We start from the raw sequence: 115,343 nt of genomic DNA, 5'->3' as shown, positions 1-115,343 counted from the left end.
CCGAGCGCCTCGGCGGCGTCCGACGACACCTGGATTTTCGGCCCCGGCTGGCTGCGCTCGGGCTTGTAGAGCACGCCCACGACGAATTTCGCGTTCGTGGTGTTGCGGATGATGACCCGCTCGGGGTCTTTCGCGTCAGGGTGGGCGACCCAGACGCCGCCCAGCGAGGGGCGTCCGTCCCACAGGCCCTTGTCGCTGGCCTGAAAGACCTCGGGCGCTTCCACGTCGCGTTCGACGGTCCGGCTCGACCGGCTCGCGGTGGTCGTCGTGGTCTCGGCATTCGATTGCAGGAAACCCGGAAGCTGGACGTCCCCGTCCGCGCATCCCGAAAGCGCCACGGCGGCGCACAGTCCCATGACCAGCCGCCCTGTCATCCGCTTATGCATCACAAGTCTTGCCCCTATTGCGGCCGTTTCGCCGCGCTGCCCGCCTCGCGCCTATGTCGCGCGTTTTGCGGGAGTGTAACCTTTCGACCGGGGCAAGAAAAGCCTACAGGCGGCAATTGAGCGGGTTCCGGCGTGTTAGTCCGCTTCGGCCAGAAATGCGGTGGCGGCCCCCATGACCTCCTCCCAGCCCGGTCGGCCCGGCACCGGCACATGATTGCGCCCCTCGAAGATGCGCAAGCGGGCGTTCGCGATGCCCGCCGCGATCATGCGTGCCTGTTCGGCCGGCTGGACGGCGTCGTCACGCATGTGCAGGACGAGCGTGGGTGCCCGGACCTCTGCCAGCCTGTCGGTCACGTCGATCCCGTCGATGGCCTGTCGCAGGGCCGCCGCCGTGTCGGGCGTGGCCGAGGCGAGCTGCATGTCCGTCATGCTCGCGATCTGGTCCTGTTCGGCATCGGGCAAGTAGAGCGTGGCGAAGGCCGTGGCGAAGGCAGAGCCGTGGCGCCCCCAGCCCTCGCGCAACAGGGTGAGCATCGCCTCGGCGCGGGCGACCTCCTGCGGGGCGGCCCGGGCGAGGCGGCTTTGGGCGAACCCGCCGTACAGCACGAGACGGGACACGCGGTCAGGATGGGCCGCGGCGAAAGCGATGGCGACGGGCACGCCCTGAGAGGCGGCGAATACGGGGAACCGCTGTGCGCCGACGGCATCCGCGACGGCCTCGAGGTCGGCGACCATTCGTTCGAGCGAGAGCGACACCGGCGTGGGGTCCGACAGCCCGGTCCCGCGCTGGTCGTAGCGCACGAGCCTGTGGCCGGCACTGAGACGTTCGATCATCGGACGCCAGACGGGGCTGTCCCAGTCGCGCTCGATATGGGTCAAGAAATGCCCGGCGCGCAGGAGGACCGGCCCCTCTCCGCAGGATGCATAGGCGATCTGCGTGCCGTCCGCGGAGGTGGTCATCCGGATGTCCTGCTCGCCGGGCGAGGTCGCAGGCGGAGCCCGACCGCCCGCTACCTCTGCGATGAAGCGAAACCCGCGCCGCGGCACGGTCTGAAGCAGGGCCTGGCGCCGCCCGTCGTCACCGATCGCGCGCCGCACCGCGTTGATGCGTGAGGATATCGCGGCGTCCGACACGATCCGCCCGTCCCAGATCTCGGCGATGATCCGGTCCCGGTCGATGAGCGCCCCGGCGTGGCTGGCGAACAGGACGATCAGGTCGAACACCTGTGGCTCCAGCGCCTGCACGACACCGTCCCGTCTGAAGACATGGGCCGCCGGGTCAATCTCGCAGGAGCCGAAACGAAGGGTCATGCCCCACAGAACCGGTTTGTGACGGGCCGTGCAACGGGATTGGCCGATCTCAAGGACTTCTCAAGAGTTTCCCAAGGTCCCCTTCAAGCGCGACCCGCCGCGATTGGGGGATCGTGAATCTCACAGTCTGACAAGGAGAGAGACCATGACCCCCCGCATCGAAACTCACGCCCGCCGCATCGCGAACGGAAGCATCAACACCGACCACTACCTGCGCATCGGGGCCGAGGCGCGGTCCGCCGTCGCCTGGTCCCTGATCTCCGCTGCCGGACGCGGGCTGGCAGCGGGCCTGCGCCGGATACGACCAAGCGCCCGCGCCACACCGGCTGTTTTTCATCCCGCCGAATGAGACGCAGTGCCTTCCAGAATCGTCCGGGCCGGGGTATCGGCTGTCTCTGCCGGAGGAGTGGCAGAGTGGTCGAATGCACCGGTCTTGAAAACCGGCGTGCGTGAAAGCGTACCGTGGGTTCGAATCCCACCTCCTCCGCCACCCTAGCTCATTCTCCAGTTTCGCTCAGTTGCCTATTGTTGCGAAAAGTTCTGTTTTTGCTTGGGTTTGGGCTGAATTCAGTTCACGCTCGCTTTCTTTCGATTTCGCCGGTATCTTTTCATTGTGTGGTAGAATTTGTGGTACACATCGGTGGCACTTACGGGAAAGCTGACAAAGAGGCTGGTCGAGAATCTCGGTGCGGGACGTCACGGGGACGGGAACGGGTTGTATCTCGTCGTCGATCCGTCTGGCGCGCGCCGCTGGATCGTGCGGGTTGTCGTCAAGGGGCAGAAGAACAAGAACGGCGGATCGCTCAGAACTGACTTCGGGTTGGGTGGGGCGGATCTCGTGCCGCTCAATCAGGCGCGCGAACGGGCGCTCGAGTATCGGCGAATGGCGAAGCAGGGGCTCAATCCCAGGTACAATGCCGCGAGGGAGATACCGACATTTGAGGAGGTCGCGAAACAGGTCCACATCGAACGCCTGCCGACCTGGAAAAACGCCAAGCATGGTGCGCAGTGGATCAACACCCTCCGGGACCACGCATTTCCGAAGATCGGCAGGATGCCGGTCGACAGCATCGGCCAGCCGGAAGTGCTGATGTGTCTGTCGCCGATCTGGACGGAAAAACATGAGACCGCCCGACGCTTGTCGCAACGGATCAAGGTCGTGCTCGATGTCGCCAAATCGAGGGGTTTCCGGTCCGGCGAAAACCCGGTGACGGCAATCAAGGATGCGGGTTTTCTGGCGAAGGTCAAGGCCAAGCCAAAGCATCACGAGGCGATGCGTTGGCAAGACGTCCCGGCGTTTTTCGCTGACTTGAAGTCGCGCAAGGCCATGTCGGCGCGCGCGCTGATGTTCGCCTGTCTGAGTGCTGCCCGAACCGGCGAGGTTCTCGGGATGAAGTGGCAGGAAATCGATGTGGCGACCTGCGTCTGGACATGCCCCGCGGAACGGATGAAGACGGGTGCGGATCATCGGGTGCCCCTTACGGATGAGATGCTCGCCATCATCGAGCCGCTGCGGGCGTTGCGGTCCGACTATGTGTTCGAGGGGCAGAAAAGACACGCGCCCTTGTCGAATATGTCGATGTTGATGCTACTGCGACGCATGCAGGTCGAAAACGTTACGGTTCACGGCTTCCGTTCGACGTTTCGGGACTGGGCTGCCGAGGCCGCGGGCGCGCCGCGCGAGGTGGCGGCGATGAGCCTCGCGCACAAAGTCGGGTCGGATGTCGAACGTGCCTATGCCCGATCCGATCTTTTGGATCGACGCAGAACCCTCATGGAACAGTGGTCGCTTTACGTTAGTGGACAAGGCGAAACAAAACTTGGAGGCTAACGATGTTCACCCGATCCGGCTTTAGATCGCTATCAGATCTCTGGAGCGAGTTTGCGAACAAATTCGGGGAGACTGTTCAAGCGCGGGCGGTGGAGGCCATTCGAGCCGAAACTTTCCGGTCACACGACTTGTTCGGAACCGCGTGTGATCTGTGCGAAGACGTCTTCTTGCGGACTTTCGAGGATACAGAGATCGCACTTGTTCCAATGGAAGGAGAGGTCGTTTTCGTTCAGCCTGCGCTCATGGGGTCGAACGCGCAGCTATTTGCCAAGCTAACCCCCTTCGAAAGCTTCCAAGTGTTGATAGACCTAGACGAGAACGACCCGGAAGAGGGTTGGGTCCGGAGCATGGGGTCATCACGTTTCAAAGCCACAACGTTCAAGCTGGCTCTTCCTGGCGCATTTGAGCGCGCGGAAATCTCCGACTTGGAATCAGACGTCTTGTCACCGTATTTCCACACGCTACCTGTGCTCTTTGAGAGACCGTCGTATGTCATTGCCAGAGCGCTACCGCCTTGGGTCGGGGATCTTGTCGAGGATTCGTATGCTCGGTCACTGAATAAGGCAACATTCGGGTCGTCGATCTGTGTGTCAGAAAAGAACGCTGCAGAATGGCAATCGCAGCTCTCCAACCATGCAGTTCAACGCCTCTTGGAAGAAATGCTTCCTAGTGTTCGCTTTGAGCCTCTTCCGTCAGGCTCAAAGAGGGGCGGGCGCCCCCGGAAGGTCGATGAAGTTGCCAGCGCGTACCGCGAATTGGGTTTGAGCGCCGAGCACCTGACCTGGAAAGAGATCCATAATCGGCTTGAAGCTCATCTTGGTTTTGCGTTCTCAGAAATGACACTTCGTCGCGTAGTGCCTCGCCTACACAAACAATTTCCGGACGAAGAAGCTTAGTTCTGCAGGTCACAACGATGCGAAATATCTGGTCAAAACCCTAGTCAAAACCCTGATCAGAACCAAAAGGGACTTTTGACAGTTTTGTTAGTCTGGATTTCTGAATGTGCTTTCGATCACTGAAAACCATCTTGTATCCCTACGAAGGAGCCCGAGATGGCCAATCTGTTCGAAAGCGATCGAGCCTACGTTCTGGGTGATCCAGAGCTCAACCGTGTCAACGGCGGAGCAAAAACCGGCCACGGGGCGGAGCAAAAGTCTGCCACCAGAGAGGGCATGGGATTGAAGCGGAGGGAACGCTTCGCGCCCCGGCAGCTGCGCTTTTCAGATAGCTGGCGGCTGCCGGGGCGCTTTGGCCCAGCGGGCCAAACCTGAACGATGTGATCAGGTGTCGGCGCTGTTTCGGGCGCGGCTTTGGGCAAGCCGATAGCTGTCGCCGTTCATCTCGAGGATGTGGACATGGTGGGTGAGCCGGTCGAGCAGAGCGCCGGTCAGGCGCTCGGAGCCGAAGGTTTCGGTCCATTCGTCGAAGGGCAGATTGCTGGTGATCATGGTGGCGCACCGCTCGTAGCGCTGCGAAATCAGTTCCAACAGCAGCTCGGCGCCGGTCTTGCTCAGAGGCACGAAGCCCAGCTCGTCGATGATCAGGAGCTTGTATCCGACCATCTGTTTTTGCAGGCGTAGCAAGCGGCGCTCGTCGCGGGCCTCCATCAGCTCGTGGACCAATGCGGCAGCGGTGGTGAAGCCGACGGAAAGGCCCTTCTGGCAGGCGGCCAGTCCAAGGCCCAAGGCGACATGGGTCTTGCCGGTGCCGCTCGGGCCGAGGGCAATGACATTCTCGCGCCGCTCGATCCATTCCCCTCGGGCGAGTTCCAGCACCTGCATCTTATTGAGCTTGGGGATCGCCTTGAAGTCGAAGCTGTCGAGGCTTTTGGTCGCCGGGAACTTCGCCGCCTTGATGCGGCGCTCGACCATCCGCCGTTCGCGGTCGATCAGTTCGAGTTCCACCAGGCGCGCCAGGAAGCGAACGTGGTCCTGCCCCTCCGCGGCGCACTGGCGCGCGAGCTTGTCGTATTCCTTCAGGAAGGTCGGCAGCTTGAGCGTCTTCAGATGATGGGCGAGCAGGAGGTCGGGCGCGTCGGTCATCGGGCCTCCTCCGAAATCAGGCACATGTAGCTGGCCGCCGAGGTCTTTCCGACCTCGGCCCGCGGCAGGTAGGGATAGACGTCGAGGTCGAGCTTCGGCGGTCGCTTCTCGACCTGACACAACACCAGATGCTTGACGGCGTCGAAGCCGATGGCTCCCATGCGCAGGGCCGTCTTCACGGCGGCTTGCACATCGTCGAGCTCGAAGGCCTCCAGCAGCCGCAGGACCTGGACGAACTCACGCCGCCCCGCCTTGAGCATGCGTGCTTCCATCAGGCGGCGCAGGGTTGCGAACTCGGGCGGCAGCTCCCAGCCTGTCAGCGGCGCGGCCTGGTCCAGGGCATTGATCTTCTTCTCGATCAGCGGAAGGTAGTGGAGCGGGTCGAAGACGACATCCTCGCGCTCATAGCTGCGCGGATGGCGCGCGATGAGATCGCCGCCGCAGCCGATCGCCACCTCGTCGACATAGCCGCGCAGCCAGACATCGCGGTGGCCGTAGGCGACCGGCACGGAATAGTCGTTGGTCTTGTAACGCACCAGCGCCTGCGAGGTGACCGCCCGCTCGCCTGATCGCAGGCATCGAAAGAGGCTGGCGGCAGCGCCGACATCACCTCGAGATCCCGGTCAAGGCGCGTGCCGATCATCTCGGTATGGCCGCGCAGAACATCGCCCTGACGCTTGCGGCATTGTTCTTCCAGCGAGGCGTTGAAGGCCTCCCAGGAGGGGAAGCGCGGCACCGGCACCATGAAGTTGCGCCGGGCATAGCCCACCAGCCCCTCGACGCTGCCTTTGTCATTGCCCTTGCCGGGGCGGCCATAGCGGTCACGGAGCAGGTAATGTGACAGGAACCCGCTGAACAGCCTGGCCCGCTTGCGGGTGCCGTCCGGCAGGATCTGTGCCACCAGGCACCTGTCGTTGTCGTAGAGCACCGACACCGGCACCCGACCGAAGAAGCCGAAGGCGTGAACATGCCCGTCGACCCAGGCCTCGGAGGTCGCAGCCGGATAGGCCCGGATGTAGCAGGCATCGCTATGTGGCAGGTCGAAGGCGAAGAAATGCGCCTTCTGCTCGACACCATCAATGATGACCATCGCTTCGCCAAAGTCGGCCTGGGCATGCCCGGGCGCATGGGCCAGCGGCACGAACATCTCGCGACCGCGCCGATCATGCTCACGAATGTAATCCTTCACGATCGTGTAGCCGCCGGTGAAGCCGTGTTCGTCCCGGAGCCGCTCGAACACCCGCTTGGCGGTGTGCCGCTGTTTGCGCGGGACGCCGCGGTCCTCTTCCAGCCAGGCGTTGATGATCTCGGTGAAACCATCCAGCTTCGGGCGCTTGATCGGCGCTTTGCGCCGGTAGCCCGGCGGAACCGAATACGCCAACATCTTCTGCACGCTGTCGCGTGAAATCCCGAAGTGACGCGCCGCCTCGCGCTGGCTCATCCCCTCGGCGCAGGCAAGTCGAACCTTGCGATACAAGTCCACGGTGAAAATCCTCCCGCCCTCCCGTCGCCAGAAAGGGCAAAAGTGGCCGACTTTTACGCCGCCCGCAGCCGGATCATCCCGCCGCTACCATGGCCGACTATTGCGCCGCCGTTCTCATTATCGCCGTAACCTTTGTCGACCATCGCGTCGGTCAGCTCGAACCCCGCGTTCAGCGTGTCGGGATAGTCGAACCCGTCCAGAAGCAGGTCCGGCCAACTGCCCTCCGGTGGCAGGTTCTCGCGGGCGAACGTGTCGGTATGCGCGGACGGACCAAGCATGATTAACCCCTGTCGTGTTGTGTATGCGTTTGGCGAGCGATGACGATGCGCTGAATGTCTGAAGCGCCTTCGTATATGCGTAACGCCCTGATTTCGCGATAAAGTGTCTCGACGACACCGCCCGAACGCACACCGTCGCCGCCGTGAAGCTGTACTGCGGTGTCGATGACTTTCTGTGCCTGATCTGTGACAAAGAGCTTGGCCATCGCGGCTTCGCGGGTGACGCGCGGGGCGCCGGAATCCTTGGTCCAAGCGGCGCGGTAGACGAGGAGGGCAGCGGCGTCGATGTCGAGCGCCATGTCGGCGATGTGGCCCTGAACCATCTGGAGATCGGCCAGCGGTGCATCCTGCACGATACGGGTTGTGACACGTGTCAGCGACTCGTCGAGTGCGCGCCGGGCGAACCCCAGCGCGGCTGCGGCAACCGAGGCGCGAAACACGTCGAGCACAGACATCGCGATCCGGAACCCCTCTCCGGGGCCGCCGATCATGGCTGAAGCCGGCACGCGGCAGTCGGTGAACCGCAGCGTAGCGAGCGGGTGGGGCGCGATGGTCTCTAGCCGTTCGGCGACCTCGAATCCCGGCAGGTTGGGGGTGACGATGAAGGCCGACAGCCCCTTGGCCCCCGGCGCATCTCCGGTGCGGGCAAAGAGCGTGTAGACGTCCGCGATCCCGCCGTTCGAGATCCAAGTCTTTTCGCCGTTCAGGACATATTCATTGTCTGCCGTCAGCACCCTTGGGACATCTGAATTGATTTCGTAATGGAGGGTTTCTGGCTCATCGTAACCGCCAAGGAGTGGAGATGAGACAGAAACCCGGAAGACAGAAAGAGCCCGCCGAGAAAGTCGGCGGCGCCATAGGAGGGGTAATCGGGCTCCTCATTGTTATCGTGATTGGGGCCATTGTCGGATGGCTCGCGAGCCTGATCGTGAAAGGCAGCGGTTCAGGCCTCCTAATGGACGTGATCTTCGGAATCGGTGGGTCGATCCTCGCAGGCTACGTCCTGCCCCTCGTCGGCATCAATTTGGGCGGTTGGGCCGGCTCGTTCATCGCGGCCCTCGTCGGTGCAATCATACTTATCCTGATTGTCCGGCTGATCCGCAAAGGAGCTTGATGATCAGGCCGTATGACGCCGCAAGACTACTTAGAAAGGACGCAAATAATGCAGGGCCATTTCAGGACCAGATTTCCAACTCTATGGAGCGCCCTTATCATCTCGTTGCTCGGCACGATGAGTTCCGCTCAGACGCCGTCGCTCATGCAAGATGCCTGTGCCCGCGCTGCGCAAACCTATTTCCACGACTACACCGCCAAGTCCAACATGACCTACAACGGCACGCGCACCGACGGTACCCAAGCAATCAATGGTCGCATCTTCCTCGAGACCCGGTTCGAGGACGTGGCATGCTCTTTCGATCGCAGCGGTCGGCAGATGGTCGAGTTCTTTGCCGAGGGTCAATACCAGCCGGCGATGGTCCATACGAGTACCGGCACCAACACGACCGTGACAGGCGTGTCCGCGAACGACATCCTGAACGTGCGTAGCGGACCGGGCGTCAGGTACAAAGTCGTGGGGGCTCTCGGGAACGGGTCGCGCGTGCGCATGCTTGACTGCGCGATGCAAGGCAATGCGCGCTGGTGCCAGATCGAAATGCTGACGGACATGCGCGAACGCGGCTGGGTAAATGCCCGCTACCTCTCCACTGGAGCGGCGGTTCAACAACCCAGCCCGCCTGCTGCCGATGTCGGCGGAACGACGACAGAGCGTGTGCGGTTCGTCTCAGGCACTTCTGGTGCCGAGTTATCTGGTGCTCTGCCCCCGGGAGCGTCCCGCCGTTATGAGCTGGGTGCCAGCGCGCGACAGATGCTGAACGTTCGCCTGTCTCCGAACAGGTCCGGCCTGTCGTACCAGATATTCAATCCCGACCGCTCGTCGCTCGTGTCCCAGATACCCGCGTCTCAGCCTTATCGAGGGCAGCTCTGGCAGACCGGCGATCATGTGATCGAGGTCATCAATCGCTCCAACCGCAGACTGAACTACAAAGTCGAGGTCTGGATCCGCTGACAAACTCAACAGAAAAGACTGATCAAGAAGGAAGCTGAATGCAGAATATTGAAAGATGGATGATTGGTGGCGTGGCTCTGCTCGCGCTCGCTGCCTGCGACGACACGATGACCGGCTCGGCAGATACCGGTCTGAGCGGCACGCAAGCGCAGTTCACCGCGATGGAAGCGCCATGTACCAGCCAAGCCGCCCGTCTTACTGGCGCATCAGCCGCGTCAGTCACGGTCCTCGACCAAATCCAGACGGGCGGCGGTCCTATCCTGACGCTCGCGGCTGGCGGCTCGAACTATACCTGTCGCCTCGAGGCAGATGGCTCCGTCACCGTGTTCAGCGAATTCGCGAACTGAGAGAGCCAAGGGGATTTTTGTGAACCGGACGTGCCGCATCGTCATCAACTTGTTCGCAATCGCGTACCTCGTTGCTCTCGTCTTGTTGGCTATCGGCACGTTCGGATTGCTGGGTCAAGAAGAGGACCCGCTCTCTGGCGTCTTTCTTCTGCCCCTGGGTTTGCCGTGGAACCTTATGATCGATCCCGGCGACGGCAGGGCGCTGGTGTGGGTTGCCATACTAGCGCCGCTCGTCAATGTTGCGATCCTGATCGTGCTTTGCCGCTTCATCGGCAAGAGGAGAGCGTCATGAACGCTCTGCCTTGTCCACCAAACATCACGTCGTGTGCCCGGCCGTCTCCGGGCGTCATTTCAACGAAGGACCAACCATGAGAATTTTGCTATTTCGCATCCTGCTCGCCCTGACGATGGGCTTGCCTGTCGCCGGGCCATCTTTCGCCCAAGTCGACGATCTGACCCACCGGCTCCACTTCGGCGGTTGGTCCGGGGTCGTAAAGGAAGGCACTATCAAGGGCCGGCGTACCATCACGTACGACGTTTCGGCCGAGCGGGGACAGACGTTGACCGTGCGGCTGTATTCCGACAACTCCGCGACCTATTTCAACGTATACGCCCCCGGCGACGGGCCGGGAGACGCGGTGCTCGCGAACAGCAGCCTCGTGTCCAACATGGTGCCAGACGTCAACGAATTCACGGCGGAACTCCCGGAGACTGGCACCTATCGCGTTTCCGTCTACCTGTTTCGCGCTGCTGCGCGTGCAGGCGAGCCATCCAACTTTTCCGTGGAATTCGACCTTGTCGAACCATCGGTCGCCAGCAATCCGAGCGCCGACTACGCGATGTTTCAGGTGCGCACGCGATCCACGGGAGGCCACCTCAATGTGCATTCGGGCCCATCCGAGGACTCCCCGCGCGTCGGTCGTTTCCCAAACGGCTCATTGCTTCGCAATATCGGCGGATGCAGCGCGAATGAAGGCCGTGACTGGTGCGAGGTCATGGCAGACGGTGGCGGACTCGTGGGGTTTGTCGCACGCAGCTTTCTCGCCGGGGTGACAGAGCATCACGACCCCGGCGTCACACAGCCGCAGGCAAGCTTTTCCAGTATGGCGGCGAACCCGACCGTTCGCCGCACCATCAACGCGGCTTCCGAGTTTTTCCATGTCCACCTCGCGCATCCGGACGCACATCTGAATATCCATGCCTCGCCTTCAGCCGCTTCGCCACTGATTGGCCGGCTCATGGACGGCACCGACCTGCGAAACATGGGCGGCTGCGTCGAAAGCGAAGGGCGGGCCTGGTGCGATGTCATGATGGCCGGCGGTGGTACTTCCGGCTGGGTCGCTGCGGCATACCTGCGCGACGGACAGTCCCCTGCCACTCATGTTGTGCCTCCGACCATGCAGCGCACAGCGCAACAGGCACCTGCGGCGACGGCACCGACCGCTGCCTCCGACTATTGGCGCGTCGCGCTCAATCGTTCGGGAAGCAGCCTCAGGGTCCATACCAATCCATCGACGTCGGCCCCGATTGTTGGTCGGTTCCATGACCGCGCGGTCTTGAAGAACGTCGGCGGATGCCTTGTCCATCAGGGGCGCGAATGGTGCAATGTAAGTTCGGTTTCGGGTGCAGTGTCTGGCTGGGTCTCGACCGACTTTATCGAGCCGACGTCTGAGCCGGGTATGGCCACCATCGACACGCCAGCGGCCATTCCCACTGCGTCCGGCCCCAGCTACGACGGAACCGGCGAGATCCAATGCACAGCGGATCGCGACGCACCTGATGCGACCTGCACCTACGGCGTGGTTCAAGAGGGCACCGGCAACGGCTATCTTCAGATCACTTCGCCCGGCTACGGCATGCGCTCGATCTCCTTCGAACATGGCCGCCCAGCCTATTTCGACAAGTCGCAGGCTGACGGCGACATCCAGATGCGCGCCAATCTCGACGGTGACAACTGGATCGTCTTCATCGGCGACGCCCGGTTCGTGATCCCTTCGGCATTGTTCTCAACCGGAGATCAGACGGGCATGGCGACACAATTGCCCCTTGCACCGGGCGAGGCGCCAGTGGCCGAATCCGAAGACGCGATGGTTCCCGGCACAGATTTCAACGCAACCTCAATGATTCCTTGCGTGCGTGATCGGGATGCGGCGGATGCCTCATGTGAGGCTGGCGTCGTGCGAGAAGGAAACGGAAATGGGTATGTCCAAGTGACCTGGCCCGATGGCGGCGAACGGGTGATCTTCTTCGAAAACGGGACGCCCGTCAGTTATGACCAATCGCAGGCGGATGGCGATGCCGAGATGACCGTTACACGCGACGGCGATACCTTCGTTGTCTTCGTTGGCGAAGCGCGGTTCTCAGTCCCCGAGGCACTTCTGATCGGCGGATAACCTGAAAATACGGGCCCCGGTATATCTGGCCGGGGTCCGATCCAGAAATCGAAACGTGCGCGTTCAGACGGCCTGACACCAACAGCTCTAGCTCGCAGTGGGCTTGTCTGAGGCACTTGGCTTGAGGCGGGGCAGGGCGCTGGCCAGGTTTGAAGCATGCCCAAGCCAAGTCCATTCCGCTACTGCAAGGCTTCGCCAGGGATCCGGTTGGCGGTGATGCTATTCGTTCGGTTTTAGCTTTCGCTCCGCACCGTCGAAGACCTCCTGCATGAGCACGGGATTGACGTGAGCCACAAGACGGTCCGATATTTGTGGCGTCGGTTCGGGCCAGTGTTTGCCACCGAAATCAAGAAGTGCCGGGTTCTAGGCATCCGGTCCAACAGCGGGAAACGTGTTTGTCGGTTGTCAGAGAAGTATCCAAAACGCGCCGACTGGCGCTGCACTTGCGAAAAGAAACGGTCTTCGACAGACTGACACTCAACCAATTGGATATGAACGTCTCCGCCGCTCACCATCCATATGGAGTCTTTGATGGTCTGGCCTGGTGACCCGGATGCACCTCGTTTGGATCATGGGCGCGAAGACCGGGCGATGTCACTGACGCAAAGGAGCGATCCATGCGATTTCTGATGGTCCTGAGTGCATGCCTGTTTTCAGGCGCAACGATGGCACAAGCGCAGGAACCGGAGGATGTGGTTTGCCAGTTGACCGCGGAGGATTGGGCCGTCTTCTCCGATGCCTTCGAAGGAACCTGGAGTGCCAACAATATGGCCGGTTTCTCTCGGATCGGGTCAATGGCTATGCCGATCCCCCCAAGTCCGCCCGAGACTGTGACGGTGACCCCGCAGGGCGACGGGTCGCTTCATGTGACCCAAGCCGGCTATCCCGTGACGTTTGAATTCGAACCCGTTCTGAACGACGAGCGCTGGTTGTTCGAGGATTCGGATATCACCGACAAGCTGCCCGGACCGATTTTGAATGACGAGGATTTGGCGCTTTTGGTCGGTTGCCCCAACGAAGACCTCCCTCGGTTGATAGCTCAGCACACCGTCGAAACCCCTGAAGGGGATTTCGATTTCACTTACTATCTCATGATCACAAGCGCAGACGCGCTTTATGGTCTTCTCAAAGGCATTTCGGTCACTCCGAACGGCACAATCGAAGCTTGGCGCTCGATCAGTCTAACACGTTGAACACGGGCCAAGGCGGTGACAGTCTGGAGCTCAAGTGGCGCTTTCGGTTCACTCGGGAGGCCAACAGTTTATTTTCGTCGAACACCTGAACTTTGGAGGTTTCGCTATGGCGACCACGGGCAAGCAACTGTTTACGACACTGGAAGCGGACGGAACCCTGACCGTTGCGCTCGAGGGCGTGACCCATCCGGATCCGACCGGCAACCAGGTGTTGGTGAAAATGGAAGCTGCACCGATCAATCCGTCGGACCTTGCCATTCTGGTCGGTGCGGCCGACGTGAAAAACGCGAGCTATTCGCCCGGGAAATTCGTGGCGTCTGTGCCTGAGCCGTTCAATACGGGGTCCAAGGCACGGCACGGGCTCAAGCTGCCTGCCGGGAACGAAGGGGCCGGCACCGTTGTCGCCGCCGGTGACGGTGCCAAAAAACTGGTGGGACAGCGGGTGTCCTGCGTTCCGGGCAATGCCTACAGCCAGTACTGTATCGCCGATGCTGCCATGTGCCTGCCCCTCGGCGATCACTCGGCCGAGGATGGCGCGAGCGCCTTCGTCAATCCCATGACGGCTTTGGGGTTTGCCGAGAATGCCAAAAGGGACGGGCAAGATGCGATCTTGCACACCGTCGGGGCATCCAACCTTGGCCAGATGCTGACGCGCATCTGCAACGAAGACGGCTTGGGCCTGGTCAATATCGTGCGCAAGGACAGTCAGGCAGACTTGCTTGCCGGGCTTGGGTCCACGCATATCGTCAACTCTTCGCATGAGGATTTCATGGCCCGGCTGAGCGCCGCGATCGCGGACACCGGCGCCTTTTACGGCTTCGATCCGATTGGTGGCGGCAAGATGGTCGACAATGCCTTCAAGGCGATGGAGCAGGTCGCCGTGAGCCAGATGACGGAATATTCGCGCTACGGCTCGAACCAGCCGAAACGCATGTTCATTTATGGACGTCTTGATACCGGTCTGACGACGTTGTCACCGAGCTACGGCTTTGGCTGGACACTCTCGGGTTGGCTGCTGTTTCCCTTTCTCCAATCAGCCGGAGGAGACGCCGTCAGCCGCATGCGCAAACGTGTGCTCGAGGGCCTCACGACCACCTTTGCGAGTCAGTACAAGAAGCGGGTCAATCTCGAAGAGATGCTGACCAAAGAGGCTATCACGGATTACCGCGCGATGAAGACGGGGGAGAAGTATCTCGTGACGCCTTGGTCGTGACGGTGCGCCACCGAAGTGACCCTGATCCAATCAGGGTCACAATGGACCGCTTGGAATGGCGATACCCCGTGTTGCGGGCGGACATTGGCCCTCGGCCCCAGGCGGGAAGGATGGCTCGCCGTGTCGGATGGCGAAGTTGGCAAGCTCGGTCATTGAGTGGCCGCGCCTTAGCGCCTCGTGATCGGCATTGTCGCCTTCCATGGTTCCGCGCTAGCCATCCGGTGCTTTGTCGGCATAGCTGAAGACGCAGGCCGTATGGTTTGCCAGCTGTCGCAGGGCTATCCCGTTGATGTAAGTCCGATCAACGGTCAGTAAATGACTGGCTCTGAGTGAGCGCTTTTCCCGGACTTGCCATGAACGCCCTCCGGCGGCACCATCAAAGGGTCTTTGTCGCAAGGGGGCGCGGATGCTGGGGCCGAGTGGTCATGTCGATACGTTCTGCAGGGACAACCTCCCGGCAGCCGCCAACTGGCCGGACCTGATCAACCTCCCGACCTACCCCGACCATGTGAATGCGGGCGTGGAATTGTCCAACGCCCTTGTTGCCGCCGGTCACGGAGACCGGATCGCGCTGCGCGGCGCGGAGGACGTCTACACCTATGGCGAACTCGCGGTCTGGTCGGACCGGATCGCGCAACGCCTCGTGGACGACCTGAGCCTCGTGTCCGGCAATCGGGTGATGGTTTTCGGTGCCAACACGCCCGCGCTCGTCGCCCACTGGCTGGGTGTATTCAAGGCCGGGGGCGTCGTCGTCGCAGCCATGCCGATGCTGCGCGCCGGAGAGCTTTGCGAGATCATCTCGAAAGCCGCTGTGTCCCATGTCGTCTGCGATGCGCGCCTTGTGGGCGAGATCGACGCCGCGGTCGCAATGTCCGGCCGGCGGATTTCCGTTCTCTCCTTCGACGCCAGGGGGCGGGAAGGGGGGACCGGCGAGGCCGATAGGGAGCCCCCTCGGCCCGCCGTAGCAGCGCCCACGGGGCGCGATGACGTGGCCTTGATCGCGTTCACCTCCGGGTCGACGGGCAATCCCAAGGCGGCGATGCATTTTCATCGGGACATTCTGTCCATGGCGGACGGGTATGCACGCGACGTGCTCGCGATGTCTGCGGATGATATCTGCATCGGGACACCACCTGTCGCCTTCGCATACGGTTTCTGTGGGCTCGTCGCTTATCCGCTCCGCAACGCGGCCTGCGCGGTATTGCGCGACGATCTCTCCGTGGACGCCTTGCCACAGGCGATCGCGCACCACCGCGCCACCGTTCTTTTCTCCGGTCCAACCGCCTATCGCAAGATGCTCGCGACGGGTCTGTCCGGGGCAAACCAGTCCTCCCTGCGCGTTGCGGTGTCGGCCGGTGAGACGCTGACGGCGCAGACACAGGATGCCTGGACCGACGCCGTGAGGGTGCCGATCCTCGATGCCATCGGTTCGACCGAGATGCTGTCGTTCTTCCTCACCAACCGCATCGGGGACAGCATCGCCGGAACCACCGGCCGCCCGGTCGAGGGCTACGAGGTTCGGATCGTGGACGAGGCCATGCGAACGCTTCCCCGAAACACGCGCGGACGCTTGGCCGTTCGGGGCCTTACCGGCTGCCGCTACCTCGCGGATGGGCGGCAGGAGGAAACCGTGCGGGATGGCTGGACCTTGACTGGCGACATCTTCCTCGAGGACGATGACGGGCGCTTCCACTGTTTCGGCCGGGCGGACGACATCATCCTGTCCGCGGGCTACAACATCGCCGGGGCCGAGGTCGAAGCGGCGTTGGCCAGCCACGCCGCCGTGCAGGAATGCGCGGTCATCGGCGTTCCGGACGACGAACGCGGTCAGATTGTGGAGGCTGTCGTCGTTCTGAACGCGGGGTGGCATGCTGATGACGCAACGGCCGAAAGCCTGCAGGCGCATACGAAGGAAGAGATCGCGCCCTACAAGTATCCACGCTCGATCCGCTTCGCCGATGTTCTGCCCAAGACGCCTTCGGGCAAGATCCAGCGCTTCCGTCTGCGCCCTAGCGAAGATGCAGCATCGGCCTCCGGAGCTGCGTGACGTCCAGATCCGGTGCGACGAAGGCGAAGAGGAGGCGGTAAGGCGCGGGCATCGGGAGGAACCCGGCGCGCAAGCGCGAAGCCGTGCTCATGCCGGCGGATGTGGGACAGACGACGAGCGCGTGGCCGGCCTTCTTCATGCTTTGCAGCGTCGCATCGAGGAGCTGCCGTTCAACGTGCCTGTCACCGCCCTGCGCCACGAGGTGATCGACCTGTCCGGCTGTGAACCGTTCGCGCCCGCGAAACCGGATACGATGGAAATTGGTCAGCCCCCTGATCTTGCCGTCGTCGTAGACGAGCGTGGTCGGAATCCCCTCGTGATCGAGTTGGAGTGCCAGCCTCTCGGGTGTCCAGTCAAAGCAGAAATCGGACCCGGCTTCCTTCGCCAGGATAAGCTCCAGGCAGGCATCGAGGTCGCGCGGCTCGAAGGGGCGCAGGTTGCCGGTGGCCCGCGCCGGAACCCGGTCCAGCCGCGCCAGACCGGCCACACGCGCCGCCGCACGTTCGTAACGCGCAGCGGACACCCGTGTCAGGCGCCGTGCATCCAGCGGCCTGATCCACGGTCGAATCCCGTCCGCACGTTCCCCTTTCTGACTGCCGAGCCAGAATTTCGGTCCCAGACTGCCGGGCGTCGGCACTTCGAACCCCACGTCGAACGCGTAGCCCTCCTGCTGGACGCGGCGAAACAGTTCCGACGCGATGGTCTTGGCCACCCCCTGGCCCTTGCGGGCAGGGTCCGCGGACAGGAAGGACGAAAAGACCCCCTGAACCACGCGGTCCCCGCAGCGAAACCCAAGGGCTTCTCCGAAAATGAACCCGACCAGTTCGCCGCCGTCATAGGCCGCGAGGAGCATGTTGTCGGGATTGCCGAAGACCGCCCAGGCGAAATACTCCGCATCCCATTGGGGACAGGTGACGTCTTGCGGAAACTGGCCGTCCCAGCACTTGCTGACGAAGGCCGCGAGTTCGGCGGGGGAGCCGCGATACTCGACGACCTCGAAACCGGAATTGCTGGCCATGTCGGGTCGTTCGCTTTGTGACAGTGGGTTCGGATCGGTATCCGGGTAGAAGACCACCGATGGCCCGTGAGCGCAACACGCGGGCCGCTGGATGAAACCCGAGCCGTTCACACTGCACCAGGGCGGGATGCCGTGAGCGTAATCCGTATTTCGATGGTCCTGAGGAGGCTATTTCCTGCACCGCCGCTGGTCGCGCGCGCCGGGACGCCGATGGTGATCGTTGATCGGCGCAGCCTTTTGTAACAAGGTTACGGGGCGGAATGTCGCTTTTTATCAGGCCGTATCCAAGGTCACGGAAAGGGAGTTGCCCGGTTTGAACGGAATGGCATTAGACAACGATGTTGCGATCGTGGGTATTGCCTGCCGTTTGCCTCAGGCCAACAACCCGGATGAAGCTTGGGCTTTGATGACCGAAGGCCGCCACGCGATCACCAAGGCCCCGAAAGAGCGTTGGGCGACAAAGATGCGCGTCGCCCAGCAAAAGGGCCCGCGCACGCAACCGATCCCGGAATATGGCGGATACCTCGACGACATCGCGGGTTTCGACGCCCGCTTTTTTGGGACCACCGCCCGGGAAGCGCGCCTGATGGACCCGCAACAGCGCCTGCTGCTCGAGGGCGCGTGGGAGGCGATCGAGGCTGCAGGGATAGACCCTGCCGCGATGAAGGGCAGCCGCACGGGCGTGTTCGTCGGGATCTCCACGTCGGACTACCTTCAGCGGCAGATCCTCGATTCCGACCTGATCACGGTGGACGCCTATTCCGGCCTCGGTATCGCGCAATCTATCGCCGCCAACCGGATCAGCTATTTCTTCGATTTCAAGGGGCCGTCTGCCGCGAGCGATACGGCCTGTTCCTCGGGACTGGTCGCGCTGCACCTCGCGCGCCGGAGCCTTGCCAACGGGGAATGCGACTATGCCATCGTGGGCGCTGTAAACGTGATCGTCTCACCGCTTTCCACGATCTCGTTCTCCAAGGCGCGGATGCTTTCGCCCGACGGTCGGTGCAAAACGTTCGACAAGTCGGCCGATGGTTACGTGAGGTCCGAAGGCTGCGCCACCCTGCTGCTCACGCGCGAGGATCTCGCGCTGCGCAAGGGGCACCGGATCGAGGCGCTGGTCCGGGGGTCGGCGATCAATCAGGACGGCAGGACGCTGTCGATCACGACGCCCAGCGAAGCGGCGCAGGCGCAGGTTTTGCGGGATGCTCTGGCCGATGCGCGCCTCGCGCCCGGCGACCTCGACCTGATCGAGGCGCATGGGACCGGCACGGCGGTGGGCGACGGGATCGAGATCGGCGCGCTGCGTGAGGTGTTCGGAAAAACGCCGCGCGAGCACCCGCTGATCCTCGGCGCGGCCAAGCCGCATTTCGGGCATCTCGAAGCGGCCTCCGGTCTTGTCGGCGCGATCAAGGCCGTGCGGGAGTTGCAGACCGGGCTGGTTCCGTCCTTGCCCTTCCTCGCGGATCCGATCGACCCGGATGCGGAGGGACGCATCGTCATCGCAGACCACGAGATGCGGTTGCGCGACACGCCGCGGGCATTGAGGGCCGGGCTTTCGTCCTTCGGGTTCGGTGGCACCAACGCCCACATCATCCTCGAAGCGCCGACCGAGCCGGTTCACAGCCGGGCCGGCAAACGACCGCCGCCGCCCGCGCAGCGTGTCCTGCCGGTCGCGGGACATACCGCGTCCACTCTGCGCGCCACGGCCGCGGACTACGCCGCGATGATCGAGGCGGATCCCGAGTTCGACCTCGACGCCCTGTGCCGAAGCGCCGACGAGGTCCGGGCGCGGCACCCGTTCCGGCGCGCAATTGTCTTTGGCGACCGCAATGAGGCCGTGCAGCGTCTGCGGGCAGTAGCGGGGGAAACTCCGCGCGCGGGTGACGCGTCCGCGCCGAAACCGGGCAAGCTCGCGCTGTGCTTTTCGGGGCAGGGCGCGCAATCGCCGGGGATGTGCCGCCGCCTGATGAAGCAGGACCCTGTCTTTGGCGATGTGATGGCGCGGCTGGATATGATGGCGCGGGACGAAGGGTTCCCGGGCCTGATCGACACGATCCTTGACGAAAGCGCCGGGGCCGGTGCGCGTTTGAGCGACACGGCGACGGCGCAACCAGCGCTCTTCGCCGTCGGCCTGGCTTTGGCGCGAAGCTGGATGGCACGCGGCGTGGTGCCGGATTACGTCCTCGGGCACAGTCTGGGCGAGATCACGGCCGCCTGCCTCGCCGGTGTGATGGACGAGCGCGCGGCCATGCGCCTCGTCATCCTGCGCGGACGTCTTATGGCCGACGCGCCCGGCGACGGCGAGATGGCGGTGCTCTCCGGCACTGCGGACGCCGTCGATGCCTTCGTCGCCGAACTGCCGGCGGGGCTCGAGATTTCCGGACGCAACACGGCGCGCAGCATCACGGTATCCGGCACGCGTGACGCCGTAGCGCTGGGCATCCGGCGCGCCGAAGCGGCGGGATTGAAGGTCACGCCGTTGTCGGTATCGCACGCTTTCCATTCGTCACTGATGGACCCGGTCCTGAACCGCTTTGCCGACGCCCTGAAGGGCGTCGCGTTCTCCCCGCCGCGCATCCCTGTGATCTCGAACGTGGCCGGCACACTCGTGGGGCCGGACACGCCAATGGATGCCGCCTACTGGGTGCGTCATCTGCGCTCTGCGGTGGAGTTCGGTGCCGCGGTCGAAACCCTGCTGGAGTGTGGCGTGGGAACCATCGCCGAAGTCGGACCGCGCCCGATGCTCCTGCCGTGGTTGCGCCAGTTGACGGGCGACCGGGAAACGGTGGGCCTCGTGCGCGCAATCGCGGGGGGACAGGATGATATGGCCGGACTGCTCGGCGGTCTGGGCGAGCTCTGGTCGCGGGGACACACGGTCGATTGGTCGAAAGACCGCCGGGCCGATGCGGGTCAGGTCCGACTGCCGCCGTTCCGGTTCGCGCGCGAACCTTTCTGGTTCAAGACGGCCGCCCCCGAACCCGACGAGCGGCCCCGGGAAACCGTCAGCTCCGGCGCTGCGCTGGTCACCCGCCAGATCGACGAAGGCGGACTGGCAGATGTCCTTGACCAACACAGGGTCGGCGGACGCGCGGTGGTGCCGGGGGCGCTCTACCTAGACATGATGACCGACGCCGCCCTCAAGCTGATCGGACCCGGCCGGTCGTTCCAGCTTGTGGACTGCCGCCTGCCGCAAGCCCTCGCGCTCTCCGAGGTGCGCGGACATGCCTTGTCCGTGCGGGCCGAAACGCGAGGTGAGGAGGGCTGGTCCCTCGTCGCGGTGGCGCCCGGTCGTGACGGAGCCGACGAAAAACTTCTGGCCCATGCGCTCGTGCGTCCCTGTGACGCGACACCATCGGCGCGCCTTTTCGCGCATCTGCCGCCCGGCAAGGCGGCGGTTGCCGGTCCCGATCTTTACACCGCGCTTGAAGATCACGGGTTGACGTATGGCCCGGCGTTTCAGGGTATCCGGTCGGTCGAAAGCGGCAACGGGCAGGCTGAGGCGCGCTTCGAGGCTACGGGTGGCGCGGCACCAGGCGCGGCAATGCTCGATCCCGCCCGGTTCGACGCGGTGTTCCACCCGATCGCACTGGCGCTCAGGACGGTCGACGCGGAGGCCGCCGCCGGGCTCTGGATCCCGACGGGCTTCGAGAGCCTGACCGTTCATGCGTCGATGCCGGGGGAAGCCGTCGTGCAAGCGGCCCTGGTGGATGGCCCGCACATGCCCGACCTAAAAAGCTTCGACCTTTCCGTGCGCACGCCCGAGGACGTAGAGGCCATCTCGGTCAAAGGATTGCGCATCCGCCGCATCGACGGACGCGCGGGCGCAGCGTTGCCGACGGGTCCGCTGTTTGCGACCTCGTGGGCGCCGCTGGAAACGTCGCATGACACGAGCGGCGTCTGGGTTGTCGAAGAATTCGGCGGTAGCGGTGATCTTGCCGAGAGCCTGAGGGTCGAAACCGGGTCGCCCCGCGGCCCGCTGGTCCTCGCGATTGATTGCAGTGAAGTTGCTCAGGGACAGGATGCGATTACGGCCCTCGCCATGCGCCTCCGTCATCTCGCGACCCGCGAGGCGGACAGGCCGGAGCGCGTGCTCGCCGTTTATCTCGAAGATCCGGATCGCACCAATCCGGCGGCGGAGGCGATGCGGGCGGCGATCCGGGTCTTTCGCAACGAGGTGCCGGCACTCTCAGCAGCGAACCTGACGCTCCCGCGTGACCTCCCCGAAGAGCGAAGGCGGGAGGTTCTGGCTCAAGCGCTTGCCAATGGCACCGAGAGCGACCTGTGCTGGCGCAACGGCACGCTCGCGGGGCTTCGGCTGGAGCCGACCGTGCCGGGTGGGCAGACCTGGTCGCCGCCAGCTCACGGGCGGGAGGTGCGCGTGCTGGTCCCGGGCGCGCGGGCCGGACCTCGCGGTCTGAGCTTCGACCCGCGCCCGGCCATCGAACCGGGGCCGACCGATGTGCAGATCACCCCGCGCGCGGCCGGTCTGAATTTCCGCGATGTCCTCAAGACCAAGCGGCTTTATCCCAACCGTCCCGGCCTGCCGCTCTGGCTTGGGGACGAATGTGCCGGGATCGTGCGGGCTGTCGGCAAGGATGTCAGGGGTGTCGCGCCGGGGGATGCGGTGGTCGCGGTCGCGCCGCGTGCCTTCGCGTCCGAGGTCGTGGCACCCGCGACTGCGGTTGTGCGCAAGCCGCAAGCGCTTTCGTTCGACGAGGCTGCGACCTTGCCCATCGCCTTCTCGACCGCGTGGTATGCTCTGATGGACCTCGCCCGGATCGAGCCCGGACAATCCGTCCTCGTGCACGCGGGCGCGGGCGGGGTCGGACTGGCCGCGTTGCAGATCGCCCGAAGCCGGGGCGCACGCCTCTTCGCGACCGCGGGAAGTGAGGAGAAACGCGCCTACCTCGCCCGGTTGGGCGTGGAGGCTGTCGGTTCCTCGCGGGATACGAGCTTTGTCGACACGATCCGCGAGGCCACCGGGGGCGAAGGGATCGACGTTGTTCTGAGTTCGCTGCCCGGCCGAGAGATGATCGAGGCGAGCCTCGACCTCCTGCGCCCCTTCGGATGCTATGTGGACATCGGGAAACGTGACATCGTCGAGAACACCGAGATCGGGATGCGCGTTCTGCACAAGTCGCTGAGCCTGCACACGGTCGATATGGAGTTGCTCTTCGCAAGCGCGCCCGAGAAAGCCGGGCGCATCCTGCGCGATGTGATGGCGGCGGTCGAAACGGGTGACTTGGCCCCCCTGCCTTTCGAACGCTTCGAAATGTCGGACCCTGGTGCGGCGTTTCAGAAGATGGCTGGCGCGGGTAATATCGGAAAGATCGTTCTGGGCCTGCCCGAAGATATGGACACGGCGCCGGTCACGCGCACCGACATCTCAGTCGGGGCAGCGCTCGTGACCGGGGCGTTCGGGGGGATCGGCCTTGACCTCGTGGACGCACTGGCCGCGGCCGGTGTTCGCGCCTTCGTGCTTGTGGGCCGGTCCGCCCCCGCCGGCGCAACTCTGGCGCGGGTCGTTGCATGGCGCGCGTCCGGTCTGGACGTGATGACGGCGCAGGTGGATGTATCGCAGTGGGGCCCGGTCGCGGCCGTGTTCGACGAGGCGAAGGCAGCAGGGTTCGACATCCGCCATGTGTTCCACGCAGCGGGCGTTCTGGCCGACAGGCTCATTTCGGACGTGGAGCCCAAGGATATTGCCGCGGCATGGGGCGTGAAGGTGGACGGGGCCCTCAACCTAGATGCGGCGAGTCAGGGCCGCGAGATCGACACGTTCGTCTGCCTCTCATCTATCTCGACCCTCCTGGGCTCACCGGGGCAGATGGCATACGCCGCCGCGAATGCTGGGATGGAGGCGATCTGTGCCCGGCGCCGTGCGGCGGGGCTCGCGGGTCAGGCAATTGTCCTCGGGCCGTGGCAGGCCGGACTTGGCGTGAGCAATGCAGGCACGACAGACCGATTGGAGCGGTTGGGGCTGCGCAGTTTCAGCCGGGTCGACGGGATCAATGTGCTGAAGAAAGCCCTCACGGCCAACGCGACCGCCCCGGTTGCAGCGCGGTTCACGTTAGGATGGCAGGGCACACCCGTTCCGCCGGTCGCGCAACTGTCGATCTGTGCCGACTTGTTCCCGAAAGGGGCGGGCCGGGCGGGTCTATCCGCCCATGGGCGTGCGGGCATCCTTGCCGATCTGGCGAAGGCTGCGGTGCCGGAGCGTCCCGGGCTTCTGGCTGCATACCTGCGCGATCGCCTCGCGAATGTTACAGGGCAGGGGGCAGACACCATGCCGCTGGACGCCCCACTACAGGCGCTAGGTTTCGACAGTCTTTCCGGGTTGGAATTCGGGATGCTGGTGGAAGAGGAGATCGGCGCCGGCGTCCCGCTGGACCGCATCGACGACGCCACGTCGATTTCCGATCTCGCCGCGCTGTTGCTCTCGCGGCTCGATCTGGATGCACAGACCCTGATCGAAGCGCCCGCGCCGCCTCCGGCACAAGAAGACCCGAAGCCCGCGTTGCCGGCCCCGGGCGCGATCCCCCCCCAAGCGGAGGCGACGGCGGAGGATTACATCAAGAACGTCAGGCCGGACTTCACACGGAACCTTCCGGTCCTGAAACTCGACGCGGATTACGACCGGGCGGCGGGCATGACGCTCTCAGGGATGCTCGACGGCACGCGGCGTGATGTGCTCGACTTCGTAGGCGGATACGGAAGCGGCCTGTTCGGACACAACCACCCGGATATCGTGGCGGCCGTCACCCAGACGCTGACCACCGGCCGTCCGATGCAGGTGCAAGGCGCGGCGCGACCCCTCGCAGGCCGGCTCGCTGAGGACCTCGCGGCGGCCCTGCGCGACGAGACCGGCTTGGACTACGTCACCACGTTCGCCAATACTGGCGCCGAAGCGGTCGAGGCGGCGCTGAAACATGCGCTGATGGACTACGCCGACCGAATGGAGCGGGCGGGCGTCGACCTTTCGATCCTGTCGGACGAGGCGGCGTCGGACTACGCGCCCGCGATCATGACCGTCGAAGGATCCTACCACGGTAAGACCTTGTCGGCGCTGTCCATCGGGCATTTCCGCGGATGGCCCAAGGGGCGGGCGGGGTTCCGCGTCATTTCGGTGCCGCGCGACGACCCGGACGCCATCACGCGCGCCATCGCTGCCGAAACCATCAGGGTCGGAGACCGCGACATCTCCCGCATCGCAGGGGCCTTTGCCGAACCGGTTCAGGGAGAAGGCGGCATCCATCCGCTGCCCGAGGACGTGTTGCGCGCGCTGAGGGACGGGGCGGATGCCGGGGGCTTTCCGCTCGTCTTCGACGAAATCCAGTGCGGTTTCTATCGCTGCGGCGCCCTCTCGGCGGCAAGCCGGAAGGGCGTGGTCGCGGACTATTACACCTTCGGCAAGAGCCTTGGCGGCGGCGTTGCCAAGATCAGCGCGTTTCTGGTTCGGCGCGACCGATACCGCGACGGCTTCGGCGCGCTGCAAAGCTCCACATTCGCCGAGGATGATTTTTCTTCCCGCGCAGCCCTCGCTGCGTTGGCGGTCGCTCGCCGCGACCGGGTGGGCGACCTTGCTATAGAACGCGGCAATGCGCTGACCGCGCGTCTGGGGCAGCTGGCGTCGACCTACCCTGACATTGTGCGGGAGGTGCGCGGCGAGGGGCTCATGGTCGGGCTCGAACTGGCGGATCTGTCCGGCAGTCCGACCGGGCTGATCGCCGATGCGGTCACGCATGAGTTTCTCGGCCAGATCGTGACCTCACATCTTCTGTTGCGGTCGGGCGTGCGCGTTGCCACGACGCTGTCGGCCCCGAATACCTTCCGCCTTCAGCCGTCGGCGTATGTCACCGAGGCGGAAATCGCGCGGCTCGTGAGTGCGTTGGAGCGTGTCTTCGTCGCCCTGCGCATGGGAGACGGGGCGTTCCTCGTTTCCCATCTCCTCGAGCGGGCGGACTGGCTCGACGCGCCGCGGGATTATCCCGACGTGGCGCCTGACCGGAAATATGGCACGGGCGAGGGTGCGGCGGATACGCGGGTGGCGTTCGCCGTACACATCACCGACAGCGATGCGATCGCGCGCTGGGACGCGTCGTGGGAGCGGCTCCCGCCGGACGCCCGTGAGGCGCTGGTCGCCCGTTTCGCCCCTGTGGTCGAACCCATGCCGCTCCGGGTCGAGCAGGTGACATCCGCCAACGGCGCCAAGGTCGACATCCATTTTTGGTCCGTCTTCGCCACGGCGAAAACGATCGAAGCGGCCATGCGGCAGGGGGACACCGACTGGCTCACCCGGAAAGTCGCCGCTATCGCGCAGCAAGCCTCCGAGGCTGGCTGCAACGTGCTCGGCCTTGGCGGGTTCCTGTCCATCGCGACGCGGAACGGGCTGCGGGTCCAGACCCCGCGCATCGGGATCACCACGGGCAACGCCCTGACCATCGCGGCGGGTTTGGCCGGGGTGGAGGCCCAGATCGTTCGCGTGCTCGGGGGCGCGAAGCCACGGATCGCGGTCGTTGGCGCGGCGGGCAACATCGGGCGAACATGGGCGCGCGCGCTGGCGCAACGGTTCGGCGGGCTCACGCTGGTCGGTCGCCCGGGGACGCAGGGACGGTTGAAGGCCCTTGCGGACGACATTCGTATGGACAGCCGCGAGCACGGGGCCGAGGCGCCCGATCTGACGCTTGCGGACACCCTCGACGCCTTGTCGGATTGCAATGTGATCGTCGCGGCGACCAATGCCAGCGCGCCCATCGTGTTCGCCCACCACCTCGGCCCCGATCCGACCCTCTTGTTCGACCTGTCCGTTCCCGGCGCCGTGGACCCGGCTATCGCAGAGGGCAGGAACGATGTCGCCCTGCTGTCAGGCGGCGTCACCGGTTTGCCAGAGGGCAACGAAACGGACCTGGCGTATTTCGGATTGCCCAAACGCCATGTCTTCGCCTGCATGGCCGAGACGGCGATCCTCGGGCTTGATGGGCGGTCTGCGGATTTCAGCATCGGCGACGTCGATCTCAGCCAGGTCAACGAGATCAGCGCGCTGGCGACCAGCCACGGATTCGACATCACGAACGTGAGCGAAGTCTCGAACGCGTCCGCCCATGGCGAGGGCGACGTGCCCAGGGTCCAGGCCGCGACCTAGCGCGTGAAGGTAATGTCCGACATCGAGACCGAGCGATCGGCCCGGTCGACGGACCGCATCCGGAACCCGTTGCCGACCAGACGCAACTCGACGTTCTGGTCGAGCTGACGCCCCGTGGCGGGGTCCTTGGCCGAATAGGTGAACGCGACGAAATCCTCGCCGGAATGGCCCGCGATCCGCACCTCTCCCAGACCGTCGGGGTTCGACCAGCGACCGGAAATCGCGGCGCTGTCATCGCGCGCCCGGATGGTGCCGGAGAGATCGAGCCGCCGCCCGGCTGTCACGCACATACCGCTCATGGTCAGTTCCAGCCGCTCGGGCGCATAGCTGTTGGTGATCCGGCAACGGACCGCATCCAGCTCCGCCTCGGGCACTTCGCGCGCGGTGCCGCTTCCCGTCCAGTCACCTGCCAGCAACGGCAGAGGGTCGGCTGTCGCCGCGATGGCTGGCAGGACGAACATCAGCGCGGTGAGCAGTCGGTACATTCACTCAGCTCCGTTTCTGCGAAGTGACAAGAGCGCGGGCAGGACGAGCAGGTCCGCGACGAGCGCCGCCCACAGGATCGCCACGATCAACCCGCCGAACAGCCAGATCGGCAGGAAGCCACTTGTCAGCGTAACGGCGAGGCCTCCGGTCAACAAGAGCGTGGTAAGCACCATGGACTGCCCCGCGCTCGACGTTGCGAATTGAAGCGACCGTTCCGTGCCCGCGCCGCGTGCGCGCGACCTGTCGAAACGCCCGAGAAAATGAATCGTGTCGTCGATGGCGATCCCGAACGCGATGGTCAGGCCGAGGACCGCGGTCGGTGTCAGTTTGCCTCCCGCGATGATGTGGAGCGAGGCCCCCGCCAGCATCAGTGGCAGGACGTTCACGATCAGCAAGAGCGGGATGATGCGCAGCGACCGGAACGCGAAGGCGACGAACAGCGACGCGCCGAGCGATGCGATGACGAGGCTCCGTGTCAGTTCGGCGATGAGGCTGAGACCTTCTTCATGCATGAGTACCGGCGTCCCGAAGACCCGATCCGCGCCGCCCGCAACGGCGGCGTCATGGACCCGGCGGTAGCGCGACAAGGCCGCGTCGTCGCTCATCGGTTCCGCCAGCGAAATCAGTATGCGGTGGGTCTCCTCATCGGGCCGCACCATGTTTACGAGAGCGGGCGGAAACGTGTCGAGGTCATCCGCCTGCGGCTCGCCACGCCCGAGGCCGCGCCACCTTGCCAATCCGGGCTCCGACAGCACGGCTTCGGGTCCGGCGACATCGACCAGCGTCTCCGCCAGTTCCACGGTGCGGCTCCAATCTCCGTCGACCTCCACGATCATCTGGAACACGCCAGAGAAATCCCGCGCCACCGCCGCGTTCGCGGCCCGCACCTCGCTGCCGCGGGGCAGGTTGTCGTCGAGAACCACCCAGGGTGTCGTTTTAATAAAGCCGTAGCCCGCCAGCACCAACAGGGCGAGCGCCCCGACCACGACCAGTCGCGCGTGGGTCGTGCCAATCCCTGTGAGCCATCGGGCCAGCCCCGTCCCGGCCTGCGACGGCTTCACGGACCGCCCGCCAAGCACCAGTGCCATGAGGGAGAACGAGACCAGCGATATCGCGAAGGCAAGGAGAGTGCCCATCGCGCCGAGGATGGCGAATTCGCGCACCTGCGTGTTCTCGGTGATCATGATCGACGCGAAGGCCAGTGAGGTCGTGATTGCGGTCAGGGCTGAGGCCGGGCCAATCTCGCGCAGCGTTTCCTCGACCTTGCCCGAGCCGTGTCGCAGGTGACGGGCAAGGTGCAGGCAGTTGGCCCCGCCGAGGACGAGCAGCAGGATCGGGATGACGTTCGTCAGCATCGTGATTGGGTAGCCGAGCCAGACCGACAGGGCGAGCACACTGGCCGCTCCGCCAAACGCGGGGACGACGATCAGAACCGTCATGCGAAGATCGCGCAGAAGGACCATCGCGGACAATGCGACGAGCAGGGCGCCGACAGCGTTAAGCCGGAATAGGTCGTTCGTGAGCCCCTCGACGACGGCGATGCTGATGATGTCCTCGCCGGTCAGTTGCAGGGTCATACCTTCTGGCAAGGCGCCGACGATCGTCGACTCGATCCGGTCGCGCGCCTGTGGGACCGTCGTGGCATCCGCATCGACCGATACGGTGACAAGGATCGCGCGGCCCTGATCCGCGATATAGGTCGGCAGGCCTGTCTCCAGCGCCCGGAATGCCGCCAGATCTTCGCGGTAATCGGACCCGATTGTCGCGCCGAACACCGGGCGGCCCGATGGCGCGTCCTCGCTCGGCGGCAGGCGAAGGATGAACGGCGATGCGACGGCCGTCACCCCGTCCGCGAACTCGAGGTCCAGCGCGATGTTGCGCAACCGCGACAGGTCGTCGGGAGAGAACGGCTCAGGAGAACTGATGTGCGCCAGGATCGTGCGTGTCGGGGCATCCGATCCAGTTTCCAAGTCGCGCTGCATTTGCGAAATCGGACTGTCGCTCAGGAAAACGCGGTTCATGTTCTGATCGAACTGAACGAACGGCAGACTCGCGAAGATGACCGCGAGGAAACCCACAAGGAGCGACGTCGCCAGCCGTGGCCGCGCGACCGCCGCAAGCGCCAGCTTTTCGATGCCGAAACTGATGCTCTTCGCCATGCGTCAGGAACGCCGGCTGCCGGCACATTCGCCTGTTGTCACAGAACTCCCCCGCATGGCTGGGCCCACTTGTCTGTCGAGCGTAGCAACTGGGCCCTGCCAAGACAAACACAGGTCTGGCCCTCCCTACGACAGCCAGAAAGGTGCGATGTCCAATTTCCCTGATGCCGGAGGTGTCAAAGGAACGTCGCCTGAGACTGCGGCCCAAGCGTCGACACTCAATTCAAGGATTGCTCATGCGTAGCGGTGTCTGGCGAAGCCCGAACAGGGGAGCCGTTAACGGTTTCCAGCCATGAACGTTGATCCGAGGTTTCCCGATTGCGCCATTGGCGAAGGGTCACTTGGGGGTGACCGCCTATGCCATGGCGCGTTTGGGCGAAGAGGCCGGCGTGCCGCCGGGCGTGGAGAATGTTCTGACGACCTCCAGTCCCGGTCCGGTCACGGCCGGGATGCTGGCCGACCCACGGGTGCGCAAGCTGTCTTTCACCGGTTCGACCGGCGTCGGGCGCGTGCTGCTGGCGGAAGCCGCGAAAACGGTTGTGAGCTGCTCGATGGAGCTGGGCGGCAACGCGCCCTTCGTGGTGTGCGACGATACCGACCTTTCGGCGGCACTCGACCGATGATCACCACCAAGGCGGTCGACAAGATCCACCGTCTGGTGTCCGAGGCCACGTCGCGCGGCGCGCGGGCGACCACGGGTGGCGCGCCTTTGGAGGGCAACGGCTACTACTCCCCGCCGACGGTGCTGGAAAACGTGCCGACCGACGCCGCGCTGGCGCATGAGGAGATCTTTGGCCCCGTTGCCGCCGTCTATCGCTTCGAGACCGAGGAAGAGGCGATCCGGCTGGCCAACGACACCGAATACGGGCTTGCGGCCTATGTCTACTCGGAGGATATCATGCGGGCGATGCGTGTCGGTCGCGGGATCGAGACCGGGATGGTCGGCATCAACCGCGGACTGATGTCGGACCCGGCGGCCCCCTTCGGCGGCGCCAAGCAGAGCGGTCTGGGGCGCGAGGGCGGCGTTACGGGCATTCTCGAATTCATGGAGCCCAAATACTTCGCCGTCGAGTTCTGACGGCGGGAAAGGACGAAGATGGCGGCGCGTGACCTCTACCGCAACCGGGACTTCATCCCCGATTTCGACGCGATCATGGCCGAAACGGAGGCGCGCAGCCGCGCCTTCGCCGACACCGTGCGTGTCGAGCGGAACCTGAGCTACGGGGCGACTCCACGACAGAGCTTTGACCTCGTCTTCCCACCCGATCCAGCGCCCGGCGCGCCGCTGCACATGTTCATCCACGGCGGATACTGGCGCGCGGGCGAGAAGGAGGCTCACACCCTCGTCGCGGCCCCAGTTGTCGCGGCCGGGGGAATTACCGCGTTGATCGGTTACGACCTCATGCCCGGAACCCGGCTGGCCGAGATCGTCGCACAGGTGCGCCGCGCCGCGCGACACATCGTGGATCTCGCGCCCGAGATCGACGCGGATGCGGCCCGCTTTACTGTGAGCGGCCATTCCGCAGGGGCGCATCTCGCCTCGCTGCTCGCGGCAGAAGCGCCGGGAGACAAGGGGGCGCTCGACGTTCCGGACTTGCGCGCCATGCTGTTGGTCAGCGGAGTATACGACCTGTCCGGCATACCCGGCTCGTTTCTCAGGGATGAGGCCGGGATGCGCGACGACGAGGCGGAAGCGTGGTCGCCGCTGCGCGCCCGCCACATGCCTGGCCCACGACGCATCATCACGCGCGGCGAAACGGAGACCGCGCCGTTTCAGGAGCAGGCGGTTGCGTTGGGCGCGCTGCTGGACCGTGAAGCCCCGGATGTTGAGGTTCAAACGGTGCCTTCGGCCAACCACCTGACCGTCGTCTTCGAGCTTGGCAACCCCACGGCACCCCTTGGCAGAACGCTGAGCGGTCTGGTCCGGTCGTCTTGAGTTAGAGGCGGGCGGGCCGGGGTCCGAGCACGCCTGGGCCAAGCCCGTCCCGCGACATGAAAAGCTGTCCTATTCGCAACCGTTTGCCAGCCAGCCAGCCGTCAGTCCGCCGTCACAGCCATCCCATCGGACAGTCGGGAGCCGGGAGGATAGGTCTTGTCGAAGGCGTCGAGCCGCGTGACCTGCGACCACCAACGCGAAACGCCCGGACGGTCCGACCAGCGGTCGCCGTAGCCCAGATCGCGCATCCGGTCGAACGTGGGGATGACCGCGATGTCGGCAATCGAAAAGTCGTCCCCGGCAACCCAGCGGCGCGAGGCCAGCGCGCGTTCCATCCGGTCGATCGTCATGTCGAGCCGTTCCATCGCCTCGGCCAGCCGCGCCTCGTCGATCCCGTCTTCCATCGACTGATAGAAACTCCTGCGCAGCGTGCGTTTGTCGGAATTCGCCCCGCGCTCGTCCGGGGTCATCTTCTCGACCGGCTTCAACAGCACATGCTTGAAACTGGGAATGCGGATGGCGACTGTCGGCACCTCCTCGAAAAACCTGAGCCAAGTGCGCACCTCGGCCCGTTCGAGCGGTGTGCGGCCCGACAGGCGCGGTGTGTCGAAGACCTCGTCGAGATATTCCATGATGACCGAACTGTCCGTCACCACCTGTCCGTCATGGCGGATGGTCGGGACGACACCGTTCGGGTTGAGCGCGAGGTAGTCGGGCGCAAGGTGCTCGCCAAGCGACAGGTTTACCGGCCGCTCGACGAAATCCAGCCCCTTTGTGTGAAGGCACATCCGCACCTTCTGGGAGCAGGTCGACTTGAGGAAATTGTAGAATTCGATCACGTCGACCCCTCTCTCTTTACAGTTTCAGATGGCCGTCACTCGGACGGCGCAGCCTCGACAGCCGCGTTCATGGCGTCGATCAGCGCCTGATCGCCCGCACCGTTTTCAAGCCAGTTCGTGCGCAGCGGTTCCAGCGCCGCCTTCCATGCCGCAGACTGCTCGGCCGACAAGTCGACAATGTCCTCTGCGGTGGTGGAAGCGAGCCCTTCGCCTTTCTGCGCCTGATCGTTCAGGAAGCGTCCCATGTGTTCGGCCAGCGCCGCGCCGCTCACTGACATGAGTTCGGACTGCGCCTCCTCCGACAGACCGTCATAGGCCGCGCGCGACATGAAGATGAACGCCGTGTTCCCACCGAGCGAGGTCTTGTAGTAGTGCGACACGACCTCCTGAAACCGGAACGCGGGCACGGCGGTAAACGCCACGACAGCCCCGTCGATGGTCCCGCGGCTGATGGCCGGATACCAGTCGGGAATGCCCATCGACACGGGGATCGCGCCAAGTGCCTCGGCGGCGGCATACATGGTCGGGTTCTGGGCCGACAGCTTCAGACCGGTGAGCATCCCGTCCTCGGGCAGCGGCTGCGACAGGATGATCGAGTTGTTCGGAAAGGCGAACATGCCAAGCACGACGACGTCGTCGTATTCACCGCTAAGTTGACCATCGTCATAAAGCGATTGAAGCGCGATCGACCCTTCGAGCGAGGTGTCGAACATGAACGGCAGTTCCGCGACAGAGGTTTTGGGGAACCGGTTCGGGTAGTAACCTTGGAAATCCCACCCAATGTCGACCACGCCTTGCGTCACACGGTCGAACACCTGTCCGTGCCGCCCCAGCGTGCCGCCGGCCACCACATTGACGGTAACCGAGCCGTCCGTGGCCTCACCGACCTTTTCCGCCCATTGCATCAGCGCCTGGTTGAGCGGTGCGGGGGCGGGGGCCGGTGATCCGAACGTAAGTGTCGTCTGCGCCTGTGCGCTCCCACCGATCATGACAGCGCCCATGACGCAAAGTGCCCGTGCAAATCCCATGTCTGACTCCTCCCTGAGTAGATTCGATTGCGCCCGTGTCTAGTCGCGGGCCTGCGAGCCCCAGACTAGGCTGCGCGCCGCGAATCCTCTTAGCCAAGAGAGCGTCGGACATTGTCTCATAGTGCGACAGCAGGCGAAGGTGTCCAAGGACGGAGCGGGCGGCGCAGCCGGCGAAAACCGCTGCATCCTTGGGGAATGGAGCGCCGCACCCGGCCCGGCGCTCTCAAAGTGCCCCTGCTGCAACCCGAAGATCGCGCTTGGAGACAAGTCGGCTCGCACACGCGGGCCAGCCAAATCGCCGCCCGGTCTGCCAGTTTGAGCCCAGACAACAGGGAGGACACAGGCATGCCGGAAATGGCCGGGCCCAGATCGCTGGACGATGCGAAAGAGTGGATGCGCACGAAGCTCGACGCGCGGGTGCACCCGATGGCGCTCACCGATATCGACGCGACGCGGGCGGTCATCGACGGCCTCACGGGACTGGACGGGGCCACATGGGCCGCCGCCTGGACCGCGACGGGCGATGCCTATTCAGACAAGGCGCGCACGGCCGAAGCGGCGGGTGACACCGGCACAGCACGTGACAACTGGTATCAGGCCTACGGCTTCTATTTCCTCGGACGCTTTCCTTGCCCGAACCACCCCGACAAGCTCGCGAGTTACGAGAAAGAGGTCGCGGCCTACCAGAGCTTCGGCAAATTCGCCGATCCCGTGATCGACGTGGTGACGGTCCCGTTCGCGGGCAGATCGGGCGAGGGGGACGATATCACCTTCTACGTCCGCATGCCCGAGGGGATCGACAGTCCGCCGGTCATCGTCATGTGGGGCGGTGTCGATGCGTGGAAGGAAGAGATGACGATCCTGACCGAGGGCCTCGCCGCGCGCGGCTTCGCCACGGTCGCGCTCGACAACGTCGGCACCGGCCAATCGCCGATCAAGGCGGGACCGGACGGAGAACGCCAGTTCATGCCAGTGCTGGACTGGGTCGAGGGATGTGGCAGGTTCGACACCGATCGCATCGCCATCGTCGGCCGCTCCTTCGGTGGCCACTGGGCCACCAAGCTCGCCCACCTGATGCCCGAGCGGTTCCGGGCGGCGGTGAACTGGGGCGGCGGCATCCACTACATGTTCCAGCCCGACTGGATCGAGAAATCGCGCTATCCCGACAGCTACCTGATGGAACTGGTCGAGACCCGGTCGCGCATGCTCGGTGCGACGAATGACGAGGAATACATCCAAGGCTTCAAGGTCCTGTCGCTTCTGGATCAGGGCCTGCTGGATCAGCCCTGTGCGCCTCTCCTGCTCATCAACGGCAAGAACGACACCCAGTGCCCGATCGCCGACATCGAACTGCTCACCGAACATGGCGACCCCAAGTCCGTCCGCCTGTTTGCCGGTCGCGGGCACATGGGCTTCGGCCCCGGCACCGTGGACACAATCATCGACTGGCTCAAAGCCCGTCTCGCCTGATCGGAGGACGCCATGGCCAACTGGCAGGAAATGATGCCCAGCACCCGGGCCTACCTGATGAACAAGGTGCTCTACGAACTTCACCACAAGCCCGACCATCTCGAGGCCTACAACCAGGACGCCGACGCCTATCTCACGCGGTTCGATCTGCCGCAGGACCTCGCCACCTCGATCAAGTCGAACGACGTGGCGGGGATGTATCTGTCGGGCGTAAACCCCTACCTGCTGCGCGCCCATTGCATCGGGGTGAAGATCCCCGAGGACGAAAGCCTCGCGGCGCTGCGAAGCCTTCTGGACCACGAGGATTACAACGATGGCTGAGATCACTGGCATCTACACGGCGTCTCATACGCCGGTCATGCTGAACTTCCCTGACCGTATCCCGGCCACTTTGAAGGACGAGATATTCGGGGCTTACAAGGCGATGGGCGACGATTTCATGGCCGGGAAACCGGATGCGCTGGTCGTTCTGTCGAATGACCACCTGCACAACTTCTTTCTGGACAATTTTCCGGCCTACTGCATCGGCTGCGCGGAAAGCTACGAAAGCCCCATCGAGCACTGGCTGCACGCCAAGCGGCGGACCTTTGCGGGGGATCAGGCCTTCGGCTCCTACCTGTTGCAAAGCGCGCTCGAGGCCGACTTCGACCCGTCCTTTTCGATGGAGATGGTGTTGGACCACGGCTCGCTCACACCGCTGGAACTCGCAGGCGTCGACCCGGACCTTCCCATCGTCCCGGTGCTCATCAACTGCGTTCAGCCGCCGATGCCGACCATGCGCCGAAGCTACAACCTCGGTCGGTTTCTCGGGCATGCCATCGCGGAATACGACGCAGTCGACCGTGTTGCGATCCTCGCCACCGGCGGGATCAGCCACGACATCGCCACGCCGCGCATGGGCATGGTGAACGAGGAATTCGACGAGACCTTCCTCGGCCACATGGAAAGCGGCGACATAGACGCCACGATCCAATACGCGACCGACTTCGTCCATACGGCGGGTAACGGCTGCGAAGAGATCCGGATGTGGATGGCGGCGATGGGCGCCGCGAAGGGCGCGGCGTTCGAGCGGACTTACTACAAGGCCGTCAACGACTGGTACACGGGGATCGGCATCGGCCGGTTCAAGGTGTCCTGATGCCGGCCTTTACCAACGCCCTCATCATCGGGGGCGGGATCGCGGGTATGTCGGCGGCGTTGTCCCTGACCGAAGCAGGTGTACGCGTCCGGCTGATCGACCGTGATGCCCACTGGGGCGTCTCGGGCGCCGGGATCACCATCACCGGGCCGACCCTCAGGGTGATGAAACGGCTCGGCATCCTCGACGAGGTGCTGAAGCAGGGATGGACCTCGGCCGACATCCGGGCCTGCGACCCCGACGGGAACATCCTGTCGGAGATCGCGGGCAAGACCTCGGGCGGGGACGGCATCCCAGGAGCGGGCGGGATCATGCGACCGACCCTCCACCGGCTGCTCGCCGAACGCGTTAAAGCCGAAGGTATCGACGTGTCGCTCGGCCTCACGGTGCAGGATATCCCCAAGGGCAGGCCCAAGACAGTCACGTTCTCCGATGGGACCGAAGCGACATACGACCTCGTGGTCGCGGCCGACGGCATCTTCTCGGACACCCGCAAAGCGCTGTTTCCAGAGGTCGATGGCCCGAAATACGTCGGGCAGATCTGCTGGCGGCTGATGGCCCCGCGCCATCCCGGCATCGACCGGCGCACCTATTTCCTCGGCGGTCCGATGAAGATCGGCATGAACCCGGTGTCGCCTGACGAGATGTACATGTTCCTGCTGGAGCCCGTCGAGACGGTCGAGTGGATACCGGACGAAGAATTGCCGGCACGGCTGGCAAAGCTGATGGAGAGCTACGGCGGGATCGTCGCCGACGTGCGCGACTCGCTCACCCCCGACAGCAATATCGTGGCGCGGCCGCTGGAAACCGTCGTTTGCCCCGCACCGTGGTATCGCGATGGCGTCGTGCTGATCGGCGACGCGGCCCACGCGACCACCCCGCAGCTCGCCTCGGGGGCCGGAATGGCGATGGAGGACGGGGTCGTGCTCGGCGAATGTGCCGCGTCCGAAACCTCGGTCGAAGCCGCGCTGGAGGCCTTCATGGCCCGCCGCTTCGATCGCTGCGCCTTCGTCGTGGACAAGTCTCTGACCCTCGGTCGCCTCGAAAAGGCAGGGTCTTCGCCCATCGATCAGATCAAGGTCGTGGAAGAGGCGCTCGCCGAACTGAATCAGCCATATTGAGGCACGCATGTTCCTGACCATCAACGAACACACCCTGCACGTCTCGGTTTGCGGCGACCCTGACGCCCCCGCTTTGGTGCTCCTGCATTCACTGGGCACCGAAGCGGCGCTCTGGGACGCGCAGACGGCGGCCCTCAGTGCTCGTTACCGTGTCATCCGGCCCGATTTCCGGGGGCACGGCCTGAGCGCGGAAAGCCGCGCGCCCCTGACGTGCGAGGCGCTGGCGAAAGACGTTCTCGCGATCCTCGACGCGCTCGACGTAGACCGTTTCGCCCTCGCAGGCTGCTCGCTCGGCGGCGTGGTCGCGCAACTTGTCGCAGCCGGGGCAGGGGCGCGCGTTCAGGGGCTCGCCATCTTTGACAGCTACGTCAAAAGCCTCGATCCCCAGATGTGGCGCGACCGGGCGGCGACGATACGCAAGGACGGCCTTGCATTTATCGCGCCGGGTGTCCTTGGATTGTGGATGACCGGGGACGAGGCGGAGACGCCCGAAGGGAAGGGGCTGAAACGTATGCTGGAGCGCGTGACGGATCAGGGCTACGCGGCCGCTTGCGATGCGCTGGCTCTGGCCGACTGCACGCAGGAAGCGGCACGGATCGACTGCAAGACCATTGTCGCCTACGGGTCCGAGGACAAGGCCGCACCGCGCCCCGCGGCCGAGGCACTGGCGCGGGCCATCCCCGGCGCAGAATTGCGCGAAATCGCCGGGGCCGCGCACCTCCCGTTGCTGCATCATGCCGAGGTCTGCACCGCCATTCTGACCGACATCCTGCCGGAGACGCCCGATGGCCGAGCATAGCGTCACGGCGTCCGGGTTCGACATGGAGCGCCTGACCGCGCGCGCGGAACGCGTGACGCGCTACGTCGCGGCGGTCGGGGTGCTCTCCATCGTGCTGATCGCCTTTCTGACCCTTTTCGACGTGGGGCTCAGGACCGTGTTCTCGACCACGATCCGCGGTCTGAACGAAATCCTGATCCTCGCGCTCGGTGTTGCGATCACCGCCTGTCTGCCCTCCGGCGCGGCGCGGGCGGTCCACATCTCGCTCGACCTGCTGACCGCCCGGCTGCGTGGCGGCAGGGCGCGGGCGTTCAAGCTGTTGGGCGTCTTTCTCCTGACGCTGTTTCTGTATGTCGTGGGGTCGGAACTCTTCGAAGTGGCGCGGCTCCTCGATCAGCGCAACCAGACTTCGCTGATCCTCGGGTGGCAGATCGCGCCATTCCACTATGCAATGGCGGTCTTCGTGCTGTTCTGCCTGCCGATCCAGCTTATCCATCTGCTGGGCGTCGTCCTCGACATCCTCGAAAACGGGGAAGGGGCCTCGCGCTTCCTCGCCTTCGTGCCGGCGCTGCTGGCGCTGATCGTGGCAGGGTTCGTGGCTTTCGACTCCTTGTCGCTACTGCCCGGTTTCGACTGGATCAAGTCGATACAGGCGGGCATCGCCGCGTTGGTATTCTTTGCTGGCATGTGGGTCCTGATGGTGCTGGGCGTGCCGCTCGCCGCGTCGATGGGGATCGTCGGGTTTCTAGGCACCGCGATCCTGATCGCCGCCGGACCCGCAGGCTCCGTCGTGGGCACCGAGGCGGCGAAGTTCCTGACGAGCGAGACGCTGGCCGTCCTGCCGCTGTTCTTGCTGATGGGCGCCTTTGCCTCCATCGCGGGTCTGTCCGCCGACATCTATCGTTTTGCCAACGAACTACTGCGGCCCCTGCGCGGCGCGCTCGCCCATGCGACCATCGCGGGCTGCGCGGGCTTCGGGGCGCTGACAGGCTCCTCGCTCGCCACCGCCGCCACCTTCGGAAAGGTCGCGCTGCCCGAGATGCAGGCCCGCGACTACGACGAGGCGCTGGCGACCGGGAGTGTCGCAGCGGGCGGCACGCTGGGCAGCCTCGTCCCCCCGTCGACGGCGCTCATCCTCTATGCACTCCTGTCGGAGCAATCCATCGGCCAGCTGTTCGTCGCCGCGATGATCCCGGCCGCGCTGGCCATCGCGCTCTATCTCGTCGCGATCAAGGTCCTGCTGACGCTGCGCCCCGGTCTGGCGCCCGAGGGCAGCGCCATCGACAGCCGCGCGCTCTTGCAGGCCGCGCGGCGCTGCATCGGAGCCTTCGTCCTGTTCGGCGCGGTCATAGGCGGCATCTACACGGGCGTCGTGACGGATGCCGAAGCCGCCTCGGTCGGCGCAGTCGGGGCCTTTCTCTTTGCACTTTTCCGGGGCCGGCTTGGTGCGGGCCAACTGGGGCAGGTGATGGCCGAAACCACCACGACCATCGCGCTGATCTACACGCTGATCTTCGGGGCCGTGACGTTTTCGTTTTTGATCGCCTTCACGCAGGTCCCGGCGCTTCTGTCCGGCTGGATTTTCGCGATGGATGTCGGGCCCTACGGTGTGCTCGTGATGCTGGTGGCCGTCTACCTGATCCTCGGGATGGTGATGGACAGCTACGCGATGATGGTCATCACCGTGCCGATCTTTCTGCCGCTGGTCATGCAGATGGGCTTCGATCCGGTCTGGTGGGGCGTCGTGACGGTGATCTGCGTCGAGATGGGGATGATCACGCCGCCTTTCGGCATGAACATCTTTGTTCTCTCCTCGATCGCGAAACGCACACATATTACCACGATCTACCGCGGCGTCGCGCCCTTCGTCCTCGTTGATCTGATCAAGGTGGCCGCTCTCATCGCCTTTCCGGCGCTCGCGCTCTGGCTGCCCAGCCACATGTAGCGTTCAGTTCAGGTTTTTCGGCTCCGTCAGCAGCCCGGTGTGAAGCGCCCGGTAACGTGCGGGAGGCATACCGAACGCCGCCTTGAACTGGCGTGAGAAATGCGCGGCCTCGTTGAAGCCCCATTCAAAAGCGATGGTCGACACGGGCTTGTGCAGCAGGTTGCCATTCTCCAGATCGGCCGCGATCCGCGCCAGCCGTCGTTGCCAGATATGGCGCATGAGCGTCGTTCCGGTCCCGCTGAAGACCGCGTGAAGCTGGCGCACCGACAAGCCGACTTCCCTGGCGATCAGGGTGCAGTCCAGCTCCGGGTCCGACAGGTTGCGATAGATCGCGTCATGGATACGGTCCAGCGTCTGGCTCGCCCCGGCCTGTGCGGCTGGGTCCATCGGCTTGCCCGTAACCATCGACACGGCTAGTAGGTTGGCAAGGCAGCCGGCGAGCCGCTGCATCGTGCGGTCGTGAATGTCCCAGCTCATGTCGAAGATCTCGTCGACCATGGTCTTGCAGGTGTAGCCCATGCCGCTGTCGCATTCGAGAGCGGTCGCCGTGTAGAACTCACGCTCCGGAAATATCTCGCGCCAGAAATGCGAGTCGAGATAGATCGACCGCGTCCGGATCTCGTCCGTTTCGATCTCGAACGGCTGCGTCGTGTCGATGAAGAAGATCTGGTTTGGCCCGACGACGGATTCGCGACCGCCCTGACGGACCCGTGCATGACCCTCGATCTGGTGTGAGACGAGGAACGAGTGGCCCTCCCGCGAAGGGCGGCCGGCCTTCAACCGCGTCGAATGCGGAGAAAACACGATGTCGGCAAGGCGCAGGTGATCCGAGACGTAGGACTTTCGGATTTCCCCGTCATAGGGCCGCGCTCCATTCGAACTGAGTTCGAACCGCGTACGGAGCAACCCGTTCATCTGGCGCTGGAATGCGGCACCTGACGCCCGGACCACGGGCGTGCTCATGTCGTTCATGTCTCCTCCCATACCCTCGCTCTTCCGGCGGGGTTCTTTCAGTCTAGGATAGAACAAAACACGCTTCCAGTCGCGGGAAACGTCCATTTGTGTCGCTTGCCGGCAAGCATGGAAACCAATCCGGGCTTGTGTTCGCCTAGGGATTGCAGGCGCGGCGTCCTTGCCGGTGCCCCCGGCGGCCGACAAATACCTCAACCGCGATCTTTCCGTCCCTTAAGAACAGGCGTCGGCGAAAAATGCTTTGAAAATACGAAGCATATCGCGAAGAAACCTCCGCAATCTACAGATAAAATACTGATATAAAAAGGTAAATAACATGGCTTTATTGTTTCCCTTGCAAAGGATCATGACGTGGTTAGGTTTGATGGAAAGCGACATCCGGTGTGATCATGCCAAAGTTGAGCGCCTCGACGCGCTCGACGCGCCGTGAGGCGCGCATGAGGTGGCCGTCTCGATGTTGCACCCAACAGAGGAGCACAACATGAACGATTATGACCCCGAAAAAGGCTACGTCGCCCTGCTTGGCTGGAGTCTCAACGCTATTGACGCCGCGGACCGGTTCGATCGCAGGTACATCGTCGTCGCGCCCTCATGGGCCGAGGAATACTGCTCGCACAACGACATCCCGTTCATAAGCTGGGACTTTGACAGGCTCAACGAACGCTCCCACGAGCTTGCGCACAGGCTCAAGGAAGAAGGGGTCGACGTCGCCATCCCGCTCTATGAAGAGACCGTGGAGTGGGCAGGTGCCATCAATTCGGTCCTGATGGACAACCCGCGCCTGCTGGGTCAATCGATGCTGTTCCGTGACAAGTCCCTGATGAAGCGGCGTGCTCAACTTGGCGGCATCCGTGTCGGCGTCTTCGAGGAAGCGCATGACCGGGGCGACGTGATCCGGTTCCTCGTGCGCGTGAACCAGACCTTGCTCAAGCTCGACGGTGATCCGAACGACCCGATCCACTTCAAGGCGTTCGACAAGTCGGGCACCGCCGGCCACCGCGTGATCCGGACCCCGGAGGACGTCGACAACATTCCGGATGAGGAGTTTCCGGCGCTGCTGGAAAGCCATCTCGACGGATGGGAGTTTGCGGTCGAGGCTTGGATCAAGGACCGCAAGATCCAGTTCCTCAACATCTCTGAGTATGTGACGCTCGGCTACTCCGTTTTCGTTCCGGCCACGCCCGAGCTCGAGGCGCACCGTGAACGGATCACCGAGGAGATCGAGAAGCTCATCGAGACTTTCGACATCGACTTCGGGTTCATCCATCCGGAGTATTTCCTGACCAACGATCAAAAACTCTACTTCGGGGAGGTCGCCTACCGGCCGCCGGGCTTCAAGGCGCTCGAACTGATCGAGCGCGCCTACGGGTTCAGCGGGTATCAGGGTCTCATCGTCGTATTCGACCCGAAGACGACACAGGAAGAACTCGAGGCGTTCTTCCCGGAACCGATCACCGACGCGAAAGGGCATGCCGGTTGCTTCGGCGTCTATCCGCGCCGCCGGGTCGTGAGCAAGCTGGAAGTGCCGGAAGAGACCCAGAACGACCCCTATTTCGAATTCCATGAACTCTCGGAGCCAATGGAGCAGAAAGTGACCAAGCGCACGGCGTTCGGCACCCACTGGGGTCTGGCCTTCTTCTTCGGCGAGGACCCGCACCGTTTGCGCGATCTGCTGAAAACCCAAGAAGACCTGGACTTCTACGTCTGATCTTTTCGCGCATGACCCGGGCGTGTAAAGACACTCCCGATAAGCATCGGTCTGGAGGCTGATCCGTGACCAATGGCGAACACCAAGGTGCAAGACTTGCAGAGACACTGCAGGTCTTGTCCGCGCGGCTTGACGAAGCGCGACCTTTTGCGAAATCCCGTCATCAATCGGCCGTTCTCGATGTGATCGGGCGGTTGATCGCGCAGCCCGACGGGCTGCACTACCTGTTCGACGCGGCAAACCGCCTCGACAAGGCCGGGTTGTTCGCGGGCTCCGACTGGGACATGCCCGAGGCGCTCCTGCCACAACTGGCGGGCCAGACTCTTGGAAGCGAAGACCGCACGCTCGTTGCGCTGGAAGCGGCGAGCCTCATGCGCCTGCTCGCGGTCGCCACCGGGCAGGGCACGCACCGGAACCTGCATGCCGACGCGGCCCGACATTTCCTCACGCAGGTGCTTGCCCACAACCTTCGGTTCTTCTTTGCGACGGTCAGCGAAGCCGACCGGCAAAAGGACCCGACCGACCTGCGGCCAAGACTGTTCCGCTTTATCGTCGAGCGGATCGGGTTTGGCGACGTTCTGGGAACACTCGTTGAAGAGATCTGGCGCATCCTCGAGCAGCGCCCGGTCCAGGTCGGGCCGGTCAAGGAAATGATCATGCAGATCTCTCTGGCCATGAGCGGCGCGGAGATTGAAGCAGGGCAGGAGCGCATCGGGGCCGACCGGCTCGTGAGTGCTCTGTTCGGCCCGACGACGGCCAGCATGGACGATCCGGGCATAGATGTCTTTCTGGAACGGATATCCCATCTCGACGACACCGGCCTTCAGCGCGAGGCGCTCGGGTTTTCCCGCGCCATGCATGACACCGGTCTGGTGTCCGCGTATCACGCGGAGTTTCTCAGGTGGATCGCCCAGAAAGTCGATGCAGATTTTCTGCCTGATACGCTTGGGTTGGGACCGACCGGGGTGGACTCGCTGCGCCGGTGGCGCGGACTGGTGGCGGACCTGATCGAGAATGCGGTCTCGGCGCATACTCCGCAGGCCGTCTATGGCCTCGCGCTCCTGCTTGAGCGCGGCGTCCTGCACGCGCCTCCAATCGCACCCGCCCTTCAGCGGCAGATGCGTTCGACGTTAACGCCACCGGTGGCCGAGCGCCTACAACTCGCATTCGGGGGCGCGGTGGAGCCGGAGCGTCTCTTGCTCGCCGGCACACTCAACATCCTTGGTCAGCCTTTGGGGTTGGGGCAGGGCGCGAACCCGACCTGCCAGTCGGCGCGCGCCATTTCGATGTGGTCGTTCAACGATCCGGACTATGTGCTCCATGTCATCCGGCAAGTGAGCGAAACAGACAGCATTCTGATGCATTTCGAAGGCCACCCGATCAACTCCAAGGACTTGCCCGCAGGTCTCGCACTGGGTGCGCCGATCGATGCCGACCCGGTGTCGGTCGTACTGGTCCCGCATCTGGACAAGATTTATGCCGAGATGGGGCGCCGATGCGTCGGGCGCGAAGGCGACCCGCATCGCTGGGTGAACCCGGAGTTTCACGGCTGGTGGGTCGCCCGCGAATGCCTTGTGGCAGTGGATGTCGCGACCGGAATGCTGAACGAATACGACGCCTTCGTCAGCCGGTTTCATCAGAGTTATCACCCGCGTTACAACGGCGGTCGCCCGGTCATTCATCCGCAACCGGCGGGGATCGCCGTAACGGACTCATCGGCCAGGTTCGTCGGATGGCATGCCATCGCGATCCTGCGTGTGGACGAGGATCAGCACGGGACCTTCCGCGTCTATTTCTTCAATCCGAACAATGACAGCGGCCAGGATTGGGGGGGCGACGTGATTGTGTCGACCAGCGGACATGGTGAACGGCACGGGGAAGGGTCGCTTCCCTTCGACCAGTTCGTATCCCGGCTCTATCTGTTTCACGACGATCCCAACACGGCTGATCACCAAGCCGAACTGCCGCCGGAGATCATAGAAGGCATCGAGGCGCTGGCGCTGGCAAGCTGGGCTGTCGGGCGAAACGCGCAGGAGGCGGGCCAGATGGTTGGCGCGTCCGACCCGTCGACCCTTTCCTGACGCTGCCACGGATTGATCTTAGCTTCGCCATCCAAAGCCGAACGCTGGGACCGTGTGGTCACTCGGCGTCGAACCTAACCGCCGATGAATTCGGACCGCCGCTCCAGAAGTGCGGCGCAGATGTAGTCGACGAATAGTCGGACGCGGCGCACGCGACGAAGGTCGGAGTGGAGCAACACCCAGATCGACCGGCTTTCGTCCAGCTTCGTGCCGGGGACGCGCTGAAGTTCCGGAAAGACATCCTGAGCCCAAGCCGGAAGGATCGTCATGCCCGCGCCGGCGCGGGCGAGGTGCAAGTGCATCTCGGGGTCCGGGATCGTGTGCCGTATCCTCGCTTCGGGGTACGGCGAATTGCGGACGGCGTCGAGGAGTTGCGTCACCGGACCATACCCGATCCACTGAAGTCCCTGACCCTTCGGGCCGGCCTTTGGGAGCATCCGGTCAATGTAGTCGCGTGCGGCGAAGATGCCGATGGACGCCGGGAACAGCTTGCGCCCCACCACGTCCTCGTCCACCTCGGCCATTGTGCGAAGAGAGATGTCGGTTTCAAGCTTCTCGATTGAATCGATCTCGAACGAGAGTCGAAGTTCTATGTCGATCTCCGGGTAGAGCGCCGAGAACTCGGCCAGCACCGGCGCGAGCAGGAAATGCGCGTTGACCGGGTCTGCGGACAGTCGGATGAGACCTGACGCCTCCCTGTCCAACCCCTGAACGGCATTGAACCCCTGAAGCAGGGCTTCTTCTGCGCTCAACGCCTGCGGCAGCAAAGTCCGCCCGGCTGCGGTAAGCTGAAACCCGTCGGCGCCGCGCCGAAAAAGCTGAACGCCGAGTTGCGCTTCGAGCGCCTCGACCTGCCGCCGCACCGTTGCGTGAGTGCCGCCCAATTGGTCGGCTGCGGCGCGCAGCGACCCTTGGCGGGCGACGGCGAGAAAAGCGGGAAGAGATTTCCAATCGAGCATCAGTGGAACGTTTTCAATCCATCGTGGGGTATTTCGGTCAATATCCGGGTTAATCCTGATCCGGTACGTCTTCCGCGTCAAGCAAACGAAGGAGACGACCAATGGACCAAACGACCCCAACCCTGACTGCCTGGAGCGTCACTGCCTATGGTGGCCCCGAGACGCTCGCCCCGGTCACGCGCGACATGCCGACGCCCGCGCCGACCGAGGTTCTCATCCGTATCCGCGCCTCGGCGGTGACCCGCGCCGATGGCATGATGCGCGCCGGTGTGCCCCGTTTCGCCCGGCTGGTCATCGGCTGGTCGCGCCCGCGTCACGACCTGATCGGCACCTGCCTGTCGGGCGAAGTGATCGCCGTCGGCCCGGACGTAACCCGCTTTTCGGTCGGGGAAGAGGTCTACGGCATGGCCGGGCTGTCATTCGGCGCGAACGCGAGCCACATCTGTCTGGACGAGGCCGGGGTGCTGATGCGCAAACCGGCCTCTCTCTCGCACGAGGAGGCGGCGGTGATGGGGGATGGAGCGACCACGTCTTTCAACTTCCTGCACCACATTGCGGAGCTGCGTGCGGGGGAGAGGGTCCTGATCATCGGAGCAGCGGGAAGCCTCGGCACCGCCGCCGTGCAGATCGCCGCCGCAATGGGGGCCGACGTGACCGGAACCTGTAGCGCCCGGAACGCGGGAATGGTGGCGTCGCTTGGTGCGAACCGGGTGATCGACTACACGGTCGAGGACTTCTCGAAATCCTCGGAACGCTACGACGTGATCTACGACACGCTCGGCATCAGTTCCTTTCGCGAGGCCAAGCGCGTGCTGACCCGCTCCGGTCGTTATGTGTGCCCGGTTCTCAACCTCGGCCTGCTTTTCGCCGCCCTTCGCACCACGGCTTTCGGTGCCCGCAAGGCCCGCTTCTCGGCCACCGGCATGCTCAAGCCCGAGGTCCATCGCGCCATGCACGAAAAGCTCGTCGATCTGGTCGAGGCGGACAGGTTCGCGCCGGTCATGGACCGGACCTATCCGCGCGCGGAACTTGTCGAAGCGCATCGGTACATGGAAACCGGCCACAAGCGCGGGAACGTCGTCGTCGTCTGATGGACGCCCGGACGACTGTCATCCGATCCACATTTCCAACAAACGCGTCCCGAGCTGCGCATCCCCGAAAGGGAGTTTAAGACCATGTCTCAAGACCTGAAATCCCACCGCCTCGCCGCACGTCTGTTCGGTATCTTCTTCATCCTCGCTTTCGCCAGCTACGGCGCAGGCTCGGGCCTTGTCGCTTCGGTCACGGGCAACGTCCTTGGGCTCGAAGGCGTGGCCGCGCACAAGACCACCCTGATGATTGGCGTGATCCTTATGGCGACCGTCCATTCAGTGGTAACTATCGGCTTGTCCGTGCTCGCCTATCCGGTGCTGAAGACGGTAAGCGGATACTTTGCGCGCGGCTACTTCGCGGCAGGGATCACGGCGACGACGACAGCGGTGATCGGCGCGCTGTTCCTCGCCCTGCTGGCGCCGTTGAGCGATGCCTACGTCGTCAACGGCATCGAAACCGGGTCGTACGACGCCGTCGCGCTCGTCCTCGAACGGGGCGGCTTCTACGGATACCAACTGAGCATGACCCTCTGGGGTGTCGGTGGCCTGATCCTCTGCACGTCGCTGCTCATCGGGCGCCTCGTGCCGCGTATGCTGGCCGTCTGGGGGCTGGTCGGATACGTCGTCTTCATGGTCGGAACGACCGCCGAGATGTTCGGCTACGGCATAGGCACGATGCTGGCCTTGCCCGGCGGTTTGTTCGAAATCAGCCTGAGCCTCTGGCTCATCTTCAAAGGCTTCCGACTGCCGACGACCGCATAGAACCATGTGCCGGGTCGCGCGAACGGAACCCGACCCGGCCAGCCATGGTTTGAGATACAGTCCACTCGAAATCCGGTGTTCAAGAATGAGCCAGCTGAATATCGCCCTTGCCATTTCGGGTCTCGCCGTCGTTCTGATCGGGATGGCAGGCCCTCGGATGGACCGGCCTTGTCCTGGCGGCAGCCATTCTGCTCCTCCGCCGTCCGGTGACGCTGCTGATCTGCGGCCCGATCCTGCGCGGGGGGCTCGGGCGCTCTGACGTCGTTTTTCTGGGATGGTTTGGGCCGATCGGCGTCGCCGCACTGTACTACGCCCTCCATCTGAAGGAGGCGACCGGCGAAGCGGTTATCTGGCACGCCGCCAGCCTCGTGATAGCGGCCTCGGTGCTGGCGCACGGGTTGACGTCCATTCTGGGCCTGCGGTGGTATCCAACACGCGACTCCGGGGCAGAGGCCGGCCGCGTTGAAGGGGAGCGGAGCACTGGAAAGCGAGTGCTCCGCGCTGGCGGCTTACCGACGCCGGGCTCAACCCGTCGATGGAAACGTGCCTCGACCTTGCATCGGAGGCGAACCGATGCTTGCGCACCTGATCCGGCTGGCGGCGACTGCCTCTTGGTAGAACGCGAACCCGAAATCGCCGCGTCCCGGACACACAGGTGCGTGTTGAAGGTCACAGGAGGTCAGAGGACCCCTGCTCCTTCCTTGATGCGGCGGTCGTGTGCGTCGCAGGCCGCTTTCAGTTCGGGATCGAACGCACCGTCGGTGAGAACGAAAAGCATCCGCGCGATCTGGTCGGTCCGGTTTGTCCAGGCGTGGATCGTGCCGCGCTGAACCACCATGTCACCACGTTCAAGCACGACCTCTTCGTCGTCGAGCAAGAGCACGATCTGCCCTTCGAGCACGATGCCGTAGTCGATGCTTTCGGTCCGGTGCATGAGCGGGTGGCGTCCCGGGATTGTATGTTCGGCGTTCTCTGCGAGCCCGACCTGTTCGAACAGCTCACGCGCGGTTTCCTTGTCGAACTCCGGGCCGTCCTGCCCTTCGGGCGGGATGTCGACCATGCGGATGATCGTGCCGTTCGGCGGGGGCGCGGTTTCGGTGTAGCCGTCGGTCGGTTCCGGCTGGGCCCGCGCGATCGGCGCCGGGGAGGCATCGGTATGCCACAGTTCGTGAAACGCAAGCCCCGGCTGGTGTTTGGGTCGGATCACGTTAGGAGGGCTGCCATCCGAAAGGACGATTGCGCGCCCGGTGCTGTCATGCCCCGTCACCACCCGGCGGACGTTCTTCGAAACCATCGGTTCCTCCTTCATTGGTCGGTTGATCAGTTAGTTGCGCAGTTTGGTCGCCTGTTCAAGTAAGAAAGGAGCGATGAAGATGCCCCGCGCCGCGGTTCTTTTGGAAGTCATGCAAGGCGCCACGAGATGTAAGTGGTTGGACGCAATTGCGCGGCTTTCCATTTGCGCGGGAAACTTGGCGGTCAGTGTTGCGCCATAAGGGCCGATATCCCTGCCGTGCAAAAATCGAGCAGCGCGGGATAGGCGGATTGCAGGTCCTTCGCCGTGACCTTGCCACCCGTGAGCGTGGTGACGCGGCCGTTTTGCGAAACGGTTGCAAGCATCGCCTGGAGCGCCATGGCGAAGCCCCGAGCCACTGCGTCGGGGAGCGCGCCCGCGGATTTCTCGAGCAGCCGGGCGAGGAATATCTGTCCGACGCCGTCGTAGTACCGTTCAAGCAAAGGGAGCCAGTCGTCGCCTTCTCCAAGACGGGCGAGGAGCCGCAGGTAGGCTGACATTCCCGGATCGTCGAGGGCTGCCATCTCGAAGAGGGGGGCCATGAAGGCGTCGAGAATGGCGCGCGTGTCCGGGTCCTGAAGTGCTTCGAGGCGCCGCAGGCGTTCGTCACCAAGCCGGGCGGCCCGACGCGCGACCACGGCTTCGAAAAGGTTTTCCTTGGTCCTGAAGTGATAGGAGGCGAGTGCTAGCGTGACCTCGGCCGCCCTGGTGATGTCGCGAAGCGACACGTTGGCGAAGCCGTGTTCGCCGAACAGGCGTTCCGCCGCGTTCAAGATCTTATCACGCGTCTGGTCTCCGTTGGCCCGGGTCGACTTGGTCCCGCGCGGTCGGGCTTGAGGGGGAGGGTTCGCCATATGTCACTGTTCCGCTGTGCCGTCGTGCGCTGAATGTGTCCGCGAAACCGATATGTCTGCACGACACATACGGTTTGGGCTTACTTGGGCAAATGTATAATTAAGGGAAGAAGAAAGGAAAGAGGGTGAGCCCCCTCGAGTGGTTCGGCTGTTTTCTCCGGGGCCAGCCATGTCTCACACGACACGTCAGAAGGTGGACAACATCCTGACCGACGAGGCGCTGGAAGCTTAGTTCAGTGAAACGGCAGAGCGCCTCAAGATCCTTGCCGGTCTCCATTTTTCGGCAACGCCCGGCGAATTCTGACCACGGAAGGCCCCTTCGGCTTTGGCAAGACGACGCCTTTCATGGCACGGAGCTCGAGGCGCCAGACCCGGGGAAATTGATCTTCGATGTTTGGGCCGAGCAGACGGTAAGGCTGGATTAAGTCTGTCTGCCAACGGCGATTGGCGTCGAAGTACGCTACCCTGCCAGTGTGGCCGTGGGCGCTCAGGCGAGCGCTCATGAGGGATCCGGCGTCACCAACAAGGGGGAGAAAGCGGACCGCGTTGGACGACTTGCCTTCGCGGATATAGGTCCCTGAAGCATCGGGTTCGACGTCGCCCAACTCAAGCAACACTATCTCGTTGATCCGGGCTCCGGTTGCGAGAGCGAGGCGGAAAGCGTCTCCTCCACGGGTACCCCTTGGCGTGGCTGCCAGCAGCGCTTGTACCTCGGACGCTGTGAATGCTTTGCGCGTTACCTCGTCACGCTTCTTGTCCCTTGGAACAGAGCGACCGAAGTCCCACGGGTTCGAGCTGTACTTGGCGGACGTGAGTTCACGGTCAGAGATCGCCCAGTCCCATAGCTTCCGGAGCATGGTGACGTACTTCTCGGCGGTGCGAACTGCCATCGGCTTCATGGTCGTCTTGGAAGTGATCGAGGGCAAGTAGTCCTGACGAAACGACCGCGCGAGCTTCGGGGTCACATCCTCTAAGCAGGCCGCATCTTCTGTGTCCTCAAGGAAGCCGCGGAGGTGTTTGACCGCAATCTCCATTTCCTTCACGGTGGCGCGTTTCAGTGGCTTGAAGCCAAAGGGGTTATCGGGGCTCCGCTCCCGGATGTACTGTGGAACCGCCTCAGACAACGGGAAATGGCTCCCCTGCGCGACGTTCCTCAACCGGCGAAAGGCACGAGCCGAGGGCGCGTCTGGCCGCTTGTGTTCCCGCCGTAGCAGATCTGACAGCGCAAGCTTAAGCATCTCGGTCTTGAGGCCGTTGGGGTTGGCTTCCTTCGCTGCGGCGATGTTTTCACGCCATGCGAGGGCCGACTGCATCGGGAAGGTGTCCGCTTCTTCGGCTCCCAGCTCAAGCGCCCGTATCTCACCAACTATCACGTCACGGCGCTGCTGCGCTGTGGGGCGGTGACGGTTGTTCAGCCCATTCTTGATCTCTTTACCGAACGGCTTGCCGGTCCACGGATTTTCGGTGCCCCTCAGATTTTCCGGGGTCACCATGCGGAAGATGTACCCGCTCCCTTCGCCTCTGGCTTGCTTGAGGTAGCGCATTCACCTGTGTCCTTCCCTTGGATGTGGTCTATGTTGGACAACTTCTTGGTGGACAACAGGCGGCTTTCCTCAGCGTTTTCAGGGTGATGGGGGTATTGGAGGCGAGTACCGGAATCGAACCGGTGTACACGGATTTGCAAGAGTAGGCATGGGTTTGAAATTGTTGGGGTTCGTGTTTAGAGAAAGACCCAAAATAGCAAGAACGTATCGTGAATGTTTAGACGGACTTTTCCGTGAATTCCACTATTCGAACCACACTCAATCGATGTGCGGGCGCTATCCGATAGCGGAGCGTTCGTAATAAGTGGATTGCAGCCAACGGAACCGCTAACGGTTAGGCAGACCGGTTGAGGAGGCCGTTCGGTTGGAAGCCGTAATCATAATTTTTTTCCTTCTAGTTTTTGCGTTGGGCGTCTACCTGCGCTCGCCGTCCTTCAAGGGAGCGGCGGGCGAAGCTCGTGTTGAGCGCGTCCTTGGACGTTCTCTCCCCGCGGACGAATATCATTCATTGAGAGATATCACTTTGCCCACGATTAGAGGTGGTACGACACAGATTGATCATGTCGTGGTGTCTCGCTACGGCGTATTCGTGGTCGAAACGAAAAATATGGCGGGTTGGATATTTGGTGGTCCGAACCAAGCGCGCTGGACACAAACTCTTCATCGCCACAAACAACAGTTTCAGAACCCGCTCAGACAGAACTACAAGCATGTAAAGGTTTTGCAGGATCTGCTAGGACTTCGCGAAAACCAAATCTTCAACGTTGTTGCGTTCGTTGGAGATGCCATTCCAAAGACTCCAATGCCCAGGAACGTGGTTTGGAGCGAAAGACAGCTTGCTCAGTTCATCAATTCGCAGCGCGTTGCAGTTCTCGAGGGTGCTGAAGTCAATTCGATCAAGCGCCGCATTCGGGAAGCTGCCTTGAAATCGAATCGCAGTACGCGGCAAGCCCACATCCAAAATGTCAAAGCGGCGAAACTTACACCCAAACAGACCGCGTCCGCGTGTCCCCGCTGTGGCGCAAACATGGTTGAGAGAACAAATAAGAGATCTGGTGATACGTTTCTCGGTTGTTCGCGGTTTCCTCAGTGCCGAGGAACGAGGCCTGCGGGCTGACGCCGTAGGTGCGTCCGACAGTCTCCTTGAGCGAGGGTGATTGAGCGCTTCCGGCCCAAAGCCGACATTGAGCACTGGTTTCTAAGGCCGCGTTCGCAGCCCGCATTGCAGACATTCTTCTGATAGCCCCTCAATCAGGAGATTGTTGGGTTGCTGGCCTCATACCATTCCCTGATTGTTCTCGTCAGCGTTGACAGCGCAAAGCCTCGGCTCATGCGCACATCAAGTGATGCGAAGTGTTCAGTGAATTTTAAAGCGTCTTCCCCCAAAGCTGAAAACTCAAAACGACCGCCGGAATACTCATCATCTGGATCATAGCCAACAACGCGCCACTTGCCGATGATCTCCCCGTTGCGAGTGATGACATCGCCGTGCGACAAGCCCGGGTCGTACCCGCTGTTCATCCACTCATCGTGGCCAACAAAATAAATGGGGTAAGTGTATTCCATGGCGGAAAGGATAGCCTGTCCACCTGTCTGCGCAAGCCGATCCAAGGTGAAATTGGAATGTCAGCCCGATAGGTGCTTTAATCGCCACCCGTTGCGCCGTTGCCCGGCACGCCATGGCACCATATGTTGTGGTAAACCCTAGAGTCGCCGCAGCATGCGTCCGGGCACCCTCTAAACGAGTACAGTGATGTCCCTATCCAATCGTTCACTGCCGAAGCCCGAAAACTGGCAAGATTTCGAGCACCACGCTTGGCTGCTTTTTAGGGCTGAGCTGCAAGACCATGCGACAGAAAAGAATGGGCGGCAAGGCCAAGCTCAACACGGCGTCGATGTCTACGGCAGAAGAAATCGCACGCACTGGGTCGGAGTTCAGTGCAAGCAAAAAATGGATGAAGCTGTTACTGAAATTGAATTGCGTGATGAAGTTGAGAAAGCGAAATTGTTCTCACCAAAAATTAAAGAGTACATTCTTGTTACCACGGCTCGTCGAGATGCTGCCATCCAAAAAACGGCTAGGGAAATCACAGACGAACTCGCAGGCACGGACGATGAGTTCTCTGTTTCTGTTTGGGGATGGGATCAATTCCAAGAGCACGCTTCCCTGTATCCCGACGTTTGGGATCAGATTGACCCAACATACGATCCATTTTCAAAGAGAGGCCTTGAACAGGTCGCTGTCAAAATTGATGAGGTGAAAGACCTTGTAACGTCTGCATTGCCAGACGCTCAAAATGATGTCCGTCCTCCCAGCTTCAACGCTCAGGCGGAAAATGAAAGCTCTCCACGACATACGAAGATCACGATCTTCGTGGAGATGATAGAAAATGGCAATTTGGAAGTGGGCCGCACGGGTCTAGCTGATTTGAGAGAAGCGGATTGGGAATCCGCCACTTCATCAGAGAAGTATCGAGTTCTGATTGGCCTTGCGTCAGCCGCATTGAAGATGGGGGACGACAACGAGGCGTATTCGCTAATGGAGCGCGCCTATGACATTTGCCCAGAACACAAGACGGCAAAGAGGAACCTTGCGACGTCGAAGTTGTTGCAGGGTGAATACGATCAAGCGAGGAAGTTGGCAGGAGAGGCTGTACATGCGCGACCTGATGACGACATCGCTGCAGCCGTGCTTGTTCAAGCTCGAAGCTTCTTCCCTGCCGATGATCTGTTGGAGGGACTTTCAGAGAGTGTGCAAGGCAAGTCGGCTGTAAAGGCGGCTTTGTGCCAGGCATATCGAAATCGCGATGACACAGCTTGGCTTACGATGGCAGTCGAGGCCTACCAGTCCGACCAATCCGACGATCAGATTCGTTTGAACTGGGCGGAGGCTGTTCTGGAGCTTGAAATTCAGAACAATGCTAAAAGCGCACAAGGTGGCATCAGTGAATTCCCTAGCTTTCAGGACCTGAACTCCGCTGCCGAAGAACTATACCAGGCGTGTATTTCGCGACGGTCACGTTTTTCCTTGGCTACAATCCACAATGCAGGTTTGGCACTGCGCCTTGTTGATCGAAACGACGAGGCCAAGCAGGTATTGGAAATGGGGCTCGCCCTTTGCTCTGGGGAGCCATCAATATCGCTTCAGCTAGCCATAATTGCCCATGAGGATCGAGATTTCGGCAGAATCCTAGAGCTTCTCGACGAGGGCAGCGAGCACCCTGAGGTCATTTCGCTAAGAACTGAGGCGACGGCTCACATATTGAGCCCGTCTGACGCGTTAGAAGCAATTGATCGCATCGATGCTACGAACTGGTCCGTAGAACATCGGCTGATGCTGCTTTCGTCTGAGCTGACCTCCCTTTCGAAGATGGCAGATTGGACCACGGCTATCGAGAAATGTAGGCAGGGGCTTGCAGAAAACCCCGACTCGCTTCGTTTCAAGATAGTGTTGGCGAGGGTTCTTCGGCTAAGCGGAGATGTTGAAGCGGCAATTTCTCACCTTGATCAGATTGTAGCCAGTCTCGCGCCGGATGCTACGATGGCCGAACGGGTAGAAATCGCCACAGAATACCGACAACTTGGCAACCATGACCCAATCGTAGTTTTGCTGGAGGATCAGGTTTCAACACAACACGACAGTGAAGCACTTCGGTTGTTGCTTAGCGCACTGATCTCGGGCCAAAAGCACCGTGGGGCGCTGAATCTATTCAGTGTATTCCCGCCAGAACTCTCAAGTGATGAATGGTACCTTCGCGCAAGATCAATCCTAGCGATCAATTCTGGCGCTGCGGATATTGAGAACCACCTTAACGCCTACCTTCGGGTCGAACCCAACGACTTAGAAATGCAAATTTCGAGGCTGGGGCTGTGGCAACTGCAAGGCCGCGAGAGCGAAATCCGACGGAAACTGCGGACTTTTGAGACGAGAATTCCTGACGGCAACTCACTGGAACGTATGCGCCTCTGTCACCTTGCCGTCCAGTACGGGAACAGAAAGTGGGGAGTAGATACAGCCTATCAAGAGTTGATTTCAAACTGGGGTGATCCCGCCATTCACCTAGCCTATCAAGGCCTTATCCTGATGTATGATGACTTGGAGGACGCAATCCCCAAGTCCACGACGATACAAGAGAAGTGCGTTTTCGAGGCAATGTCCAGTGATGGTGTTCGACGCGCTCGTATTGAAGGAACGAATGCTCACAATTTTGAGGCTGAAAGACACGCGCCGACCAGCGAATTCGCGAAGGCTTGCATTGGCAAAACTGTAGGCGAGAAGTTTGTTATCGCCACTCAGTATGAAAGCATCGAGTTCGAGGTCTTGTGGATCAAGCCGAGAGCTCTCGACCTTCTTCATAAGTCTCTGGAGGAATTCAATAAGAGATTCCCGACGAACTCGGGTATGCAGCGAATGACCTTCGACTTCCAGGCAGACAATCCTCTCGTCGACATGGAACGTATCACCAAAGCAGCACATGATCGCGACCAATCCGTTTTGGACAATTACGCTGCAAACGCCCTCCCATTCTGTTTTGTTGCTGAAGCGCTTGGGAAGGACGTAGTTGACGGTTGGGCGGGCCTTCCCGGAGTAGGTATCCAGCCACGTGTTTGTATTGGCAGTCGCGACGAGCGCAACAATGCAATCAAGGAAATCCAGTCCAAAGCCGAAAGTGGGTGCGTGCTTGACCCGATCACCGCCGCTCTGGCTTCGGACTTTCATCTTTGGGAAACTATTTCGAAAGTTTGCGGCCCAGTTCACGTTACTCAATCAACGCTGGAGGTCTTTGCAAAACGGGAAATTGAGGCAAAGAACAACATCGACCGGCGATCCGGAATAACGTCTTGGCAAGACGGTCGTTTCACGATGATTGAGATTACGCCTGAGCAGAACCAAATCGATTTCGAAGTCAAGAAACGTCAACGCGAAGATGTTCTAGCTCACTGCAAAATCGCTACTTCCGTTCCACAGGCCGATCTAGAAGGCCAAAACCTTGAGATATCTGAGGTTCTAGGCTCTTCGGCGAGAGACAGTGTCTTGGCGGCTGAGGGGAATGGTTTGCTGTTGCTATCAGAGGATCAAGGATTGCGACAGTGGGCGGCAGCCGCGTTTGAGGTCGGATCAAGTTGGCTGCAGCCTGTTCTACTGCTTGCCAAAGATCGAGGCTTGGTCTCGATTGAGGACTACACCAAATTCATCGTAGACTGCCTGAACCGCGACTTCACCTACGTGTCAATGGACTCTCAAACTTTGCTAATCCAGGCGAAGACTGAAGGGTTCAGCGGGCAAAGTACTGCGAAGAGGATGTTAGAAGTGGTTGGCGGGAAGAACGCGGACTTGGAAACCAACACTGGTGTCGCTGCCCTGTTCCTTGACTTGGTGTTCCGGGAAACGAAACAAGAGCACCTGCGAAACCGCTACGCAAGTCTGGTTCTAGAGGCATTCTGTGCACCGCGTAGGGACAAAACGATCGAAGTCATAAAGTCGCTGACCGCGCAGGTCTCCATTCGCGTATTTAACTTGATTGAGCACGCCTTTTGGTGGCTTGTTGGTCGAGGACTTGGAACACGGAATTTCCATCAGCAAGTTGAAGAAGCAAAGAAATCTCAGCTACAGCGGCCGGTGTCTCTTCCTCCTGCCATTCGATTTCGTGTGACGGAAAAGATTAGGCTACTCGGTTCGTGCATCCCAAACTGAGCCATTTAATACTGGCGTGAACGTCCGCTTTATGACCTACCCAACTCGCGGTGCTCGCGTGCAGCGAACGTCCGCTTCCCGCCCTTCGGGTAGATCATTGGGAACGCCATTCAGGGCACTAAGACGCTGGCAGCATCTTCCAGCAATCGAACGCGCTCACCCGGCTACCTGAAATCAGCGGAGAGCCGTTTAGACGCCCCTAGAGGCTCGCCGATGGCTTTCAGGGCCGCAACGGCCCGCAAGAGGCGAGAAGATCGCTCAGGGGCCTGTCTTGCGAGGCCTGACGTTACCGCGACCCAATAGCCCGTAAAACAGGACCCTGAGAGCGGCTCTCAGCACAGCTCCGGCCCTCCGTAGATTCCATCTATCGGAGGAGGGCCGGGGCGGGCAAAAAGCACCATTCTTGTATGACTATGCACTTAGTGACACGCTACCGCCTCGAATTGTCGGACCAAGGACGACCGCTCTTGGTTCGCGTAGCGTGTCACAAGTGCCAGAAACGGGCTGGAAGAGCGGCTTCGAATGAGCCGCGACTTCGCGTTCTTGCGTGCCGTTTTGCGCTTCGGGAAAGTCCAGAAAATTTTTCGCTGAGCGTTGCGAAACACTCCCGCATGGTGCGGTGGCGCAACAAATGTCCTATGCACTTAGTGACACGCTCCGCCAACCTGGGCCTAAATCGCCAGACCTTTCTTGCTCGCTGAATCCGGCCTTCTTAGAATTCACCCACGCCGAGTTTGCATGCCGCTACCAAGCGCATTCACCTCATATGGGTGCGCAAGCTTCGGCCCGGCAATGCCGACTACTGAGGGTGGATTGATGGCGGGAATGAAGATCGAGGAAAAGGCGCTTTCCTTGCTCCGTGCGTTCGAAGGGTCTGGAAGGCCCGTGAGCAGCATAGTGATCGATGGCCGCAAGATCGAAGTCGTTCTTCGTCAATCTCTTCACGAGCGAGACGAATTCGAGGGGATAGATATGCGGCATGGCAAAACGTGAGCTGCCCAAACACGTCTACAGACAGCGCAACGGATTGTATTTCCAACGGCGGGGCTGGAAGACCCGGAAGATCAAGGCTGACTTCGGGACGCCGGACTTCTGGAAAGAGTACGCGGACCTGATCGCGGGTATGTATGGAGCGCCGAAGGTGTCCACTCGGACATTCGGGGCGCTGATAAAGGACTATCACAAATCGCCCAGGTATCGGCGTCTCAAGCCCCGCACTGCGCTGGACTACGATAAGTATCTCGACTTTTTCCAGGCGATCATGGCGGACGCCAATCCTGCAAATATGCAGCGTAAGGACGTCATTCGGCTGCGGGATACCAATGCGGAAAAGCCGTACTTCGCAAACTACTCGTTGCGCGTTCTGCGAGTGCTCATGGAGCACTGCGTCGATCTAGGCTGGCGCGAGACGAACCCAGCGAAAGGGGTTCCTGAGATCAAGACGGAGAAGGCCGGGCGCGAGCCTTGGCCGCGTGAGCTTCTTGAAGCTTTCCGGAGCGAGTGTGTTATCGGCACTCGGGAACGACTCGTCATGGAATTGTGCGTCGGTACCGGTCAACGGATCGGTGACGTGCTCGAAATGCGCTGGTCTGATATTCAGGACGGCGCAATCGTGGTGAAGCAAAGCAAGACCGGCAAAGAGCTATGGGTGCCGATCCTGCCCGAGCTTCAAGCCGCGCTCGATGTCGCGAGCCGCCATTCCGTTTACCTGGTGACGAATGAGCGCGGTACAAACCGGTGGTCCTATCGCGGTGCATCACACGCGGTTAGGACCGTGCGGGAGAAGATCGGCGCGCTGGACTATGACATCCATAGCTGGCGCTACAATGCGGCGTGCGAGCTGCTGGAAGCTGGCTGTGAGGACGATCTGATCGCATCGGTGACGGGGCAAAGCCCCGCAATGGTGCTTCACTACACCAAGAAGGTTCGCCAGCGCCTCCGCGCGACCCAAGCCCAGACCATGCGGGCACAGAACAACCCGCCAAGGGCGCGTTGACTATCATGCGCACCGCATTTGGCAATCGCGGGGGCCAATCTTGGAAGCCTTAGTAAATCTGATCCTCTTCGGCCTCTTCGCCTTTCTCGTCGTCTGGGTCTACTTCTTCCTGCCCGCGGGTATGGCCTCCCGCCGCAACCGCAGCCCGGTCATCTGGGTCTTGATTTCGTTGGTAGGAAGACCACTCCTCGCGATTTTGCTCCTGCTCGCCTTGGGTGAAGATCGCTCCTGAGTGCGCCGTTCGCCATCGTCACTCGAGGCCGGAGAACGTGAACAGAACAAAAACAGAATGTTTAGACAAATGTTTAGACGCTCTCGCGCCGGAGCGCGAAAAATCGTCTAAGTCATTGAAAGTAAATGGAGGCGAGTACCGGAATCGAACCGGTGTACACGGATTTGCAATCCGCTGCGTCACCACTCCGCCAACTCGCCGAAGTGAAGGGTTTGATAGGGTTCAGGGCCGAGGGCGTCAAGCGGTTATCAGGCGAGTTTTCAGGTTTCCTTTCTGTGCCTGCTCTGTTCACTGAAGCTTTTCCCAAGCCTGCTGTGCCCGCATCATTTTCCGAGCCTGGCCGGCATATTTCCGGATCATGTCTTTGGAACTGTGCCCGCTGTAGCTCGCAATCTCGTCGTCATCGCATCCGGCCGAAGCCAGTTCCATCACGCCACGATAGCGGAGCGCGTGGTCGAAAAGGTCGAGGCGATTGCGTTCGGCACTCATGATATGTGCCATGTGGCGACAGTCCATGGGCGACCCACTGCGACGGGTCAGGATCGTCAGCCCGTCGTGAGCCGCACTGTCCAGCAAGGCTTTGAGCAGCCCTGTGCGTTGGAACCACAGGGCCTTGTCGGTCTTGCCCTATGTGAGTCGAAGTCTCATGCCATCATAGTCGTTCAAGCGGAATCTTGTCCAATCGCTGGCGCGCTGCACACTACCGACACCAAGTTCGACAATCAGTCGGGGCAGAGGTGCGGCCACAACCCGCCATTTCTGCACCGCTCAATCCGGCCAAGGGATAAGCGGTTGTTCGTTCGACCCCAGGCCTCTGCTTTTTGCAAGTACTTCGGGCGGCAAAGGCCGCGATTTAAATCGGCAGCACCTGTTGCTTGCGCGCCCCTGTTTGGCCGCTGACGGTGCGTGTGATACAATTGGTCCATTACGGGTCCAGCGGATCGGGATGTGACCTCAAGATGTTTAGCAAAGCCATTCTTGCAACCCTCGGCTTCGTTTTCAGCTATGGAAGCGTGTACGCCCAGAATACTCCGAGTGATTTCCCGGGCCTGACCGAGGCGCGTGAAGCTGTCAAAAGACACCTTCCAACCCGGCAGATGCACTGGATTCTGTTCGGAGCCGGGAAGGGCAACACGCCCTTCGTCGCTTACTGTGCCGACTATGTCGGGGCACGGTCCGATCTCCAGGGTCTCGTCGTTGCCGCGCGCCCGAACTCGCGCGCCTTGTCTTTCTTCACGTCGGTTACGTCCCGTCAGGCACAGGTCCTGCCGTCGGACATGCTGGATACGGCCATCGAGACCGACATCATCGACTGCGTCGGCTTCGGCGGCGATCCCGCACCTGGCTCTTCCAGCTCTCAGGCCGGGGCGGCGCTGTACGACCTGGAGGAAATCCGGCAGGTTGCGGCCCGGCTCGGCGTCCCGCTCGACGACGACACGTTCCATACGCGACCCGGCGTCACTGGCTGGTACCTCTACCGCGTGGTGAACGGGGACGTGCTGCAAACCCAGCAATTCCTGCGGAGCGTTCGTATCGAGAGTCAGCGTCGCAACCAGCCCGCCTTCGACCACTTCGCGGGTTTCCTCGCCGTCCGGGCGTTCGAGCGTGTGGCCGACCCCACCGTGCTTGCACAGGCTGGAGAAGGGCGCGCGGCGCGCGGTGAGTGTCAGGAAGATTACATGATCGAGTTCTGCAAAGGCATCCAGATGGAGCTGAAGCGGATGGGCGTCTATACCGGCGCCATCGACGGTATTATCGGGGGCGGGACTCAGGCCGCGATCCGCCGTATCGCTGACACGCGACCTGCCGCGAACCCGGCCGACCTGATCTCGATGAACGACATGATCGGCCCGCCCGGCGGCAGCCCGCCTGCTGACGCTCCGGCGAACGCGCCGGCATCTCCAGCGTCGTCCGGGTCAGATGGCGACCTGCTCGGCGCCGGGTCGCTCGATGATTTCTAGGGCGATCTTTCCGCTCCTGACCATTTGGGTCGCCTGCGTCATATCCCTGATGGTCGCCGCGCCCCTGACCGCCCAAACGAGGTTCTCCAGCGTCCTCGACGGTGTGGGCCGACCGAATGCCGTCAAGATCAGCTATCCGGTGGACCCTTGTGGCGATCTCTACGCGGCATTGTCGTCGCGGCTCGCCGAAACGGAACTCAGGTTCGAGAAAGCGACCCTCGATACCGAGACCTTCTTTCTGCATTTTTGCAACCAGAAGAAGGATCAGTGGATCGCACAGGTCACCGAAGCCGTCACGGGGCCGGTGACCTCGCTTCAAACGCAGCTCAACGCGGCGGTGGATCGGGAGATCGGCGAACTCACGGGCGGGTTCTGGAAGTTCGTGGCCGAACAACTCTACCCGCTCCTGCCACCGGAAGCGCAGGCGCGGTACGCGCCCGGCTCGCCCGAGATGCAGGCGATGGCCGTGGAGTGGCTGAACAACGCTCCTGCCGAGGCGCAGGCCTACGCGCTCGCCTATTTCACGTCGGGCGAGGAAAACGCGTGGGTCCTGTCGGCGTGGAAAACTTATGTGGACCTGACGAACGGCCAGTCCGCCGAGATCATCGCGGGCCTGCGGGGGCTGGCAACCACCGCACAGACGCGGGTGAACCAGCTTCTTCGTGCGGGGGAGGAGCTGGACGCGGCGCCGCCCAGCACGCCCACCGCGGATGTGTTGAGCAAGGTTGGGCTGTCCGGGGAATGGCTGGACCGGTTCAAATCACGCGAGGGCGAGTTGCGTGCGTTGAACGAGACCTATGAGATCGGGCGGGCGGTCTCGGTGATCTACTCCGCCGTGGGGACCGAAGAACCCGTGTCCCAGGTGCAGGCGTTCTTCGGCCTGATGCGGATCGGCGGAGAGGTCGCGGGCAAGGTGGGCGGACCTCTCACTCAGTTCATGGGCGACATCGTCCTCGCCTATGCAGACGCTGCTGATCAACTGCTCGCAGCGACCCTCGCGCTCGAACAGAAGATCAACAAGCGCAACGGATTCTGCCTTGGTGTCGGCGTGCCGTCGCGCGACCCGAAGGCGACATTCTTCAACGACAAGGGGCTTCTGGCCTGTCCGCTGAAATACGGCACGTGGCCGTTCAAGCACGTCTACGTCACGCAAGGGGCCCAGACCCCGGTCTACTATTTCTACAACGGCCAAAGCTTCATCGAAGGCACCAACGCCACGGGGCGAAAGGGCGTCCTTGCTGCAATGGAGTTGATCGACGCGGGCGTCGAGTTCGGCTATCCGATCACCCGCGATCCGGACGGGCATGTGAACCGCATCGGGTCCGTTTACAACACGTCGCCGCCGGGCGGTCCTATCGCGCTTCTGGAGGAGGCGCGGGAGATCGTCGAAGAGATCGAAGGGGGCATGGACGCGATCCGGACCCTCGTGCTGCCAGGCGACCGTTGTTCGCTGGACCAGATCGTTTCGTCCGCCGCGGCTGCGATGGGCGAAACGCCGGAAAGCCTCGCCCGACCGCTGGCCGAGGGGGGCGAACGGCTCGCCAAGGTCATCGCGGCCTCCTTTGTCGCCTTCGAAGGCGGGTTCGGGCCCGCTGTGCGCCGCGGGGGCGCGGCGATGGAGACCTATTCGGACCTTGCCGAGAAACTGGGCGGCCTGTCCGTCGTGATCCTTGAGGGCCGCGTGCTCGACGAGGACGGCCGTCCGGTCCCCGGCGCGATCCTGAACGTGTCGGTATCCAACGGGGAAGAAGTTCGGGGCTGCGAGGCGTGGCAAGCGGACCTGTCCGGGCGCTTCTCGATCACGGCTCTGTCGACGGGACGGTTTCCCGTCGTGACTGCCTCTGCCGAGGCGACTGCGGGCCGAGGCTCGAGCGAGACCTTCCGGCGTGGCTACGTCCGGCGTAATGCGCTGTTCTACGAACGCAGAAACGGCGGCATAACCGCGCGCACAGAGATCGCACTTACAGTACCGGCAGAAGAGGCGGACGATCCGGACCCGGCGGAGGGCGAGGACACCGGGGGCGGGGCGACGGTCGGCCCGACACCCGACGAGCCGGAGCCCGAAACGCCGAACCCTGAGGTCATCGCCGCCTGTGCCGCGCTCGAACGCGGCCTCGTCGAGACGGAGGCGCAGCTTCTGTCGGCTGGAGACATGCTGTTCAACCGGGTCTCCCAACGGATCGACCCTCATGCCGAGGCGACGGGTCAGGGCGCTCTTTGCGAACCGCCGCTCGGCAATCGACTCGCGGACCTGCGCAACAGGGTGGATGAAGCCCGGCGTGTCACACAACTCGCACGCGACGCTTTGCAGGGGTGCGATCCCGGCGCCCTTGCCCGGGCGACGTCTGAAATCGCAGCGCTTTCTGGTGTACGTCTCGGAGCGTTGGGTGATCACGTCAGGCAGGCACGCACACTGGTCGATACCTTCGAGACGGCGCGCAGCGCTTACCAGTCCAACCAGCTCGAACCGGCAGCCTCCGGCCTGAGACGTGTGCTGGACATCTCGCGGTCCGCCAACCCGCCGCTCTGCGCGGCCTTCGCTGATCGCGCGCAGAGAGGTCTCGACCAGATCGCCACGCTGGAAGCTTTCCGCGCGCGCGTGGACGCTGCCATCGCGGCCTGTGATACCCCGCTCATGGCGCAGCTCTCCGAGGCCAGCCAAGGACGTGACCATCCGATGTTCCGGGATGAGATCGCTCGGATGGCGTCAGCGAGGAAGCAGTGTGACGCGGCCGACCAGGAAGCAGCTGGTGCCAGGGCATTGTGTTCGGCCTTGACGGTGCGCCTGGACTCGGCACGTGCGGACTACCGCGCTAACCAGCTGGGCCGGGCCGACGCGAAACTGGCCGAGTTGAGGGCGGCCCTGAATGGGCGTGCGGGGCAATGCGACGGGATGCTGTCCCGGGTGAACGCCGGGCTGTCAAACATTGCAAAGTTGCGCACGCTCGAAGGTCAGCTCTCGGCCGCGATGTCTGCTTGCGATACCGGGACGATGGACCGGATCGAGACACGGGCGCGGGGCGAGGGGCACCTCTGGTTCCAGACCGCTCTGACGCGCATCGCCAGCGCACGCCGCAGCTGCGAGGCACAAGCCAGCCGCCCGAACGTATCCGACCCATGTGCGGAGCTTTCCCGTATGGAGGGCTACGTGGCGACCGCGGCTGATCGCGGGAACTGGGGCGAGGCCCGCGACCTGCTGGCCCGTGCCATGAGCCTTGCTTCGATGCCGGAGGCCCTCTCGGACTGTCCCGAGCAACGCAGCCGGGTTCAAGGGGCTGTTTCCGCCATCGCGACGCTTCAGGGGGCCATAGCAGACGTCGACCGCGCGGTTGCGTCGTGTTCCGGCGATTTCGATGCCTTGGCAGTGCGGCTTGACGGGATTTCCTACAACGTGGCGGCCCTCGACCGCGCCCGGGCACGTCTGGATGCGGCACGGCGAGATTGTGCCTCGGTTGGTCAGGAAAGCGTGGAAACCCGTCCGGCACCAGCCGCTGCACCGACGCTGGTTCCGGGCGGAAATAGCCTGACGTTCGACGGCTCGTGGCGTGGCACCGGACAGATCAGCATAAGTGCGGAAGGCAAAACCTTCCCGCTACCGCTCGAGATCAGGATCTCAGTGCAGAACGGAGTCGCTGGTGGAGACATCCTTACGGAGAGTGGTGGAATGCCGGTCGAAGGTCGCGTGTCCGGGGATACGCTGATGCTGGAGGGGTTCATGTCCCAGGACGGCGTGAGCGTCGCGGTGACTTACCAGGTGACGCTGACAGGTGAGAACTCGATGAGCGCCCAAGGCACGGCCCGGATGCCGGACATGGCCTGTGCTTTGTCAGGGATCGGTGAGGCCATAGGTGGTGCCATAGCCGGGGCCACGTCGCTGGGATTGATCGAAGAGGACGAACCCGAAGAGCCCGATTGCCCGACGGCCAACTACGACAGTCGTTGGACGGCAACGCGGTAAGCCTGAGATTGGATGAGGGCGAATCCGACCTCCGCGCCGGTGCCATAGCGCTGTGGAGGCAATCTCCAGGTTCAGGCTCAGATTCGAATCTCAGAGTCAGCCGGTCAATAGAGGGCCATCGGCGCCGGGCCTTGGCGCGCAGGTCAAGAACCAGAGCGCAGGTCCCAGTGGTGTTGAAAGGTGTACACGTATTTTTAGCAGTAAATCAGGGGCTTGCGGGGCCAACCGTCTCGAACCAATTCCGACTTATGTCCAGGAAAGGAACCATTTCAACAGGCCGCGAATGATGTACGGCTCTACGCGTGGAAGGCGGAAAAGTCGCATGGTCCCGCGGAATTGGAGTTGTGTAAGCAATGCCGTCCCCTGACGTTTCTGTCATGAGGTTGACCACGCCGCACTTGCACTAGATCGGCGAACGGCCCATAGCTGCCGTTCCCCCAGCCGTAAACGCGCGACCGCATTGGGTTGCCAAGAGCGCCTGCAACGGCGATCAGCTTGATCGGAGTATTGCTATACTAAGGCCGTCGGTTCACACCGTCGCAAGCCAAGGCAAAATGCTCCGGACGGTTAAGTGCGCTCAGGATTGCGGTCGTCGCACATAAATTTTGCCAAGTATTGTGAGACATTAAAAAGCAATATCCGTTGCGAAGGTACGCCAAATTGCTGGCTAAACGATACAAGGCCTCGCAAGTTCGTCCAGAGCTTCAATCATGGCCTCCAAAAAATCGATTGCCCCATTCAGGTCAGATTGTTCTACAGTGGCGCTTAAATCGCCATGGATCAGAGTATTTCTTACCCCAACCACTTCCTGAAGCTTGTCTTTAGCAAGCTTGGCTGCTGATGTATGGCGCGCCTCTCCAAACACTTTCTTAATCGCTCCGCTTCGACCCACACCCGGATTGAACGGTTCTGGGAGGCCAATCTTTTCGAATAGGTTTTCCAATCGATCAGGCGTCACATTCCCCATCATCAATGTGAATACTTCGGGCATGATCGAAAATGTGTCGAAATCGGAAAAACACTGCCCCAATGCATTTGTAAGGCGGCCGAAGTCGAACTTCTGGCCGGCGAGCGTCCCTGTCTTCATGTGCTGAAGGATTTGGCCGGACAAGTGAATGTGCTGAAGGCGAAAGTTTTCTGGCAACTCGGAATATTTCGTGGCCTTAGAGGCCATGTTCTCTGCGACTATCGAGGAGAGGTCTCGGACATATGCCTCAAAAATGGAATTGGCCTGAACGAAGAGGCCACGGTAGAGAGCGGCTGGAGGGGTGGCTTTGAGCCTCGCCGCTTCAGTCAGACGCGCCCGAACTGCCGCATCGTATCCGAACGCACCCATAAGTTCACCATTTCGTCCAATAATGATCTCAGAGAAAAACTGCCGAACAGCTAAAGTTTCGCGAAGTTCCGATAAATATGAGAATGCGCGCTTTTTTGCGCTATCAAGCTGCGCCATTGCCGATCACGCCCTGGATGGCGGCTATTACCGCGGCAATCCGTTCTTTGATCGTGGCAGCCGTGTTCCCGCGGCCGACCATAAGTTCGTATGTCTCGCGGTCCGGTTGTGCCAAATTCATAACAGCTTCCTTTATCGCAGGAGCTGAGGCGCGAATATCCTCAGCGCGATCGAAGAGCCTAAAAAGTGCAATTATTTGTGCATCATAGAGCGGTTTCGACAGCTTCCCTTTTCCATCACCAACGCCGGGCAACCGGAAAGCATCATCTCCGAAAACCTCACTGGCAAGGGACAGCGTATCAAGAAACTGCCCTTTTGAGATTTCAATCTGCTCTTCCTTCATATTCCGATTAGACTTCATAGCAGCATCAAGCATTGAGCGAACCGAGCCAGAAATTCTGTCATCTTGTTGAAACGCGAAGAACCGCAAAACAATCTCAACATCAGTCATTCGTTTATATAGGACATTCTTCTTGAGGGCCTCTGCAACGCTTCCGTCAGCCAGTGTATTTTCTTCGTGATCAGGAATGCCCCAACTGTCCGTAAATGACTTTTCCTTCGAAAGAGTTATAATCATATCATTGAAGGGGCCTGAATAAAGCGAATTTCTAAGCTCCTGTGCGTTCAACTGTTCCCCACCAGTATTTAGCCTTTCGAATACCTGAGCTCTAAGTTCAATGCTGTTGTCTTCTCCCCCGGATGTATCGGACATCAATGTGATGGCAGAAATCTTGGCGCGTTCTAACCCCCGGCGCACAAGTGGTGGTAGCTGTGCGTAAGTCCGGCCATTCAAGGCAGCCCAAATCTTCAGACCTTCCAGCTCGAAGCTCCCTGCCCAGAACTCGGAAATCGCATTGAGGCGCTGCTGACCATCCATGACCTCGAATTTCCCGAGGGTCTTCTCATAAAGAAAAATCGGCGGAACGGGGATGTTCATGATAAAGCTCTCGATGAGCTTGCTTTTCTTCTTATTGTCCCATCGAAGACGACGCTGATACTCTGGCCTCAGGTTGGTCCATACACGGCTCTCGCTGGTGCCTTGAATGAAGTCGAGGACATGTGACAGGAAGATGTCGTTCTTTTCCTGTACGACCCTGAGACGCCCAATCTCAAAGTGCTTTTCGATCTCTTTGTCTGAAGCGCCGGCCGGGATGACCATGTTCCCGACATCAAGCGGTTCGTCGTCGTCTTGGAGGCCCTCGATTTCAGCCATTTAGTTCGACCTTTTTCGCCATTCACCAATTAGCTTTATACCACATGTTCTTTTTGACCATGCAGGATTAGGCTTGTTGCGCACGTTATTGGCGAGCGTATAGCGAAGATCTCGGCGGCGAAAGGCACAAAATTCTATATAGCGGACCTCCGTGTACGGAGCCGCGAACGGCAGTTACCCGCCCAGATTGAAAGCCCGCCTTGCTAAGGCGGAAAGTTCACCATCAGCATCTAGCGGCGCTCTGCGCGACAAGGCCCGATCTTGCTTGGTCACGTTCGTATTAATCTGCTGGGACCGAACAGCGCTCCGCCAAGTATTCCGTGCGCCAGTATCTGAGACGATTCAGCATTGAAGACCCGATCGAGCCAAATCAAAAGGGCATTCGGGTTTGCTTCACAGCCCAGTCCGAACTTGAACTGCAACGAGCACTTTGGCGCCGGATCGGTGCCGAAGGATACAATTGTGCGGTTTTCAGTTTCTGCCATTGTTCGGCATCTGTCCCGATAGCCAAGGCTACCTGATATGATGAATTTTCTTGGGAAATTGACGGATCTGCAATCCGCAGCGTGACCACTCCGCCAACTCGCCGAAGGGTGCGGGGAAATCTCACGGGCGCCGACTGTGCAAGGGGGGTCGCGAGGCGCTTGGCGTTGCGGCCCCCGGGTTTCTGTGGCAAGACCCACGAAGAGCTACGGAGCCAGACAGGACGCCTTCCCATGAGCGACTTCGAGACACGCCGCCGCATGATGGTCGACACACAGGTTCGGCCGTCCGACGTGACCAAATACCCCATCATTGACGCCATGTTGAGCGTGCCGCGCGAGGACTTCGTGCCGGACGATCAGCGCGAGGCGGCCTATAGCGAGACGCAGATCTCGCTGGCGCCGGGGCGGGTTCTGCTGGAAGCGCGGTGTTTCGCGAAACTCCTCGATGTCCTGTCGATCCAGCCCGACGAACTGGTGCTCGTTGTGGCGGCCGGTCTCGGTTACGGCGCGGCGGTTCTGGCCCAGCTTGGCGATTTCGTTGTCGCGCTGGAAGAAGACGATGGGCTCGCAGGCGAGGCCGAGTCGCGTCTGGCGGGTGAGGGGGTCGACAATGTGGCCGTCATCAACGAGGCGCTGACCGCCGGGGCGTCCAAGCATGGCCCCTACGATGTGATCCTCATCGAGGGCGCGGTGGAGACGGTACCGCAAGTGATCCTTGACCAACTGCGTGAAAATGGTCGCATTGCCACTATTTTTTCCGAGGACAATCTTGGAATCGCGAAAATCGGGCACAAGATTGATGGAGCCGTAAACTGGCGCTTTGCATTCAACGCATCTGCACCGGTCCTGCCGGGGTTCACGGCGACAAAAGAATTCGCGCTCTGAGGCGCGACGCCACAGGGACGAGAGTACCATGCAAAATATTAAGTCGGGTCTTGTCAGGCGCGTGACGGCCATTTGCCTGTCGGCATTGCTGGTCTTGGCCCCTGTCGCGGCCAGCGCCGAGACGCTGGCCGACGCGATGGTCGCAGCCTACAAGAACTCCGGTCTTCTCGACCAGCAGCGCGCACTTTTGCGGGCCGAGGACGAGAACGTCGCTGTGGCCGTTTCGGCCCTTCGCCCGGTTCTGTCTTATACAGCGCAGGGATCGTGGAACTTCAACAACCCGTCAGTGGGCGGCACGACGCCTGCGGCCTCGGAATCGGTCAGCGGATCTCTCGCCCTGACGGCATCGCTCCTGCTGTTCGATTTCGGCGCGACCGACAAGCGGATCGAGATCGCGCGGGAAAACGTGCTGATGACGCGTGAGGCGCTGGTGGGCGTGGAGCAGAACGTGCTGCTCAATGCCGTGAACGCCTATCTCAATGTGTTGTCGGCCAGTGACACCGTTGCCCTTCAGGCCAACTCTGTGCGCCTCATCACGCAGGAGCTGCGCGCGGCGCGCGACCGGTTCGAGGTGGGTGAGATCACGCAGACCGACGTGTCGCTCGCCGAGGCACGGCTGGCGGCATCGCGGGCTGCCGAAGCGTCTGCGCAGGGCAACCTCCTTGTCGCGCGCGAGGCCTACAAGGCCGCGGTCGGCCGGATGCCGGGGCGTCTGTCACCGCCGCCGAACCCGCCTTCGGTCCCCTCGACTGTCGAGGCCGCCAAGTCGCAAGCGCGGGGACGTCACCCCGACATCAAGGCGGCGCAGCGTTCGGTGAGCGTGGCCGAGATGTCCATCGAACTGGCCAAGCGCAGCACGATGCCAACGCTGAACGCGCAGGTGCAGGCGACGACCGGTCTGCGCTCCACGACGACCTATTCCCCACCGCCGATCGGGACCACGACGTCGAGCGGGCCGAACGCGGGCGTCTCGGGCAGCCTCACGCTTTCGGGGCCGATCTATTCGGGCGGGCGGCTGTCGGCACTTTACCGGCAAGCGCTTGCGCAGGCCGAGGCTGCGCGGGCTGGCCTTCACGTCACGGTGCTGAACGTAGAGCAGGCGGTGGGCAATGCCTGGGCCCAGCTTGCCATCGCTACGGCCAGTCTTCAGGCGACGGATCGGCAGATTCGTGCCAGTACGGTCGCCTTGCGCGGCGCGCGCGAGGAGGCGACGCTCGGTGCACGCACAACGCTCGACGTGTTGAACGCGGAGCAGGAGTTGCTGGATGCGCGGTCTTCGGCGATCCAGGCCCGGTATGACCAGTACCTTGCGATCTACAATCTCCTTGCGGCCATGGGCCTGCTGACCGCCGACCACCTGCGTCTGGGGATCGCCACCTACGACCCGTCTGCGTACTTCAACACGGTCCAAAATGCGCCGTTGCGTACGGTGAGCCCTCAGGGCGAAAAGCTGGACCATATCCTCGAAGCGCTCGGAAAACGCTGAGATTTTAAGGGTTTCCTAACTGAAGCGTGGGTTAATGCGCATGTGCGGATTGCCCCAGAGGGCTGCGCTGGGTATTCTGTGGACCGGGGCTAGATCGAGGCGGTAACGAATCCATGTCGGAACCTGTAACCAATGCGGAAATCGAGGACGTGCTGTCGGCAGTCCGGCGGCTTGTCTCGGAAACCGGTGCGCCGCGGCGTGAGGAACGTGCGAGCGAGATGGCCAGCAAACTTGTCCTGACGCCCGCATTCCGCGTCGACACGGCGCCGGCGGCCGAGCCGGAAGTGGCGCCGGTGCCGGAAGCGCCGATGGAAGAGGACGTGCCCGAAACGCGCGATTTTTCCGTCGAGACTCTGGTGCATGATGCCGTGGAGACGTCCGATACGCCGGACACTGACGCGAAGCAAACGCCGACGCCCGATGATAGTCATCCGGACCCGCTCAACGCGGCGCTTGCCGCTTTGAGCGGAGAAACCACCACCCACGAGGCGCCGGAACAGGAGCCTGTGGCGGACACCGTCGCGCCGCAGGAGGACGTGGCCGGGATCACCGAGTCACTCGAAGATCGGATCGCGGAACTTGAGGCCGTGGTCACATCTCCTGCGTCGGAAGATTGGGAGCCTGACGGGTCCGAGGAGCCGGATACGCCCAAGACGGTCCTGTTTCGTCATACCTCGCCCTTCGACAGGCCCGCTGCGGCGGAGTCGGAGGCAGACGCGCTCGCAGAGGAGGCGTCGGAGGCTGAAGACCACTTCGACGATCTGAGCGCGGCGTCCGAGGCGACCGACTGGGAAGATGTCGAGGACGAGAACATCGCGTTTTCCTCTGAGAGCGAGACACTAGAAACGGAAGACAACACGCTCTACGCCGACGCTGATTACAACGATCCGGACGTCGCGGCTGGTTTGAGCGGCGACGAATCCCCGGATGACATGGTGATCGACGAGGACATGCTGCGCGAGATCGTGGGACGGCTGGTGCGCGAGGAGCTTCAGGGCACCATGGGCGAGCGGATCACGCGTAACCTGCGCCGCATGGTCCGGCGCGAGATCGCCCGCGCGATGGCGCTCAAGGACTTCGACTAAGTTTTCCAAGATAGCGGCGCGCCTTCGGCGCAAGTCCATGCCTCGCGCCTGTCCGGTGGACAGGCGCTCACGTTGGCGCGGGCGGTGACGATACGTCAGTGCGCGAGGGCAAGAAGCGCGTCCACGTCAAGGTGGGTTTCGAGGTGTTCGGCGAGGGCGTCCAGAGTAGCCTCGACCGATGCACCATAGGACATTTCCGATGTTGTTGCTCCCAAACGGGCGAGGAACGCCCGCCGAAAAGCGTCTGAATCGAACATTCCATGCAAATAGGTGCCGCGCACGCGCCCGGTTGGGTCTTGGGCCCCTTCGGGCCGCGCGTCGATGGTGAGCCAGGGCCGGTCGGTCCCGGGGCCGGTCGTCGTGCCAAGGTGGATCTCGTAGCCCGTGAGCGTTTCGCCGGTCTCGATGTCACGCGCCTTTGTCAGGGAGAGCCTTTTTTTCAGCTGGAGCCGGGTCGTGACATCGAGAAGGCCAAGGCCGGGAACGGCGCCTGGTTCGCCCTCAAGACCATCGGGGTCCTCGATCCGCGTGCCGAGCATCTGGTAACCGCCGCAGACACCCAGCACATGTCCGCCGCGACGGACATGAGCGGTGAGGTCGATGTCCCAGCCCTGCGCCCGGTAATGGGCGAGGTCGGCGATGGTGGATTTCGAGCCGGGCAAGAGAACGAGGTCGGCGTCGCCGGGGAGCGGGCTGCCGGCCTGGACGATCTCTACTGTCACGCCGGGTTCGGCGGCGAGTGGGTCGAGGTCGTCAAAATTGGCGATCCGGTTCAGGCGCGGCACGGCGATCTTGAAGCTGCCGCCGGGGCGCGGGGCTGCGAGGTCGAGTATGTCCTCGGCCGGCAAGCGCCACGCCTCGGCGAACCAGGGCAGTACGCCAAGCGACGGCCAGCCCGTGTGGCGGGTAATCTCGGTCAGCCCTCCGTCGAAGAGGCGCGGGTCGCCGCGGAACTTGTTGATGAGAAACGCGGTGATCCGGTCGCGGTCCGGCGCGGGGAGGACCGCGTGGGTGCCGACGAGCTGTGCGATGACGCCGCCCCGGTCGATGTCACCCGCAAGAACCACCGGGACGTCAGCGGCCTCGGCAAAGCCCATGTTGGCGATGTCGCCGGCGCGCAGGTTGACCTCGGCCGGGCTGCCGGCCCCCTCGACGATCACGAGGTCGGCGGTGTCGCAGAGCCGCCCGAAGCTCTCCAGCACGCGGGGCAGGAGCTGGCCTTTCATGGCCCCGTAGTCGCGCGCCCTGACCGTGGCGAAGCGGCGGCCCTGCACGATGACCTGCGCGCCGGTGTCCGTCTCGGGCTTGAGCAGCACGGGGTTCATGTCGGTGACGGGGTCGCGTCCGGCAGCGCGCGCCTGAAGCGCCTGTGCGCGCCCGATCTCGCCTCCGTCGACCGTGACGGCGGCGTTGTTAGACATGTTCTGCGGCTTGAACGGGGCGACGGAGAGGCCGCGCTGCACCGCGGCGCGCGCCAGTCCTGCGACGAGGAGCGATTTGCCGACGTTTGAGCCGGCCCCCTGGATCATGATCGCCTTGGCCATGCCACCCGTTACCGCGCCGGGTCATGGAGGGGAAGGGGGCGTGAGCGGGTCAGGCGAAATGCACGTTGCCGACCCTCCAACAGAAAAGCGCGCCCCCCAGGGACGCGCTTTTCTAGATGCCGGTGATCTGGTGGATCAGGCGGCTTCGGCAGCTTCCGCCGCGTGGCGGCGTTCGCTTTCTTCGCGGGACAGCGCGACCGAGGTGCGCACACCCTTGGCAACGAAGTCCATCAGGCCCGTCACGACGCGTTCGTTCGGGTCGATCCCGGCGCAGGACAGTACTTCGCGCCCATCGCGCGATCGGGCCCAACGCGCGATCTGATCCGGTCCGTTGCCGTACTTCTTGTCGTCCGCGATGGCATCATCCAAAGCGGCGAGGACGACCGCGGCGAAAAGCTTTCGCGCCCGGTTTCCTTGTTCATGGTTGAAGGCAGTTCCGTCGACGTTGTCGAGCATTCCCAGTCCTTTGTTGTTCTTGTCTTGCACTTGCTGGCGTGTCGGCCAATATGCGTGTTTGGCCGCGATTCGATATTGGCTCAACTGCATGGCTGGCATGCACATAGCGCATATCGTCGAGTGAAGACATACTAATTCTAGTCTGCTTGCACGGGGCGAGCCCCCCGGATATAGGTGCGGCCAACTCTTCGTCAACCTTTTGCCACGGTTTAGCCACATGCCCAAAATCAACGGAAACGAGATCCGTCCCGGTAACGTTCTGGAGCACAACGACGGCCTCTGGGCCGCCGTCAAAGTCGATCACGTCAAACCCGGTAAGGGCGGGGCTTTTGCGCAAGTCGAACTCCGCAACCTTCGTAACGGTTCCAAACTTAATGAACGGTTTCGCTCGGCGGACAAAGTTGAGCGCGTCCGGCTCGAGCAGAAGGACATGCAATTCCTGTTCGAATCCGACGGGATGCTGACCTTCATGGACACCGAAACATTCGATCAGGTGGAGCTGCCGGCCGAGATCCTCGGCGAGCGACGTCCCTTCCTTCAGGACGGTATGACCATCCTTGTCGAGTTCCACGATACCGAGGCGCTGAACGCCACTTTGCCGCAAAAAGTGACCTGCACGATCGAGGAAACAGAGCCGGTTGTGAAGGGTCAGACGGCCGCAAACAGCTTCAAGCCAGCCGTGCTGGACAACGGTGTGCGCATCACGGTTCCGCCCTTCGTGGGGCAGGGCGAAGCGATCATCGTGAACACCGAGACGATGGAATACGCCGAGCGCGCTTGACGCTTTCCGATGTTTTCAGTGGCTTGGGGGTCGTCCTTGGGGCGGCCCTTGTCATTTTCGAACATTGCCGATTGATCGCGAAGGCGTGCGGCGTGCGGGTGGTCCGCCTGTACGCCGCCATTTCACACGACGGGGTGACAGGGCGCAAACCGCGCCGTCAGACCCCCAATCCGGTCAGCAGCCGGTCCACCATCCCGCGATACCCGGCGCCGAACAGGCGCAGATGGACGAGCGCAGGCCAGAGGGTGTAGACCGCGCGCCGCTCCTCCCATCCCGGTGGGAGTGGGCCATAGCTTTCATCGAAGGCCGCGCCGGGACTGCCGAACAGATGCAGCATGGCGAGGTCGACTTCGGGATCGCCCCAACAACAAGCCGGGTCTATGAAATACACAGCCGGGGGCGCGCCGAAGAGGAGGTTGCCCGACCACAGGTCGCCGTGAAGTAGCGCGGGGCGCGGGGTCTTGGGCAGAAGCCGGGGGAGGGCCTCGGCAAGGTTTGCGAGCCGTGGAGCAAGTCCGCCCGGAAGGTGCGGCGCGTGGACGAGAATCCGGTTCGCAGCCCAGAAGTCCGGCCAGTCGTCGCGGGCGGCGTTGAGGATGCCGACCGGGCCGAACGAGTAATCCTCGTCCCACCCGTAACCGGGCCCGGTCGCGTCGTGCAGTCGGCGCAGGGCATGACCCGTAGCAGCCCATGACGTTGCGTCAGCCCGACCCTCGTCCAGCGCTTCGAGAAGGAGAACCCCCTCAGAGACCCCGATGACGGCCGGAACCGGGGCGCCAGCGTCGGCCATGGCGCTCAACATCCGGGCTTCCCGGTCCACCATTGGCCCGGTCTTGGCCACGATCCGGTCGCCGCCTTGGAGGGTGAGCATGGTCACGTTGCTGAGGTCGCCGCCATGCAGCGCCCGCCGCCCGGCGATCCGGTCGGCGGTCACGCCGATCACGGCGCGGTCTATTGTGTCCATGTTACGCGGGCATCACCAGCCTTGAGCGGGCCGGTAGCGCGGTCGAAGCGCAGGTAGGCGAGCGCGTGGTCGCCGGCGCGGGTGTGCAGGGTGCCTGCTGGCTTTCCGTCCTCGGTGGTGATCGGGTCGCCGGCGGCGGCGTCGCCGTCGATGGCCACGGTCACGACGCCCTTTCGCAGCTCGGTCTTGTGTTTCATGCGCGCTGTCACCTCCTGACCCACGAAACACCCTTTGCGGAAGTCGACACCATTCAGACGGTCGAACCCCGCCTCGAGGATGAAGGTGTCGGGGGTGAGTTCCGTGCCCGTCGCGGGAACGCCGTGCTCGACGCGCAGCGCCTCCCAATCCGTTTCGGGCGGGTCGCCCGCGGTTTCGGAGTAGAGGCGCCAACCAAGGGCCGGGTGGCGCGGGTCGTGATGGGCACCCTGCGGCGGGTCGCCGAGGCCGCGCAACGCGTGCAGCCCGGTTTCCTCGATCTTCACGTCCGCGCGCAGCTTGTACATCGTGAGCTTCTGGGCGAGCGCGGGGGCCACGTCGTTGTCGACATCGACGAGGATCGCGTCCGGCCCGTCGAGAAGGAAGAAATCCGCGATATACTTGCCCTGCGGGGTGAGCAGCGCGGCATAGGTCAGCGCCCCCTCGGTCAGGTTGTTCGTCACGAGATTTTCGAGGAACGACTTGCGGTCCCCGCCCGTCACACGAAAAATCGTTCGGTTTTCATGGGTTTCGCCGGTCATCGCTTTCCCCTGCCTGTGTCGCGGGTAATATAATCACCCTGTCCGCTGTGAGAAGGTCCCATGCGCGCACCGTTGTCCATCGTGATTCCGACCCTCAATGCCGAGGCCCACCTTCCGGCGCTTCTCGTCGCGCTCATGGAGGGGGTCGAGGCCGGAATCGTGCGCGAGTTGATCGTGAGCGACGGCGGCTCGACCGACGCGACGCAGGTGATCGCGGAGGAGGTCGGGGCCGTCTGGGTGACAGGACCGGCGGGGCGCGGCGGGCAGCTCGGGCGCGGCGTGTCGCGGGCCGGAGGGGACTGGCTCCTCGTCCTTCATGCCGACAGCGCTCCGGGGCCGGGCTGGGTCGAGGCAGTGGAGCGGGGCATTGTGCGCGGCGGGCCGGGATTTTTCCGCCTGCGGTTCCGCGTGACGGGCGTCGGGCCGCGGGTGACGGCGGGGTGGGCCAATCTGCGGTCGCGGGTTCTCGGTATGCCGTTCGGCGATCAGGGGCTGCTCGTGTCGCGCGAGGCCTATGAGGCGGCGGGCGGCTATCCGGATATTCCGCTCATGGAGGACATGGCGCTCATCCGCGCCTTGCCGCGCGCCCGTCTGCTCGACGCCTGGGTGGAGACGGGCTGGACCCGCTACGCGGGCAACTGGATCGGGCGCGGGGCGGGCAACCTTGTGCGGCAGGCGCGGTTTCTCGCGGGGACCGATCCGGCGAAGCTCGCCCGCGGCTACCGGCGCGATTGACCTTGGACCGGGGCAGGGCTACCGATTTCGCGGTCAGTCGGAGTCCTCACATGAACCTGTCTTCTGGTCGCGATTACCTTGCCATCCCCGGGCCGTCCGTGTCGCCGGAACGTGTGCTGAACGCGATGCATACCTCGGCACCGAATATCTATGAGGGCAAGTTGGTGGACGTGGTCGCGGGGATGATCCCGGACCTGAAGGCCGTGGCGCGCACGAAGGGCGCGGTGGCGATTTATATCGCCAACGGGCATGGCGCGTGGGAGGCCGCCGCGATGAACGTGCTCGCGCCGGGCGACACGGCGCTCGTCCTCGCCACGGGGCGGTTCGCAGCGCTCTGGGGCACGATCTGCAACCGCATGGGTATCGAAACCGAGGTCATCGACTTCGGGCGCAAGGCCGCGCTGGACCCCGAGCGGGTGGAAGAGGCCCTGCGAGCCGACACGAACCACCGGATCAAGGCGGTGCTGACGGTGCAGACCGATACGGCGACCGGGGTGCTCAACGACATCGCTGGGCTGCGCGCGGCGATGGATCGGGCGGGCCACCCGGCGCTCCTGATGGTCGATTGCATCGCTTCGCTCGCCTGCGACCGGTTCGAGATGGACGACTGGGGCGTGGACGTGATGGTGGCGGCCAGCCAGAAGGGGCTGATGACGCCACCGGGGCTGGGCTTCGTCTTTTTCAACGAGCGCGCGAAGGCGCGGCAGAACAATGGCGTGAGCTACTACTGGGATTGGCGGCCGCGTGTCGCGCCCGAGGGGTTTTACCAGTATTTCGGCGGCACCGCGCCGACCCATCATCTGCTCGGCCTGCGCGCCGCGCTCGACCTGATCGCCGAGGAGGGCGGGGTCGAGGCGGTCTGGCACCGTCACGACCTGCTCGCGCGCACCGCATGGGCCGCGTTCGAGACCTGGGGGCAGGGCGGGCCGATGGAGATCAACGTGGCCGACCCCAAGCGCCGCTCGCGGGCGGTGACGGCGCTGGCGCTGGGCGCGGATAACGGCACGCGGCTCAGGCGCTGGGTCGAGACGAACGGGGGGCTGACGCTCGGCATCGGGCTGGGCATGTCGGCGCCGGACGATCCGAAGGGGGACGGGTTCTTCCGGCTGGGTCACATGGGCCACGTCAACGCGCACATGATCCTGGGTGCGCTGGGCGTGATCGAGGCCGGGCTGCGGGCGCTTGATATCCCGCATGGCAACGGCGCGCTGGGCGCGGCGGCGGACGTGATCGCGCGGGGCTGAGGCGGCTCAGGCGCGGGCGGCGGCGAGGGCTTCGGGCAGGGCGGCTTCGAAGGCGTCGAGGTCTCGCTCGGTGCCGACCGAGACGCGGATGCAACGGTCCTGCGGCGCGGCGAAGGGCATCCGCACGAAAATGTCGCGGGCGACCAGTTCCGCCAGAACCCGACGCGCGAAATCGCCGTCCGCCCCGCAATCCACGGCAACGAAATTCGTGGCGGAGGGTAGGGTGGTGAGGCCGTTCGCCGCCGCGATGCCGGCGATCCTGTCGCGCGCGGCCGAAACGCGCGCCTGAACGTCCGCCAGCCAGTCGTCGTCGCGCAGCGCGGCCAGGGCTCCTGCCTGCGAAATCCGGGCCATGCCGAAATGGTTGCGGATCTTGTTGAAGGCGGTGATGAGCGGTTCGGCCCCGAGGGCATAACCCACGCGCGCACCGGCCAGCCCGTAGGCCTTTGAGAACGTGCGCATCCGGATCACGCGCGGGTCATCTGGGTCGATCAGGGGCGCAGTGCCTTCGGGCGCGAATTCCAGATAGGCCTCGTCAAGGATCAGGAGCGTGCCGTCCGGCACGGCCTCGATCATCTCCTGCATCCGCGCGGCATCGTGCCAGCTTCCCATCGGATTGTCGGGGTTGGCGATGTAGATGAGCTTGGCATCGACCTCGCGCGCCTTGGCGATCAGCGCGTCGGGGTCTTCGTGATCGTCGCGGTAAGGTACGGTGACGAGGTCGCCGCCGAAGCCCGCGACATGGTAGTTGAACGTGGGATATGCCCCGAGCGAGGTGACGACCTTGTCGCCCGCCCCCACGGTGAGGCGCACGAGGTAGCCCAGAAGCCCGTCGATGCCTTCACCCACCATGATATGTCCCGCCCCGATCCCAAGCCGAGCGGCAAGCTCGGCCCGCAGGTCGAAGCTGAGAGAATCGCCGTATTTCCATGTCTCAGACGCCTCGAGAGCCATCGCCTCGATGGCCTTGGGCGAGGGGCCGAACAGGCTTTCGTTCGCGCCGAGGCGCGCTGCGAAGGGGCGGCCGCGGTCGCGCTCCTGCGTTTCCGGTCCCACGAAGGGGACCGAGGCGGGGAGGCTGTCGGCGAGCGGGGTGAAACGAGGGCCCTGTGTCATGTCTGCATGATCGTGGAAGTCTCGCGCCGGGACAAGGTGTTGCGCGCTGGTCGGCGCGCTGCGCTGCGGCTAACGTGACGGCGGGACATTGACCGGGACGGGCACCAAATGCGGAGTTTTCGGGCGGCACTGGCCGCGGCGTTGATCGCCCTTGGTTGCGTGACACATGCGACCGGGCAGGGCCGGACCTTCGTGGCGGAAGGGACAGACGTGGCCGCCGCCGTGGGCGCGCGCGCTCTGGCAATGGGCGGGAGTGGCACGGCCATCGCCAACGATCCGCACGCGATCTACTACAACCCTGCGCTTCTGGCCGGACTGAACCGTCCCATGCTGTCGGTCACGCGCCAGCTCAACGCCGAGCTGCGGCCCTATTCCTTCTTCGGGGCCACGTTGCCCGTGACCTTGCTTGAGCCGCTGGGTCTGAACCTGACGCTGGGCTATGCCAGCTTTCCCCGCGTTCATGCCCGCTCGACCGGCGCGTTCGCGGCGACCGATCCGCAGAGCGTTTTTCTGCGGCTGCTCCTGCCGGGATTGCAGGGGACCTATGACGGGGTGATCGATTCGAAGACGCTGGTGCGCCGGTTCGCCGCCGGGGTGTCGCCCGTCGCGAGCGATGCCTTCAGCCTTGGCGTCGCGGTGGACATCATCGACTGTCGCACGAACACCTGCGGCGTGAACGCCAAGAACGGCCGGTTCCGGGCCGACCGGGTGGAAGCGCACGCGGTGTCTGTCAGCGCGGGGGCGGCGTTTCGCTTTTCCGACCGGTTCAAGGTTGCGGTCTCGGCCAACGACATCAACACCTTCCTCCACGCCTCGATGGTCACGATCACGAATGGCCAGGTGCGCTCGTCCAACACGGTCGCGCGGCTGCCCATGACGTAGAATGCCGAAGCGGCGTGGCAGGCGACCGACCGGCTGTTGCTGACGGCTGGCTACCGGCAGTTCCGGGGCACTTATGGCAGGCGAAATGTGGATATCCGGGGGGTCTATGCCGGCGCCGAATACAGGTTCGACGCTGGCTGGTCCCTGCGAGGCGGGGCGCTGCGGGTGACCAAGGCGAACTTCAACAACCGGGGAAACATCCGGCTCCCGATTCCGGTGGTGCCGAGCTTCGGCGCCGGGTGGTCTTACGGGGATTTCAAGATCGACGGGGCGCTCTATGCCCACCCGATCATGAGCTACCACCACGGTCGGGCCGCGCCGACCGTCGAAATCTCGATGTCCTATCGGTTCTGAGGCTCGCCGGTTCCGGGAGCAAAGAACGGTGCCAGCCGCGCCAGCCCCGTGTCGGTCGCGAGGAATGCATCAGTCAGGGCGCGGATACCATAGAGACTGACATGCGCGCCGTCGAGCGCGTAGGGCAGGCCGTCCGCGGTCAGGCCCGGCGCGCGGCTCTCTGGGAAAAGCCACGCCTGGTCAAGGACATCGACGCGCGGGTTATGCGCCGCGATATCGCGAAGCACGTCCATGCCGGCCTGCGCGTCGCGTCGGGCTTTTTCATCCGGGTGCAGAAGGTTTTGCCCACGAAAGAGCGACGTTTCGACCGACAGCCTGTAGAACGCGGGCGGGGAGGGCAGGAACACGACCTGCGTGTGTGGGGTCGCGAGGACCGCGCTGATCGCGTCGGCCACAGCGTTCATCTGCTCCTGCCGCATCGCAGTCGCCCACTGGCCACCGAAGACGATGGTGTCGAAACGGTCCAGGTTCTCGGACAGCCAGGCCCGGTTGAGCATGCATTGCCGGAACGCGCGTCCGCGCCCGCGCACCGGAAAGGTTTCATCCAGGGCCGGAAAGCACCAATTCGTGGAGACGGACAGGATGTCGAGGCCCATCTCGCGCCCGACGGAATCCCAGAACGGGTCGTATTGTCCGGCGAATGAATCGCCAAAGACGAGGACACGGGTGTCGCCGTCCGGATCGCCAAGTCGGCAGTTGAGGCCCTCGGCCCCCACGGGCAGTTCCGGGCGCTTGTCGACCGAATAGAAGCAGCCCCCGTGGTCCCGTTCGGGCAGTTGCGTCGCCTGGGCGTAGAGCGCGGGGTCGAGCGAGCTGCGATGCGCCAGGCCACCGGTGAACACGATCGCAAGTCCGACAAGGATGAAGGCGCCGGCACCTGCGGCGGAGGCCCCGAACAGCGTTCTCCGTGCAGGCATCGCTGGGTGCGGTCGGGCCCGGAACGGGGTCTCGACGAAGCGCCAGGTCAGGACGGCGAGGAGAAAGGCTAATGCGCCCAGCCCATAGAGCAGGCCCGGCGCTGGATCGCCGCCCGCGTGGATGCGCGCGAACGCGAACAGCGGTTGGTGCCAGAGGTAAAAGCTGTAGCTGACCAGTCCGACGAAGACGAAGGGACGCAGCGCCAGCAGGCGGGCGGTTGGGGTTCCGCCCCGTGCGAACAGGATGACCAGCACGGCGCCTGCAACTGGCAGGACCGTGTAGAGGCTTGGAAACGGCGTGTCACCGTCATAGGCGAAAAGCGTGGCGACGATCAGGAGCAGGCCAAGGGCCGCGAGCCACTGGTTCGCGCGCAGACGATGATAGCCGAAGGCGCAGAAACTGCCTGCGAGAAGCTCCCATGCCCGCGTGGGCAGGAGGTAGAAGTTCGCGGTGGGCATCGCCTGCGACGCGACCTGAGCCAATGCGAGGCTGCCGATGAACAGGGCGGCGAGCGAGACCAGGACCGCCCGGCGCCCGAGCCCCCAGAGCAAAATCAGGAGCGGCGGAAAGAACAGGTAGAACTGCTCCTCGATGGCGAGGCTCCATGTGTGCAAGAGCGGCTTGAGCTCGGCCGCCGGGGCGAAGTAGCCGGATTCCTGCCAGAACAGGATGTTGGACGCGAACAGACTGACCGCGACAAGGCTCCTCGCGAAGTCGCGCAACATGTCCGGGAGCATCAGCCAGAGCGCCCCCGGAATGCTGGCCGCCATTACGACTAAAAGCGCGGGCAGAATCCGGCGGGCGCGGCGTTCATAAAAGCGCAGGATGCTGAATCCATCGCCCGCAAGCTCGGCAATGATGATCGTGGTGATGAGGTAGCCGCTGATGACGAAGAAGATATCGACACCGGCATAACCGCCGCTGAACAGCGAACTGCCCGCGTGGAACAGCACGACCGGGATCACGGCGAGGGACCTCAGCCCGTCGATCTCGGCGCGATACTTCATGGCGGGTCTCTCGGGCAGCCTCGGGATGGGGCGTCAGTGGGGACGCCCTTCCTGATTATTCAGCTATCGCCCGAACACAATGGAAAAGGTGCCGTGCCGGATCAGTTCGCAGGGGAAACCGGGGTCAGTCGAATTTCTTGGAGGGGGCGAGCACGGTGGCGTCGCCTCGCAGCACGGGCTTACCATCGACGGTGCATTCGGTATTGAGCGTGACACGGCGTTTGCCGTAGTCGATGGTCATCACGGTCACCTCCGCGCGCACGACGTCGCCGGGGCGCACAGGGCCGAGGAACTTGAGGTTCTGGCCCATGTAGATCGTGCCATGGCCTGGAAGCTGCTCGCCGATTACCGCCGAGATCAGGCCGGCGGTCAGCATCCCGTGGGCGATGCGGCCCTCGAAGATCGTGTCCATCGCGTAGGAATCATCGAGATGGACGGGATTCCGGTCGGTCGAGACCTCCGCGAAGAGCTCAATATCGCGGTCCGTGACCTCTTTCGTGAGGTGGCGGGACATGCCGATCTCAAGGTCTTCGATGCAGATCGTGCCGCGCGGGAAGTTGTCCAACATGGAATCCTCCGGGTAACAATTGGTGCCGAATTGTCGGCTGTGGGTAACAATATTGCTTTGCGGGTGCAGAAAGCAAGACCCAAAACGGACGGCACGCAATCGCGCGTGGCCCACCGGAGACACCGCGTTGTCAGATTGCCGGGGAAAGTCGTGAGGGTGTCAGCGCAGCGCGCCGATGGCGTAGGTCGGCGTGACCATCTCCGACTCGATATAGCGCGCAAGCTTGTCGGGGTCCGGGTCGGTCCCGGTGCCTGTTTCCACGCGGGCGAGGCCGCCGGTGATGAACAGGCTGTCGATATCCTCGCCAAGCGCGCCCTTGATATCGGTCTGGATGCCGTCACCGACGGCGAGCATCCGGGAATCCGGCGCCGTCCGGTCGATGGAGGCGAGCCGGCGCCGCGCGAGGTCGTAAATCGGGGGGTGCGGCTTGCCGAAATAGAGGCTCTCGCCCCCCATTTCCGCATACATCCGGGCCACGGCACCCGCGCACCACTCGCGCTCCTCGCCCCGGTCCACGACAATATCGGGGTTGGCGCAGAGGAGCTTCATGTCCTTTTGCTTGGCGTAAAGCAGGTCGGCGCGCCAGGTCTCCGGATCCGCCATCGGGTCATCGGGGCCGAGGCAGACGATGCCCTCTGCCGCGTCGATGGCGACCCGCTCGATCGGGACGGGCGCGTCGAGAATTTCCATGGGGCGGAAAAAGCCGTCGCCGGATTGTTCGCCCATGACGTGGACCTTTGCGCCGACCGCGCCCATGAACATCGCCGCGCGCGCCGCGTCGCCCGAGCTCGCGATCGTATCCCAGCAATCGTCCGGCAGACCGAACGTGGCGACCTGTTCGGCCACCCCTTCGCGGTCGCGGGGCGAGTTGGTGAGAAGGACAACCGTCTTGCCGGCCGCGCGGAAGGCCCGCAGCGCCGGGATGGCCTCGGGATAGACCTCGCGGCCGTTGTGGACGCAGCCCCACAGGTCGCACAGCAGCACGTCGTAGCGGTCGGTCAGGTCGGCGAGCGAGCGGATGATCTGGGTCACGGGGTGCGGTCCTCGGGTTTGGGCGGTGTCGGGGAAACGAGTAGGCGGGGGCCGGGCAGGGATCAAGGGCGAAGCGGACGGGGCGCGCGGGCCGGGCGGCGCGTGGCGCATCGCCGCAGCGCACCGGGGGGCGGTGTTCGCGGACGCCGTGAGGACATATATCGGCCACTGAATGTCATGCAGGAGACAGAGATGGCCGCACTCAATCGTCGCGCGATGCTGATCGGGATCGCTGGTATCGGGATTACTGCAGGCGTCGGCCTCGCCGTCCGGGCAGGAGGACAGCCGCCGTTCGAACAGACCTTCCTTACGGTCGATCAGATGCGTGAGACCGGCGGGCTGATCGTCGATATACGCACACCGCCCGAATGGGCCGAGACCGGGGTGATCGAGGATGCGGTGCTTCTCACCTTTTCGGACCCTGAGCGGTTCCTGGCGCAGGTCGGCCCGGCGCTGGCCGATGGACGTGACCTGATCCTTGTCTGCCGCTCCGGTAACCGCACACGGGCGGCGGCGCAGGTGCTGGCGGATCGTATCCCCAATCGGATCGTATCGGTCGAAGGTGGCATGAAGCGAGTGATCGCGAGCGGCTACAACCCCGTTTCCGTGAACTGACGGCGTCGGGTCGGCATTCCGTCCCGCCGCCCACGAAAAAAGGGCGCCCCAGCGGGCGCCCCTTGTCGTTTCAGTCCCCTGCGCTTCAGAGCGAGAGGTTCGGGATGATCTGCTTCTTGCGGCTCACGATGCCCGGCAGCACGGCCGTATCGCCGGACACCGAGGTCGAGAAGCTCTTTTCGCAGAGCGACTTCACGAGGTCGTTCGGGATGAGCAGCGTCGCCTCTTCGTTCAGGATGTCGACCACGAACAGGAGCACCTGATCCACACCATCCTCGGACGCCACCGCCTCCATCGAAGTCATCAGGCTGTCCTTGCGGTCCATGACGATCTTCGGCGCGGTGGTCTCGAGCACGGAAATACGGAATTTCTTGCCGCCGACTTCATATTCCTTGGAATCCATGCGCAGAAGCTCGGCGTCCGAGAACGCGCTCACGTCCGACTTGGCAGCGAACATTTCGGCGGCGTAGTCGGGGATGTTGATACCCAGTTCGGAGGCCAACGTCCTGGCCACCTCCACGTCACGGTCGGTGGTGGTGGGCGAGCGGAATTCCAGCGTGTCCGAGAGGATGCAGGACAGCGCCAGCGCCTTGATTTCCTCCGGCATTTTCGCCGTGTCGTCGCCCATCAGGTCGTACATGATGGTGGCGGTGCAGGCGACCGGGCGGATCGTGATGTCGATCGGGCCCTTGGTTTCCAGCCCACCCACCAGCTTGTGGTGGTCGATAATCTGAACGACATCGGCCTCGTTGATCGTGGCGGGAAGTTCGGCGGGGTTGTTCGTGTCCACCACAACGCAGCGCTGTCCGGTCTCGACCCCGTCGATGATGTCCGGCGTCGACTGGCTCCAGCGGTCGAGGACGAAAGCGGCCTCGGTGTTGGGCTGGCCGAGCAGCACGGCCTTGGCCGGCTCGCCTTTGACCTCGTTAAGATACCAGGACCAGATCAGCGGCGATCCGGTGGAGTCGGTGTCGGGCGATTTGTGGCCGAAAACGAGAGTGGTCATGTGGCGCTGTCCCTTGTCGCGTTGAAAATTCGCGCGACCTATAGCGATGTGGCCCGGGGATGTCACGTCCCCCTTTGCCGCATGGTCTGCCCGCGCTATCAGGGGACATGGGCAGGGTGGCGGAGACAGACCTCTACGCGCCGGTCAAGGCGTGGCTCGAGGCACTGGGATACGAGGTGAAGGCCGAAATCGGGCCGGTGGACGTCATGGCGGTCCGCGACGGCGGCGATCCGGTGGTGGTGGAGCTCAAGGCGGGCTTCTCTCTCACTCTCCTGCAACAGGCGGTCGCGCGGCAAGCGGTGACGGACAACGTCTATGTCGCCGTGCCGCGCTGGGCGGGCCGGGCCGGGTGGCGTGCGTTCAAGGGAAATGTCGGTCTGTGCAAGCGGCTGGGACTGGGCGTGCTGTCCGTGAGGCTGGCCGACGGCGCGGTGCAGGTCCATGCCGACCCGTCCGAATTTCGCCCGCGAAAATCCAAAGTGCGCCGGGACCGGCTCCTGTCGGAATTCGCGCGCCGTGAGGGCGACCCGAACCTGGGCGGTGTCCGCGGGCAGGTTATGACGGCCTACAAACAGGATTGCGCGCGCATCGCGGCTCACCTTGCAGCCCACGGGCCTGCGAAGGGCGCCGAGATAGCAAAGGCCACCGGCGTCGCGAAGGCCACGCGCATGATGTATCTGAACCATCTTGGCTGGTTCGCTCGGGTGGATACAGGACTTTACGACCTTACGGACAAGGGCCGCGTCGAGCATTCTGCCTGACGCGGCCCCTCTTCTTCGGTCCGGAAATACCTCGGGGGCGCGGGGGCAGCGCCCCCGCATGGGTCGCCCGCGTCAGCGGGCGAAACCTCAATTCACGATCATCGCCTTGGCGTTCACGAATTCCTTCATGCCGAAGCCGCCGTGCTCGCGGCCGTAGCCTGAATCCTTGACCCCGCCGAACGGCATGTTCGGCGTCGCAACGTTGAAGCCGTTTATGAAGACCATGCCGGTGTCGAAATGGTCGCGCGCCAAGCGCAGCGCGCGGTCGCTGTCTTTCGAGAAGATGCCACCGCCGAGGCCGAAGCGGCTGTCGTTGGCGATCCGCATCGCGTCCTCGTCGTCCTTGGCGCGGATGACGCTTGCGACCGGGCCGAACAACTCCTCGTCATAGGCGGGCTGGCCGGGTTCCACCTCGGTCAACACCGTGGCCGGGTAGTAAAAGCCCGTTCGGTCGGGGATCTCGCCGCCGCAGCGTACGGTCGCGCCGTTGCCCACGGAGGTCTGCACCTGCTTGTGCAGGTCGTCGCGCAAGTCTTCGCGCGCCATCGGGCCGAGCTTCGTGTCGCCATCGGTTGGGTCGCCCATCGGCAACTTGGACATGGCCTCGACATAGGCCTCGATGAACTGGTCGTAGACCTTCTCGGTCACGATGAACCGCTTGGCGTTCACGCAGGTTTGGCCGTTGTTGTAGATGCGCCCGATCACGCAGGTTTTCACGGCAAGCTCGATATCCGCGTCCTCGAGCACGAGGTAGGCGTCGTTGGAGCCGAGTTCCATGACCGTCTTCTTGAGCGCCGCGCCCGCCTTGGCCGCGACATGCGAGCCCGAGCTTGCGGAGCCGGTCAGGGTCACGCCGCGCACACGCTCATGGGCGATGACGTCGTCCGAGGTGTCATGGTCGATGACCAGCACAGTGAACAGGTCTTTCGGAAGCCCCGCCTTTTCGAACAGATCGCGCAGGAACAGCCCGGAACCGGTGCAATTCGAGGCGTGTTTCAGCAGCACGCCGTTGCCCGCCATGAGGTTCGCGATGGCATAGCGCACGACCTGATAGGCCGGGAAGTTCCACGGCTGGATGCCATAGATCACCCCCTGTGGCGCATAGGTGATGACGCCCTTCTTCGCATTGGGCACGTCGCGCCCTTCGTCGGCGAGTTCGGTCGGGCCGTTCGCTGCCGTCCAGTCGCAGATCGCCGTGCACAACTCGATCTCGGTTTTGCCGTCGGCGATGCGTTTGCCGGTTTCCTCGGTCATCAGCTTGGCGAATTCGTCGCTGGATCCGCGCAGTGCCTCGCCGATCTTGGCGATGACCCCGGCGCGGTCGCCGGGGCTCCGGTGGCGCCAGTCGAGGAAGGCGCCGTGGCATTTCTCGACGGCGTCGAAGGCCGCGTCCTTTGTCATCAGGTCGTAATCGGTGATCGGCGCTTCGGTCGCCGGGTTGATCGTGGTGATCTGGCCGTTGGTGGCAGCGTCCTTCATGACGTGCTCCTTTCTGTCAGGTGTCTTAGGTCCAACAGGAAAAGTCCGCGCCCGGTTCCGGGGCGCGGCCTTCACGTCTCGATGAGTGGTGGGTGGGTCAGGCGACCTGTTGCAGGGTCACCTTGGGGGTCACGCCGAGGGCGTGGATAATGTCGCGGGTCATATCGGTCTTGTTGAGCGTGTAGAAATGCAGATCCTCGACCCCGCCTTCGAGCAGCTCGGTGCAAAGCTCTGTCGCCAGGGAAACGGACAGGAGCCGGTCGCGCCCGTCGCGTTCGGCACGGGTGTAGGCTTCGTCGAGCCAGACAGGGACCGGGGTGCCGCAGGACGCGGCAAATTTCTTTACCCCCGACCAGGACTGGATCGGCAGGATGCCGGGGATGATCGGTGCGTCGATCCCGGCCTTTTCGCATTTGTCGCGGAAACGAAAGAACGTCTCGGCGTCGAAGAAGAACTGGGTGATCGCGCTGGTCGCGCCCGCGTCGATCTTGCGCTTGAGCCAGTCGACGTCCGAGGTGTCGCACGTCGCCTCCGGGTGCGGGTCCGGGTAGGCGCCGACGCGGATGTTCATGTCGCCGCGCGTGGCCAGCGCCTCGATCAGTTCAACGGAATTGGCGAAGCCGTCGGGATGGGCTGTGAACCCGGACGAACCTTTGGGCGGGTCGCCGCGCAGGGCCACGATCTCGGACACGCCGGCGCGCGCGTAGTTGTCCACGATCTCCATCGTTTCGGCGCGGGTCGCGTTCACGCAGGTCAGGTGCGCGGCGACGTTCAGGCCGTAATTCTTGTGGATCGTCGCCACCACGTCATGCGTAAGCTCGCGCGTGGTTCCGCCTGCGCCGTAGGTCACGGACACGAACGACGGGTCCAGCGGCGCGAGGTCGCGGACGGTGTCGGACAGGCGGAAGGTGGATTCGATGTTCTTGGGCGGGAAGAATTCGAAGGAGATGCGGGGCGTTTTCATGACAGACTCATCCGTTGGCGTTGAGATGAAGCTAGGGGCTTGGCTTCTGTGAGACAAATTCATAATATTCACGAAGAATATGAGGACGGCTCACAATGTATCTGGAATTCCGGCACCTGCGCACGATCCGCGCCATTCACGAGGCAGGCGGTCTCGCGCGCGCGGCAGACATGCTCAATATCACGCAATCGGCCCTGTCTCATCAGGTGAAGGGGTTGGAAGAGCAGGTGGGGATGGAGCTGTTTCAGCGCCGCTCCAAGCCGATGAAGCTGTCGCCCGCCGGGATCAAGCTTCTGCGTCTGGCCGAGCGCATCTTGCCAGAGGTCTCGGCCGTCGAAGAGGAATTTCGCGCGATGCAGTCGGGCCGGTCGGGGCGGATGCACATCGCCATCGAATGTCACGCCTGTTTCGACTGGCTGTTTCCTGTTCTCGACGGGTTCCGCAGCGCCTGGCCCGAGGTGGACGTGGACATCCGGATGCGGCTGGCTTTCGACGCGATCGAGGCGCTGCGGCGCGAAGAGGTGGATTTCGTCATCTCCTCGGACCCGGTGACGCTGCCGGGCGTGACCTTCACGCCGCTGTTCGACTATGAGCCGATGTTCGTCTGCGCCTCCGCGCATCCGCTGTCGGCGAACGACTGGATCGAGGCCGAGGACTTTGCCGAGGAGATCGTGCTGCATTACCCGGTGGAGCGGGCCAAGCTGGACATCTTCACGCAGCTCCTCACACCCGCGCGGGTCGAGCCGCGCGGCACGCGCCCGGTGGAACTGACCGAAGTGATCCTGATGCTGGTGGCCGCAGGGCGGGGGGTCACCGTCCTGCCCGACTGGGTGCTGGGCAAATACAAGGGCAATCCCGACTATGCCATCCGCCCGATTACCGAAGGCGGGCTGACGAAACGGATGTATGCCGCGACGCGGGACGAGGATGTGGCCAAGCCATTCATTGCGCACATGATGCGCCTGGCACGGACCGAGCCGGTCAAGCTCCAGCGAGCCTGAGCGTGCCGTCGGCGCGCGCCTTTATCCGGCATCTGATTCACGCAGCAGGATGGAGGAGCCGCCACCAGATTAGGCCGGCCAGCACGCCCAGCAGGCCCAGTGAGATGGCGGCGCTGATCCACTGGGCGCGGCTGGCGCTTTTCTTCTCATAAAACGTGCGCGGGGTTATGCCCCGGCTGATCATGACGGTCTGGGCGGCGAGGTTCACACAGACCACGTTGACGGCCAACAGCGTGGCCGCGCCGTTGGCGAGGTCAGGGTGGCCGAAGCCAACGAAAAGCCCGATGGCGACGGTCGGCGGCAGGAGAGCGACGGCGACCATCACGCCGACGAGGGCGGCCGACAGGCCCGTGACGAGCGACAGGGCCGCCGCCGCGCCGGAGGCCAGCGCGATGGCCATGCCATCGAACCCGACGGCAGAGCGGCTCAACAACTCGCGAGAGGCGAGATCGGGAGGCCACAGCAGGCCAATGGCGAGGCTGAGGCCAAGCGCCACGACGACTCCGGCGAGGTTGGTGCGCAGCGCCTTGGCCATCAGCTGCCCATCGCCAAGCGCGATCCCCACGGACAGGGCAAGGTTCGGGCCGAGCAGGGGGGCGATGACCATCGCCCCCACCACGACGGCCACGTTATCAGCCAGCATCCCGAACGCTGCCACGATCGTCGAGAGCACGACAAAGGTGATGTAGTTGCGATCCGTGCGGGCATTGCGCCACACGCTGTCGTAAATCTCTTCACGCGTCCGACCTGTGGAGGCGAATTCGCGCCGCTCCTTGGGCTTCTCGGCTTCTTCCTCGACGTCGAGCCGAGGCACGGTGGCCTCGATGGGCAGAAGCGTGATGCGCCAGCAATCCTCGTCCTCCGGCCCGAACACCGCCTGCATCCTGTCGAGCAGATCCTGCCGGCTGCCGTCTTCTGCGAGGATCAGGAGCACGACGTCGCCGGGCGGGTCCGCCGCCTCTATCACCTTCAGGTCCACGACGCCCACGTCGCGTATGCCCTGCACGAGATAGGACAGCGACGACTTCGGAGCAGTGACAAGGATCTGGCGCGTGGTCATGCGGGTGACACTAGCCATGTCGTGCGCGCTGTCCACCGCCCGAAAAAACGCCGTTCCAGTGATCGCGTCAGGACCGCGCCCCTTGGCATCGCGTGCCGCCGCGCGTATAGCGCGCACGGAACCAAGGAGCCCCGATATGCAAGGCAGCGCCAATCTCAACGTCATGATCAAGGCCGCACGCAAAGCGGGCCGGTCGCTGGTCAAGGATTTCCGCGAGGTGGAGAACCTTCAGGTTTCGATGAAGGGGGCCGGGGATTTCGTGTCGCGCGCGGACATCGCCGCCGAGAAGATCATCAAGGACGAGTTGATGGAGGCGCGGCCGAACTACGGCTGGCTGGGCGAAGAAGGCGGTGGTGAAGAGGGCAACGACCCGACGCGGCGCTGGATTGTCGATCCGCTCGACGGCACCACCAACTTCCTGCACGGCTTGCCGCATTGGGCCGTGTCCATCGCGCTCGAGCACAAGGGCGAGATCGTCGCGGGCGTGGTGTTCGACCCGGCCAAGGACGAGATGTTCTATGCCGAAAAAGGTACGGGCGCATGGATGAACGATCAACGCCTGCGCGTATCGGGCCGCACCCATATGATCGAGGCGATTTTCGCGACCGGGCTTCCTTTCGGCGGGCGTTCGGACCTGCCTGAAACGCTCCAGGATCTCGCGCGGCTGATGCCGACTTGCGCGGGTGTGCGGCGCTGGGGATCGGCGGCGCTCGACATGGCCTATGTCGCGGCCGGACGCTATGACGGGTTCTGGGAACGCCGCCTGAATGCGTGGGACCTGGCGGCCGGGCTCGTCATCCTGCGCGAGGCGGGCGGGTTCGTCGAAGCCATTGACCCGGCCGAGCGCGTCATCGACGCGGGCGAAGTGATCGCCGCCAACGAGCCGCTCTTCGACCGGTTCGCCAAGATCATCCGCGGCTGAGGCCCGGCACGGATTCTCCATCCCCCGGGCATGGCAGGGTCGCATTCCCGCCGTGTTTACCTGCGATTTTCGCGGCTGAACCACTCAGAGGGGTGCATCCGATGCGCGTCTACCGAATTTCTGTGCGTCGCTTTGTCTGCGACGAAAGCGGCGCTGTAACCGTCGACTGGGTCGCGTTGACAGCGGCGATCCTGATGATCGGTATGTTTGTTGGTTTTTCTGTTACGAGTTCTGTTCCGACGTTGGCCAACAAGGTGAGCGGCGTTGTCTCGAACCGGTCCGTCGGACTGGAGTGACCGGCCCCGTTGAGGTGCCGCAGGGCGCGCGGGGTCGCGCCCTTTCGGTGTGTCTAGCGCCTGCGCCCGACGCGCGGCACGTTTGAAGTTCCCAGCCTATAGGTCGCGTCAGGATGCGGCGGATGACCGTGCGTGCGGCGCCAGAATTCCGGCCCGCCTTCGCGCAGCCACTTGGGCAACACCCAAAGGAACCCCACCACGAAGCCGCCGACATGGGCGAGATAGGCCACGCCGCCGCCGTCGCCCGGCGTCGACGCGCCGTTGAACACCTGTAGCCCGAACCAGATGCCGAGCATGATCCAGGCGGGCATCGGGAACACCTTGAAAATGATGATGAAGATGAACAGCACGTCCACCCGCGCCTTGGGGAAAAGGAGCAGGTAGCCCCCCATTACCCCTGCAATGGCCCCCGAGGCCCCGACCATCGGCACCTGCGAGGCCGGGTTGGCCATGATCTGTGCCGCCGCGGCGCCGATCCCGGCGGCGAGGTAGAAGATCAGAAAGCCGACATGGCCCAGCTCGTCCTCGAGGTTGTCGCCGAAGATCCACAGGAACAGCATGTTGCCCAAAATGTGCATGAAGCCCGAATGGATGAACATCGAGGTGAACACGGTCTCGAGCCCGATCCCCGCCGTCACGCGATCCGGCACCACGCCCCATGTCCAGAAATATTCCGCCAGCCCCCGGTCGGTCAGCGAAAGCTGCGCGAGGAACACGACGATATTTGCGATCACCAGAACGTAGGTGACATAGGGCGTGCGCTCGGACGGGTTGTGGTCGCGGATCGGAAACATGGGAGCAGAAGGCCCGATGCGCGCGGGGGCGTCAAGCGGCTCGCGGTGGCGTGACTTGACCGGGCCGGCGCCTGCGGGGACGATCGTGTATGCGTGTCCTTGCCCTCTTCCTGTTCGCGACCCCCGTTTTCGCCGAAACCTGCCCCGAGGGGCCGGATACCGGTGGGGCGCTGGCATCCCTGATCCGGGAAGGGCAGGAGGCCGAGACCTACATGGTCGCCCGCGATGCGCTGCGCGACATGTGGGCGCTTTGGCAGGCGCCGCCGGACACATGGTCGGGGGAGTTGCTCGACGTCGGATTGGAGCGGATGAGGATGGCCGATTACGAAGGCGCTCAGAAGGCATTCGACGCGCTCGTTGAATATTGTCCGACCTGGGCCGAGGCGTGGAACCAGCGCGCGTTCGTCTATTTTCGTCAGGAGGATTACACCGCCTCGCTCACCAACATCGAACGTGCGCTGGAGATCGCGCCGCGCCATATCCCGGCGCTGTCGGGTAAAGGCGTGACGCTCCTCAAGATGGGGCGCGAGGACGAGGGATATGACGCTCTCAAGGCCGCAGTGGACCTGCATCCCTGGCTACCGGAACGCGGACTGATCCCGGAGCCCTACGGCGCGCCGCGCTGACCCATTCGAGAATCATTGCCGCGCGCCCCGTGTTGGGTTTTCGTGCTGCTCAACGCGACCGGAGGGCGATGATGGACACGACGGCGATAGCCCAGGAAGAAGCGGATGCCGTTCGGCTGAGCGATAGCCCCGGCTGGCAGTATCTGTTGCACGAATTCGAGGCGCTCTATCGCCACGGGTCGGCCGGCGGGTCCAAGGCGATCCGCAGCCACCGGCGAAAGGTGCGCGAGACGCTCTCTTCCGTGGTCGACGGGAACCCCCGTGTCCATCTGCGCGACCCGGCGGTAAAGCCGGTGACGGCGCACCTTCACCGCGCTTTCGACCTTGGAGCGCGAACGCCCATGTTCGGATTGAGCCGGGCGATGGAGCGGATCGCGCCGTTGCTCACCTGGGAATACGGGTATGAAAAAGTTCCGCCGCACCTCGCCCGCAAATACGCGTATTGCGAGGTGATGGGGCCGCGTGGTCCGGTCGTGTCGGAACGCTTGACACTGGGGTTCGTCCTGTTTGCACCGCGCACGACTTACCCGCAGCACAGCCATTTCGAGATCGAGGAGAGCTATATCTCGATCGCCGGGGCGTGGTCGGAAAACCAGCTGGCCGTCTATGCGCCCGGTTCGCTCATCCTGAATCGTCCGGGAGAGGAACACAGGATCACGACCGGTGACGACGATCCCTGCCTCCTGGCCTATGCCTGGGTTGGTCCCACGGACCGTTTGGCGGATCCGGGGATGAAATTCTCCAAGGCCCGAAAACGGGCGGCCCAGGGCATCTGACGGCCTTCCCTCATGGCGGCGGCTGGGCTAGGGTCCGACCCGCTGGCCCGCGTGGTGGAATGGTAGACACTGGGGACTTAAAATCCCTTGGCTTTATGCCGTGCCGGTTCGAGTCCGGCCGCGGGCACCAGCGCACAAGATGACCTTAACGATGTCCGACCCAACCGCGGTCGTCCGTGAAGGGCCGGGAGTCGGAGATTTGGGTTAGCTCGTAGTCTTCCGGCAGAGCTTCCAGCGGCTCGATGGGGGTGTCCGATGCCGCCATCAGAATGTTGGCGCGACCACGCTCGCTAACCGGCCCCTGAACGGCAATGACATGGGGATAGACCTCGCGCAGGATCGCATGGACACCGCGGGCGAGCGGTCCGTCCTGCCGGTCGATCAGATTGACGTAGACCGGACCGTCCACGATCTCGCGCAGGCGCCGGTAGGTTTCGAGCGTGACCAAGTGGGCGGGGACCGATCCAGACGAGAACGCGTCCATCACCGCGGCATCGAAGCGGTGTGCGGTTTCATTCAGGTAAACGCGCCCGTCGGCATGGACGAGGCCGAGGCGTTCCGTTTCTTTCGGCGCGCCGCTCGCGGGATCGTAGGCGGTGCGGGCGATTACGGCCGCCGCGCGTGGCAGGTGTTTCTCTACCACCTGTGTGACGAGGGGGTCGATCTCGACCGCAATGGCCTGCGCGTCCGGGTCAGCCGAGAGGAGTTCGGTGGGCAGGGTATAGCCCCCGCCACCCACGAACAGCACCTTTGGGGCCGGGCCAAGATCGTGCTGGAGGCGCGACCACATCCATTGGGTATAGGGAAGGGCCAGATCTTGGGCGGGCGCTTCGTCGTCTGTGTTCGTCAGCTCTGCGGCCTGTGTCGTGCCGTCCGAGAAAAGCCGGATTTCAGGGCCCTGCTCGACGATGTGAAGACAGGACAGGCCGGATTCGTACTGGCAGGCCGGTTTGCCGGCGAGCCCCGCGAAGGCCACGAAGATCGCCGCGCCGAAGGTCACAGTCGACGTCGGCCCGGGGTTCTCTGACGTTTTGTCACCCGTAGGTCGGTTTCGCACGAAAGGGACACACAGAAGGGCGGCCACGCCGCAGGCCGCGAAAGTCGCCGTTGCGCCGACGAGCGGCAGCGCCACAAAGCCTGCGAGGATCGCGCCGAAGATCGCGCCGACCGAGCCTGCTGCCAGCACGATTCCGAGCGACGATCCTTCGCGCCCCGGTCGCGCCTCGATCGCGGCCTTAGCGAGAAAGGGCGAGGGGAGCGTTACGAAGACCGAGGGCGGGAAGAAGACGAGGATCACGGTCACGAACATGCCGCCGGTGCCGCGCATCCCCATGTCGTGAAGCAACCCGAGCAGCGTGGGGGTCACGGCCATGAGGACGGCCGTCGCAACCAGAGCGCCGCGGACCCTGCCGACCGCCACCGCGCGGGGGCGTTCCGCCACGAAGCCGCCGATGGCGTTGCCCAGTGAGAACCCCCCGAGGACCGTGGCGATGACGCTGGTCCAGGTCAGCAGAGAGGTGCCGAAGAACGGGGCGAGCACGCGGCCCGCCGCGATTTCATAGGTCAGGCCCACGGCTGAAAGGACGAGGGTCATGATGATGATGGTCGGGAACCGAATGGCAGCCTCCGTCGGATGTGCGCGCGCCTCGGCGCGAAGGCGGAGTGTCGCAAGTAATCCGGGGAGACGCCACCGCAGGCATCGGTGGCGCGAATAAATTAGGTGTGTTCGCGTCGGCCTTGGGCCTTGCTACACGAGCATGTTGCGCGGTTCCCCGATGAGGTCGGCGTAGCGGGCGAGGAAGCGCGCCGCGTCGGCGCCGTTTATCACGCGGTGGTCATAGGACAGGTCCAGCGGCACCATCGGGACGGGCCGCGGTGTGTCGCCGTCCCAGACGGTGACGGTTTCGGTGCGGGTGATGCCGAGGATGGCGACCTCTGGCGGGTTCACGATGGGGGAGAACGCGGTGCCGCCGATGCCGCCCAGATTGGTGATCGACATAGAGGCGCCGCCCATCTCGTCCGGGCCGACCTTGCGGGCATTGGCGCGGGTGGCGAGGTCGGTGATCTCGCCCGCGATCTGCCACAGGCCCTTGCGGTCGGCGTCGCGGATGACCGGGACCATGAGCCCGTGGGGCGTGTCCACGGCGATCCCGATATGGACAAAATCCTTGAGGATCAGCGTATCACCATCCGGTGTGAGCGAGGCGTTGAAGCGGGGGAAGGCACGCAGGCACCGGGCAAGCGCCGCGACGTGGAAGGCAAGCGCGGTGAGTTTGACGCCACGAGATTGTGCCTCGGCCTTCCATGCCCCGCGCAGCGCTTCGATGGCGGTCACGTCGGCGCGGTCGTGGTGCGTGACAGCGGGGATGAGCGCCTGCGCGGCGGCGAGGTTCTTCGCGGCGACCTGCGCGAAGCGGCTCATCGGTTCCTCGGTGACGGGGCCGAACTGGCTGTGGTCCACGTCCCAGTAGGAGGTGTCGCCGGAGCTGGCAGAGGCATTGGTCGTGCCCGCGATGTCCTCGGGTGCGATGGTGGTGCGACCGAGTTTGCGCGCAAGGCTGTCGATGTCGACGCCTTTTTCGAGCGCGAGGCGGCGGGTGGAGGGGCTGGCGATGGTGTCCGACATGTCCGCCCCCTTACCAGCTTGCCGAGATGTATTGGGTTTCCATGAACTCCAGCATCCCCTCGTGGCCGCCTTCGCGCCCGAGGCCGGATTGCTTGGTGCCGCCGAACGGGGCCGCCGGGTCGCTCACCAGCCCGCGGTTCAGCCCCACCATGCCGTAGTCGAGCCGTTCGCAGACCTGCAGCGCGCGTTTGAAGTCCTCGGAGAAGACATAGGCGACGAGACCGTATTCGGTGTCGTTGGCGCGCGCGATGGCCTCCTCCTGATCGGTGAAGGTCTGGATCGCGGCCACGGGGCCGAAGATCTCGTCATGGACGCAGGCGGCATCTGCGCTGACGTTCGACAGGACCGTGGGCGGGTAGAAGAACCCGGGACCGTCCGGGGTCGTGCCGCCACATTCGACCCTGGCGCCTTTGGCCACCGCATCGGCCACGAACTCCGCCACCTTGTCGCGGGTCGAGGCGTTGACGAGGGGGCCGACGTCCACGCTTGGATCGGTGCCGTCGCCCACCTTGAGCGCGGCCATGCGCTCGGTCAGACGGCGGGTGAACGCCTCGGCTATGTCTTCGTGGACGTAGATGCGGTTGGCGGCCGTGCAGGCCTCGCCCAGATTGCGCATCTTGGCGAGCATGGTGCCTTCGATCGCCGTGTCCATGTCGGCATCTTCGAACACGAGGACGGGGGCGTTGCCGCCCAGCTCCATCGCCGGTTTCAGGATCTGGTCGGCGGCACTTTTCAGAAGGGTGCGCCCGACGCCGGTGGAGCCGGTGAAGCTCACCACCCGCACGCGCGGGTCGTGCAGCATGTGATCGACCAGCGCCCCGGTGCGGCGCGACGGGAGGACGTTGACCAGCCCCTTGGGCACGCCCGCCTCTTCGAGCAGCGGCATGAGGGCGAGCATGGTCAGCGGGGTTTCCGAGGCGGGTTTGATGATCACGCCGCAGCCCGCGGCGAGCGCCGGGGCGATCTTGCGCGTGCCCATCGCCGCCGGGTAGTTCCACGGTGTCACCAGCACGGCGAGGCCCGCGGGCTTGTGCTGCACCATGATCCGCGCGCCCGAGGCGGGGGCGTGGGTGATCATCCCGTCCGCGCGCACCGCTTCCTCGGCGAACCAGCGGAAGAACTCGGCGGCATAGGTGGCTTCGCCCCGCGCATCCACGCCCGCCTTGCCGTTTTCCAGCGTGATGAGGGTGGCGAAGTGGTCGAGACGGGCGGTCATGAGCTCCCACGCGCGGCGCAGGACTTCGGAGCGCTCGCGCGGTGCGCGCGCGGCCCAGTCGGCCATCGCGGTCTCGGCAGCATCGAGCGCCGCGTCGGCATCGGGAATGTCGGCGGAGGCGACGGAGGCCAGCACCTCTTCCGTTGCCGGGTTGATGACGTCGAAACGGTCGGCGCCGGGGCGCCATTCGCCGTTGATGTAGAGATCGGTGCAGTCCATGCGGGCCTCCGGTGGGTCAGAGCAGGTGGCGGAGCGGCTGCTCCACCCGGCCTGCGAACTCGGTGAGAAGTCGGATCGCGGTCTGCGCGTCCATTTGCGACGGGCTGCATTCCAGCGTGATCGTGAGCCCGGCAGAGCCGCCGGTGAGGGTGACGACGGGCGTGTCCTCACCCCCCATCTCGACGGTGCGCAGGGGCGAGCCGCGCAGGTCGCGCAGGGTGAGCGCGGGGGCCGCGTCGCTCTCGGCCACCTGCGACAGGGCGCGGGCGGCGGGGCCGGCATAGGTGCGGCTCTGTCCGTGACGTTCCACCGCCACCGGCCCGGGGTCGGCGAGCGAGGCTGCGGCCAACCCGGCGAGGATCGCGTCGGCGTCGGTCAGCCCGTGCGCTTCGGCGGCCCAGGCCATGAAGCCGGGCAAGCCGTCCGTTGCGGTTTCGGCCACGAGGCGGCGGCTGGCGGTGGCCCCCTGCGGGGCCGGCGTGGCGTCAGGCAGGGTTTTCAACGTCTCGATGTCGCGCACGTGGAAAGGCTGGGGATAGCCCGCCTCGGCGAGCCGCGACAGGTCGAGCCCCTGTTCGAGCGCGAGCCGCCGGGCCTTGGGCGAGGCGAGGACGCGCCCGGTCGTCGACGGCACCGGCGGTGTGGGCGACGGCGGCTTTGCCTTGGGCGGCGCGGCGGGCGTGTCATCCCCTTTCGCCGGTTCCGGTGCGGCGGGGGGCGGGGCAGACGACGCTGCGCGGGACCGGGCGACGGGCGTGTCCGGGGCCTCAGCGGATATGATCGCGACCGCTTCGCCTACGGGGACGTCCTCGCCCGCTTCGGCCAATGTGGCGGCGAGGAAGCCGTCACGCCCCGCTTCGACCTCCATCGTGCTCTTGTCGGTCTCGACCTCGAACAGAACGTCGTCGGCCGCGACCGCGTCGCCGGGGGATTTCTGCCAGCTTACGAGCACGCCGGAATCCTGCGCCATGCCGAGCTGCGGCATCGTCACCGGGTGGCCCTCGGGCAGGTCGTCGGGGGCCGGTTCGGACCCGGCCTCCGTCGCGGGTGCGGCCGGTGCCGGGTCGTCGTCCTCGGCACTGTCGGAGATGCGCGCGATCACCGCGCCCACCGGCACATCCTCGCCCGCGCTTGCCGATACGCCGGTGAGGAAGCCGTCGGCCTGCGCCTCGACCTCCATCGTTGCCTTGTCGGTTTCGACCTCGAACAGCGCGTCACCCTTGGCGACCGCGTCGCCGGGGGACTTGAGCCATGACACGATCTTGCCTGCGTCCTGTGCCATGCCGAGTTGCGGCATCGTCACGTCATGCGGCATGAATGAGCTCCCCGGCGCAGAGTTTGCGGGCGTTCTCGACCACACCCTCGGGCGTCGGCACCGTGATATCCTCGAGCGCGGGGCTGAAGGGCACCGGCACGTCCATCGCGCCCATGCGCAGAACCGGCGCGTCGAGGTGGTAGAACGCCTTTTCGTTGAGGCGCGAGGCGATCTCGGCGGTGACGCCGTAGCTTTGATGCCCCTCGTCGATGACAATGGCGCGGGAGGTTTTCCTGACGCTCTCCAGCAGGGTCGCCTCGTCCAGCGGAACGATGGTGCGCGGGTCGATGACCTCGGCCTCGATCCCCTCATTGCTCAGGATTTCGGCGGCCTTCTCGGCCACCTGCACCATTGAGGACGTGGCGATGAGGGTGATGTCGGTTCCCTCGCGCTTCACGTTCGCCTCGCCGAAGGGGATGAGATATTCCTCCTCCGGCACCGGGGCCTTGTCCTGATACATCAGCTTGTCTTCGAAGATCACGACCGGGTTGTTGTCGCGGATCGCGGTCTTCATCAGCCCCTTGGCTTCATAGGCCGAGGACGGCATGGCGACTTTCAGCCCCGGAATGTGGGCCACGAGCGCCTGCAACGACTGGCTGTGCTGGGCCGCCGAGCGCCGGGTGGCCCCCATGTTGGTGCGCAGGACCATCGGCACCGACAGCTTGCCGCCCGACATGTAGTGCTGCTTGGCCGCCTGATTGCAGAGCTGATCCATCACGAGATAAATGAAGTCGCCGAACATCAGGTCGACCACGGGCCGCGCGCCGGTCATCGCGGCCCCGACGGCGAGGCCGACGAAGCCGGGCTCGGAGATCGGGGTGTCGAGCACACGCTCGGTGCCGAACTCCTCGACAAGGCCCGACAGCACCTTGAACGGCGTGCCGGCCTCCGCCACGTCCTCGCCAAGAATGAATACGGTCTCGTCGCGGCGCATTTCCTCGGCCAGGGCTTCATTGACGGCCTGGGACAGGGTGATCTCTCGCATATCGGGCTCTCCTCAGTCCGCGTAAACGTGCATGTCGACCTCGGACACGTCCGGATAGGGCGCGGCCTCGGCATAGGCGACCGCCTCGGCGGCGTCCTTTTCGATCTCGGCATTCATCGCCTCGATGTCGTCCTCCGACGCGATGCCCTGTTCGACGAGATAGGCGCGGAACCGGGTGATCGGGTCGCGGTTCTCGCGCCAGTCCTTTTCTTCGTCCTTGGCGCGGTAGTATTCGCGGTTGATGTCGCCGACGTGGTGGCCGTGGTAGCGGTAAGTCTCCAGCTCGATGAAGAACGGACCCTCGCCCTTGCGGCAGCGCGCGACGAGCTTTTGGGTCAGTTCGTTGACCGCGAGCACGTCCTGACCGTCGACCTTGTGCGCCTCGATCCCAAAAGCTTCGGCGCGGGCGGTGATAGAGCCGGCGGCGATTTCGTCGGTCCGAGTGTATTCGGAATAGCCATTGTTCTCGCAGGCATAGATAACCGGCAGGTTCCACAGCGCGGCCATGTTCATGACCTCGTACCACAGGCCCTGTGCGGTGGCGCCGTCACCGAAGAAGCAGACGGTGACGTCGTCCTTGCCCTGCAACTTGGCCCTGAGCGCTGAGCCGGTGGCGATGCCCATCGAGCCGCCGACGATGGCGTTCGCGCCGAGGTTTCCGTGGCTCTGGTCCGCGATGTGCATCGAGCCGCCCTTGCCCCTGCAATAACCCTCTTCCTTGCCCAGAAGTTCGCAGAACATCTCCTTGAACTCCGCGCCCTTGGCGACGCAATGGCCGTGGCCGCGATGGGTGGACGTGATGCGGTCGTCATCGGTCAGAGCCTCGCAAATGCCCACGGCGACGGCTTCCTCGCCGGAATACATATGCGTCAGCCCCGGCATCTTGGCGGAGAGGTAAAGCTGGTTCGCGTTGTCCTCGAACGTACGTATGCGCACCATCTGGCGATACATGCGCAGGTATTCCTCGGTATTGGTCTTTGCCTTGGCCTTGGCCATAATGTCCTCCCGAAAGTGGGGCACCCGCCCGGCGCAGGGCCGGGCGGCGCCGTCACCGGTCAATAACGGTTCGCGATGGGCAGCTCTTCGGCGGGGAAGAGGCTGATGACCTCGACCCCGGTTTCCGTCACCACGACCTCCTCCTCGATCCGCGCGGCGGAGTAGCCGTCGGCGGCGGGGCAGTAGGTTTCGAGCGCGAAGACCATGCCGGTCTGGATCTCCATCGGGTGATCAAGCGACACGGCGCGGCTGATGATCGGGCGTTCATGCAGCGCGAGGCCGAGCCCGTGGCCAAACTGAAGCCCGAAGGCCGCGTCCTCGTTCGGGAACCCGAACTCCTCGGCCTTGGGCCAGAGCTTCGCCACCTGATCGGTCGTCACCCCCGGTTTGATCGCCTGAATCGACGCGTCGATCCATTCGCGCGCTTTCACATATGCGTCCTGCTGAGCGGGCGTCGAGCGGCCAATGTTGAACGTGCGGTAGTAGCAGGTCCGGTAGCCCTGATAGCTTTGCAGGATGTCGAAGAACGCCTGATCGCCCGGGCGGAAATAACGGTCAGTGAAGTTGTGGGGATGCGGGTTGCAGCGTTCGCCCGCGATGGCGTTGATCGCCTCCACGTCGTCCGACCCCATCTCGTAGAGCATCTTGTTGGACAGGGCGACGATGTCATTCTCACGGATGCCCGGTTTCAGCTCCTCGTAGATCATGTGGTAGACGCCATCGACCATCGACGCGGCTTGGGTGAGCAGCTGAATCTCGTCCCAGTTCTTGATCTCGCGCGCCGCCAGCATGATCTGCTGGCCGTCGACGATGTTGAGACCCTCCTCCTTAAGCGCGTGGAACATCGCGGTTTCGGCATAATCGACGCCCACCGGCATGTCGGCCATGCCCGCTTCACGGATCAGGCGCGCGATATCCTTGGCGTATCTCTTCATCAGGCCGAACTCTGGCGGGATCGTGCCGCGCATGCCGACGACACCGGCAAGGCAGTGGTCCGGCTCCAGCCAGTCGGAATGCCGCTTGTGGTGCATCGCGGCCGAGCCGAAGTCCCAGACGTAGGGGCTGTCATCGCCCGTCAGCAGGCAGAAGCGGCACATCTTGTCTCGTTCCCACTCGCCGATCTTGGTGGCCGAGACATAGCGGATGTTGTTCACGTCAAAGAGCAGCAGCGTGCCCGCGTTCGAGGCCTGCAACGCCTGCCGGGTACGGGCGAGGCGGTAGCGGCGCAGCCGGTCGTGGTCGATCCGGCGCTCAAAGTCGACCGAGGTGTGACCCCAGGCCGGGATACGGTCACGCCATTCCCAGTTGGGTTCAAGATCGGCAGGCGTCAGAAGGTTCGGCATCAAGGCGCGTGACATTGGGTTCTCCTCCGGGTCGTTTGGGCGACCCTCGTTGTGATGTCTTTTGAAATCAGGGCGTTACTGGATGCACCAGCCGCCATCGATGTGGATCATCTGACCCGTCATGTAGTCGCTGTCGTCGCTCGCAAGGAACGAGGCGGTGCCGGTAATGTCTTCCGGGTAGGACACGCGCTTGATCTGGAGCGCGTCGCGCACGATGTCTTCGTAGGCTTGGCCTTCTTTTTCCTTGAAGCCGATGTCCACGAGGTCTTTGTCGAGTTGCTCCCACAACGGCGTGACCACGACGCCGGGCGCATAGCCGTTCACGGTGATATTGTGCTCGGCCAGCCCGATGGCGCCGCAATGGGTGAGCGCGAGGCAGCCGTATTTCGAGGTGCAGTAAACGGTCACGTCCACCAGCGGCTTGCGCGAGGCAATGGAGCCGACGTTGATGAGCTTGTAGGGATGCCCTTCCATCGGTCCTTGCGCGATCATCTGGCGGGCGGTCTCCTGCATCCCCAGCCACATCGCCTTGGTGTTGACGTTCATGATCATGTCCCAGTTGTCTTCGTCGATATCCATGAAGAACCGGGGCTTGTTCAGGCCCGCGTTGAAGAGGCCGACATTGATGGAGCCGAACGCATCGACCGTCGCTGCGACGGCTGCCGCGTTGTCTTCGCGTTTGGTGACATCCATGCGGACCGCAACCGCCTTGCCGTTGCCTGCCGCGTTGATCTTGTCGGCGACTTCGCCCGCTGCGTCCTGGTCGAGATCGCCGATGCAGACGTTGGCGCCCTGCGCCGCGAAGGCCTCTGCATTGGCCGCGCCCATGCCGCGGGCGGCGCCGGTGATCAGGATGTTTTTCCCGTTCAGGCGAGTTGGGTCCATGGTGTCCTCCCTAGGTGACCGATGTTCTTAGTCGTCGTTCAGCTTCTTGCTGCGCCTTGGCGAGCGCGTCTTTCGGGCTCACGAGGCCGCGCAACATGTCGTGCAGCTCGTTTCCGCAGGTCGCGATGATGTCGGAGATCTGCGGTATGGGCGGGCGCGGCCAGAACTGGAGTTCGTCGCGCCACGACATCTCGTCCACCAGTTCGAAAATCTCCGACAGGCGGCGCACTTCTGGGTCCGCGCCGACCGAGTATCGCGGTGCGGTTCGGCTGCCCTCCTGCGCGTAGAGTTTCTGCGCGGCGGGGGAGGTGAAAGCGACCAGCGCTTCGACCGCGTCCGACAGGCGTTCCTCGGCGATGTTGGCCGGAATGCAGAGCGCATAGCCGCCGACAGGGGCGATCGGCACCCCCTCGGGGCCGTGCGGGTGGGGCAAGTAGCCGGTGTTGCCGTTGGCCGCGCAGGTCGCGTCCAGTTCGAAATACGGTGCCAGAAGGGTGTAGCCATAGGCCATCGCGACCGTGCCGTTGGCAAAGGGCCGGACCCGTTCGTACCACGACATCGAAAGGATATCGGGCGGCGAATACTGCATCAGTTCCAGCAGATACTCGGCCGCAGCGAGCGCGCGGTCGCTGTCGAACATCGGGCGGAAGTCGCGCCCTGCGAGGTGGTCGGCATCGTAGCCCCCGGCGATCCGGGGCAGGTCGATGATCGGCTGGCCGAAATCGGCGCAGGTCATGATGAAGGTGTGGCCAAGGGCCGTACCGCGCGCGCCGTTCCATGCGACGCCGTAGCGCCCGGACTGTGGATTGTGGAAGTGGCGCGCCGCGTCGATGACGTCCTGCGTTGTGCGCGGCGGTTCGAACCCGGCCTCGGCGAACCAGTCCTTGCGGTAGAACATGAGCTCCGGGGTGGTCTGGCTCGGCACGCCGTAGGGAACCCCGTCCCAATGGGTCGCTTTCCAGCCCGCGGTGTGAAAGTCGCTGGGCTCCAGCCGGTCGAGGTCCATGATGTCGGGCAGGGCGCGTATCACGCCCTTTTCCACGAATTCACCCAACCACGGCAGATCGACGGCAATCAGGTCATAGCGGCTCTTGTTGCGGCTCGCGTTTCGCAATGCTTCTTCGCGCAGGCGGTCGATCGAGAAGGCACGCTGATTGATGTCGGTGCCGACGATCTGTTCAAATTGCCGCTTCAGGTTCTCCATGACCATGAAAGTCGGGTCGCCATGCACGAGGATGCGCAGACCGCCCGGCAGCTTGAGCGCCTGAGTTAGGGCGCGGGGCGGAGGGATCATGGCCTGGCCGGACTGGTACGAACCGCCGAAGTAATAGTCGCGGGCCGCGTCAGTCCGCTGGGTTCCGCCATAGGCCCCCTGCGCGACTCGGTCGACGCGTTCGGCCAACTGGTTGAACACCTGAAAGAGCTTGGCGCTCGGGTGGAGCGACATGGTCTTGCCGGACTTCGTGCGCGGACGTTGTTCGATGAACCCGGCTTCGGTCAGCTCGGCCAGCTTGCGGGTGCCGGTGGCATAGGGAACGCCGGAGGCGGCCACCATCGCGGATGGCGAAACGACGCGCCCCTCGAAATGGCTGTCGAGCAAATGCAGGATCATGTTGAGATGTGGGTTCGGCGTGCTCGGGTCGAGGCCGGTGTCGATTTCGCCCAGGATTTCCTGAAGAAAGCTCACCACCTGCAGGACTTCCGGATGGCTGGCCGGTGACGCCACCGGAGCGCCTTTCCCAGAATGGATATTTTTTGCAGGTTCGTGGTGCATTTCGCTCATGGTTGCCGGGTTGCCAGGGGGTCGACGCGAGTCGCTCATGTCCGTGCCTTCCAAAGTGTCCAGTTTGATAAGGTGCAAATACGCAGAATGTATCCGAAACGGATAGTATATTATCCATAATGGATAAAATAGGGCCATCCGCCGGGGCCGAGAATCGCGCTGGATAGTCACAGATTGCAACGAGGCCGAATGGGTCCGGGCTGGGAGGACAGCCGCAATCATGACAACGTAACTTTGGGAGGACGACTTAGATGAAGATTTCCACCAAGCTCGCGCTGGCTGCCACCACGGCCATGTTCGGCACAGCAGCCTTTGGCGAGGCGCACTCGACCTACACGATCGGCATCACGCAGAACAACGTGGGCGTCGACAGCTACCAGACCACATACGAACAAGCGTTCATCGCCGCAGCTGAGGCCAACGACAACGTCGATGTTGTCGTGCTCGACGCCGGCGGCGATGTCGCCCGTCAGATCGCTCAGATGGAAGACCTGATCCAACAGGAAGTGGATGCGATCATCATTTGGCCGACGAACGGCGAAGCGGTCATCCCGGCGGTGCGTAAGGCTTCACAGGCCGAAATTCCGGTGATCGTGACCAACTCCAACATCGCCGAGCAGGGCTTCGACTTCGTGGCGTCCTTCTCCGGCCCGGACAACATCACGCAGGGTTCGCGCTCGGCAGAGATCATGTGCGACCGGTTCAAGGATCTCGGGATCGAGTCCGAAGCACAAGTCGTGCAAATCTCGGGCCAGCCCGGCTACACAACCGCCATCGAACGCGCCCAGGGCTTCGAAGAGCGGCTGCCGGAAGTCTGCCCGGACGTCACGCTGGTCGAAACCCAGCCCGGCGACTGGAACCGCGAGAAATCGCAGCAGGTGATGGAGGCCTTCCTCGTCAAATACGACGATATCGACGGTGTCTATTCCGGTGACGACAACATGGGCGTCGGCGCGCTGAACGCGGCTCTTGCCGCCGGTCGTGCCGAAGGTATCACCTTCGTCGGCGCCACCAACTTCGCGGTGGGCTACGAGGCGATGGGCCGTGGCGAATACTGGGGCTCGATCTACCAGTCCCCGGTCGATGACGCGGAAGCCGCGCTTCAGACCGCGATCGACGTGCTCGACGGTGAGGACGTTCCGTTCCTCAACTACTTCGACACGCCGAAGATCACCCAGGACAATATGGACGAGTTCACCAAGCCCGTCTTCTGATCTCCTCCCGGATGCGCGGGGCCTTCCGGGCTTCGCGCATCCAACTTTGTTTTTACTTCGTAACGTATCGGGAAGGGGGCGGACATGGCTCGTGTCGCTGGACGGTCCTGCATTGTCACCGGCGCAGCCCAGGGAATCGGGCGCGCCATCGGGGAAGCGCTGCTCGACGAGGGTGCCAACGTGTGTTTCGCCGATATCAACGGGGCCAAGGCCGGCGAGGTCGCCGATGCCAACGCCGAACGCGCAGCAACGGCAGGGGCCAGGGTGACCCACGCGGCGGTCGACGTCACGCAGCGCGACCAGGTGCGCGCCATGATTGCCCATACCGTCGAGCGGTTCGGCCGCCTCGACGTCAAGTTCAACAATGCGGGCGTGAACAAGCCGATGAACTTTCTCGACGTGACCGAAGACAACTGGAATTTCGTGATGGGCGTCAACGGCTTGGGCTGCATGATCGGTATGCAGGAAGCTGCGCGCCAAATGATCGAACAAGGCCCGGACGGGTCCGGCATGGCCGGGAAGATCATCAACACCGCCTCGATCGCAAGCCGGCAGGGTTTCGACAACGTCGCCCCCTACTGCGCGAGCAAATGGGCGGTCGTATCGCTTACACAATCCGGCGCGCGCGACCTCGCCAAGCACGGGATCACCGTGACGGGCTTTGCGCCGGGCGTCGTCGCCACCGAGATGTGGGAGCAGGTCGACCAGGACCTGATGAACATCGGGGCGGCCGACCGACCCGGGCAGGCAATGGAAGAGTTTTCCGCGGAAATCCTCAAGGGACGTGTCGCGACACCGGCGGACGTGACCGGGACGACCTCGTTCCTTGCGGCGCGCGACAGCGACTACATGACAGGACAGATCGTAATGATCGACGGAGGCATGACACTGGTGTGACGTGCCGGCCATAGGGAGGGAAACATGGCTGAATTGACGAGGAAGGGACTGGGAGGGTTCCTTGCGCGACAGGGCATTCTTGTCGCTTTTGCGGTCTTCATGATCGCCTTCGCGGTGGCCAATCCGCGGTTCATCGACATCGACAACGTGTTCGGCGTGATCCGGTCGTCAGCCATTCTGGGCGTCATGGCGCTGGGCGTCACTTTCGTGGTGATCGGCGGTAACCTCGACCTGTCAGTCGGGTCGATGATGTCGTTCTCGACCATCGTCGTGCTCGACCTGCACGACAAGATCGGGCCGACGCTCGCCATTCCTTCGATGTTCTTGATGACGATGGCGCTGGGCGCGTTCATCGGCATCCTCGTGGGCTATCTCAAACTCAACTCGCTGATCGTCACGCTGGGGATGCTCTCGGCGATCCACGGCCTGACGCTGACCTATTCCGGCGGCAAGAACATGGACATCGCCGACAAGGAGGGCACCTGGTTCGCGGTGTTCGGTCAGGGCGGTATCGCGGGTGTTCCCATGCCGATCCTAATGTTCGCGGCTCTCGCGATCATCCTCAGCATCATCCTGTCGCGCACCCCGTTTGGGCGCAAAGTCTATGCGGTCGGCGGCAATGGCGTAGCGGCCACGTTCTCGGGCATCCCGCGCGCACGGGTTGTGTTCATGACCTACCTGATGTCGTCCTTTTGCGTGGCCACCGCCGGGTTGATCCAGGCGAGCCGTTCGATGGGCAGCCAGAACACGGTCGGGCAGGGTATGGAACTTGAAGTGCTGGCCGCCGTCATCCTTGGCGGCGCGTCGCTTCTGGGTGGGGCCGGCACGATCTTCAAGACCGTGATCGGCGTGCTGATCCTGGGGTTCATCCAGAACGGCCTGCTGCTGCTCGGTCTCGCCTTTTACGCACAATACGTCGTGACGTGGATCATCATCATTCTCGCGGTCTGGCTGGACATCGCAGCCAAGCGGGGCGGCCTGTGGTCGCGGATTGCCTGAGGAGAGCGACGATGAACAACACGACCCGTGCCAACCTCATCAAGCAGGGCGCCATCTGGGCCTTTATCGTGGTGGAGCTGGCGTTCTTCTCCATCGCGGGCGAATTCCTGTCGGTCACGGACTCGGCCTTCATGGATTTCGACAACATGCTGCTTTTGCTCAAGCAGTCGGCCCCCATCGGGATCATCGCGCTGGGCATGACGATCATCATGATCAACGGCAACATCGACCTGAGTGTCGGCGCGACCTTCGCCTTGGCGGCGATCGTGTTGCTGGACAGCATGACCTGGCCGTTCATGCAGGCGCTGGGCAACTGGGCCATTCCGCTGGCCTGGCTCTTCGCACTCGCGACCGGCGTGATCCTCGGCGCGATCAACGGCCTCATTGTGTGGAAGACGGGTGTCGATGCCTTCATCGTCACGCTGGGGTCGATGCTGGGCTACCGCGGCCTTGTCTTCATGTACAACGGCGAGCAGCCGACGAGCCATCTCAACTGGACGTTGGTGGACTTTGCCGAGGCGCAATTTCTCGGCCTGCACACGGCGACATGGTTCCTTTTGGGCGCGGGTCTGCTGTTGTGGCTCCTCATGACCCGCACGGTGCATGGGCGTAACGCCTACGCCATCGGGAACAACAGGGATGCGGCGGTGAACGCAGGCATCCGGGTGGGGCCGCATTTCCTGTGGAACTTCATGCTGATCGGCTTCCTCGCCGCATTGTCCGCAGTCGTCTTCTACTCGGAAAGCGGCTCGGTGAACCCGAATGATGGCATGCTGTACGAGCTCTGGGCGATCACCGCGGTGGTGCTGGGCGGCACGAAGCTTTCCGGTGGCTATGGCTCGATCATCTCGACGCTGGGCGGGGTCATCGCGATCCAGCTTTTGCGCAAGGGGCTGGGCCATATCGGAGCGGATACCGAGACGGTGAACCTTGTCATCGGTCTGATCCTGATCGCCGTCCTGTTTCTTGACCGGCAGTTGAACCGCAAGGGCAAAGAGGAGCTTCGCACATGACCGATCAGACACCGGCCCTGCGCCTTGAAGGTATCGTCAAGACATTCCCCGGCGTGCGCGCGCTGGACGGCGTGTCCTTTACGGTCATGCCCGGAGAGGTCCACGCACTTATGGGCGAGAACGGTGCAGGCAAATCCACCCTCATGAAGGTGCTGGGCGGCATCCTCGCCCCGAACGAGGGCCAGATTTTCATCGAGGAACAGCCGACCATCATGTCCTCGCCGATGAATGCAAAGGCCAAGGGCGTGGTGTTCATTCACCAGGAACTCAGCCTCGCCGACGAACTCTCGGTGGCCGAGAACATCTGGCTCGGAGAACTGCCGAAGAAGAGCTTCGGGCGCGTCGATTGGACCAAGCTTTATGACGAGACTGATGCGATCCTTAAAACCCTCAATGTCGGCTTCGATGCCCGCAAGCGGGTGGGCGATCTGTCCATCGCGAACCAGCAGATGGTCGAGATTGCCCGGGCGCTCACCGTCGAGCCGCGTGCGGTGATTTTCGACGAGCCGACCGCCTCGCTCACCGATGCCGAAAAGGTGGTTCTGTTCGAGGTCATCTCGGACCTGCAATCGCGCGGCGTCGGGGTGATCTACATCTCGCACCGCATGGAGGAGATCTTCAAGATCACCGACCGGATCAGCGTCCTGCGCGATGGGCAATACCGTGGAACGCTGAACACGGCAGAGACCAACGAAGAAGAGGTCACGCATCTCATGATCGGGCGCACGCTGGACCTGTCGCGCAACGCGGTGACGCACGAGATGGGCGAAGTGGCGCTTGAGGTCCGCTCATTGAGTTGCGGTGACCTTTTCTCGGACGTGAGCTTCACGGTGCGCCGGGGCGAGGTGGTCGGCTTCTACGGACTTGTGGGCGCGGGGCGCACCGAGATCGCCGAGACGCTTTTCGGCCTGCGCGAGCCGTCCTCGGGCACGATCCATCTGGGCGGCGAGGAGGTCACGATCAACTCACCGGCAGATGCGATCAAGCGGGGCATCTCGCTCGTCCCCGAGGACCGCAAGGGGCAGGGACTCATCCTCGGGATGAACTGCCGGGACAATATGACATTGCCGCAGGTCTCGGACCTGACCGCCGGACCTTTCGTCAGCGACGGGGCCGAGGTGGCGATTTTCGACCAGTACCGTGACAAGCTCGATATCCGCACGCCGGGCTGGCGTCAGACGGTCGGCAATCTGTCGGGCGGGAACCAACAGAAGATCGTGATCGGCAAGTGGCTTTCGATGCGTCCCGAGGTGCTGATTGTGGACGAACCCACACGCGGGATCGACGTCGGGTCGAAGTCCGAGATCCACAACCTGATCCGCGAGTTGGCCTCGCAGGGGTACGCGGTGATCGTCATCAGCTCGGAAATGCCCGAGGTGCTCCACGTCTCTGACCGGATCGTCGCGATGTTCTCGGGCAGGGTGATGCGCGAGTTCACGGCGGAAGAAGTAACTGAGGACAGCCTCATCCAGGCCATTTCCGGGATCGGCGCGGACAAGGTCGCCTGACATGAAAGTCGGGTTCGCGGGGCTCGGGCGGATGGGCGCGCGCATGGCCGCCAATCTTGTCGCCGCGGGCCACGATGTCACCGTCTGGAACCGGTCTGCCGACAAGGCGCAGGCTTTGGCGGCGGAGACTGGTTGCGTGGTGGCCTCGACGCCCCGGAAAATGGCGGAGGGCTGCGAGGCGGTCGTCACGATGCTGGCCGATGATTCATCTTCGATGGCCGTGCACATGGGCGAAGACGGGCTGTTCGCGGCTGCCGGTGCCGGGGTCTTCGTGGAGATGGGAACCATGTCGCCGGACCATATCGCGGCGCTCGCACGGTCGGCGCCGGAAGGGTGCCGCGTGATAGACGCACCGGTGTCCGGTGCGACACAGGCGGCTGCACAGGCAAAACTCCTCATCATGGCTGGCTGCACGGAGGCTGAGGCCGCTCAGGTTCAGCCGCTTTTCGATGCAATGGGCCGGGCGACGATCTTTCTCGGGCATACCGGCGGCGGCACGGTGATGAAGCTGGCGGTCAATTCGCTCATCCACGGGATCAATCAGGCCTTGTCCGAGGCCATGACGCTCGCCGAAGCGGCGGGGATCGCGCCGGAGGCGGCTTTCGATGTGATCGAGAACAGCGCGGCCGCGGCGCCGATGATCTCCTACCGCCGCCCGCTTTACCTTGATGAAGCGGCCCATGAGGTGACCTTCACCGTGTCCCTTGCGCGCAAGGACATGGAGATCACGGCGGCGCTCGCCGCCAGCCTGGGCACGCCGATGCGTCAGGGGGCGGTGACGCTCGACGTTCTGAAGAAAGCGGAGGATGACGGGTATGGCGCGCGGGACATGGCCTCGATCCTTAATTTCACACGAAAGGAGTCGTCATGAAGGCCGCACTGTTCGTCGGGGGTTGGGAAGGACACACACCGACGCATTTCTCGGACTGGTACAAGGCGCTGCTCGAGGACAACGGGTTTTCGGTGGACGTTTACGATACACTTGATCCGCTGGAACGCCCCGGCGATCTTGCCGATCTGGACCTCATCACTCCGATCTGGTCATCGGCCCGCTCGGGCCACCAGGAGGAATTCGGCAACATGACCAAGGTCCAGGAGGACGGACTCTTGAAGCTCGTGGGCGACGGCTGCGGGTTGGCCGGGTGGCACGGGCACATGGGCGACGCGTTCCGCGACCGGCCGACCTATCATTTCCTCATCGGGGGGCAGTTCGTGGCGCACCCGCCGGGGTGGCCGGACAACCTCCAGCCGAAGGAGGATTACATCGACTACGACGTGACGATCTGTCAGCCCGACCATCCGCTGGTCGAGGGCATCCGCAGCTTCCGCATCACGTCGGAGCAGTATTACATGCTGACCGACCCGTCGAACCACGTGCTCGCGACGACGACCTTTTCGGGCGACCACCTTTGGTGGATCGAAGGCACCGTGATGCCGGTCACATGGACCCGACGCTGGGACAAGGGCCGGGTTTTCTATTGCTCTATCGGGCACGAACTGGACGACCTGAAGGTGCCGCAGGTCACCGAAATGATCCGGCGTGGTGCGATCTGGGCGGCAAAAGGCAAGGCGAAGAGCTGACAGCAGCGCTTCCCGCCCCCGGTCCCGATGTCAGCAAAGTCTTGCCGACCATCCGGTCCGGCGGGCCCCAATATTCGAGCTCTCTTGAAACATGTTACGCACGAAAAAGCTGTTTCAAATCAAGGAGAGATTGTCATGTTCCGAACCGTTTTCATTGCCCTTGCCACCGCCACGATCGGACTGGCCGCGCAGGCCGAGGAGGGTGGCGATCTCACGCTGACGATCAATGGGGAGGATTACGCCTATTCGCTCTGGGCCAGTCAGAGCGACTGGTCCGGGTCGGAGAGTTTCGGCAGCGTCAACATCTATGCGCAGCCGGCCGGCGAGGACGGCATTTTCAAGACCTTCTCGCTTGGTTTCAGCTTGGCTGCAGGCAAAGCGGAGCGTGGCGAGATCAATTTCCGGACCGTGAGCGACGGCGAAACGACGCGGTTGTTCGCGGGGGCGGACGACGACGAAGGCGGCCTTGCCGTGATGGTCGACAGCGTGTCGGTTTCTGGCGAGAAGTTGAGCGTATCGGGTCGTTTCCAGTCCCGCATGGGACCCAGTGACAACTTCGGCCGCGATATCGACCTGTCAGACCCGATGGAGATCGAAGGCAGCTTCGACGTGGTTCTGGGGCCGGTAGAATGATGCCGGGCCGGGCAACGCGGCATCAGGTGGCAAGAATGCACCGGGTGCCAGGATATCTCGCTGCGCTCGGCTGCGCCATCATTCTGTCGCAGCAGGCGAAGGCGCAGGACCTCGCGCCGCAGTATACGAAATTGGGCACATTCGAGGGGAAACTGGCGGGCGAACCGGTGAGGCTGGTGGCTGTTTATGACGCGGAATACGATCATTCCGGCCTCAACCTCATCAGTGTCTTCGGAAAGCCCGGTCTTGCGATCATGGCACGTAACGTGGATGCGCAGGGCCAGCTTTCGCGGCCGACAATGACGCTGTCGGTCGGCCCGGTTTCGCCCGACGGGGAGGCTTATGAAATCACCGAAGCGCGGCTGATGGATGATCAGGGTCGCAAACGACCGCTGCGCGCGCGCGCCGAGAACGGGACGGCTCGGCTGGAAAGCTTTTCCTATGACGAGACCGGCACGCTCTCTCTCGAACTGTCCCTCGACCTTACGCGGGTTGAGCGCGAGGGTGGGCAGTACACGCCCGTGGAAGGTGCCGCGAATGTGCTGCTTTCGGGCAGGTTTGAGGGGAAGTTGCGGTAGGGTGGTCTGCTTGGCGGGGCCCAATTGTACGCAGGTCAGATCGGTGGCGCCGACTGTCGCGCGGAGCGAGGCTCGGACCCAAAGCTGCATTTTATCTGACGGGACATTTTGCGAAAGCCGTGACTCGCGCTACTGTGATCGCGGGGCGTGATCGACCGCGAAACGCGGGAGAGGATGAAAGGCTTCGGCCGGACAGATGACAGGGACTGACATCAAAGGCATGGGTTTCGGCGGGAGTGCCGGGGCATGAAAGACATGGCGACGGATGTCCGGGACCTTGCCGGAAGTGTCGCCGTCTCGCTCGAACAGGTTTTCGACAGGTTCGCGGCCATGCCTGATAAACCCGGCGCACAGGTGCATGTTCTTTTTGCGCGGTTGTACCGATGCACCACTCTTTGCTGGCTCGCCGCGCTCGATGAGGTCGAGGCGCCAGATCTCGCCTACTGGGCCATATTGCGGTTTTATGAAGCCTACCAAACGGGCGTGTTGGCCTGCCGAGACGCCCCGATGGCGGATGTGCCACGCCCGTGGCGGAAGTATCACCGGCTCGCGCGCCGGATCACGATGCGGGCCCCGATGTCGTTACACATAATGCTCGTGTCCCTTGGCGTGCGGGCGCATGTGCGCCATGACTTGGGCCCTGCCATTCACGCGGCCGAGCGCGACCTGGCCGCCAGCGGCGCCCAGATGCCGTTTCGCCCAGCCGGCGCCGTACTGCACGGCGCTCACGCCGACCGCGCCTTCGTTACCGCGATCCATGCGTTCGTCGCGATCCACGGCGATCACCCGAGCAAGTGGCGTCGTTTCTGGCTCGCACAATGCGACAAGGGTCTGTTTGCCCTGAGCCCCGTTTGGCTGGGCACGTTCGAGGGGTGGCGCCGCGCCTCCCGAAATGATGCGCGTCCGGATGCCTATTGAACCAGATCAAGGTCTTGGCGCACTACATCGTTAGAGTGGGACCATGGCGGACGCGATGAACAGTGTTTTTCACACCAAGGGAATCACCAAGGTCTATACGACCGGCGAGGTGGACGTGCATGCGCTTCGGGGCGTGGACGCGGAGCTATATGCGGGAGAGTTCACCGTATTGCTCGGTGCCTCCGGTTCCGGCAAATCCACCCTTCTGAACATTCTCGGCGGCCTCGACCACGCGACCGCGGGGCAGGCGTGGTTTCGCGACAAGGAACTGACCGCGATGAGCGAGCGGGAGCTCACGCGGTACCGGCGCGATCACGTCGGTTTCGTGTTCCAGTTCTACAATCTCGTGCCGAGTCTTACGGCGCGTGAGAACGTGGCGCTCGTGACCGAGATCGCGCGCGACCCCATGAAGCCCGAAGAGGCGCTGGAGCGTGTCGGGCTGACTCACCGGCTGGACCACTTCCCCGCGGAAATGTCGGGCGGCGAGCAACAACGCGTCGCCATCGCCCGCGCCATCGCCAAACGGCCCGAAGTGCTGCTGTGCGACGAGCCGACCGGGGCGCTCGATTCCAAGACGGGCGTTCAGGTGCTCGACGCGCTGGAGCGTATCAATGCCGAGATGGGCACCTCCACCAT

Annotated in this window: 98 protein-coding genes, 3 tRNA genes and 4 pseudogenes (2 of these 105 only partly in view); 62 read left to right on the top strand and 43 right to left on the bottom strand. The window is 63.4% G+C overall.

Annotation, left to right across the window (positions count from 1 at the left end):
* Positions 1 to 386, bottom strand: partial view of an SPOR domain-containing protein gene (locus B2585_RS18955; RefSeq protein ID WP_292025499.1) — the 5' portion only. 505 nt of this gene lie to the left of the window's left edge; only the first 386 of its 891 coding nucleotides appear in the window; the start codon lies at positions 384 to 386; its stop codon lies off the left edge, out of view.
* A gap of 135 nt (positions 387 to 521) precedes the next feature.
* Positions 522 to 1,697 (bottom strand): alpha/beta fold hydrolase, encoded by a 1,176-nt coding sequence (locus tag B2585_RS18950; protein WP_292025498.1) that lies wholly within the window; start codon positions 1,695 to 1,697, stop codon positions 522 to 524.
* Positions 1,698 to 1,842: 145 nt separating this feature from the next.
* On the opposite strand from B2585_RS18950, the gene B2585_RS18945 reads away from it, so the two are divergent.
* From B2585_RS18945 to B2585_RS18925, 5 genes are all read left to right on the top strand, one after another.
* Positions 1,843 to 2,046 carry a hypothetical protein gene (locus B2585_RS18945; protein ID WP_292025497.1) on the top strand — a complete coding sequence of 68 codons (204 nt, stop codon included), beginning with the start codon at positions 1,843 to 1,845 and terminating at the stop codon, positions 2,044 to 2,046.
* A 51-nt stretch (positions 2,047 to 2,097) separates the two neighbouring features.
* Positions 2,098 to 2,187, top strand: a tRNA-Ser gene (locus B2585_RS18940).
* Positions 2,188 to 2,337: 150 nt separating this feature from the next.
* Entirely contained in the window at positions 2,338 to 3,528 is a 1,191-nt protein-coding gene (locus tag B2585_RS18935; protein ID WP_292025496.1) for a tyrosine-type recombinase/integrase, read from the top strand.
* A 2-nt stretch (positions 3,529 to 3,530) separates the two neighbouring features.
* On the top strand, positions 3,531 to 4,424 hold the full coding sequence (locus tag B2585_RS18930) for a hypothetical protein (protein ID WP_292025495.1): 894 nt from the start codon (positions 3,531 to 3,533) through the stop codon (positions 4,422 to 4,424).
* Between the two features lie 156 nt (positions 4,425 to 4,580).
* A complete protein-coding gene (locus tag B2585_RS18925) occupies positions 4,581 to 4,799 on the top strand; it encodes a hypothetical protein (protein ID WP_292025494.1) in 219 nt (72 codons plus the stop codon).
* 9 nt (positions 4,800 to 4,808) lie between these two features.
* Here B2585_RS18925 and istB read toward each other — a convergent pair whose 3' ends face one another.
* From istB to B2585_RS18905, 4 genes and pseudogenes are all read right to left on the bottom strand, one after another.
* Entirely contained in the window at positions 4,809 to 5,570 is a 762-nt protein-coding gene (gene istB / locus B2585_RS18920) for an IS21-like element helper ATPase IstB (protein WP_292025493.1), read from the bottom strand.
* Positions 5,567 to 7,062, bottom strand: a pseudogene (gene istA, locus B2585_RS18915) (IS21 family transposase). Before istA ends, istB begins: the two are co-directional and overlap by 4 nt.
* 77 nt (positions 7,063 to 7,139) lie before the next feature.
* Positions 7,140 to 7,331: pseudogene (locus tag B2585_RS18910) on the bottom strand (2-aminobenzoate-CoA ligase); the annotation flags it as partial.
* A gap of 2 nt (positions 7,332 to 7,333) precedes the next feature.
* Positions 7,334 to 8,044: pseudogene (locus tag B2585_RS18905) on the bottom strand (acyl-CoA dehydrogenase family protein); the annotation flags it as partial.
* Positions 8,045 to 8,133: 89 nt separating this feature from the next.
* Between B2585_RS18905 and B2585_RS18900 the strand changes: the two are divergent.
* The 9 genes and pseudogenes from B2585_RS18900 to B2585_RS18860 all read left to right on the top strand — a co-directional run bounded on the left by B2585_RS18900 (position 8,134) and on the right by B2585_RS18860 (position 16,589).
* Entirely contained in the window at positions 8,134 to 8,445 is a 312-nt protein-coding gene (locus B2585_RS18900) for a GlsB/YeaQ/YmgE family stress response membrane protein (protein ID WP_292025492.1), read from the top strand.
* A gap of 105 nt (positions 8,446 to 8,550) precedes the next feature.
* Positions 8,551 to 9,396: an SH3 domain-containing protein gene (locus B2585_RS18895; protein ID WP_292025491.1), complete on the top strand. Its 846-nt coding sequence runs from the start codon at positions 8,551 to 8,553 to the stop codon at positions 9,394 to 9,396.
* A gap of 38 nt (positions 9,397 to 9,434) precedes the next feature.
* Complete coding sequence (locus B2585_RS18890; RefSeq protein ID WP_292025490.1) at positions 9,435 to 9,743, top strand: hypothetical protein; 309 nt, start codon at positions 9,435 to 9,437, stop codon at positions 9,741 to 9,743.
* Positions 9,744 to 9,762: 19 nt separating this feature from the next.
* On the top strand, positions 9,763 to 10,035 hold the full coding sequence (locus tag B2585_RS18885) for a hypothetical protein (protein WP_292025489.1): 273 nt from the start codon (positions 9,763 to 9,765) through the stop codon (positions 10,033 to 10,035).
* 10 nt (positions 10,036 to 10,045) lie between these two features.
* On the top strand, positions 10,046 to 12,136 hold the full coding sequence (locus tag B2585_RS18880) for an SH3 domain-containing protein (protein WP_292025488.1): 2,091 nt from the start codon (positions 10,046 to 10,048) through the stop codon (positions 12,134 to 12,136).
* A gap of 156 nt (positions 12,137 to 12,292) precedes the next feature.
* Positions 12,293 to 12,520, top strand: a pseudogene (locus tag B2585_RS18875) (IS6 family transposase); the annotation flags it as partial.
* Between the two features lie 233 nt (positions 12,521 to 12,753).
* Positions 12,754 to 13,329, top strand: a complete 576-nt coding sequence (locus B2585_RS18870) for a hypothetical protein (RefSeq protein WP_292025487.1) — start codon at positions 12,754 to 12,756, stop codon at positions 13,327 to 13,329.
* A 106-nt stretch (positions 13,330 to 13,435) separates the two neighbouring features.
* Positions 13,436 to 14,542, top strand: a complete 1,107-nt coding sequence (locus B2585_RS18865; RefSeq protein WP_292025486.1) for a zinc-binding dehydrogenase — start codon at positions 13,436 to 13,438, stop codon at positions 14,540 to 14,542.
* A 406-nt stretch (positions 14,543 to 14,948) separates the two neighbouring features.
* Positions 14,949 to 16,589, top strand: coding sequence for an AMP-binding protein (locus B2585_RS18860; RefSeq protein ID WP_292025485.1), 1,641 nt, complete (start codon positions 14,949 to 14,951; stop codon positions 16,587 to 16,589).
* On the opposite strand, the gene B2585_RS18855 is transcribed toward B2585_RS18860, so the two are convergent.
* The gene (locus B2585_RS18855) at positions 16,552 to 17,607 is read right to left on the bottom strand and encodes a GNAT family N-acetyltransferase (RefSeq protein ID WP_292025484.1); all 1,056 of its coding nucleotides are present in this window, start codon (positions 17,605 to 17,607) and stop codon (positions 16,552 to 16,554) included. The genes B2585_RS18860 and B2585_RS18855 overlap by 38 nt on opposite strands.
* A gap of 322 nt (positions 17,608 to 17,929) precedes the next feature.
* On the opposite strand from B2585_RS18855, the gene B2585_RS18850 reads away from it, so the two are divergent.
* Positions 17,930 to 26,749, top strand: a complete 8,820-nt coding sequence (locus tag B2585_RS18850; RefSeq protein ID WP_292025483.1) for a type I polyketide synthase — start codon at positions 17,930 to 17,932, stop codon at positions 26,747 to 26,749.
* Here the strand turns inward: B2585_RS18850 and B2585_RS18845 are convergent.
* Together B2585_RS18845 and B2585_RS18840 are read right to left on the bottom strand one after the other, a co-directional pair.
* Positions 26,746 to 27,234, bottom strand: a complete 489-nt coding sequence (locus B2585_RS18845) for a hypothetical protein (protein WP_292025482.1) — start codon at positions 27,232 to 27,234, stop codon at positions 26,746 to 26,748. The genes B2585_RS18850 and B2585_RS18845 overlap by 4 nt on opposite strands.
* Entirely contained in the window at positions 27,235 to 29,394 is a 2,160-nt protein-coding gene (locus B2585_RS18840; protein ID WP_292025481.1) for an efflux RND transporter permease subunit, read from the bottom strand.
* Positions 29,395 to 29,756: 362 nt separating this feature from the next.
* Here B2585_RS18840 and B2585_RS18835 point away from each other — a divergent pair, with 362 nt between their 5' ends.
* Genes B2585_RS18835 through B2585_RS18825 form a run of 3 tightly spaced genes read left to right on the top strand, consistent with a single transcriptional unit; the run spans position 29,757 to position 31,330 of the window.
* The gene (locus tag B2585_RS18835; RefSeq protein WP_292025480.1) at positions 29,757 to 30,017 is read left to right on the top strand and encodes an aldehyde dehydrogenase family protein; all 261 of its coding nucleotides are present in this window, start codon (positions 29,757 to 29,759) and stop codon (positions 30,015 to 30,017) included.
* Positions 30,014 to 30,472, top strand: coding sequence for an aldehyde dehydrogenase family protein (locus B2585_RS18830; RefSeq protein ID WP_292025479.1), 459 nt, complete (start codon positions 30,014 to 30,016; stop codon positions 30,470 to 30,472). The genes B2585_RS18835 and B2585_RS18830 overlap by 4 nt, the downstream gene beginning before the upstream one ends.
* Positions 30,473 to 30,490: 18 nt before the next feature.
* A complete protein-coding gene (locus B2585_RS18825; protein WP_292025478.1) occupies positions 30,491 to 31,330 on the top strand; it encodes an alpha/beta hydrolase in 840 nt (279 codons plus the stop codon).
* 101 nt (positions 31,331 to 31,431) lie between these two features.
* Here the strand turns inward: B2585_RS18825 and B2585_RS18820 are convergent, their stop codons facing one another.
* Entirely contained in the window at positions 31,432 to 32,169 is a 738-nt protein-coding gene (locus tag B2585_RS18820) for a glutathione S-transferase family protein (protein ID WP_292025477.1), read from the bottom strand.
* A gap of 35 nt (positions 32,170 to 32,204) precedes the next feature.
* Positions 32,205 to 33,197 (bottom strand): TRAP transporter substrate-binding protein, encoded by a 993-nt coding sequence (locus tag B2585_RS18815; protein WP_292025476.1) that lies wholly within the window; start codon positions 33,195 to 33,197, stop codon positions 32,205 to 32,207.
* A 345-nt stretch (positions 33,198 to 33,542) separates the two neighbouring features.
* Between B2585_RS18815 and B2585_RS18810 the strand changes: the two genes are divergently transcribed.
* The 6 genes from B2585_RS18810 to B2585_RS18785 are packed head-to-tail and all read left to right on the top strand — an operon-like array spanning position 33,543 to position 39,649.
* Positions 33,543 to 34,667, top strand: a complete 1,125-nt coding sequence (locus B2585_RS18810; protein WP_292025475.1) for an alpha/beta hydrolase family protein — start codon at positions 33,543 to 33,545, stop codon at positions 34,665 to 34,667.
* 12 nt (positions 34,668 to 34,679) lie between these two features.
* Entirely contained in the window at positions 34,680 to 34,988 is a 309-nt protein-coding gene (locus B2585_RS18805; RefSeq protein ID WP_292025474.1) for a subunit of meta cleavage enzyme, read from the top strand.
* The gene (locus tag B2585_RS18800; RefSeq protein ID WP_292025473.1) at positions 34,981 to 35,805 is read left to right on the top strand and encodes a 2,3-dihydroxyphenylpropionate 1,2-dioxygenase; all 825 of its coding nucleotides are present in this window, start codon (positions 34,981 to 34,983) and stop codon (positions 35,803 to 35,805) included. Before B2585_RS18805 ends, B2585_RS18800 begins: the two co-directional genes overlap by 8 nt.
* The gene (locus B2585_RS18795; protein WP_292025472.1) at positions 35,805 to 36,926 is read left to right on the top strand and encodes an FAD-dependent oxidoreductase; all 1,122 of its coding nucleotides are present in this window, start codon (positions 35,805 to 35,807) and stop codon (positions 36,924 to 36,926) included. Before B2585_RS18800 ends, B2585_RS18795 begins: the two co-directional genes overlap by 1 nt.
* 7 nt (positions 36,927 to 36,933) lie before the next feature.
* Entirely contained in the window at positions 36,934 to 37,725 is a 792-nt protein-coding gene (locus B2585_RS18790; protein WP_292025471.1) for an alpha/beta fold hydrolase, read from the top strand.
* Complete coding sequence (locus B2585_RS18785; RefSeq protein WP_292025470.1) at positions 37,712 to 39,649, top strand: TRAP transporter large permease subunit; 1,938 nt, start codon at positions 37,712 to 37,714, stop codon at positions 39,647 to 39,649. The genes B2585_RS18790 and B2585_RS18785 overlap by 14 nt, the downstream gene beginning before the upstream one ends.
* Before the next feature lie 3 nt (positions 39,650 to 39,652).
* Here B2585_RS18785 and B2585_RS18780 read toward each other — a convergent pair whose 3' ends face one another.
* Positions 39,653 to 40,621, bottom strand: coding sequence for a helix-turn-helix domain-containing protein (locus B2585_RS18780; protein WP_292025469.1), 969 nt, complete (start codon positions 40,619 to 40,621; stop codon positions 39,653 to 39,655).
* Positions 40,622 to 41,102: 481 nt separating this feature from the next.
* Here B2585_RS18780 and B2585_RS18775 point away from each other — a divergent pair, with 481 nt between their 5' ends.
* Positions 41,103 to 42,329, top strand: coding sequence for an ATP-grasp domain-containing protein (locus tag B2585_RS18775; RefSeq protein ID WP_292025468.1), 1,227 nt, complete (start codon positions 41,103 to 41,105; stop codon positions 42,327 to 42,329).
* Between the two features lie 182 nt (positions 42,330 to 42,511).
* Positions 42,512 to 44,410 (top strand): hypothetical protein, encoded by a 1,899-nt coding sequence (locus tag B2585_RS18770; RefSeq protein WP_292025467.1) that lies wholly within the window; start codon positions 42,512 to 42,514, stop codon positions 44,408 to 44,410.
* Between the two features lie 74 nt (positions 44,411 to 44,484).
* On the opposite strand, the gene B2585_RS18765 is transcribed toward B2585_RS18770, so the two are convergent.
* On the bottom strand, positions 44,485 to 45,369 hold the full coding sequence (locus B2585_RS18765) for a LysR family transcriptional regulator (protein WP_292025466.1): 885 nt from the start codon (positions 45,367 to 45,369) through the stop codon (positions 44,485 to 44,487).
* A 101-nt stretch (positions 45,370 to 45,470) separates the two neighbouring features.
* On the opposite strand from B2585_RS18765, the gene B2585_RS18760 reads away from it, so the two are divergent.
* Together B2585_RS18760 and B2585_RS18755 are read left to right on the top strand one after the other, a co-directional pair.
* Positions 45,471 to 46,460 (top strand): NAD(P)-dependent alcohol dehydrogenase, encoded by a 990-nt coding sequence (locus B2585_RS18760; RefSeq protein WP_292025465.1) that lies wholly within the window; start codon positions 45,471 to 45,473, stop codon positions 46,458 to 46,460.
* 84 nt (positions 46,461 to 46,544) lie between these two features.
* Positions 46,545 to 47,222, top strand: coding sequence for a DUF4386 domain-containing protein (locus tag B2585_RS18755; protein ID WP_292025464.1), 678 nt, complete (start codon positions 46,545 to 46,547; stop codon positions 47,220 to 47,222).
* A 679-nt stretch (positions 47,223 to 47,901) separates the two neighbouring features.
* On the opposite strand, the gene B2585_RS18750 is transcribed toward B2585_RS18755, so the two are convergent.
* The 3 genes from B2585_RS18750 to B2585_RS18740 all read right to left on the bottom strand — a co-directional run bounded on the left by B2585_RS18750 (position 47,902) and on the right by B2585_RS18740 (position 50,911).
* Positions 47,902 to 48,516, bottom strand: coding sequence for a cupin domain-containing protein (locus B2585_RS18750; RefSeq protein ID WP_292025463.1), 615 nt, complete (start codon positions 48,514 to 48,516; stop codon positions 47,902 to 47,904).
* A 182-nt stretch (positions 48,517 to 48,698) separates the two neighbouring features.
* A complete protein-coding gene (locus B2585_RS18745; protein WP_292025462.1) occupies positions 48,699 to 49,286 on the bottom strand; it encodes a TetR/AcrR family transcriptional regulator in 588 nt (195 codons plus the stop codon).
* A 335-nt stretch (positions 49,287 to 49,621) separates the two neighbouring features.
* Positions 49,622 to 50,911 (bottom strand): tyrosine-type recombinase/integrase, encoded by a 1,290-nt coding sequence (locus B2585_RS18740; RefSeq protein WP_292025461.1) that lies wholly within the window; start codon positions 50,909 to 50,911, stop codon positions 49,622 to 49,624.
* A gap of 364 nt (positions 50,912 to 51,275) precedes the next feature.
* Here B2585_RS18740 and B2585_RS18735 point away from each other — a divergent pair, with 364 nt between their 5' ends.
* Positions 51,276 to 52,028 carry a nuclease-related domain-containing protein gene (locus tag B2585_RS18735; RefSeq protein ID WP_292025460.1) on the top strand — a complete coding sequence of 251 codons (753 nt, stop codon included), beginning with the start codon at positions 51,276 to 51,278 and terminating at the stop codon, positions 52,026 to 52,028.
* Between the two features lie 134 nt (positions 52,029 to 52,162).
* Here the strand turns inward: B2585_RS18735 and B2585_RS18730 are convergent, their stop codons facing one another.
* On the bottom strand, positions 52,163 to 52,477 hold the full coding sequence (locus B2585_RS18730) for a hypothetical protein (protein ID WP_292025459.1): 315 nt from the start codon (positions 52,475 to 52,477) through the stop codon (positions 52,163 to 52,165).
* 187 nt (positions 52,478 to 52,664) lie between these two features.
* Here B2585_RS18730 and B2585_RS18725 point away from each other — a divergent pair, with 187 nt between their 5' ends.
* From B2585_RS18725 to B2585_RS18710, 4 genes are all read left to right on the top strand, one after another.
* Complete coding sequence (locus B2585_RS18725) at positions 52,665 to 56,606, top strand: tetratricopeptide repeat protein (protein WP_292025458.1); 3,942 nt, start codon at positions 52,665 to 52,667, stop codon at positions 56,604 to 56,606.
* 816 nt (positions 56,607 to 57,422) lie between these two features.
* The gene (locus B2585_RS18720; RefSeq protein ID WP_292025457.1) at positions 57,423 to 57,599 is read left to right on the top strand and encodes a hypothetical protein; all 177 of its coding nucleotides are present in this window, start codon (positions 57,423 to 57,425) and stop codon (positions 57,597 to 57,599) included.
* Positions 57,586 to 58,602, top strand: a complete 1,017-nt coding sequence (locus B2585_RS18715) for a tyrosine-type recombinase/integrase (RefSeq protein ID WP_292025456.1) — start codon at positions 57,586 to 57,588, stop codon at positions 58,600 to 58,602. The genes B2585_RS18720 and B2585_RS18715 overlap by 14 nt, the downstream gene beginning before the upstream one ends.
* A 40-nt stretch (positions 58,603 to 58,642) precedes the next feature.
* The gene (locus tag B2585_RS18710; RefSeq protein ID WP_292025455.1) at positions 58,643 to 58,834 is read left to right on the top strand and encodes a hypothetical protein; all 192 of its coding nucleotides are present in this window, start codon (positions 58,643 to 58,645) and stop codon (positions 58,832 to 58,834) included.
* Positions 58,835 to 58,960: 126 nt separating this feature from the next.
* On the opposite strand, the gene B2585_RS18705 is transcribed toward B2585_RS18710, so the two are convergent.
* Both B2585_RS18705 and B2585_RS18700 read right to left on the bottom strand, forming a co-directional pair.
* Positions 58,961 to 59,034 (bottom strand) — tRNA-Cys (locus B2585_RS18705).
* Between the two features lie 88 nt (positions 59,035 to 59,122).
* Entirely contained in the window at positions 59,123 to 59,410 is a 288-nt protein-coding gene (locus B2585_RS18700) for a hypothetical protein (protein WP_339717193.1), read from the bottom strand.
* A gap of 521 nt (positions 59,411 to 59,931) precedes the next feature.
* Between B2585_RS18700 and B2585_RS18695 the strand changes: the two genes are divergently transcribed.
* Both B2585_RS18695 and B2585_RS18690 read left to right on the top strand, forming a co-directional pair.
* A complete protein-coding gene (locus B2585_RS18695; protein WP_292025453.1) occupies positions 59,932 to 60,795 on the top strand; it encodes a hypothetical protein in 864 nt (287 codons plus the stop codon).
* Positions 60,796 to 60,844: 49 nt separating this feature from the next.
* A complete protein-coding gene (locus B2585_RS18690) occupies positions 60,845 to 64,753 on the top strand; it encodes a hypothetical protein (RefSeq protein WP_292025452.1) in 3,909 nt (1,302 codons plus the stop codon).
* 667 nt (positions 64,754 to 65,420) lie between these two features.
* Here B2585_RS18690 and B2585_RS18685 read toward each other — a convergent pair.
* Together B2585_RS18685 and B2585_RS18680 are read right to left on the bottom strand one after the other, a co-directional pair.
* Positions 65,421 to 66,206, bottom strand: coding sequence for an MAE_28990/MAE_18760 family HEPN-like nuclease (locus B2585_RS18685; protein WP_292025451.1), 786 nt, complete (start codon positions 66,204 to 66,206; stop codon positions 65,421 to 65,423).
* Positions 66,193 to 67,419, bottom strand: coding sequence for a DUF262 domain-containing protein (locus tag B2585_RS18680; RefSeq protein ID WP_292025450.1), 1,227 nt, complete (start codon positions 67,417 to 67,419; stop codon positions 66,193 to 66,195). Before B2585_RS18680 ends, B2585_RS18685 begins: the two co-directional genes overlap by 14 nt.
* Positions 67,420 to 68,135: 716 nt before the next feature.
* Between B2585_RS18680 and B2585_RS18675 the strand changes: the two genes are divergently transcribed.
* The 3 genes from B2585_RS18675 to B2585_RS18665 all read left to right on the top strand — a co-directional run bounded on the left by B2585_RS18675 (position 68,136) and on the right by B2585_RS18665 (position 71,360).
* Positions 68,136 to 68,789: a protein-L-isoaspartate O-methyltransferase family protein gene (locus B2585_RS18675; RefSeq protein ID WP_292025449.1), complete on the top strand. Its 654-nt coding sequence runs from the start codon at positions 68,136 to 68,138 to the stop codon at positions 68,787 to 68,789.
* Positions 68,790 to 68,850: 61 nt separating this feature from the next.
* A complete protein-coding gene (locus B2585_RS18670) occupies positions 68,851 to 70,275 on the top strand; it encodes a TolC family outer membrane protein (protein ID WP_292025448.1) in 1,425 nt (474 codons plus the stop codon).
* Between the two features lie 113 nt (positions 70,276 to 70,388).
* Positions 70,389 to 71,360 (top strand): hypothetical protein, encoded by a 972-nt coding sequence (locus B2585_RS18665; RefSeq protein WP_292025446.1) that lies wholly within the window; start codon positions 70,389 to 70,391, stop codon positions 71,358 to 71,360.
* A 95-nt stretch (positions 71,361 to 71,455) separates the two neighbouring features.
* On the opposite strand, the gene B2585_RS18660 is transcribed toward B2585_RS18665, so the two are convergent.
* Together B2585_RS18660 and B2585_RS18655 are read right to left on the bottom strand one after the other, a co-directional pair.
* The gene (locus B2585_RS18660; RefSeq protein ID WP_292025445.1) at positions 71,456 to 72,904 is read right to left on the bottom strand and encodes a cobyric acid synthase; all 1,449 of its coding nucleotides are present in this window, start codon (positions 72,902 to 72,904) and stop codon (positions 71,456 to 71,458) included.
* Between the two features lie 135 nt (positions 72,905 to 73,039).
* Positions 73,040 to 73,360, bottom strand: coding sequence for a DUF6280 family protein (locus B2585_RS18655; RefSeq protein ID WP_218391684.1), 321 nt, complete (start codon positions 73,358 to 73,360; stop codon positions 73,040 to 73,042).
* Positions 73,361 to 73,577: 217 nt separating this feature from the next.
* On the opposite strand from B2585_RS18655, the gene efp reads away from it, so the two are divergent.
* Positions 73,578 to 74,141 (top strand): elongation factor P, encoded by a 564-nt coding sequence (gene efp / locus B2585_RS18650; RefSeq protein WP_292025443.1) that lies wholly within the window; start codon positions 73,578 to 73,580, stop codon positions 74,139 to 74,141.
* 157 nt (positions 74,142 to 74,298) lie between these two features.
* Here efp and B2585_RS18645 read toward each other — a convergent pair whose 3' ends face one another.
* Together B2585_RS18645 and B2585_RS18640 are read right to left on the bottom strand one after the other, a co-directional pair.
* Positions 74,299 to 75,105, bottom strand: a complete 807-nt coding sequence (locus B2585_RS18645) for a fructosamine kinase family protein (protein WP_292025442.1) — start codon at positions 75,103 to 75,105, stop codon at positions 74,299 to 74,301.
* Complete coding sequence (locus B2585_RS18640) at positions 75,093 to 75,842, bottom strand: YgfZ/GcvT domain-containing protein (protein ID WP_292025441.1); 750 nt, start codon at positions 75,840 to 75,842, stop codon at positions 75,093 to 75,095. The genes B2585_RS18645 and B2585_RS18640 overlap by 13 nt, the downstream gene beginning before the upstream one ends.
* Positions 75,843 to 75,902: 60 nt before the next feature.
* Here B2585_RS18640 and B2585_RS18635 point away from each other — a divergent pair, with 60 nt between their 5' ends.
* Both B2585_RS18635 and B2585_RS18630 read left to right on the top strand, forming a co-directional pair.
* On the top strand, positions 75,903 to 76,577 hold the full coding sequence (locus tag B2585_RS18635; protein ID WP_292025440.1) for a glycosyltransferase: 675 nt from the start codon (positions 75,903 to 75,905) through the stop codon (positions 76,575 to 76,577).
* Positions 76,578 to 76,627: 50 nt separating this feature from the next.
* Complete coding sequence (locus B2585_RS18630; protein WP_292025439.1) at positions 76,628 to 77,821, top strand: pyridoxal-phosphate-dependent aminotransferase family protein; 1,194 nt, start codon at positions 76,628 to 76,630, stop codon at positions 77,819 to 77,821.
* Between the two features lie 6 nt (positions 77,822 to 77,827).
* Here B2585_RS18630 and B2585_RS18625 read toward each other — a convergent pair whose 3' ends face one another.
* On the bottom strand, positions 77,828 to 78,937 hold the full coding sequence (locus B2585_RS18625) for a pyridoxal phosphate-dependent aminotransferase (RefSeq protein ID WP_292025438.1): 1,110 nt from the start codon (positions 78,935 to 78,937) through the stop codon (positions 77,828 to 77,830).
* Positions 78,938 to 79,045: 108 nt separating this feature from the next.
* Between B2585_RS18625 and B2585_RS18620 the strand changes: the two genes are divergently transcribed.
* Together B2585_RS18620 and B2585_RS18615 are read left to right on the top strand one after the other, a co-directional pair.
* Positions 79,046 to 79,819, top strand: a complete 774-nt coding sequence (locus tag B2585_RS18620; protein ID WP_292025437.1) for a hypothetical protein — start codon at positions 79,046 to 79,048, stop codon at positions 79,817 to 79,819.
* Positions 79,820 to 79,855: 36 nt separating this feature from the next.
* Positions 79,856 to 80,173 (top strand): hypothetical protein, encoded by a 318-nt coding sequence (locus tag B2585_RS18615; RefSeq protein ID WP_292025436.1) that lies wholly within the window; start codon positions 79,856 to 79,858, stop codon positions 80,171 to 80,173.
* Here B2585_RS18615 and B2585_RS18610 read toward each other — a convergent pair.
* From B2585_RS18610 to B2585_RS18600, 3 genes are all read right to left on the bottom strand, one after another.
* On the bottom strand, positions 80,161 to 82,098 hold the full coding sequence (locus tag B2585_RS18610; RefSeq protein WP_292025435.1) for an acyltransferase family protein: 1,938 nt from the start codon (positions 82,096 to 82,098) through the stop codon (positions 80,161 to 80,163). The genes B2585_RS18615 and B2585_RS18610 overlap by 13 nt on opposite strands.
* A 124-nt stretch (positions 82,099 to 82,222) precedes the next feature.
* Positions 82,223 to 82,666: a MaoC family dehydratase gene (locus B2585_RS18605; protein WP_292025434.1), complete on the bottom strand. Its 444-nt coding sequence runs from the start codon at positions 82,664 to 82,666 to the stop codon at positions 82,223 to 82,225.
* Positions 82,667 to 82,825: 159 nt separating this feature from the next.
* On the bottom strand, positions 82,826 to 83,698 hold the full coding sequence (locus B2585_RS18600; protein WP_292025433.1) for a TIGR01459 family HAD-type hydrolase: 873 nt from the start codon (positions 83,696 to 83,698) through the stop codon (positions 82,826 to 82,828).
* A gap of 192 nt (positions 83,699 to 83,890) precedes the next feature.
* On the opposite strand from B2585_RS18600, the gene B2585_RS18595 reads away from it, so the two are divergent.
* On the top strand, positions 83,891 to 84,313 hold the full coding sequence (locus B2585_RS18595) for a rhodanese-like domain-containing protein (RefSeq protein WP_292025432.1): 423 nt from the start codon (positions 83,891 to 83,893) through the stop codon (positions 84,311 to 84,313).
* Between the two features lie 85 nt (positions 84,314 to 84,398).
* On the opposite strand, the gene B2585_RS18590 is transcribed toward B2585_RS18595, so the two are convergent.
* The gene (locus B2585_RS18590) at positions 84,399 to 85,319 is read right to left on the bottom strand and encodes a manganese-dependent inorganic pyrophosphatase (RefSeq protein ID WP_292025431.1); all 921 of its coding nucleotides are present in this window, start codon (positions 85,317 to 85,319) and stop codon (positions 84,399 to 84,401) included.
* 107 nt (positions 85,320 to 85,426) lie between these two features.
* On the opposite strand from B2585_RS18590, the gene B2585_RS18585 reads away from it, so the two are divergent.
* Positions 85,427 to 86,080, top strand: coding sequence for a DUF2161 domain-containing phosphodiesterase (locus tag B2585_RS18585; RefSeq protein ID WP_292025430.1), 654 nt, complete (start codon positions 85,427 to 85,429; stop codon positions 86,078 to 86,080).
* Between the two features lie 87 nt (positions 86,081 to 86,167).
* Here the strand turns inward: B2585_RS18585 and B2585_RS18580 are convergent, their stop codons facing one another.
* Together B2585_RS18580 and metF are read right to left on the bottom strand one after the other, a co-directional pair.
* Positions 86,168 to 87,559 (bottom strand): NAD-dependent succinate-semialdehyde dehydrogenase, encoded by a 1,392-nt coding sequence (locus B2585_RS18580; RefSeq protein WP_292025429.1) that lies wholly within the window; start codon positions 87,557 to 87,559, stop codon positions 86,168 to 86,170.
* 97 nt (positions 87,560 to 87,656) lie between these two features.
* On the bottom strand, positions 87,657 to 88,523 hold the full coding sequence (gene metF / locus B2585_RS18575) for a methylenetetrahydrofolate reductase [NAD(P)H] (RefSeq protein ID WP_292025428.1): 867 nt from the start codon (positions 88,521 to 88,523) through the stop codon (positions 87,657 to 87,659).
* A 95-nt stretch (positions 88,524 to 88,618) separates the two neighbouring features.
* Between metF and B2585_RS18570 the strand changes: the two genes are divergently transcribed.
* On the top strand, positions 88,619 to 89,524 hold the full coding sequence (locus B2585_RS18570) for a LysR family transcriptional regulator (protein ID WP_292025427.1): 906 nt from the start codon (positions 88,619 to 88,621) through the stop codon (positions 89,522 to 89,524).
* Positions 89,525 to 89,561: 37 nt separating this feature from the next.
* On the opposite strand, the gene B2585_RS18565 is transcribed toward B2585_RS18570, so the two are convergent.
* The gene (locus tag B2585_RS18565; RefSeq protein ID WP_292025426.1) at positions 89,562 to 90,584 is read right to left on the bottom strand and encodes a TIGR00341 family protein; all 1,023 of its coding nucleotides are present in this window, start codon (positions 90,582 to 90,584) and stop codon (positions 89,562 to 89,564) included.
* Positions 90,585 to 90,720: 136 nt separating this feature from the next.
* Here B2585_RS18565 and B2585_RS18560 point away from each other — a divergent pair, with 136 nt between their 5' ends.
* Together B2585_RS18560 and B2585_RS18555 are read left to right on the top strand one after the other, a co-directional pair.
* Entirely contained in the window at positions 90,721 to 91,506 is a 786-nt protein-coding gene (locus B2585_RS18560; RefSeq protein ID WP_292025425.1) for an inositol monophosphatase family protein, read from the top strand.
* A gap of 101 nt (positions 91,507 to 91,607) precedes the next feature.
* Positions 91,608 to 91,802: a hypothetical protein gene (locus B2585_RS18555; RefSeq protein WP_292025424.1), complete on the top strand. Its 195-nt coding sequence runs from the start codon at positions 91,608 to 91,610 to the stop codon at positions 91,800 to 91,802.
* A gap of 53 nt (positions 91,803 to 91,855) precedes the next feature.
* Here B2585_RS18555 and B2585_RS18550 read toward each other — a convergent pair whose 3' ends face one another.
* Positions 91,856 to 92,596 (bottom strand): rhomboid family intramembrane serine protease, encoded by a 741-nt coding sequence (locus B2585_RS18550; RefSeq protein ID WP_292025423.1) that lies wholly within the window; start codon positions 92,594 to 92,596, stop codon positions 91,856 to 91,858.
* Between the two features lie 89 nt (positions 92,597 to 92,685).
* On the opposite strand from B2585_RS18550, the gene B2585_RS18545 reads away from it, so the two are divergent.
* The 3 genes from B2585_RS18545 (at position 92,686) to B2585_RS18535 (ending at position 94,128) form a co-directional block, all read left to right on the top strand.
* Positions 92,686 to 93,222: a tetratricopeptide repeat protein gene (locus tag B2585_RS18545; RefSeq protein WP_292025422.1), complete on the top strand. Its 537-nt coding sequence runs from the start codon at positions 92,686 to 92,688 to the stop codon at positions 93,220 to 93,222.
* A gap of 71 nt (positions 93,223 to 93,293) precedes the next feature.
* Positions 93,294 to 93,998, top strand: coding sequence for a dimethylsulfonioproprionate lyase family protein (locus B2585_RS18540; RefSeq protein ID WP_292025421.1), 705 nt, complete (start codon positions 93,294 to 93,296; stop codon positions 93,996 to 93,998).
* A gap of 45 nt (positions 93,999 to 94,043) precedes the next feature.
* Positions 94,044 to 94,128: transfer RNA gene (locus B2585_RS18535), tRNA-Leu, on the top strand.
* Positions 94,129 to 94,143: 15 nt separating this feature from the next.
* Here the strand turns inward: B2585_RS18535 and B2585_RS18530 are convergent.
* The 9 genes from B2585_RS18530 to B2585_RS18490 form a co-directional block, all read right to left on the bottom strand.
* The gene (locus B2585_RS18530) at positions 94,144 to 95,592 is read right to left on the bottom strand and encodes a fused MFS/spermidine synthase (protein ID WP_292025420.1); all 1,449 of its coding nucleotides are present in this window, start codon (positions 95,590 to 95,592) and stop codon (positions 94,144 to 94,146) included.
* Positions 95,593 to 95,745: 153 nt separating this feature from the next.
* Complete coding sequence (locus B2585_RS18525; protein ID WP_292025419.1) at positions 95,746 to 96,624, bottom strand: 2-oxo acid dehydrogenase subunit E2; 879 nt, start codon at positions 96,622 to 96,624, stop codon at positions 95,746 to 95,748.
* A gap of 10 nt (positions 96,625 to 96,634) precedes the next feature.
* Positions 96,635 to 98,059: an NAD-dependent succinate-semialdehyde dehydrogenase gene (locus B2585_RS18520; protein ID WP_292025417.1), complete on the bottom strand. Its 1,425-nt coding sequence runs from the start codon at positions 98,057 to 98,059 to the stop codon at positions 96,635 to 96,637.
* Positions 98,060 to 98,075: 16 nt separating this feature from the next.
* Entirely contained in the window at positions 98,076 to 99,374 is a 1,299-nt protein-coding gene (locus B2585_RS18515; RefSeq protein ID WP_292025416.1) for a biotin/lipoyl-containing protein, read from the bottom strand.
* Positions 99,364 to 100,359, bottom strand: a complete 996-nt coding sequence (locus B2585_RS18510; RefSeq protein ID WP_292025415.1) for an alpha-ketoacid dehydrogenase subunit beta — start codon at positions 100,357 to 100,359, stop codon at positions 99,364 to 99,366. Before B2585_RS18510 ends, B2585_RS18515 begins: the two co-directional genes overlap by 11 nt.
* Positions 100,360 to 100,371: 12 nt before the next feature.
* Positions 100,372 to 101,355, bottom strand: a complete 984-nt coding sequence (locus B2585_RS18505) for a thiamine pyrophosphate-dependent dehydrogenase E1 component subunit alpha (RefSeq protein WP_292025414.1) — start codon at positions 101,353 to 101,355, stop codon at positions 100,372 to 100,374.
* 59 nt (positions 101,356 to 101,414) lie between these two features.
* Positions 101,415 to 102,713: a M24 family metallopeptidase gene (locus B2585_RS18500; RefSeq protein ID WP_292025413.1), complete on the bottom strand. Its 1,299-nt coding sequence runs from the start codon at positions 102,711 to 102,713 to the stop codon at positions 101,415 to 101,417.
* 60 nt (positions 102,714 to 102,773) lie between these two features.
* Positions 102,774 to 103,583 carry an SDR family NAD(P)-dependent oxidoreductase gene (locus tag B2585_RS18495; protein ID WP_292025412.1) on the bottom strand — a complete coding sequence of 270 codons (810 nt, stop codon included), beginning with the start codon at positions 103,581 to 103,583 and terminating at the stop codon, positions 102,774 to 102,776.
* Positions 103,584 to 103,593: 10 nt separating this feature from the next.
* Positions 103,594 to 105,357 (bottom strand): extracellular solute-binding protein, encoded by a 1,764-nt coding sequence (locus B2585_RS18490; RefSeq protein ID WP_414674074.1) that lies wholly within the window; start codon positions 105,355 to 105,357, stop codon positions 103,594 to 103,596.
* 260 nt (positions 105,358 to 105,617) lie between these two features.
* Here B2585_RS18490 and B2585_RS18485 point away from each other — a divergent pair, with 260 nt between their 5' ends.
* The 11 genes from B2585_RS18485 to B2585_RS18435 all read left to right on the top strand — a co-directional run.
* Complete coding sequence (locus tag B2585_RS18485; protein ID WP_292025410.1) at positions 105,618 to 106,580, top strand: sugar ABC transporter substrate-binding protein; 963 nt, start codon at positions 105,618 to 105,620, stop codon at positions 106,578 to 106,580.
* 84 nt (positions 106,581 to 106,664) lie between these two features.
* Complete coding sequence (locus B2585_RS18480) at positions 106,665 to 107,477, top strand: SDR family NAD(P)-dependent oxidoreductase (RefSeq protein ID WP_292025409.1); 813 nt, start codon at positions 106,665 to 106,667, stop codon at positions 107,475 to 107,477.
* 24 nt (positions 107,478 to 107,501) lie between these two features.
* Entirely contained in the window at positions 107,502 to 108,476 is a 975-nt protein-coding gene (locus tag B2585_RS18475) for an ABC transporter permease (protein ID WP_292025408.1), read from the top strand.
* 11 nt (positions 108,477 to 108,487) lie between these two features.
* On the top strand, positions 108,488 to 109,489 hold the full coding sequence (locus tag B2585_RS18470; protein ID WP_292025407.1) for an ABC transporter permease: 1,002 nt from the start codon (positions 108,488 to 108,490) through the stop codon (positions 109,487 to 109,489).
* Positions 109,486 to 110,997 (top strand): sugar ABC transporter ATP-binding protein, encoded by a 1,512-nt coding sequence (locus tag B2585_RS18465; RefSeq protein WP_292025406.1) that lies wholly within the window; start codon positions 109,486 to 109,488, stop codon positions 110,995 to 110,997. The genes B2585_RS18470 and B2585_RS18465 overlap by 4 nt, the downstream gene beginning before the upstream one ends.
* 1 nt (position 110,998) lies before the next feature.
* Entirely contained in the window at positions 110,999 to 111,868 is an 870-nt protein-coding gene (locus B2585_RS18460) for an NAD(P)-dependent oxidoreductase (protein ID WP_292025405.1), read from the top strand.
* On the top strand, positions 111,865 to 112,578 hold the full coding sequence (locus tag B2585_RS18455; protein WP_292025404.1) for a ThuA domain-containing protein: 714 nt from the start codon (positions 111,865 to 111,867) through the stop codon (positions 112,576 to 112,578). The genes B2585_RS18460 and B2585_RS18455 overlap by 4 nt, the downstream gene beginning before the upstream one ends.
* Positions 112,579 to 112,713: 135 nt before the next feature.
* Positions 112,714 to 113,211 carry a hypothetical protein gene (locus B2585_RS18450; protein ID WP_292025403.1) on the top strand — a complete coding sequence of 166 codons (498 nt, stop codon included), beginning with the start codon at positions 112,714 to 112,716 and terminating at the stop codon, positions 113,209 to 113,211.
* A 35-nt stretch (positions 113,212 to 113,246) separates the two neighbouring features.
* Positions 113,247 to 113,789 (top strand): hypothetical protein, encoded by a 543-nt coding sequence (locus B2585_RS18445; RefSeq protein WP_292025402.1) that lies wholly within the window; start codon positions 113,247 to 113,249, stop codon positions 113,787 to 113,789.
* Between the two features lie 246 nt (positions 113,790 to 114,035).
* Complete coding sequence (locus B2585_RS18440) at positions 114,036 to 114,707, top strand: DUF5995 family protein (protein ID WP_292025401.1); 672 nt, start codon at positions 114,036 to 114,038, stop codon at positions 114,705 to 114,707.
* A gap of 43 nt (positions 114,708 to 114,750) precedes the next feature.
* Positions 114,751 to 115,343, top strand: partial view of an ABC transporter ATP-binding protein gene (locus B2585_RS18435; RefSeq protein WP_292025400.1) — the 5' portion only. It continues 124 nt past the right edge of the window; the window shows 593 of its 717 coding nt (coding positions 1–593); it begins with the start codon at positions 114,751 to 114,753; the stop codon falls past the right edge of the window.

It is taken from the genome of Maritimibacter sp. UBA3975 (genome assembly GCF_002384975.1).
Lineage (GTDB): Bacteria > Pseudomonadota > Alphaproteobacteria > Rhodobacterales > Rhodobacteraceae > Maritimibacter.
The sequence above is the reverse complement of the archived record's forward strand: the minus strand, read 5'-3'. Positions and strand labels throughout refer to the sequence as shown.

Coding starts and splice junctions, on each gene's coding strand:
- B2585_RS18545 (WP_292025422.1), top strand. CDS start 92,686: ATGCGTGTCCTTGCCCTCTTCCTGTTCGCGACCCCCGTTTTCGCCGAA.
- B2585_RS18945 (WP_292025497.1), top strand. CDS start 1,843: ATGACCCCCCGCATCGAAACTCACGCCCGCCGCATCGCGAACGGAAGC.
- B2585_RS18785 (WP_292025470.1), top strand. CDS start 37,712: ATGGCCGAGCATAGCGTCACGGCGTCCGGGTTCGACATGGAGCGCCTG.
- B2585_RS18680 (WP_292025450.1), bottom strand. CDS start 67,419: ATGGCTGAAATCGAGGGCCTCCAAGACGACGACGAACCGCTTGATGTC.
- istB (WP_292025493.1), bottom strand. CDS start 5,570: ATGACCGACGCGCCCGACCTCCTGCTCGCCCATCATCTGAAGACGCTC.
- B2585_RS18855 (WP_292025484.1), bottom strand. CDS start 17,607: ATGGCCAGCAATTCCGGTTTCGAGGTCGTCGAGTATCGCGGCTCCCCC.
- B2585_RS18845 (WP_292025482.1), bottom strand. CDS start 27,234: ATGTACCGACTGCTCACCGCGCTGATGTTCGTCCTGCCAGCCATCGCG.
- B2585_RS18805 (WP_292025474.1), top strand. CDS start 34,680: ATGGCCAACTGGCAGGAAATGATGCCCAGCACCCGGGCCTACCTGATG.
- B2585_RS18465 (WP_292025406.1), top strand. CDS start 109,486: ATGACCGATCAGACACCGGCCCTGCGCCTTGAAGGTATCGTCAAGACA.
- B2585_RS18570 (WP_292025427.1), top strand. CDS start 88,619: ATGTATCTGGAATTCCGGCACCTGCGCACGATCCGCGCCATTCACGAG.
- B2585_RS18480 (WP_292025409.1), top strand. CDS start 106,665: ATGGCTCGTGTCGCTGGACGGTCCTGCATTGTCACCGGCGCAGCCCAG.
- B2585_RS18470 (WP_292025407.1), top strand. CDS start 108,488: ATGAACAACACGACCCGTGCCAACCTCATCAAGCAGGGCGCCATCTGG.
- B2585_RS18510 (WP_292025415.1), bottom strand. CDS start 100,359: ATGCGAGAGATCACCCTGTCCCAGGCCGTCAATGAAGCCCTGGCCGAG.
- B2585_RS18715 (WP_292025456.1), top strand. CDS start 57,586: ATGGCAAAACGTGAGCTGCCCAAACACGTCTACAGACAGCGCAACGGA.
- B2585_RS18900 (WP_292025492.1), top strand. CDS start 8,134: ATGAGACAGAAACCCGGAAGACAGAAAGAGCCCGCCGAGAAAGTCGGC.
- B2585_RS18725 (WP_292025458.1), top strand. CDS start 52,665: ATGTCCCTATCCAATCGTTCACTGCCGAAGCCCGAAAACTGGCAAGAT.
- B2585_RS18860 (WP_292025485.1), top strand. CDS start 14,949: ATGCTGGGGCCGAGTGGTCATGTCGATACGTTCTGCAGGGACAACCTC.
- B2585_RS18450 (WP_292025403.1), top strand. CDS start 112,714: ATGTTCCGAACCGTTTTCATTGCCCTTGCCACCGCCACGATCGGACTG.
- B2585_RS18490 (WP_414674074.1), bottom strand. CDS start 105,357: ATGCACCACGAACCTGCAAAAAATATCCATTCTGGGAAAGGCGCTCCG.
- B2585_RS18835 (WP_292025480.1), top strand. CDS start 29,757: ATGGCGCGTTTGGGCGAAGAGGCCGGCGTGCCGCCGGGCGTGGAGAAT.
- B2585_RS18505 (WP_292025414.1), bottom strand. CDS start 101,355: ATGGCCAAGGCCAAGGCAAAGACCAATACCGAGGAATACCTGCGCATG.
- B2585_RS18815 (WP_292025476.1), bottom strand. CDS start 33,197: ATGGGATTTGCACGGGCACTTTGCGTCATGGGCGCTGTCATGATCGGT.
- B2585_RS18500 (WP_292025413.1), bottom strand. CDS start 102,713: ATGTCACGCGCCTTGATGCCGAACCTTCTGACGCCTGCCGATCTTGAA.
- B2585_RS18440 (WP_292025401.1), top strand. CDS start 114,036: ATGAAAGACATGGCGACGGATGTCCGGGACCTTGCCGGAAGTGTCGCC.
- B2585_RS18475 (WP_292025408.1), top strand. CDS start 107,502: ATGGCTGAATTGACGAGGAAGGGACTGGGAGGGTTCCTTGCGCGACAG.
- B2585_RS18495 (WP_292025412.1), bottom strand. CDS start 103,583: ATGGACCCAACTCGCCTGAACGGGAAAAACATCCTGATCACCGGCGCC.
- B2585_RS18685 (WP_292025451.1), bottom strand. CDS start 66,206: ATGGCGCAGCTTGATAGCGCAAAAAAGCGCGCATTCTCATATTTATCG.
- B2585_RS18590 (WP_292025431.1), bottom strand. CDS start 85,319: ATGACCACTCTCGTTTTCGGCCACAAATCGCCCGACACCGACTCCACC.
- B2585_RS18640 (WP_292025441.1), bottom strand. CDS start 75,842: ATGACCGGCGAAACCCATGAAAACCGAACGATTTTTCGTGTGACGGGC.
- B2585_RS18925 (WP_292025494.1), top strand. CDS start 4,581: ATGGCCAATCTGTTCGAAAGCGATCGAGCCTACGTTCTGGGTGATCCA.
- B2585_RS18765 (WP_292025466.1), bottom strand. CDS start 45,369: ATGCTCGATTGGAAATCTCTTCCCGCTTTTCTCGCCGTCGCCCGCCAA.
- B2585_RS18625 (WP_292025438.1), bottom strand. CDS start 78,937: ATGACACAGGGCCCTCGTTTCACCCCGCTCGCCGACAGCCTCCCCGCC.
- B2585_RS18790 (WP_292025471.1), top strand. CDS start 36,934: ATGTTCCTGACCATCAACGAACACACCCTGCACGTCTCGGTTTGCGGC.
- B2585_RS18890 (WP_292025490.1), top strand. CDS start 9,435: ATGCAGAATATTGAAAGATGGATGATTGGTGGCGTGGCTCTGCTCGCG.
- B2585_RS18695 (WP_292025453.1), top strand. CDS start 59,932: ATGCACTGGATTCTGTTCGGAGCCGGGAAGGGCAACACGCCCTTCGTC.
- B2585_RS18795 (WP_292025472.1), top strand. CDS start 35,805: ATGCCGGCCTTTACCAACGCCCTCATCATCGGGGGCGGGATCGCGGGT.
- B2585_RS18460 (WP_292025405.1), top strand. CDS start 110,999: ATGAAAGTCGGGTTCGCGGGGCTCGGGCGGATGGGCGCGCGCATGGCC.
- B2585_RS18520 (WP_292025417.1), bottom strand. CDS start 98,059: ATGGACTGCACCGATCTCTACATCAACGGCGAATGGCGCCCCGGCGCC.
- B2585_RS18950 (WP_292025498.1), bottom strand. CDS start 1,697: ATGACCCTTCGTTTCGGCTCCTGCGAGATTGACCCGGCGGCCCATGTC.
- metF (WP_292025428.1), bottom strand. CDS start 88,523: ATGAAAACGCCCCGCATCTCCTTCGAATTCTTCCCGCCCAAGAACATC.
- B2585_RS18825 (WP_292025478.1), top strand. CDS start 30,491: ATGGCGGCGCGTGACCTCTACCGCAACCGGGACTTCATCCCCGATTTC.
- B2585_RS18560 (WP_292025425.1), top strand. CDS start 90,721: ATGCAAGGCAGCGCCAATCTCAACGTCATGATCAAGGCCGCACGCAAA.
- B2585_RS18630 (WP_292025439.1), top strand. CDS start 76,628: ATGAACCTGTCTTCTGGTCGCGATTACCTTGCCATCCCCGGGCCGTCC.
- B2585_RS18740 (WP_292025461.1), bottom strand. CDS start 50,911: ATGCGCTACCTCAAGCAAGCCAGAGGCGAAGGGAGCGGGTACATCTTC.
- B2585_RS18555 (WP_292025424.1), top strand. CDS start 91,608: ATGCGCGTCTACCGAATTTCTGTGCGTCGCTTTGTCTGCGACGAAAGC.
- efp (WP_292025443.1), top strand. CDS start 73,578: ATGCCCAAAATCAACGGAAACGAGATCCGTCCCGGTAACGTTCTGGAG.
- B2585_RS18840 (WP_292025481.1), bottom strand. CDS start 29,394: ATGGCGAAGAGCATCAGTTTCGGCATCGAAAAGCTGGCGCTTGCGGCG.
- B2585_RS18675 (WP_292025449.1), top strand. CDS start 68,136: ATGAGCGACTTCGAGACACGCCGCCGCATGATGGTCGACACACAGGTT.
- B2585_RS18865 (WP_292025486.1), top strand. CDS start 13,436: ATGGCGACCACGGGCAAGCAACTGTTTACGACACTGGAAGCGGACGGA.
- B2585_RS18605 (WP_292025434.1), bottom strand. CDS start 82,666: ATGTTGGACAACTTCCCGCGCGGCACGATCTGCATCGAAGACCTTGAG.
- B2585_RS18930 (WP_292025495.1), top strand. CDS start 3,531: ATGTTCACCCGATCCGGCTTTAGATCGCTATCAGATCTCTGGAGCGAG.
- B2585_RS18515 (WP_292025416.1), bottom strand. CDS start 99,374: ATGCCGCATGACGTGACGATGCCGCAACTCGGCATGGCACAGGACGCA.
- B2585_RS18810 (WP_292025475.1), top strand. CDS start 33,543: ATGCCGGAAATGGCCGGGCCCAGATCGCTGGACGATGCGAAAGAGTGG.
- B2585_RS18730 (WP_292025459.1), bottom strand. CDS start 52,477: ATGGAATACACTTACCCCATTTATTTTGTTGGCCACGATGAGTGGATG.
- B2585_RS18775 (WP_292025468.1), top strand. CDS start 41,103: ATGAACGATTATGACCCCGAAAAAGGCTACGTCGCCCTGCTTGGCTGG.
- B2585_RS18870 (WP_292025487.1), top strand. CDS start 12,754: ATGCGATTTCTGATGGTCCTGAGTGCATGCCTGTTTTCAGGCGCAACG.
- B2585_RS18445 (WP_292025402.1), top strand. CDS start 113,247: ATGCACCGGGTGCCAGGATATCTCGCTGCGCTCGGCTGCGCCATCATT.
- B2585_RS18800 (WP_292025473.1), top strand. CDS start 34,981: ATGGCTGAGATCACTGGCATCTACACGGCGTCTCATACGCCGGTCATG.
- B2585_RS18780 (WP_292025469.1), bottom strand. CDS start 40,621: ATGAACGACATGAGCACGCCCGTGGTCCGGGCGTCAGGTGCCGCATTC.
- B2585_RS18720 (WP_292025457.1), top strand. CDS start 57,423: ATGGCGGGAATGAAGATCGAGGAAAAGGCGCTTTCCTTGCTCCGTGCG.
- B2585_RS18830 (WP_292025479.1), top strand. CDS start 30,014: ATGATCACCACCAAGGCGGTCGACAAGATCCACCGTCTGGTGTCCGAG.
- B2585_RS18530 (WP_292025420.1), bottom strand. CDS start 95,592: ATGACCCTCGTCCTTTCAGCCGTGGGCCTGACCTATGAAATCGCGGCG.
- B2585_RS18850 (WP_292025483.1), top strand. CDS start 17,930: ATGGCATTAGACAACGATGTTGCGATCGTGGGTATTGCCTGCCGTTTG.
- B2585_RS18620 (WP_292025437.1), top strand. CDS start 79,046: ATGCGGAGTTTTCGGGCGGCACTGGCCGCGGCGTTGATCGCCCTTGGT.
- B2585_RS18540 (WP_292025421.1), top strand. CDS start 93,294: ATGGACACGACGGCGATAGCCCAGGAAGAAGCGGATGCCGTTCGGCTG.
- B2585_RS18595 (WP_292025432.1), top strand. CDS start 83,891: ATGGCCGCACTCAATCGTCGCGCGATGCTGATCGGGATCGCTGGTATC.
- B2585_RS18525 (WP_292025419.1), bottom strand. CDS start 96,624: ATGTCGGACACCATCGCCAGCCCCTCCACCCGCCGCCTCGCGCTCGAA.
- B2585_RS18485 (WP_292025410.1), top strand. CDS start 105,618: ATGAAGATTTCCACCAAGCTCGCGCTGGCTGCCACCACGGCCATGTTC.
- B2585_RS18455 (WP_292025404.1), top strand. CDS start 111,865: ATGAAGGCCGCACTGTTCGTCGGGGGTTGGGAAGGACACACACCGACG.
- B2585_RS18760 (WP_292025465.1), top strand. CDS start 45,471: ATGGACCAAACGACCCCAACCCTGACTGCCTGGAGCGTCACTGCCTAT.
- B2585_RS18585 (WP_292025430.1), top strand. CDS start 85,427: ATGGGCAGGGTGGCGGAGACAGACCTCTACGCGCCGGTCAAGGCGTGG.
- B2585_RS18550 (WP_292025423.1), bottom strand. CDS start 92,596: ATGTTTCCGATCCGCGACCACAACCCGTCCGAGCGCACGCCCTATGTC.
- B2585_RS18610 (WP_292025435.1), bottom strand. CDS start 82,098: ATGAAGTATCGCGCCGAGATCGACGGGCTGAGGTCCCTCGCCGTGATC.
- B2585_RS18565 (WP_292025426.1), bottom strand. CDS start 90,584: ATGACCACGCGCCAGATCCTTGTCACTGCTCCGAAGTCGTCGCTGTCC.
- B2585_RS18655 (WP_218391684.1), bottom strand. CDS start 73,360: ATGCTCGACAACGTCGACGGAACTGCCTTCAACCATGAACAAGGAAAC.
- B2585_RS18750 (WP_292025463.1), bottom strand. CDS start 48,516: ATGGTTTCGAAGAACGTCCGCCGGGTGGTGACGGGGCATGACAGCACC.
- B2585_RS18665 (WP_292025446.1), top strand. CDS start 70,389: ATGTCGGAACCTGTAACCAATGCGGAAATCGAGGACGTGCTGTCGGCA.
- B2585_RS18690 (WP_292025452.1), top strand. CDS start 60,845: ATGGTCGCCGCGCCCCTGACCGCCCAAACGAGGTTCTCCAGCGTCCTC.
- B2585_RS18660 (WP_292025445.1), bottom strand. CDS start 72,904: ATGGCCAAGGCGATCATGATCCAGGGGGCCGGCTCAAACGTCGGCAAA.
- B2585_RS18645 (WP_292025442.1), bottom strand. CDS start 75,105: ATGGACACAATAGACCGCGCCGTGATCGGCGTGACCGCCGACCGGATC.
- B2585_RS18580 (WP_292025429.1), bottom strand. CDS start 87,559: ATGAAGGACGCTGCCACCAACGGCCAGATCACCACGATCAACCCGGCG.
- B2585_RS18755 (WP_292025464.1), top strand. CDS start 46,545: ATGTCTCAAGACCTGAAATCCCACCGCCTCGCCGCACGTCTGTTCGGT.
- B2585_RS18635 (WP_292025440.1), top strand. CDS start 75,903: ATGCGCGCACCGTTGTCCATCGTGATTCCGACCCTCAATGCCGAGGCC.